The following is a 115,343-nucleotide window of genomic DNA, read 5'->3' on the forward strand; positions in this document are numbered from 1 at the left end:
CGAATAATCTGACCGATGCTCCTGCATGGGCTATTGATTTTATGAAAGAGGTTCCAACGACTTGGGATGAGGTACGTTTCATTGACGGTTATCCTGGTAAATACGTTATTCTTGCCCGTCGTCATGGAGACAAATGGTATATTGCCGGAGTAAATGCGCAGAAGGAAACACTGCAACTTAAAGTTAATTTGCCGATGTTCTCTAATGGAGAAAAGGTGAGACTTTTTAGTGATGATAAGGTATTGCAGGGCGGTGTGAAACAAATAGGAATAGGAAAGAAACAAGAATTGCAATTGACTATTCCTTGCAATGGTGGAGTATTAATAACCAAATAACTGTTTAAACTGATAGAATATGAAAAACTTGAATTTTTGGGGTGTATTACTCCTGTTGGCAATGACTGCCGCCACTTCGGGAGTGGCACAAAATCCTATTATCCAAACAAAATATACCGCTGATCCGGCTCCGATGGTATATAATGATACCGTTTTCCTTTATACAACTCATGATGAGGATGATGCCGAAGGATTCAAAATGTTGGACTGGTTACTTTATACTTCCACCGATATGGTGAATTGGACCGATCATGGAGCTGTCGCTTCTCTGAAGAGTTTTGATTGGGTGAAACGTGATAACGGTGCTTGGGCAGAACAAGTCATCGAACGTAATGGCAAATTTTATATGTATTGCCCGATTCACGGTAATGGTATTGGCGTATTGGTCTCCGACTCTCCTTATGGCCCTTTTAAAGACCCTTTGAACAAACCGTTGGTTTGGCAGAAGGAGCATTGGTACGACATTGACCCGACCGTATTTATTGATGATGACGGACAAGCGTATATGTATTGGGGCAATCCGAATGTTTATTATGTGAAACTGAATGAGGATATGATTTCATATTCGGGGGAAATTGTACAAGTGGAAAATAAACCGGAGCATTATCAGGAAGGTCCGTGGGTGTATAAACGGAACGGGCATTATTACATGGCTTTCGCTTCAACTTGTTGTCCGGAAGGGATTGGCTATGCCATGAGCGACAAAGCTACCGGACCATGGAGTACAAAAGGATATATTATGCGTCCAACAGAGCGGAGTAGAGGAAATCATCCTGGAATTATCGATTATAAAGGTAGCTCTTATGTATTTGGCCTAAATTATGATTTGCTTCATTTGGAAACATTGGATCATAAGGAACGTCGTTCCACGTCTGTTGCAAAAATGCATTATAATCCGGATGGAACTATTCAGGAAGTTCCTTATTGGCAGGAGACGAAACTGGAACAGATTGAAAACTTTAATCCTTACCGTAGAGTGGAAGCTGAAACGATGGCTTGGGGATATGGTCTTAAAGCTGAAAATCATAAGAATGGTGGTTTGTATATAACCGATATCGATAATAATGAATATCTGTGTGTGCGTGGTGTCGACTTTGGCAAGAAAGGAGCAAAGAAATTCAGTGTAAGCGCAGCTTGTGTTGAAAAAGGCGGAATGATAGAAATTCGTCTGGATAGCACTGAAGGGCCGGTAATAGGTAGTGTCAGTATATCACCGACAGGAGGACTGGATATATATAAACAGATGTCATGCCGGATAAAGAATGCAAAGGGTGTACATGATCTTTATTTCTGCTTTAAAGGAGAGAAAGGAAACAAACTTTTCAATCTGGATTATTGGGAATTTGAATAGCTTTTATTCAAAAAAAATAAGATTGTAATGTGCTTATAATCAGTGTAATTGTTTGGACGTGCTACAAGGGGAAAGATAGATGTAACATTGAAAATGAAGATGTTATTTAGGAAAAGAAGCCCGTAACATAATTATGTTTGTAGTTTTATGAACTGGCATATCTTTGCAGAAAAGATCAGTAATTCATATTTGATTATAAAGAAAATAAGAAGTATTATGAAGAATACACAGGTAATACAATTAATGTCAATCGTCTGGCTCTCCATATTTATGCTGGGGATAACAATGATGTCATGTAGCTCAAAGAAAGAACAACAATTACCGGCTATTGGAAAATCTGTGGCCCTCTTTGATTATTTTTCTTATAAGGGAAATGATGATTTTTATATTTCCAATCCTCTGTCTGGTGAAGACTATTTCTATAATCCTATTTTGCCGGGATGGTATTCTGATCCTAGTGTTTGTACAAATGGAGAAGGTGATTATTTCCTAGTAACATCTACATTCACTTATTTTCCCGGTGTTCCTATTTTTCACAGCAAAGACTTGGTGAATTGGAAACAGATAGGGCATGTGTTGAACCGTGCTTCGCAATTAGTGAATATGGAAGGACAGAAAGTGAGTGGCGGTATTTTTGCTCCGGCTATTTCTTATAATCCGTATAACAAGACATATTATATGGTAACAACCAATGTCGGAGCCGGAAATTTCTTTGTTAAGACGCAAGACCCGTTTGGTGAATGGTCGGAACCCATCATGTTGCCGGAGGTCGGAGGTATTGATCCTTCTTTCTTTTTTGATGAAGATGGTAAGGCATATATTGTTAATAATGATGAGGCTCCGGATAATAAACCTGAATATAGCGGACACCGTACTATACGCATACAAGAGTTTGATGTGAAAACAGATAAGACGATCGGTTCCCGTAAAATTCTTGTAAACAAAGGAGCTCAACCGGCAGACAAACCAATTTGGATAGAAGGTCCTCATTTATATAAGATAAATGGAAAGTACTTCTTGATGTCCGCCGAAGGTGGAACGGGAAACTGGCATTCGGAAGTGATTTTCCGTGGTGATTCTCCGATGGGTAAGTTTCTTCCATGGAAAAACAATCCGATTCTGACGCAAAGACATTTGAATTCTGACCGTCCTAATTCGGTAACCTGTGCTGGTCATGCAGACTTGATTCAAACAAAAGAGGGAGATTGGTGGGCTGTTTTTCTGGCTTGTCGCCCTATTAATAATCAGTTTGAGAATTTGGGACGTGAAACATTTATGATGCCGGTGAAATGGAGTGAAGACGGATTCCCGTACATGACACAAGGAGATGATTTAGTACCTATGATTGTAAAACGTGAAGGTGCGAAACGCGATACGACAGTTACTTATGGTAATTTCGAGTTAATAGAGAACTTTGATTCTCCTGTACTTGATATGCCATGGATGACTTTAAGAGCTTCTGCTTCCGATTTATATTCATTGACGGAAACACCCGGATACCTGACCTTGAAGTGTGCAGATATTAGCGCTACGGAAAAGAAAACTCCGGCATTTGTTTCTCGTCGGTTACAACATCATAAATTTGAATGTGCTACCCGTATGTTGTTCAATCCTTCTAACGATAAGGAAACAGCCGGAATGTTATTGTTTAAAGATGAGACGCATCAATATTTCTTCTGCTTGAATAAAGTGGGTGAGAATAAAAATATTTCTCTGAAACAAATCGGTGAAAAGGAACAGACATTGGCTTCAGATGAAATAGACGCAGATACAAATGAAGTATATTTGAAATTAGTATCTCAAGGAATTGGTTACGATTTCTATTATTCTATTGATGGTGAAAAAAGCTGGAAACTGCTTTGTAAAGATGTAGCCCCCAGTTATCTCTCTACTACAACGGCTGGTGGATTTACCGGTACTACAATTGGATTATACGCTACTTGCAAATAATTATTTTTTTTATATAAATATAATGCTAGTAATTATGGGTGATATTTATAATGATGGCTAACGCACTTAAAAAAAGAATGATGATTAGAAAACAATGTAGTTAATTAACATCTTAAACTAATGGTAATGAAAAATGTAACGAAGAAAATTCAAAAGATTCCTTACTTGTTTCTCCTTATGTTGTTTAGTTTTGTAACAGCATCAGCACAGAAAGGGATAACGGTGAGGGGAACGGTTCTTGACAGTAATGGTGAGACAATCATTGGAGCCTCAGTAGTTTTAAAGGGTAATAATTCAATAGGTACGATTTCAGATATAGATGGAAATTTTGTATTGACCGTACCCAATGAGAAGTCTACCCTTATTGTTTCGTATGTAGGAATGAAACCACAGGAGGTAAAAGTGGTTTCCAAAGGTCTTTTTAAAGTGGTGTTGGAAGATGATACTAAACAACTGGAAGAAGTAGTAGTTGTAGGTTACGGACAACAGAAGAAAGCGAGTGTGGTAGGTGCTATCACGCAGACCACTGGAAAAGTTTTGGAACGGGCGGCTGGTATTTCTGATATTGGTGCGGCGTTAACCGGTAACCTGCCGGGGGTTATAACGACTCAAAGTTCCGGTATGCCAGGTGAAGAAGAACCGAAAATCACAATACGTGGGACTAGTTCATGGAATAATAGTGACCCGTTGGTACTGGTGGATGGCATAGAACGTCCGATGAGCAGTGTGGATATTGCTTCTGTACAATCTATTTCTGTCTTGAAGGATGCTTCTGCAACTGCTGTTTATGGTGTGAAAGGTGCAAATGGTGTCATTTTGGTAACGACTAAACGCGGAACTGAGGGAGCTGCCCAAATAAACATAGCAGCCAATGCCACGATGAAGATACCTTCCAAGCTTCCTAACAAGTTGGATTCTTATGATGCTTTGATGGCACGCAATATGGCTATTGAGCATGAGTTGAGCTTGTATCCGGATTCATGGTCGTACATAAAGCCGCAGTCAATAATTAATAAGTATCGTAATCCGGCAAATTTGGAAGAAGCGGAACGCTATCCGAATGTGGACTGGCAGGATGTATTGTTCAAAGACTATGCGATGTCCTACAATGCAAATGTGAATGTCAGCGGTGGAACTCGGTTTGTAAAATATTTCGCTTCTGTCGATTATGTGCATGAGGGGGACTTGTTCGATGTATTTGATAATGGGCGTGATTATAATTCCGGTTATGGATATGACAGAATTAATGTACGTAGTAATCTGGATTTTCAGATAACCAAGAGTACTGTTTTTAAGGTTAATGTAGCGGGCTCTAATGGATACAAGAAAACTCCTTATAATAATTCCAATTATGATAGCTCGGCCGACTGGTCGATTGCCCAGCAGTGGGCGGGGGCGTATAATATTGCTCCGGATGTATTTCTTCCAAAATATTCGGATGGTTCATGGGGATATTATCCGAATATTTCGAATGTTACCAATTCTGCAGAAAATGTTTCATTGGGAGGTACGATGACTACCACTACTACACAGATAACAACTGACTTTGCATTGGAACAGGATTTGAGCTTTATAACGAAAGGATTGAGTGCAAGGGCTATGGTTTCTTGGGATAATACTTTTGTAGAATGGAAGCGCGGTATCAATGACCTATATAACGACGCACAACATAAATGGATTAATCCGGATACAGGGGAGGTCAGTTATAAAAAGTCGTATGACAACAATACAGGTTTTGATTTTATGCAGGGTGTAATGTGGAATACGGAAGGTGGTGAAGTCAAGAATTGGGCGACACAGCGTAACCTTAATTATCAGGCACAGTTAAATTGGGCCCGTAGTTTTGGAAAGCATAATGTTACCCTTATGGGATTGTTCAGTCGTCAAGAAACGGCTACAGGAAGTGAAATTCCTCACTATCGTGAAGACTGGGCATTCCGTACTACTTATAATTGGGCGGATAGGTATTTTATTGAATATAATGGTGCTTATAATGGTTCCGAGAAGTTCAGCAAAGAAAATCGTTTTGCATTCTTTAATTCCGGTGCTATCGGATGGATGGTTAGTGAAGAACCGTTTATGAAATTCTTGAAAGAACGCAGAATTTTGGATATGTTGAAAATTCGTGCTTCTTATGGTGAAATCGGTGATGATAATGTAAAAACACGTTGGTTGTATATGAACCAATGGGCTTACGGCGGAACCTCGTCTTTGGATGTAGATCGTGGTGAAAGTCCATATACTTGGTATCGTGAATCAGCAGTAGGTAATTCTGATGTGCATTGGGAGAAAGTAAAGAAATTGAATTTTGGTATTGATTACTCTTTTTTGGATGGTTTGTTTGCAGGTAGCGTGGAAGTCTTTCGTGATAAACGTACTGATATTCTGGTGGGTGGAAGCGATCGGGCTATTCCTTCTTATTTTGGTACTACAGCAGTTACTGCTAACTTAGGTAAGGTTAGAACCAAAGGTTATGAGTTGGAACTTCGTATCAACAAGACATTTTCCAATAAGATGCGCGTTTGGGCTAATATGAGCATGACCCATGCGGAAAATAAGATACTTGAAAAAGACGATGCTCCATTGTTGGCTGGGTATCAAAAGGTGGCTGGTTATGCCATTGGTCAGAATAAGGCATATATTGATAATGGATATTTGAATTCTTATGACGATGTGATTGGTAGCCCGCAGCATGATACAAACAATTCACAACGTCTTCCCGGAGACTATTATATTGTCGATTTCAATGGGGATGGTGTCGTCGACAGCAAGGACCAAGCTCCTTACGGTTACTCTGATACTCCACAGAATACATATAATGCTACTCTTGGCTTTGAGTGGAAGGGATTTAGTGCTTTTGTTCAGTTCTATGGTGTAAACAATGTGACTCGTGTCGTTCAGTTGACCAGTTTTGGCAGTCAGATGAATACGGTGTATGACCAGGGTAGCTGGTGGTCTGAGGCTGGCGATGCGGCCGATGTTGTAACTCCGCGCTGGTTGTCAAAGGTGAGCGGTTACAGTAATGGTACGCAATACTATTATGACGGTTCTTATATTCGTCTGAAAAATGCAGAGATAGCCTATACCTTTACAGATGGATGGGTGCGAAAACTCGGGGTGAAAAATTTGAAGATTTACTTAAATGGAAACAACTTATGGGTATGGTCTAAGATGCCGGACGACCGTGAATCGAATTTTGCAGGTTCGGGTAATCAAGGGGCGTATCCTACGGTGAAACGTTTCAACTTAGGTGTTAAATTTACATTATAATCAAAGTACTATGAGAAAAATATATAGAACTCTTTTATGCGGTAGCTTATTGCTCTTCTCGTTGGGATTTTCATCTTGTGAGGACTATCTAGACAAGGAAGCTGACTCTACTGTATCTGAAGAAGAAGCATTTAAGAACTTTAGGAATTTTCAGGGGTTTATCGAGGAAATATACAACTGTATTCCTGATAAGGAGAAGAACAATTATACTACTTCCTGGAACTGGGGAGATGATGAAATATTCAACCCGGAAGGTGACAGCCACATGACGCATCAGGTCGATTTGGGTAACTTCCGTGCATGGTCTACCAATAATCAATGCTGGCTCTATCGTACCGGCAGTGATCCTACGGCTACTTATCATCCGAACAGTGACGGCAATGCTAAGTTTAAACATTCACTGTGGCCACATGCATGGTATTGTATACGTAAGGCTAACATCGGTATCGCTAATCTAGAAAGGTTAACGGAAGCTACGGATGAGGAGAAAAAACTGATTGCCGGTCAGCTTTATTTTTTCCGCGCATGGTGGCACTTTGAAATGATGCAATATTTTGGTGGCTTGCCTTATATTGATACAGTCTTATCTGCTACAGAGAAAATGTCTTTGCCACGTCTGAGTTATCAGGAATGTGCAGATAAAGCAGCAGTCGATTTCCGTATGGCAGCGGATTTGCTTCCTATTAATTGGGATAACACAACTGTTGGCAAACAAACCGCGGGTAAGAATGATTTGCGTATCAACAAGATTATGGCATTAGGCTATCTGGGCAAGAATTATCTTTGGGCTGCCAGTCCTCTGATGGAACATGGTGCGCAGCTAGGTGGAAGCAATACTTACAATTACAATACAGAATATGCAAAAAAAGCAGCAGAGGCATTCGGAGAGTTACTGACACTTGTCGAAAGCGGGCAGACGCAATATGCATTGGCGCAGTTTGATTATAGTGATATTTATAATCATACCAAATCGGCATCTGCTTCTAATAGTTATTCTGAAATATTCTATACTACTGGTCAGAACTGGAAAATGCCGGGTACTACAGAAGCTATTTTCCGTGGTCCGTCCGAAGACTTCAACGGTAGTAACTGGAATATGACCAAGTTGTGGGGACCTAAAATTTATGGTTTGGTTGAACATGATAATATCATCCACCAACCTACTGCCAACTATGTGAATTTATATGGTATGGAGAACGGTTTGCCATTGAGTGAAGATGAAACAAAATCCGGTTTTAGAAAGAATTTTCCATTTAGAAATCGTGATGCCCGTTTTTATCATGACATAGTTTTTGACGGATTCCATTATGTCAATGCAGCTATTCCTGAAGCAGACAAGGAATTCTTGCGCTATTGCACTCTGTATACGGGCGGAGCTATGAGAGCCGTGGCCAATGCTAGCCGTACCGGCTATTTCATCCAGAAATTAGTACCGCATCAGGCTAATAAATATGACGGACTCTATAATTGGTCGGGTAACCTGCATACATATTTACCTTACATGCGTTTGGCGGATATTTATCTGATGTATGCTGAGGCTTGTGCGGCAGTAGACGGTGCTGCAGGTAAATCTACGAATTTTGGTAAAACGGCTGAAGATGCGATCAATACTTTGCGTAAACGTGCAGGAGTAGGCCCTGTTGGTGGAGGGGAACCGGGTGATGAAAAAGGTACTCTTTGTCCGGAATATATTTCCAATTCCCAGAAATTTATGGATGAAGTTCGTCGTGAACGTGCTGTCGAGTTGTCTTTTGAAGGTTTCCGCTTTAACGATTTGCAGCGTTGGTTGCTGCTGACCGAAGAGCCCTATACTATTAAGACTTCACAAGAATTCGAACGTGTAGAGAATGAAGACTTTTATAAGAATAATGATCCGGCAGAGGCAGAAGTGAGAAACTTCCGTGAGGAGACTATTTTGAAACGGGTATTTGGAACGAAGCATTACTGGTTCCCCTTATTGGATAATGACGTGTATCTGTATGCTGAATTCCCGCAGAATCCGGGATGGTAATCCCTTATGGTTACTGAATGTATAATTATAAATGAATAAACAATGAAACATATATATAGAAGATTCATTCTCAGTGCAGTGCTTGTTTTTCCGGTTGTTATTTCTGCCGGTGCACAAGAGTTGGCAGGGGATAATGCAAGTTCGCTGCAAAACGATTCGTTGGTGCAGGTGGCTTTCCGAAAGGTTTCTCAGAACAATTTATTAGGAGGTGCCTCAGTAGTAAATGTAGAGGAATTGACGAAGAAAAATTACAATACATGGAGCTTGACCGATATGCAGGGATATGTCGGTGGTTATAATGGTAACTCATTGTGGGGAATGGATGAAAAGCTGATATTGGTGGACGGGGTACCTCGCAATATTGATTATATTTCTCCTACGGAAATCAGCCAAATAACCTTTTTGAAAGGTGCGCAAGCTGTGGTGCTCTATGGAAGTCGTGCGGCTAAAGGAGTAATTATGATTACAACTAAAAGAGGTAAGAGTACGGATCTTCAAGTAGATGTACGCGCCAATACAGGGTTTTATGTCGCAAAGAGTTACCCCGAATATTTAGGTTCGGCCGAATACATGACTCTTTATAATGAAGCACGTGCCAATGACGGGCTCGGTGCTCTCTATAGTGCGGAGGATATTTACCATTATGGATCCGGTGAGAATCCTTATCGTTATGCTAATGTGAATATGTATTCGTCGGACTATATCAAGAAGGCATATAATCGTTCGGATGTTACAGCCGAAATTTCGGGTGGCAATCATCGTGCCCATTTTTATACGAATATAAATTATCTTCGTTCCAATGACGTTTTCAAAATCGGTGAAGCGAAGCATAATGGGACCAATGGTTTAAATATTCGCGGTAACGTAGATTTGACATTGAATGACTTTATTACAGCTTATGTGAATGCTAAAGTATCTTTCTATTCACGTCGTAGTGCCAATGGGTCTTATTATTGGAGTGCGGCATCTACATTGCGTCCCAATCGTATTTCTCCGTTGATTCCGTTGAGTTATATTGATGCAAATGCAGCCAGTGCATGGGATTTGGTGGCGAATAGCAATAATATAGTTGATGGAAAATACTTTTTGGCAGGAACACAATCTGATATGACAAATGTATTTGGCGATTATTATGCTTCAGGTTATAGCAAAGCAACAGATCGTTCGTTCCAGTTTGATGCGGGAGTGAACATTGGTTTGGACAAGGTGTTGAAAGGACTCTCTTTTCATACTCGGTTTTCTGTAGATTACTCTACTGCTTATATTACTTCTTATAATAACAGCTATGCCACATATGCGCCTACCTGGTCTAATAATGGCGGGAAAGATATTATTGTCGGTTTGACAAAATACAATGAGGACAAGAAGTCCGGTGTGCAGAATATCAGCGGCAGTTCGGATAACCAGACTGTTTTATTCTCCGGCCAGTTCGATTACGAAAACACTTTTAATGATGATCATCATTTGGCTGCCATGTTAATAGCCTCTGGTTATCAACAAAGTTATTCAGGAGAATATCATAAGACAAGCAATGTAAATTTGGGCATGCAGTTGGGATATAACTTCCGCAATAAATATTATGCCGATTTTGGTGGGGCTGTTATACATTCTGCAAAGTTGGCTCCGGGACATCGTAATGCTTTCTCACCTTCTTTGACATTGGGCTGGAAATTATCAAACGAGAGCTTTCTGGAAAATTCTCCGGTAGTGGACGAACTGATGTTGAGTGTGTCCGGTAGTATCTTGAATACGGATTTGGGAATTGACAACTATTATATGTATGATGGTTATTACAACCAGTCGGACGGTGCATGGTGGGGATGGCGCGAGAGTGTATCCCTACACTCTACTAACTCCAAACAAGGGGCGAATGAAGACTTGAGCTTTATCAAGCGTAAAGAGCTTTCAGTTAATCTGAAAACTTCTTTATGGAACCGGATGATAACAGCGGATGCATCTTTCTTTGTTAATTCAATCGAAGGTAAAATCGTGACTTCTACTACTCAGTATCCGGAGTATTTCTTCACTTATTATCCGACTGCTTCGTTTCGTCCGTACATCAACTACGATAATGACCGTCGCATGGGATTTGATTTCAACGTAAACTACAACAAACGTTTCGGCAAGGTTGATTTTACAGCGGGCGTTACCGGAACTTACTATACAACGAAAGCTACCAAGCGGGATGAATTGTATCAGGATAAATACCAATACCGTAAAGGATATGCTGTTGACGGTATTTGGGGATTACAGTGCATCGGATTCTTCAAGGATGAGCAGGACATCATCGATTCTCCAGAACAGCGTCTTGGCGGTACAATAAGACCGGGTGATTTGAAGTATGTAGATCAGAATAATGACGGTATAATTGATGATAAAGATCAGGTTTATCTGGCTCGTGGAGGTTGGTATGGAGCTCCCTTGGCGTTGGGTATAAACTTGACTGCTAAATGGAAAGGATTAACTTTCTTTGTATTGGGTACAGGTGAGTTTGGCGGACATGCCATGAAAAACAACGAGTCTTATTATTGGATATCCGGTGAAGATAAATACTCGGCAGTAGTCCGGGGGCGTTGGACTCCGGAAACGGCAGCAACAGCTACTTATCCGCGTCTGACTACAGAAAGTGGAACTAATAACTTTTATTCTTCCGACTTCTGGATGTATAAGACGGATGCTTTCCGTTTGGCAAAAATACAGGTCACGTATGACCTGCCTTCCAAGTGGTTTAAGAATAGTTTTGTTCATGGAGTATCCGCATATATCAGCGGTTCTGATTTGCTCACAATATCCAAGGAACGCAAGGCGCTGGAATTGAATGTTGGCTCCAGCCCGCAATGCCGCTTCTATAATTTAGGTGTGACTGCAACTTTCTAATACAGATTATTTCAATAATTAAAGAACGAAATTATGAAAAATATATTCAAATTATTGGCTTTCTTACCTCTGCTGACTGCTTGTGACGATTTGTTTGAACCGGCACTAGAGAACAACAGAGATCTTGAGGCTATGTATAAAGAACCGAGCTATGCGCAGGGTATACTTGCGAACGCTTATATTATACTTCCTTACGAAACTTCACCTACAAGTGACTTGGCTACGGATGATGCTGTGACTAATGAGATTTCCAGTAACTATCTGCGAATGGCTACAGGTTCCTGGACTGCCAATAATAATCCGGTTTCCCAGTGGCAGAATCGTTTCAATGCTATCCAGTATATCAATCTTTTTTTGGAGAATGTAGATAAGGTAGAATGGGCAAAAGATGAACGTATCTCTACCATGTTTCTTGATCGTTTGAAAGGAGAGGCTTATGGGTTGCGTGCACTGCATATGTATTATTTGTTACGTGCACATGGTGGCAAGATTGCGGACGGCACATTGATGGGAGTACCTATTATTTTGAAATCGGAAGGACCGGATGCGGATTTTAATCATGCTCGTGCCACTTATTCCGATTGCGTGAAGCAAATAATGGAAGATGCTGATAAGGCTATCGAATTATTGCCGCTCGATTATAAGAAATTTGCAGATAGTGAGATACCGGAAAAATATAAAAACATCGGTGTGACGAATGCGAGTGATTATCGGCGTGTTTGTGGTGAAGAATATAGAGGGTTGATGAGCGGACGGATTGCATTGGCAGTCCGTGCACAAACGGCTCTGTTAGCTGCCAGTCCGGCATTCCAAAGCGGGTCGGGAATGACTTGGGAACAAGCTGCCGATTATGCTGCTGAAATTATAGAGAAAGCTAACGGTGGCGGCGGCTGCGGGCTGGATGCAGATGGATTGGAGTGGTATACACTTGCGGATAAAGATTATGGAACGGGCGGCAGTCCCGCCGAGGTTATTTGGCGTAGTAGTACAGATGATAATAATACATTGGAAACAGCTAACTTCCCTCCATCACTTTACGGAAACGGTCGTGTCAATCCTACCCAGAATTTGGTGGATGCCTTTCCTATGGCGAACGGTTACCCTATTTCTGAAACATCAGGCAATTACGATGCAGAAAACCCGTATGATAACCGTGATCCGCGTTTGGCAAAATACATCGTTTACAATGGTAGCAAGCAAGGTCCTAGTGATACGGAAATTATTACAGGAACTTACGGAACGAATACAGACGTTGTGAATAAGGAAAGCGGAAGGTCTACTCGTACAGGTTATTACTTGCGGAAACTATTGCGTAAAGAGTGTAACCCTAATTCACAGTATAATACAAAGAAGAAGCATTATACCGCACGTATCCGTTATACAGAGATGTTTCTGATTTATGCGGAGGCGGCTAATGAGGCTTGGGGACCACAGAATAATCATGGACATCTTTTTAGTGCTTATGATGTAATCAAAGCCATTCGTACGCGTGCCGGTTTAGGTATCGATAATGGAGATGCTTATTTGGAGAGCATAAAGGATAATAAAGACAAGATGCGTGAACTAATCCGTAATGAACGCCGTATCGAACTTTGTTTTGAGAATTTCCGTTTTTGGGATTTACGTCGCTGGAATGTTGATTTGACCAAACTGAATGAAACTGCTCTTGGGGTGGAAATAAGCAAGAATGGTTCTGTAATGAACTACTCTCCGCTTACGGTAGAGAAAAGAAAGTATGAGGAGTATATGATTTACGGGCCAATACCTTTTGCTGAAGTAATGAAGTGGAGCAATCTGGAACAGAATGTCGGTTGGAAATAATTGTAAAATAATAAATAATGAAGCATATGAAATTAATTAAATTAATATTTGCCATGTCAGTTGGAGTCTTTGTTTCATGGACGATGACATCCTGTGAAAATCAAGATAATGAATTTCCTGATTATGAGGGCGGCACTTCAGTCTATTTTGCAACCCAGTATCCGGTGAGAACGTTGGTTATGGGTGAAGATGAGTATGATACGACGCTGGACAATGCTCATAAATGTAAGATTAATGCTACTATGGGCGGTGTTTATGCTAATAAGAAGGATATCACGATAGATATTGAAGTAGACAATACATTATGTGATAACCTTTATTATTCGTATACTTCTGCATCTGAAAATGTGCCGGTAAAAGCTATGCCTTCCAACTACTATACATTATCTGATGATAAGATCACTCTGAAGAATGTATTGATGGATGGTGTGGAAGTCTCATTTACTGATGCTTTTTTTGCTGATCCCGAAGCATTGACCGCTACCTATGTTATACCTTTGGTAATGACAGGTGTGACTAATGCTGACCGTATTTTGAATGGTACTTTGTCCGAAGGGGCAGAAGCCGTCAGATGTAATTCGTCAGTGTGGTTGGTGCAACCACAGGATTATGTACTTTATTGTGTGAAATACATCAATAAATGGACTGGTAAGTATCTGCGTCATGGCGTGGACAAAGTGACAGAAAACGGGACAACTACCGAGAATGATCGCCATAACGAGTATGTAGAAGATGATGAAATATGTCAGACTGTAACAAAATCTTTGACTGAAACCATTCTTACAGTTACTACCAATTTAGGGACAACAGACAATCCGCGTAATATCAGTTATAAGTTGCTGCTGGTTTTTAATGGCGATGAATGTGTGGTTTCCGGGTTGGACGGCGTTACGGCTACTGGTACTGGTAAGTTTGTTCAAGACGGTGAGAAGAATAGTTGGGGTAATAAAGACCGTGATGCCATTTATTTGAAGTATACTGTGGATTTCAGTAATGGATTAAAGCTTGAAACAGAAGATACACTGGTTGCGCATAGTCGTGGCGTGGCAAGAGAAGATTTTACGCCGATCTATGTGAAGAATTAATCGTTAAATCTAGAAGAATATGAAATACTATAATAGAATTTTACTGCTTGCTATGGTTGCCGGAATAACTGTATCTTGTGCAGATGCGCTTTTTGCGGACTACAAGACAGAGAAACCGGAGAGTCTGAAAAAGTATGAGTACTTGAACGAATATGGTGATTTGAAAACATATATTGACCGTATCTCCCATCCCGACTTCAAGTTGGGAACGGGGGTCACGGTGAGTGATTTCTTGAAGCAAGATTTGGTTTATACTTTGACTGTCAACAACTATGACGACGTGACGGCTGGTAATGCCATGAAATATAGCTCCTGTGTAGATGCCAAAGGAAATATGGATTTCGGCACAGTCAAGAAGTTTGTGAAAACTGCAAAAGAAACAGGAATTAGTATTTATGGGCATACGCTCTGTTGGCATTCACAGCAGCAAAATGCTTATTTGAATGGGCTGATTGCGGATAAAGAACCGGAACCGGTTCCTGGTAGTTCAGAAATCGCACTTCATATAAAAACCTCGAAACCTCAAGCGAATGTATGGGATTGGGAATTGTATTATGATTTGGATGAAGCATTAATAGCAAATCAAGAATATACTATAAGTGTGCGGATGAAGGCTTCTTCGGCTATAACCTTTCCGTTCTGGCCGGGGAAGAAAGATGGGACTGACACTCAATATGGTGCAGGGACCTTTTCAGCGGGTGAGCAATGGTCAACTAACACATTCACGTTTACGCCTTCTGCTGATATCGATAGGTTACGGTTCTGTTTCGGTTTGTTTGGCGGTGATTTGTATTTTGATGATTTAACATTGACTGCCTCGGGCTCTGATAGAAATTTGATTATGAACTCTACTTTCGAAGAAAGCAAAGATCTGTCCCGATGGAGTAAAGCGAGTTGGATTGATTTTGCTTATGGGATAGAGGAGGTCCAGGAAAGTGGATCCGTGTTAACTAATGTATATATATTAGAGGATGACTTTTCAAGCGGAACAGCTATGATGGGTTGGGGAAATAACTCGACTCGGCAGGTGATTGACGGAGTACATCAAATGACAAATCCGTCGGAAGTAAATTCTTGGGAGGCACAGGCTGGCTATGATTTTTCAGCTCCTTTGACAGAAGGGACTACCTATTTCTTAAAGATGAAGATTAAAGGCAGTGTAGCAGGTAGTATTGGAGCGGTCTTTCAAAAACCGGACGGATTTGCCGGGCGTGGTGACTTCCCTTCCATACCAATTACAACAGAATGGGAAGAGGTTACTGTATTTACCAACTGCACGGGAGATGCGGCTACTCGTATTCTTTTTAATTATGGGAAGTATGCCGGTACCATCTATATTGATGATTTGTCTATATATTGGCAGAAGTCGGGTAATACGATTCCTCTGACTCCTGAAGAGAAAGAAGAAATCCTCACGAACGAACTGGAACGTTGGATTAAAGGTATGTTGGAATCTTGCGGTGGTTATGTTAAGGCATGGGATGTCGTGAATGAACCTATTTCCGGAAAAGATTCGGATGGGGATGGCTATTACGATCTTCAGTCAGCTTCTCAAACAGATGATAATGGTGTTTCCGGTGAAAACTTCTATTGGCAGGATTATTTGGGTGATGATTACGCCCGTATTCCGATTAAGTTTGCGCGTAAGTATTTTGCGGAGTCCGGTGGTAACCCTGATGAGTTGAAGCTTTTTATTAACGACTATAATCTGGAATCCGACTGGGATCAGAATAAGAAGTTAAAGAGCTTGATACATTGGATCGAACGTTGGGAGTCTGACGGGGAAACAAAGGTGGACGGTATCGGTACTCAAATGCATGTGTCTTACTATATGAATCCTGCTACTCAGGCTAGTAAGGAAAACGCCATTATCAATATGTTTACCCTGTTAGCTTCTACCGGTAAGCTCATAAAGATCACAGAATTGGATATGGGTATTGTCGATGCAGCTGGTGAAACGATACTGACAGAGAATCTGACAGACGAAATGCAGCAGAATATGTCTGATTTCTATCAGTTCATTATTGAGAAATATTTTGAGATTATTCCGGTGGCACAGCAATATGGCATCACTCATTGGAGCCCGACAGACAGCCCTTCTGAAAACTCCTTCTGGAGAAAAGGACAGCCAATTGGTCTGTGGGATTTGAATTACAACCGCAAACCTGTCTATGTCGGTTTCCTTGAAGGTTTGAGAAATGGTACTGCCAGTAAATAAATGAGATAGAAAACTATCATGTAGTTTATGCTGATTTAGATTAGGCACGCTCGTCCGGATAGCGGAGTCTCTCGATAGAGCTCCGCTATTATTTTAAATAGATGTAATTAAATAGATTGATGAAATTATGAAAAGAATAATAGGTATATTAACTTTGTCTTGTCTGTTGTTTTCTGCTTGTGGCAAGGATGAAATTCCGCAAGAGGAAAACGAAAAAAAAACAGAAGAAACAACACCCGGTGATGATACCGGCGGTGATGAATCGGATGATGATCCTGATTCTCCGAAGCTGGTTGTTCCTTTACATGTAGAGGGACGTTATCTGAAAAATGAACAAGGGAAAATTGTCAACTTGCATGGATTTACGCAGACTTATAGTCCTTATTTTAATAACAACGCATGGAGTAATTATGATGTAAGCAGTTGTCTTAGCTATAACAAAAGTATGGTGGATAAAATACTGGCTGCCGGATGGAAATTTAACTTTGTACGTCTGCACATGGATCCTTATTGGAGTGATGATACTACGTTGCCTTATGTGCGTTATGAAGGACATGAACGTTTCTCGGAAACACGTTTCAAGAAGTACCTGAAAGAGTTATTTGTCCCAATGGCGGAATATTTTATTTCTAAAGGGATGTATGTGGTGATGCGCCCGCCGGGAGTTTGTCCACATGCAGGTGATACTGAAGATAACAGGTATCTAGGTATAGAGTTGGGAGATTCTTATCAGGAGTTTCTGCTGAAAGTATGGGACATTGTATCGCAGAATGCTGTTGTGAAGAATAATCCCGGGATTATGTTCGAGTTGGCTAATGAACCCGTTCATATAAAAGGTACAGACGGTAAATATGGTGGTGACGGTGATGCTTGCTTCATCAATATGCAAAAGTATTTTCAGGCGATTGTTGATAAAATACGTGGAAATGCTTGTAACAATATCATTTGGGTACCCGGATTGGGCTGGCAATCTCAGTATAGTGGCTATAAAGACCATCGTATCGAAGGAGGAAATATTGGTTTTGCCGTACACTGTTATCCGGGCTGGTATGGAAGTGATGCCGAACAGGACAGTGGTGAAGGAAATGGCTCCTCTACAGGAGGGGGATATGAACCTTTCCAACGTGGTTGGGACAAGCAAGTAGGTCCGGTAGCTAGTTTTGCTCCTGTCATGGTGACTGAGATAGACTGGGCACCGAAGAAATATGATGCAACATGGGGGAAAAGTATTACGGGAGTGGCGAAAGGCGAAGGTTTTGGAGCTAATTTCAAATACATAGCCGATCAATCCGGCAACGTTTCCTGGCTGTTCTTTACTACAAAGTCTCATGAATTGGCTGCTTTTAAGGATGTAGCGGGTGAACCGGGAAACTATACTTTTTTGAATGATCCAGAAGCGTGCCCGTGGGCTATTTATCACTGGTTTAAAGAGTATGCCGAAATGGATGAATAATAATATCAGTTTTGTTACAAGATGAAGAAGATTATATTATTAAGTTGTTTGTTATGTGCAGGCATATTTGCCTTTGCACAAGACCCTAATTTCCATATTTACCTTTGTCTGGGACAATCCAATATGGAAGGAAATGCAAAGATTGAGGCCCAGGATACATGCAATGTCAATGAACGCTTTCTGATGATGGCGGCTGTTGATTGTCCGTCTTTGGGACGCGTCAAAGGACAGTGGTATAAGGCTGTTCCTCCGTTGGTACGTTGCCATACAGGGTTAACACCGGCCGATTATTTCGGACGTACGTTAGTGGAAAGGCTGCCTGATAATATTAAGGTAGGTGTCATCAATGTAGCTGTAGGTGGTTGCAGGATTGAACTGTTTGATGAGGAGAATTGCGAAGAGCATATTGCCTCTCAACCGGAATGGCTGAAAAATACCGCGAAAGCGTATGGTAATAATCCTTACCGTAGACTAAAAGAATTGGCTGTAGAAGCACAGAAAGCCGGTGTGATTAAAGGTATCCTCTTGCATCAAGGCGAGTCTAATACCGGTGATAAAGAGTGGCCTCAAAAAGTAAAGAGAGTCTATGAGAATCTGTTGAGGGATTTGAATCTTCAGGCAAAGGATGTTCCCTTACTGGCAGGAGAAGTGGTACATGCCGACCAGAATGGCAGATGTGCAAGCATGAATGAGATAATCAATACGCTACCGCAAGCGATTCCGACTGCGTACGTGATTCCTTCTTCGGGCTGTTCTGCCGCAGAAGATAATTTGCATTTCACGGCAGAAGGATACAGGAAATTGGGAGTGCGGTATGCCGAGAAACGACTCCTTTTGTTGGAGAAGGAACCAAACTCCGGGATTACTACCGAACCGGCATCCACTAATATTCCGGGATATGACTATCCCCGGGTGGATAAAGAGGGGCGTGCTCATTTTCGTTTCTATGCTCCGCAGGCTACCAAGCTACAAGTGGATTGTTGCGGAAAGAAGTATGATATGTGGAAAGATGCCGGAGGACTCTGGACGGCAACGACCAACCCTCTGCCTGTAGGATTCCATTATTATTTCTTGATAGCAGACGGAGTGTCGGTAACAGATCCTTCCAGCTACACGTTCTTCGGTTGTTGCCGTGTGGCAAGTGGTATCGAAATCCCTGAAGGTGAAGAGGGGGATTATTATCGTCCTCAACAAGTACCTCACGGGCAAGTTCGTTCCTGTACGTATTACTCCGAAATGCAGAAAGAGTTCCGTCGGTGTATGGTATATACGCCGGCAGAGTATGAAACTCATCCGAAGAAGCGCTATCCGGTATTGTATCTGCAACATGGCATGGGTGAAGATGAAACCGGCTGGAGTACGCAGGGAAAGATGAATCATATTATGGACAACTTGATTGCATCCGGTCAGTGTGTGCCGATGCTCGTGGTGATGGATAGCGGTGATGTGGAAGCTCCGTTCCGGCCGCGTCCGGGAAAAGATGTGAACGAGGAGCGGGCTTTGTATGGCGCCACCTTTTATGACGTTATTCTGAAAGACCTGATTCCTATGATAGACCGGACATTCCGTACGAAAACCGACCGCGAACACCGTGCTATGGCAGGACTCTCGTGGGGAGGACATCAGACTTTCAATACGGTTCTGCCTCATCTCGATAAGTTTTCTTATATCGGAAGTTTCAGCGGGGCGATTTTTGGTCTGGATATGAAGACTTGTTTTAACGGAGTGTTTGCGGATGCGGACAAATTCAATAAGAAAGTGAATTATTTCTTTCTCGGCTGTGGCACGGAGGAACAAATGGGAACAAAGAAGATGGTGGATTCACTCCGGAAACTGGGTATCGAGGTTGATTATTATGAATCGCAAGGCACAGCGCATGAATGGCTCACGTGGAGACGTTGCCTGAAAGAATTTGTACCACATTTATTTAAACACTGAAAATAGCATGAAAATGAAATCTACATTTATTGCAGCCACATTGTTGCTCGTTTTGGTTATGACCGAAGGAGGACTGTCGGCACAAAACCCGATTGTGCAAACTTGCTTTACTACAGACCCGGCCCCTATGGTGCACGACGGCACCTTGTATGTGTATACGGGACACGATGAAGACAAAGCGGATTTTTTCTGGATGCAGGAATGGCGTGTATATTCTACCAAAGATATGGTGAACTGGACCGATCACGGCTCTCCTCTTGCCATCGAATCATTCGACTGGGCGGACGACCGTGCCTGGGCAGCACAGTGCATCGAACGTAATGGTAAGTTTTATTGGTATGTCTGCCTGCATTCCAAACTTTCCAATACGATGGCAATCGGTGTGGCGGTAGGCGATTCGCCTGTCGGTCCTTTTAAAGATGCCATCGGCAAACCGCTTCATGACGGGAGCTGGGACTATATTGATCCTACGGTCTTCATTGATGATGACGGTCGTGCTTATCTGTATTGGGGAAATCCGAATATCTATTATGCAGAACTGAATGACGACATGATTTCCTTGAAAGGTGAAGTGGGCAAACTGGAACAAACTGTTGAGAGCTTTGGTGCACCCAATCCGGAAAAGCGTGTCAAAGGTGTTAAGTATAAAGATACTTATACAGAAGGTCCATGGCTTCATAAACGGGAAGGAAAATACTATCTTCTTTATGCTGCCGGAGGTGTACCCGAACATATTGCCTATTCCATGAGTGACGGACCTCTTGGCCCGTGGAAGTATATGGGAGAAATCATGCCTTTACAAGATACGGGTTCGTTTACTAACCATTGTGGAGTGATAGACTATAAAGGCAATTCTTATTTCTTCTATCATACGGGTAAGCTGCCGGGTGGTGGAGGCTTCGGGCGAAGTGCGGCGGTGGAGCAATTTAAGTATAACGCTGACGGCACTTTCCCGATTATTAATGCTACCCGGGAAGGGGTGTCACCGGTAGGTACGCTCAATCCTTACGAAAGGGTGGAAGCTGAAACAATCGCTTTTTCTGAAGGTGTGAAGTCCGAACCAAATGTGAAAACCGGTATATATATATCTGAAATTCATAATGGAGATTATATAAAGGTACGTGAAGTGGATTTCGGCAATAAATCCCCCAAACGGTTCACTGCTACCGTTGCCAGTGCCCTTCGTGGCGGGACACTTGAAGTACGTACAGACAGTATAAGCGGACCATTAATTGCGGAACTGACTATTCCTTCAACGGGAGGTTGGGAATGCTGGAAAACATTGCAGGCTGATATTGTAAAACCGGTCACAGGAATACAAGATATTTATTTTGTATTCAAAGGACGTAAAGGCTGCAAACTGTTTAACTTCGACTGGTATAGGTTTAGTAAATAATTACTCTCAAGCTTTGTGAATAAACGAAAGATTCATCATGGTCTTTCGTTTATTTATGTACTTTTGTATATGAATACACTTTTCGGTATTCATATTGATTTATGACACATGATGATATTATAAAAATAACGCAAACGGCGGAAAGTGCTGTATTGGAATTTAAGGAAACGACCGGTCAATTAGAACGTGGTATGGAGACTCTCTGCGCATTCCTTAATGCACGAGGAGGGACTGTGCTATTCGGTGTAAGTGATAGCGGTAGAATCAAAGGACAAGATATAAGCGACAAAACCAAGCGCGACATAGTTGAAGCTATCCGGCGGATTGAACCGACAGCGCCTATTGAAATTTCTTATGTTTCTGTTCTCAATACCGATAAATTCGTCGTGGCTCTCAAGGCTGAAGAACTGTCTTATTTACGCCCTTTTACATATAAAAGCCGGGCATATCAACGCATAGAAAGCGTAACTACTGCTATGCCGCAGGAAATGTACAATCAATTGTTGATGCAGCGTGGCGGTGCTTATTGTTGGGAAGCGATGACCAACGTGAACCTGAAAATCGAAAATCTTGATGAAAACGCCATAATGGGTGCAGTAAGAGCCGGCATTCGGAGCGGGCGCTTGCCTGAAGCTACTATACGTGAAGAAATTCCTGCTATCCTCGAAAAGTTCAACTTACTGTATGACGGGAAGTTGAATAATGCCGCCGTCGTGCTTTTTGGAAATAAATTTTATGACTATCCACAATGTCTGTTGAGGTTGGCTCGCTTCAAAGGAACAGGTAAAGAAGAGTTCATTGACAATCAGCGCGTACAAGGTAATATTTATAAGCTACTGGATGCCGCTATGGCTTTCTTCTTCAAACATCTTTCTATTTCTGGCAAAATCGAAGGGCTTTATCGGGAAGAAGAATTAAGTATTCCTTATAAGGCATTGAGAGAGAGTTGTATTAATGCTTTTTGTCATAGAGCATACGGCCATCCGGGTAGTTCGGTCGGAATCGCTATCTATGATGATCGAGTAGAGATTGAAAATACAGGAACTTTTCCTGCTGATGTGACATTGGAGAATTTGTTAAAAGAACATCATTCCAAACCTCAAAATCCGCTTATTGCTAATGTATTGTATAAAAGTGAGATTTTGGAAAGCTGGGGACGGGGTATTGGACTCATGATGAGTGAATGTCGTCGTGTCGGTATTCCTGAACCGGAATTTCATACTGATGGAAGTTTTGTATGGGTGGTGTTCAGATATGAAGAAGAGAACACCAATAAGCATCCGACAAGCATCCGACAAGCACCCGACAAGTACCCGACAAGCACCCGACAAGTAAAGACTCTTGTCGAGTTGATTGGTGAAGATATGTTTTCTGTAAAGGAACTGATGGGATTAATGCAATTGAAAGACCGAGAGAACTTCTTGAACAATTACCTTAATCCGGCAATAGAAGCTGGTCTGGTTGCACCATTGTATCCGGAAAATCCCAAACACCCTAAACAGAAATATCACTTGACGGAAAAAGGAAAAGAATAGTCGGAATAATATAGGTAACTATAATTCTTGAAGATTATTCTTTCTTCCCCAACTGCTCTTTCATATACATTGAAGGCGGCATTCCATACAATTCTTTGAATGTTGTCGAGAAATTATTAGGATCAGTGAATCCTGTTAACATGGCTATTTCGGATATGGTATGCTGTTTTTCGGACAATAGACGAGCGGCTTCTTTTAAACGTATATTACGTATAAAGTCACGGGTTGTCTGGTTGGTGAGCTCTTTGAGTTTCCTGTGAAGATGTACGCGGCTGATACCTACCTCGGTGGTGATTGTCTCTATTGTCAAGTTAGGGTTACTGATGTTTTCATTGATCACTTTCATAATACGTTCCATCAATTTCTCATCGGGTGATTTCACTTCCAGTTTCTGAACCTTGTTTTCCAGATTTTGCTGGCCTGTAAATACTTTGCGTAACTGCTGCCGTGTATTAATCAGATTTTCTACCGTCTTTTGCAGAATTTCGATATTGAATGGCTTCATGATATAGGCGTCGGCTCCTGTATTCAGACCTTCCAGGTTGTCTTCTTCCCTCGTTTTCGCAGTAAGCAAAATGACTGGGATATGGTTGAGATTTACATTCTGCTTGATCTTCCGGCATAAGGTAAGTCCGTCCATTTCGGGCATCATGATGTCACTAATGACTAAATCCGGAGTCTTTTTAAATATTTGCTCTAATGCTTCTTTACCATTACGGCTTTCCATGATATGAAATTTGTCCCCAAACTCCTTCGCTATATAATTTCGGATTTCTTCGTCGTCTTCTACAACTAATACGCGATATTTAGTTTTTACCCTGACTTTCTTTTCTTCCTCATTTTCTATAATGGGAGAGATGACAGGAACAGTTGGTACGGCTACTGTTACCTTTTGCTCATTGTTGTCAACTTCTTCAGGTCGTAGATGCTTGTTACCCAACGGTAATCGGATAATAAAACGGCAACCCGGTTGTTCTTTATTATTTTCTACATAGATAATTCCATGATGTAATTCCACTAATGAACGAGTAAGATGTAATCCTATTCCTGTTCCGCCTTTCGGATTCTGTTGGCTGTTACGGATCTGATAGAAACGTTCGAAGATATGTTCTTTTTCCTCTTCATCGATGCCTGTTCCGGTATCCGCGATAATTATTTCGGCATATTGTTTCAAGGGATCGGGCAGTGTATTATCTTCTCCCGTACGGATGGTAATATCTATGTTTCCTTTTTCAGGAGTAAACTTGAAGGCATTAGACAGAATATTCAGGATAATCTTATCAAAATTACCTGTGTCTACCCATACATTCAGTTCCCGGAGCGTACTGTGAAGTTGTAGTTGGATATTTTTTGTATTTGCCTGTTGACCGAAAGTTGTACATAAATCTTCTATAAAAGGAATAATATTGGTCTCCCGGAACATCAGGAACATTTGTCCTTTATCAATTTTCCGAATATCCATTAGTTGATTGACAAGATTCAGAATACGTTCCGCATTTCTGTAGATAATATGATATATTTTCAGGCGTTCATTGTTCTCCTCATTCTTAATCAGTTTCTGTAGAGGGCTGATGATTAGAGACATCGGAGTGCGTATTTCATGAGAGATGTTGATAAAGAACTGCAATTTTGCTTCATTGATTTGTTCGGCATGGATATGTTGCAGCATTTCCTGGTGCATTCTGTACCGATGTCTGATCTGAAGAATAATGATAAATATAATGGTCAGTAATAATAAGGAGTAGATAACTTTGGCCCACCATGAAGCATACCATGCAGGAGATATAAAGATGGTAATTTCTTTTATATTTGAATACACAGTGTTGTCTTTTGCTCTGATTTTAAAGTTATAGGTACCGGGTTTCAGATTGCTGAATGAGATACGGTTTACACCTTTGGGCAAACTAATCCATTTTTCATCGTTGATAGAATAAAGGTAGTTGATATGTTCGGGGGCATTTAATTCCAGAGTGGCAAACTCGATACTGAACACATTGTCTTTATGGGATAGATAAAACTCTTTTGCGTTGAATACAGGGCAGTTGATAATATTGTGAATACCGGATTTCATTCCTTTTCTAACCGGATTGTTATGCAGGAAAAAGTCGGTAATCCGGATATTCCATGTTTTTGCCGGATTGATAATGTCTTGCGGATTGAAATAGGTGATACCATTCATTCCGCCAAACCAGATAATACCTTGTTTATCTTTGAAGGAGGCATTCTTGTAGAACTCATTTCCCTGTAATCCGTCGCTGACATAATAATTGATAAATTTGTTGTTTTTCTTTTGGAATTGGGAAATTCCGGCATTGGTGCTTATCCAAAGAAAATCTTTTCCATCTCCTTGTATGGCATATATTGTATTACTGGGCAATCCGTCTGCAGTAGTATAAGTGGTTAGTTCTTTCGTATTTTTATTCCAACCGGATAATCCTTCGGAACTGCCCAACCAGACAACTCCGTCGGCATCTTCAAAGATTGAATAAATAACATTTTGTGAGAGTATCTTATGACTTTGAAAATCAGGACTGTCAAGGTCTATACAGTTGACGCCGTCATAAGTTCCGACATACAGTTTATTATCATCGGAATAGTGTAGGCAACCTATCCATTCGTTGATTAGAGATGTCTGAGATTGTACGGATGTAAATTCTTTCGTTTTCAGGTCATAGTAGAACAAACCGAATCCCATTGTCGCAATCCAGAGACGCTTGTTTTTATCTTCTGCGAAATCATATACACGTTGTATATAGTTGTTGTTCTTATCTACCAGTTTGTACTGGTAATCGCATAATCCTGTCTGTTTGTTCAGCTTTCCCATACCGTTGATAAATGAACCAATCCACATATTGTGTTCGGAGTCTTCATACAATTTAATAACAGTTGAGGGTACTGAATGAGGATGGGTGGTGTGTGAGAAATGTTTTGCCGGCTCCAATTTTTCTGTAAGGGCATAAATACCGTCATTATCCGTTCCTACCCATAGAGTCCCGTTATTATCTTTGCAGAACGAAGTAATGCAACAGGAGCCTATGCAATTTTTATCTGTTGATTTATGTCCGATATATTTAAAGCTGTTGGTGCGGGCTGGAATTAATATAACTCCTTTCTGGTAAACTGCTAACCATAAGTTACCCGAATTGTCCTTTAGGATGGAGTGTATTTTCGAGTTCCCCGAATCGAAATAATTATTGTCAAACTTGTATTCGGAGATTTCGTGTGTTCGGATATTATAAATGGCTACTCCCTTGCCGTCAGTGCCGATATACAATTCATTGGGTATACCGGAATAAAGGAAGCAAACAGGAAGTTCTCCTTTCTCTTTCAAATCGACCGGAACAAAGGTTTTACGTTCTTTATCGTAAATGAATAGTCCTTTTCGTATACTTCCTACATAAATGTTGCCTCGTTGATCCTCACATATACTTTTGACGTATCCGTTGTCTTTAGACAAGTGTAACGTAAGCTGATTGTCGGGAGTGAGTTGATATACTCCTTCTTCCCCTTTTGCCATCCATACATTTTGTTTTTTATCTTCAAACAGGCTTCCGGGTGAAGTGACTGCAATATCGACTTTCCGGACAGTCAACAGATGGTCTTTGATGTCCAGCTTGCACAACACATTTCCAGATACCCATATCTCTCCGTTTTTTCGCTCGATGAAAGAATTAATGTTGCTTTCAAGCGTTTCTCCGGTATCTTCCAATTTGGCAAGTGGAGTAAAATTGTCCGTGGCCGGATCATACATTTGAATTCCTATATATGTGCCGATAAGCAAATGACCTTTACTGTCTTCAAAAACAGTACGAACAAAATTGTGGGCTAACGAATGTTCGTTATTGGGCTCATGTTTGTATCTGGTAAATTTAGCACCGTCATAACGGTTCAGACCATCTTCTGTTGCAATCCAAATGAAACCGTTCCGGTCTTGATATATTTGATTAATCAGACTACTGGAGAGTTCTTTGTCAGTAGTGAATAACTTAGGAGATTGCCCGTTGCATAACAAAGAAAACAATAATAATAGAAAAGTGAATACATTTTTCATAGTTATAGATCGTTGTTTGTTGTACAAAGAAAACTAAAAACCTAAATATAACCTAATAAAAGATGAATATTTTCATTAGGTTCTGGGAGTACAATCGGATGTTGTAACATCGTGTGTAAATAATGTAACATGAGAAAAGATTTATCCCTTCTTCTGTATTATTGTTTTCCTTCGATTGTATTTACAATATAGGTTTTACCCGGCTTTGTTTCGATGTCATATTCATAAACTTTCTGCAGTTTGGGAGATTGCGCACTTACCCCTTTGGCTATAAGAGGTTGCTTGATAGGAGTAGTGGCGAATAATCTATTTGAGCACTCTTTCCCGTTTACTTGTTTTAAGCCTTTCTCTTTCAGTGGGACATAAGACCGGATGCGGAGCGTACCGCCTATATTCGATCGAATGATCGCTTTATTTAACACATTGTTTTTCCACTCCATATCGACAGTAAAGTTTCCACGTGCCACCAGCCCCTTCACACTTCCTTCTTCCCATGCATCAGGCAATGCTGGCAATAAATGTACGGCACCGTCATGACTTTGGAGCAACATTTCCGCTACTCCGGCTGTATAACCGAAATTACCGTCAATCTGGAAAGGCGGATGGGCATCCAGCATATTGGGATAGGTACGCCCGTTCGGATATTCTTTAGCCAAGTGATCGTTGGGCAATAGTTGAATCATATTTTTGATAATTTGGAAGGCATGGTTTCCATCCAGCATACGTGCCCAGAAATTGACTTTCCAGCCGATACTCCAACCGGTAGCCTTATCACCGCGTTGAAGCAATGTGTTTCTTGCTGCCTGGAATAACTCGGGATTCGAGTATGGAGAAATTTGATTACTCGGATATAGCCCGTACAAATGTGAAATATGACGGTGCTCGTCCTTGGGATTGTCAACATCTTCCAGCCATTCTTGTAGTTGGTTATGTTTTCCTATTTGCATAGGTGGCAACTTCTCTAGTGTTTGTTTGAGAGAATCTTGGAAAGAGGGGGCTTCGCCTGCGATGTATGAAGCCAATAAGGTATTATACAGCGCATCGAAAGCAATCTGATTGTCCATGGTGCAACCGGCCGTGATAGGTCCGTGTTCCGGCGACACAGAAGGCGACACTACCAACCATTTATACACTGGATGTTCTACCAAGAAATCCATGTAGAACTGCGCTGTTCCTTTCAGGATGGGATAGTACTCTTTCAGGAACTCTTTATTTCCTGTAAAGAGGTAATGTTGCCAGATATGTTGTGCTAACCAGGCTCCCCCACTAGGCCACATGCCGGCTGCAGCAAAGTCTACAACTCCGCAAATTCGCCATAAATCAGTATTATGATGCGCCATCCATCCCCTACAATCATACATGGTTCGGGCTGTTTCTGCTCCTGTGACGGATAAATCTTTCAACATAGAGAATAGCGGACTATGTGTTTCACTTAAATTAGTGACTTCTGCCGGCCAATAGTTCATTTCTGTATTAATGTTGATGGTGTATTTACTATCCCAAGGTGCATGTGTGCTGTTATTCCATATTCCTTGCAGATTAGCCGGTTGTCCACCCGGTTGCGAAGAAGAAATCAGTAAATAACGTCCATAATGGAAAAGTAGAGCTGCCATTGCCATGTCTTCCCCATTTCCGAAGTTTTCAATTCGTTTGGGAGTCTCCAGTTGGGAAGTTTTGCCTGTCGGTAATGTAAGGCGTACACGGTCAAATTGTTTTTTATAATAAGCGATATGGCTTTTGAGAGCTTTTTCGTAAGGTATTTGCATTGCTCTTTTCAGATATTCGCTGGTCCGTCGGGATTCATCGGCGCTGACATCCTGGTAGTTTACGTAGTTGGTTGCTGCCGATATATAAAGGGTGGCTTCTGTTCCTTCATTAATTTGGAGCGTATTTCCTGCCGGGCGGAGAGTGCCATTCGTTTTTACCTGGATTTGACATTCTGCCCGTAGTGCGGCTTTCAAACCTTCCTGCTCCTTCCCTTGACAGGTGACGGTCAGCTGATCATTCTGAACATTCACCTTATGTACTAGAGGGCAGTTATATGCAATAGTAAAGTTCAGTGCGTTTGCTTTACTTGCTTTGATATGCATAATAATGACATTATCAGTAAATGAAGCAAAAGTGGTGCGGGTATAAGTGACGTCATCCACTTGATAACGGGTAGTTGTCGTTGCATTCTCCAGATTCAGATCGCGGTAAAAGCCGGATGCGTTTTGGTGTTCCGGAAATTCCAGGTAAAGACTACCTAATGTCAGATAGCTCATTCCGTGTTGCTGGGTTAAGAAGTTGGCGTCAATGAGTCTTTGCGCTTCCTTGTTTCTCCCTTCAAAAATCAGTTTGCGTACAATCGGTAGCACATGTACGGCATTCGGGTTATTATTATTGTATGGAGAACCTGCCCAAAATGTTTCTTCGTTGAGTTGTAGTTCTTCGCGTTCGATTCCGCCATATACCATGGCTCCAAGACGGGAGTTGCCAATAGGGAGAGCTTCCGACCAATTTTGTGCAGGTTGACTATACCACAGTTTCAGGTCCTGTCCTGAAACAAGGTTGCTTATTAATAGGAATAATACAAAAAAAGTGTTTCTGTTCATATTGTATGGATTTGTAGCAAAGGTAGCTCATTTACCAATACAAAAGGCAAAAAACTGTTTCTGAAATCTACCTTGGAAGTAACTTCTTTCCATATTTATGTTACTAATATATATGTTGTATGTTCCAAATGATAAAATAATAACTGCCGGTTTCTTTTTGATTTATTATCAGCCTTGCCCTCTTGTCATATAGCTTATTTGCAGGCTGATTAAGTGGGAGGTATAAAAAGAGAAGCTGGTATAGTTGCGTTGGGATGCCGGTATCGTTCCATTAAAGTACCGGTATCATTAATTTCCCACGGCCGTGACAAGATCTTCCCACGGCCGTGGTAGGAACTCTTCACGGCTGTGGGAAGAAGCTACCACGGCCGTGAAGAATTAAGTATACCGGTATCCTGATCGAACAATAGTTATTGAATGATATAAGTATGCCGGTTGTATGACGGATGTTTAATGGAGGCTTTTCTTGAAAAGTAAGTAAAGCTGGATAGGAGATATGGGAGAGCAAAATCATAAAATAATAGGCTGACAATAAAACTTATAAAATGTTATTGTCAGCCTATTGTCAGGGCTTATTGTCAGCATCTAATGGATTGAAAATCATTTATCTAATGAATAGAAATGACGGCTGACAATAAGAACTGCAAAATTTATATGTAAATACAATCAGTGTGTAGTAATTGACTTGTCTCTACATGGATCTTTTTATCTATTATCTCTCTTGCTTTTCGATTCATTCATAAACAGATAAGATTTCTTATAGCCTCCGTAGTCTACAACCAACTTTTCCAGCACGATGCCCGGATCAAGAGGTTTGAAAATTAGTGTCTGCATGCCGTCTGATGTATTCGGTACATTCAGTTTGACTTTTTTCTCGACGATACGTCTTGCAACTGTCGGATAGTATATGCTATACACATTTTCGGGAAGTTCATTCAAATTCTGATTGAAATTGATAGTCTGTTCCTTCGCCCCTTCGAATCCGATACTGTACTCATGTCCTTTCCGGTCGTGGAAAGCAAGAGTGGATTTCACTATCACGTGAACAGTCACTTTGTCGACTCCTTTAGGCAATTTTATTTTGTAGGAGATAGAAGCTCCGTCGGTCGGTTGGGTATAAGGCATCAGAGCCATGCCGCTAAGGGTTCGTCCCATGTAGGGGATCACTGTCCATTCCGTACTTGGTGCTGCTTTAGTGCTGTAATAGTGTTCGGCCTCCATAGCTACATATCCGTCTTGTCCGGTGAAGACGTATCCACCGACAGCCTTTTCCGGATTTTCGATTCGATAGGTTTGTGGTAGTGTATCAGCGGGGAAATTATCATTCCATGAGGTATAACCGATATGTTTCTGAATCATCATGTTCTTCCATTTACCGCCGGACATAACATTGTTATAATCGTCACTCAATGCTTTATCCCGTGCAAAAGCCTGTTCCACTTTATCTGCCCATTCGTTAGCTTGCGGATTGTTTTCTTTGTACAATTTATGGTTCATGGCTTGTGCATAATACATCTCGTACAGGTTTGCCATGGCTTGAACAGGGAAGAGGATTAATTGCTTGTAGGCATCTTTATATTCCGGTTTCAATGATATGTATTGTCTCAAAGCTTCCGCTTCCAGTTTCAGATATTCATCAGATACTTGTTTCCATTCGCCGGTCTCCAGGTTATAAGTATTCCGGTCGAGCATTTCTCCCGTTACGCGACCGTTATATTTGCTGTACAGGTTTAAGATTCGCATAGCTTCATCCGCTTGATTTTCGCCAAACTGCTGTGCGCAGAAACGACGGGGATGGTCCAGCAAGTTGGAGACGTTGAATTGTTTGGGATTCCATGCCATATCCATGAAGAGCGTGATCGGATATTCCATTGGTTTTAAATCACCTACATTCAGTATCCACAGCTTTTCTACTCCGTAATCGTATGTGAGTTGAAGTTGCTCCCACATATTTTGTATAGGGGTTACGTTCAGCCATTTGGAGTTTCTCGGAGCACCTACGTAGTCTACATGGTAATACATGCCCCAACCGCCCGGATGCTTACGTTCCTTGGCATTTGGCAGGCGGCATACATTTCCCCAGTTGTCATCACATAATAGCATGATAACGTCATCGGGTACACGCATACCTTTATCATAGTAATCCAGTACTTCTTTGTATAGTGCCCAGACTTGCGGGGTTGCTTTGGCAGGTCGTTTAGTCACCTTTTCAATGATTCTGCGTTGGTTCTTTACTATGTCTTCCAGCAGTTTCACGTTGGTGTTTTCGCTCATGGCTGCGTCACCGTCTCCGCGCATACCGATGGTTACGATATCTTCTGTGTCCTGCATCCGTTCGATACCTTCACGGAAAAACTGATCGATCACTTTTTTGTTAGTTGTATAATCCCATGCACCATATTCTTTGCGCTTGCGTGACCACTCCTGATGGTTGCGTGCCATTGGTTCGTGGTGGGATGTACCGATGATGATTCCCATTTCATCAGCAGTCTTACTATTCTCCGGGTCGTCTGCATAGAAAGCCCAACTCCACATGGCAGGCCAAAGAAAATTACCTTTCAGGCGTAATATCAGTTCGTAAACTTGTGTATAAAAACGGTGGTCACCGTAGTTTGTGCCGTAGGTTTGTTTTACCCAACCGGTCAGACAGGGCGCTTCATCATTCAGGAAGATACCGCGGTAGGTCACCGCAGGTTCTCCGTCTGTATACTGTCCCGGCTTTACATATACATTCTGTTGCTTTCGGATAGGGACGTCTGCCCACCAATACCAAGGAGATACCCCCATTTGTTCAGACAGTTCATAGATACCATAGATCGTACCGCGTCTGTCGCTGCCGATGATAACCACTGCTTCATCTACTCCTTCACAGGGATTAGTGACAACTTGCAGGATATATTTCTCGTTTTTCCCTTCCAGCTCTTTTTTATCTATTTTGTTTGCAGCTATCAGTTTTTTTACAAAAGGAGTACTATAGGTACCTACAATGACACAGTGTTTCGAACTTACGTTTGTTAAGAGCACAGGCTTCGTTCCGCATACTTGCAGTATATCTTGTTGAAGATTGCCGACAGCTATCATCACTCCTTTGTCTTCGGAAGAATCTACATATATCGGACAAGGAACTCCTTGGGATATCAACGGAAAATGATTATCGGTCGGTGTGAATACTACGAATTGTTCAGCGGCAAATGCTGCTATACTCACAACAGAGAGGTAGAAGAATAGAAATAATCTTTTCATGGTTTCAATATTTAATAATTTGTTGTTAATCATTGATCTTACGTTTCACTGTAACCGGATATTCTACTTTGTAGATAATTGGTAATTGAAAAGTATATAACAGCAGGCTCAAAATGATGCAAATATCCTTCTTCATAAATACTATATTTAATGAAATTATCTTCTTTGTGTCTTAAATTCCAAAAATGGTTTATTTTTTGTCTGTACTGTGACACGATGCAAAGATAGTTGGTATTGATAAGAACGGGCTTTGGGTATGTTTCAATTATTTATACTGTTGATACCAATTTGCTTTTTCTTGAAGTTTTTTCTTCGGAGATAAAATGAAGAAGTGTGAACAAACCGGTTTGTTCAATAAATGTTTTTGATTTTGTTTCAAAATCTTTTTGTATTGTATCTATGAGGCTGTCGGATGAATAATGATGGTTAATGTGTCATATTCCGTATTAATAAGATTGGTATGTGATGCGTATAATATAAGTTGGTTAAACAAGAGTAAGTAGAGATTTTAATGATCTTGAGAATATCGGTAAGCGTCAATTGCATTCTTAACCGAACCATGTAACAGTAACAATTTTTGTGCATGGTCATGATTTAATCCTAGTTCCTCCATAATCATCCTGGTGCCTCTTTCTACCAGTTTATGATTACTAAGCTGCATATTTACCATCTTATTTCCTTTCACCCGTCCAAGTTGAATCATCACCGACGTACTAATCATATTCAGAATCATTTTCTGTCCGGTGCCTGATTTCATCCGGGAACTGCCTGTCACATATTCCGGCCCTACAATCATTTCGATGGCGACATCCGCTTCTGCTGTCATTGGAGAATCGGGATTACTGGTGATACAACCTGTCAGGACACCGTGTTTACGGGCTTCCCGTAAAGCACCGATTACGTACGGGGTAGTGCCGGAAGCGGCAATGCCGATAACGGTGTCTTTTTCGTTGATCTGGTGTTCGACGAGTTCTTCCCAACCTCGATTTTTATCATCTTCGGCTCCTTCTACCGGATTGCGCAAGGCTGTATCGCCTCCTGCAATCAATCCGATAATCCAGTTGGGAGACATTCCGAAAGTAGGAGGAATTTCGGAAGCATCCAATACTCCCAGGCGACCGCTTGTGCCGGCCCCCATATAAAAGATGCGTCCGCCTTGTTTCATGCGGGGTACAATCTGATTGACAAGTTCTTCAATTTGTGGAATAGCCTTTTGTACGGCTAATGCTACTTTCTGATCTTCCTGGTTGATATCTTCTAATATCTCTCGCACAGATTTCTTTTCCAGATGATCGTAAAGTGACGGTTGTTCGGTTATCTGCATTTTTATAATTACTGGTTATAAATTACAATAGGTAAAAGAATTATTGTTGATGGTATTGAATCAGCCCTTCCATCGGACTTTGAAGAATCTTACCGATCTGAATACCTGTTGTTTGCGCAGCCTCCTGCAAAATCTCCTTGTAACAGTGAGCTACGGAACCAATAAAATGTACCGGATATTGCTTATAATCATATTGCATCACGTTTCTGCGGAGAAAAGCGATAAAGCTGTTGAGTACTAGTGAACGGATAGCCGGTTCTTCCAAGTGCTGTGCAAGGAAAGGGGAGAGACTAGCCAGAAAACGGTTCGGAAAGGGTTGGCGGTAAACGCGGTCGATGATTTCGGGGGCCGTCAGGTCGAACTGTTTTAAGAAAGCTTCTTTGATGGTGGGTGGAAGCTGGTTTTTCAGTACATCGCCTACCAATAGTTTTCCTAGGACTGCGCCGCTTCCTTCATCTCCCAGAATGAATCCAAGAGGGGAGATGTTGTTGACAATCTCTTCACCGTTGTAGAAACAGGAATTGGAACCTGTGCCGAGGATGCAGGCAATCCCTGCTTCATGTCCGCATAGTCCGCGGGCAGCGGCAAGCATATCCGAGTTGGCTTTGATATTTCCGATGACAGGCAGGCTGTCGGCGATGGCCCGCCGGAGGACGGGAGCCTTTTCGGGAGTGCAGCCTGCACCATAAAAAAAGACGGAGTTGATCGTTCCTTCCGGTAGTTGTGGCAGAAGGGAATGTGTCAGCTCTTGTTGAATTTCTTCTTCTGATTGGAAGAAGGGATTAATTCCCTTCGTTCCCATTCGTTTGATTGGGGTGTCGTTGAAAACGATGCACCAGTCGGTTTTTGTAGAACCACTATCTGCAATGAGTATCATATCTTTGAGTTTTTTATTGTTTCTTTCCGAAAGAATCCTCCAGTCGGTTGCGAATCATTAATGAGGCGACGATACCGGGTAGGGTACAAATACAAACCCAGATAAAGAAGTTTGTGTATCCGAGATGTTCCTGTATCCATCCGGCAGGCATACCGGGAATCATCATGCCTAGTGCCATAAATCCGGTTCCGATAGCATAGTGCGCCGTTTTGTGTTCACCTTCTGCTATATAAATCAGATATAGCATATAAGCGGTAAAACCGAAACCATACCCCAACTGTTCGATCGCTACACAAATGGCTATAAATATAGGATTGTCCGGGGTGGCGGCAGCCATCCATACATATAATAGATCGGGAATGTTGATGGCTAATGCCATGGGTAATATCCATTTCTTGAATCCGTCACGGGAAACGAGGAAACCACTAATGATTCCACCGAGCAACAAAGCTATGACACCTATGGTACCGTAGATCATTCCGACAGTTGCTGTGGATAAACCCAGTCCACCTTTATCGGTCGTGTCGAGCAGGAAAGGAGAAGCTATTTTGGCTAACTGTGATTCTCCCAACCGATAGGTGAGGAGGAAAAAGAACATGAGACCGAGGTTCTTTTTCTGAAAGAATGTGACAAAGGTCAAAAGGAAATCTCCCAACAACTTACCCGGTGTGAGTCCGGGACGTTTAATGTCCGAATCAGGATGGGGGAGGGTAAGTCGATGATAGATAGTAAGAGCCAGAAATAATCCGGCAAGGAGGTAGAATGTAATACTCCATGCCAAGGGAATATTGTTCTGTGATGTTTCCAGCCATCCTGCCAGCATGACTAGAATTCCCTGCCCGAAAATATTGGCAAGCCGATAAAACGTATTTCGAATACCGACAAAGAAAGATTGTTCTTTATTATTGAGCCCGAGCATATAGAAACCGTCTGCAGCGATGTCATGCGTAGCGGAACTGAACGCCAACAGCCAGAAAAAAGCAAGAGTCAACTGTACATAATGAGCAGTCGGAATAAAGAAGGCTATTCCTGCAAATCCGGCAGCGATGAAACCTTGCATGGCAATAATCCAGGCACGCTTCGTTTTCACCAGGTCGACGAATGGACTCCATAGCGGTTTGATAGTCCAGGGAAGATAGAGCCAGGAAGTGTATAAGGCTATTTCCGTATTGGATAATCCTAAACGCTTGTACATGATAACAGCAATCGTCATTACCGCTACGTATGGCAGCCCTTCTGCGAAGTAGAGGGTGGGTATCCAGCTCCAGGGATTTCTTTTTATAGTGGGGGTTGTCATGGTATTATTCTTTTTTATTGATATTGTTTCTCGAGCGTACTGCCGGGGTAATAGTGAGACAGTATTTCTTCATATTTGTAACCTTGCTCTCCCATTACGGCAGCACCAATCTGGCAAAGCCCTACTCCATGTCCCCAGCCGGCTCCGGTGAGGATGAATCGTGAAGGGATTTTATCCTCTTTATGTCCTTTTTCCTCATATTCCTTGTCTACTACGAAGGCGGAACTATACAGATGAGAAGTAGATAAGGTACGGCGTATTTCCAGTTCTTTCCCGATAATAAGCGTTCGCAAGGTTCCTACAATTTTCAATCGGACAAGACGTCCGGATGTTCCCCGTTCTACAGGAATTAAATCAATGATTTGTCCGAAATCAATCCCTGAACGTTGATGAATCAGTTCTGAAAGCTCCTGCTGCGAATAACTGATTTTCCAACGATAGAAGTCTGCTGTTTCCTGATCGTAGTTGTTTAGTACTTGGCTTAGAATTTTCTTATCCTGCGTATTACAAAAAGCAACAGGTGAGGTACGTATCCATTTATCAGCTTCCGCCTCTATGTTCAAATCGGGAAGTTGTTTTTCAGTCTTGCTATCCCGTTGTCTGATTAGATAAGGATGCTTTACGTTTTCCCAACAATTTTGGAACTCTTCAAAAGCTCCGCCACAACATTTAGAGAAACGGGCATCACAAATCGCTCCTTTATACATCAGCACTTCCCCCCGCGTGGCGGAGACTGCTTCGATGGCTTGTGGTGTTGAGGCTCGTGTAATTCCCTGATAACGCTGGCAATGATCATCGGCACATACATCGAAATTTCTATGTGCTTCATGGTCATACCACTTAATAAATGAAGAATTAGGAATGAAGAATGAAGAATTGGCTGCGCTGTCTTTTTGCAAAGTTCTTTTAAATTCTTCATTCTTCATTCTTAATTCTTTATTTTTTTCGAGTAGCCAGCTTCGGGAGATGACGGCGTGAGCCTTTAGTAGTTCTAAAGAAGCTGTTGCGCTCATCTCTGATGAAATTACACTGGTAAGATATTCTTCAATGGAAATCACATTGATGGCGGTTAGTTGTTCTCCTTCGATGATAATCTTTAATTCCCCTTTGAATTTCTGGACTTCTTTGCGTTCCCAATGGAAGTTGATTCCGATGGTCACATCTTTCAGTTCAAAGAAAGCATGCGCATTTTGTGGAGGAATGAAGGATAATTCGTCGTACTCTTTCCCTTGCCAATGAATCTTCCCATCCTGATAAATAACTTTCTGTGTCCCGGAAATTTCCGTTCCGACAGAAGAACTAAATTTCACCGGGAAAGAGAATTCAATCTCTTTCCCGGAAAGGATACCGACTGTTATTTGAGGTTGAGTCATAATACAGCTTTAATACGTTCTAGTATTTTTTGCAGTTTTTCTTTGGATATAGATATTTCCCGATAGATATCATATACCTTTTCAGGAGTCAGTTTCTCCATATCCTCTTCACGTACTATAGGGAATATGCCGTTCATTTCAGCAATAGCAGGACTGATGAGAATTTGTTCGTCTCCTTTTGCGTAATAGCAGTCAGGACGATGTTTGCTGCGTAAGAAGATAACACAATTGTAAGGGTGTTCGGCCACTGATTCAAATTCTTCTTCGTAGCGCTCTCTAAAATCCTCTTTGGTGCGTTCCAAACCATACCAGGCAAGAATATTCATCATTGGTTCTTTTCCGTTATTATTGGTAGCTAAGATGTCGTAAATCAGATGGAAGGTTTTCGACATTGTTTTCTTATTTTCCGCCTGAATCCTGATGAAACTGCACGGGAAATCTTTATAACTAATTTGCACCTTGTCGTTATCTATTAATTCCATGCGATCGTAATAGGCTCCCTGTATACTTTCCTCTTTACTGCAAGCTTGAAAATGGGCATGATCGGGAGCGGAAGCTCCAGATTCCGGTCCATTATACAAAAGGAAGTATTCTTCCATAATGTCGGTGAGTTCTATCATATCTTTAAAACGCCCGGCTATGGATTGTGACTTGTGTTCCTTATCTACAATTGTAAAGTGGTGTTTAAATATGGGATAGGGATTAACCAGTATCTGATAATTCCTGTAACTGATGAACTCTTGTTCCTGCGGTCGGTTTGTTTGGCAGAGGAAGCAAGGCCGTGAGTGAATGGAGGCAGTATCTGTCTGTGCGGTAGCCGAAAGAATACGTTTCGGATTAAAGAATAGTTTCGCACTTAAACAATTGTTACCAAACCACTTGGATATTTCTTTTGTTCGTGACCGATACTGTTCCAATGCTTGGTAATTCTCTTTGGCTAGTTCCCAAGAAAGAGTTTGCTTTTGGAATAACTGTTCGATTTTTTGCTGAATTTTCTCTAATGTCGTTTCTTGTTGCAGGATGCGCTGTTCCAATTCCCACGTACGAAGTCGGTCTTTATATAGATTATTCTGGTTGATTTTCTCAACAGGCAGTGCAGCATCCGAGTTGCCTTCCCAACGGCGGCAAAGGTAAATCACGTCGTATATTCTGCCTATCTGATAATCGTGTGAAATTTTCAATCCAAGGGCATAATCTTCTCCATAGCTTGTGTTCGGGACTTTGATTTCCCGAAGAATGGGCGTGTAGAATGCACGGGGAGCTCCCAGACCGTTGATACGTAATGCATTATTTCGTCCGTTGTCGGGCGTCCATTCCTTATGATCGATGATGCCGGGGGCAATTTCCTGCATATCAAAGTTAGTCATCATATAAGTGCCGATTACCATTGCACATTTCTGTTTATAGAAAGTATCAATGATGATTTGCAGGCTATGTTCGTCTTTATACACGTCATCGCTATCAAGTTGGACGGCAAACTTTCCGCATTTCTCGTGATGGATACCTATGTTCCAACATCCGCCTATACCGAGGTCATCTCTTTCGGGAATGACGTGAATCAGGCGCTTGTCCGAACTAAGTTCACGGAGAACTTCACTGGTTCCGTCTGTCGAATGATTGTCGATGACAATGACATTGAACGGAAAGGTCGTTTGCTGGTTCAGTGCCGAGCGTACGGCATCTTTGACTGTGCGAATACGGTTGCGTACGGGTATAATGACAGAAGCTTCATATTCAAAAGTGTGGGAAGAGAAGTCTACGGGATGGAAGATTGGATAAAGATATCCGCCAATTTCCTGCAAATGGTTGGTGCATGCCTGTTCCATTTCGATCTGTACCTGACGGTTTTTAGGGTCTACATAATCGAACTGCTTCTCACCGCTTTTCCGCTTGTCACTTTCTACTTCGGTATATAGATATTCGTTGATGTGTACCAGTTTGCTCTTTTGGGATATTTTGAGTCTTAAATTATACAAGCCTGCATATTGATATTCCTCTTCCGTATTTTCTATAACTTCCTTGAATGCGTTGGCATTGAACAGTAAAACCGAGCCGAAATTGAAGTCGTCACGCAGGCTACCGGGTTGGTAATCAATGACCGGAGCTGTTTTTTGCACACCGTCTATCTGTTGGTAATGGTCTGCATATACCATGCCAGCTTGGGTCATTTCCATTACTTGAACCATTCTTTCAAGAGCGAACATGCCTATTTTTAGTGCAGTGTGTTTGGTATAGAGCAAGGTATATGTTTTATCAGAATGTTCTGCAATAGCTCGCATCGCTTGTGTAGACTGCATTTTTTCTACAGAGATGAGTTCGCATCCGGGAATACAGACATTGGTAATTGGCGATGCCAATAAATAAATTTTGTCTACCAGCGTCGATGCACGTAACTCCTTAACTGTTTGCACAGTTTCTTCCAACCGGCTGAAAGGAAGAAAACAGTTGATTGTTGTTTTCATTATTTTACTTCTTGTTTTGTAGTATGAGTTGTGTAAGATGTTTCTTTGTCTTGTCTTTTGATGAACAAACAAAGTCCAAGGAATGTGAACAGGGCATTGATTATCAACAACTCGTAACTAATTTGGTAACCGTTGAGCCATGCTTCCGAATTTCTTTGCAGGATATAGCAAAGAATAGGAGAAGCGATAGCTACCAACGGAATATATTTATCATAAACTTGTTTCTTGGTGAAGATGCCGAAAGCGAACAGTCCTAAGATAGGACCATACGTATAACTGGCCAATGTGTAAATCGCATCAATCACACTGGTGTTGTTCAGCAGATTGAATACGAAAATGACTGCTCCCATCACAACTGCCATACCGATATGTACATGTTTGCGTATTTGGCTAAGTGCCGCCTCTCCTTTTTTCTGTGCATGTAAAATATCTACAGTAAAGGAAGTGGTCAGTGCCGTCAAGGCAGAACCGGCTGCAGAATAGGCGGAGGCTATCAGTCCGATAATGAATAATATTCCGACTATGCCGGGAAAATAATTTCCGGTAGCAATCATCGGAAACAACTCGTCGCTTTTTTCCGGATTCCCAATGCCTTGCTGTGCTGTAAACGTATATAACAGTACTCCCAGCATCAGAAAAAGCAGAATGACAAAGAATTGTGAGATACCGCTTGTAATCATATTCTTCTGTGAATCCCGGAAATTCTTGCAGCTAAGATTGCGTTGCATCATATCCTGGTCGAGCCCGTTCATGGCAATGACAGTGAACACTCCTGCAAGGAACTGTTTGAAGAAATAGCGTTTGTCGTTCACGTCGTCGAAGAAGAATGTTTTGGAGAAGTCACTATCTGATATGGTAGTAACCAGGCCGCTAAAGTTGAGGTGCAAGTTGGAGGCTATATAATAGATACATAGTACCACAGAGACTACCAGACAGAATGTTTTCAATACATCCGTCCATATCAATGATTTCACTCCGCCCCGGAAAGTATAGAGCCATACTATAAATACGGTAAGTATGACATTCAACAGGAAAGGAAGATGGAAAGGCTCGAAGATCAGCAGTTGCAGCGTCAGGCATACCAGAAATAGTCGAACGGCAGCTCCCAGCATCTTTGAGATAAAGAAGAACCATGCTCCTGTTTTATAGGATGAAGCTCCGAATCTGTTCTCCAAATATTCATAGATAGAAACCAGATTCATCCGATAGAACAGTGGAACAAGCACAAAGGCGATAATAAACTGTCCGACTATAAAGCCGAGTACCATTTGCAGATAAGAGAAACTACTGGCTTGTACCATGCCCGGAACAGATACAAAAGTAACTCCCGAAATGGTGGAACCAATCATGGCAAAAGCAACAACATACCATGCCGATTTACGGTTTCCTACGAAGAACCCTTCATTGTCAGCTTTGCGTCCTGCTATATAAGAGATAGTGAACAGGATTATAAAGTATGCCACAATAGTGATAGATATAACGGCTGGACTCATATCTGCTATTTAAATTCGTTTGAGGATGAATGATCCGAATTAGTTTATCTTTGTCTACAAAAGTAGGGAATTTATCATAGATATGTATACTCTTACCTATTTTTTATTCCCGGTGTGCCTCCGGTCGCGTGTTTGGACGAACGCCAGTTTTTATTGAGCGAGGACAACTCCGGAGATTTCTTTTCAAGCGAAATGCCGGTTATTTTGTCAATGGTGTGCATTTCATCTCTAAAACAACAAGTGTCAAAAGTATGTCCTGGTGCAGTCTCTTTACTACTCGAAAGTGCCAGATACCCACCATTATTGTTCAGTGCCGGGAAGTTCGGTATAATTATTATATTTTCTCCACCAACTTTATGTTTCTGAACAACTCTGTTGAAGTATTTCGTGAAACAAAGATAAGTTTTGGAAGGAATGGCTAGGGGAGTAGAAGGACTCTCATTTTGAAGGATAGTAGTATTGTATATTGTCCCGTCTTCATGCATTTTATATAGATAAAGTGCGGGTAAAATGACTGCCTGTTCAGTTGGATTATAGATTTCTACATATTCTGCACCATCAGTGGCATTGTTATACATTATTTCATTGAAAAGAAGCATACCTCTCACATCTCTCGGTAGTTCGGGAGTGTCCGGATTATCTGGAAGGTCCGTATCGGGGTTATCGGGTGTTTCGTCGGGTGATGTGTTCGTTTCTACGTCATTAGACAACTGTATGTGATGGAACGTGAATCCTTTACAACGGGTTTTGGTGTAAATGCAGTATATACCGCAGTAGCGGGAAGTCTGTATATCGGTATCTTTTATCTGTTTTTCTTTTACGTATTCATTCTCGGATTCAAGCCGTGTCCAAAAAGTCCAGTAACCGTTATTGTCACGTTCTACTTTTATATATAGTTTCGGTGATGAGTCGCCTTTCATCAGTTCTCTTCCCGAAGCCAGTAGTTTAGACTGCTCTCCGTTTTGACGATAAAGAGCTACATTGTCTTTTGCTCCTCCAATCTGAATATAATAGCCGTTTAAATTACCGGAAAGAATGTTTGAGGAAGAAGTCAGATAAAATCGTGCATAATTGTTGGCGGAGGGGTTGAAGGTGAGGTGAACTCCAAATTCCCAACGGGTATTTTTTATAGAGGTAGAAGGAATGGTGACATAAGCTGTTCCGGCGTCTTCCTGTGGATCATTCAGATGGATTCCTTCTTTAGAGTTGATGGTGAATTTGTCCATCTCTCCTTCCCAGGGAAGTTCGGGTGTGATAGTGTCTCCTCCTCCTAATTCTCCCTTTTTTTCGTCATCAGCAGGGAGCGAACAATTATAGAACAATATGATGAAGATACTTAGGAAAGCAAATGCTTGGTAAACTTTCATACGGTTTTTAGTTTGAGTTATTTCGTTTTACCGTATTTGTTTGAGTATAATGCAGAAGCAATTGCGGTTTAAATAGTTGAATGAGTCGGCAAAGGTAAACCTTTTTGCTGGAAAAAACATACTTATTGAAGAAATAATTGTAAATCCTTTTGTTTTCTCTAAATGCGTGGAAAGGAAACAGTGAGGGGTTATCAAAAGTCAATAAATTAAATGTGACTTTTGATAACCCCTCACCCATGTTACATTCAATTATTGAAACATTATTCGAAGCGTGGCATTACATATTTATCTGTGTAAGATGTGAACGTAATACCTGGCATGGAATGAACGTTCGATTCGTTCTCCAGCTTCTTTATCAGCGAATAATCGTTGGCATCCAATGCGTAATAGTTATCTGAAGCCGGAGTTGTCACGCGGACTGTCCAGTCGAACATATTACCGATGATGGTGAGCGCATCCGTTTCCGGATCAAATGCCGGGATTCCTGTTTTAACGATTTCATACGTCCGGTTCTGCAACACATAGAAAGCCTTGTTGACATCGGTCATAAAAGCAAGCGTCTTTTTGTTTCTGAACTCGGTCAGATACAGATGTTCTAATGTCAGGCCTTCAGGCAAGGTGATGGCACGGACATACGGGCGTCCTTTCACCTGTTTCAGATGAAACAGACGACGGTCGGCATCCAACAGAAGATAACCTTCGTCATACTCCTTTTTCACCGTCGGATTTCCTACGATTTCCGTTGCCGGAAAACGAAAATCCTTCTTAGTCATAGCTTCGGTAAACTGAAGGCTTTTGTCTTCCTTCACGCTGTTGGTAGCCATGTCGATAAATTCGATCCCTTTGGAGGTGATACGGAATACGTCATCCGGCATTTTCAGGTCCACACGTCCTGACATAGATTCCATCAGTGGGTAAAGCCCGATAGAAGGTGCGTTTATATCCGAAGGCACACTGCGGAAGTTGAAGTTTTCTGTCTGCACCATTTTAGGAGTCATTGCGATTCCTTGAATGGTATCCGGAAAACGCTCATCAGACATCAACTGACGGAAATAAAACATAGGCAGGATGCTGTCGAAAGCAGCTTCCGAATAAATGTTTCCTGCAAGGTCGCGGCGCACGGTTCCTTTCCCTTCTTCTTGTCCCATCTGGGCGAAATCGCCAATTACGAAACTATACAGGGTAAAGGGAGTCTTTTCTGGCTTTACGACAAAGAAATTGTAGCACCAGGGCAACTGCCAAAGAAGCAGAAAAGCGATGGTTACATATAATAGTATGGTACTGAAACGTCTCATTTCTCAATCTTTTAATTTTAAATCTTTAATTTTTTTATTGGTTAATCCTGTTTTCCGGCCTTGAACCGTACGATAGAGAGCCACGAGAAAGAGGCTGTCAACAAAGTATAGACCACTAAATAAGGGAGAAACTTGTTGTATGCTTCCGGTGTAGGCGACAGGAAGAAGATTCGGAGTAACAATACTGCGATAATGAGATTCAGGATACGGCGTTTCCATGCCGGTTCGAGGCAAATCCATGCGACGAGTAGATAGCCGGAGATGCCGGCGAGATACCACGTTAAAGCGGTAAGCAGTATGTGGTTTTTGAGCTCATGGGCAAGGATTCCGTTCAGATATACCTCCATCAACAAGAAATTGGAAGCGAAGCAGACAAGAAGCAGTATGAGCCCGGAGAGTAACATATTGCCCGTCATTTTCAGTTCCGGATAAGGCAGATGGAGGGTCAGTTTCAAACATTTGCGTTGCATCTCGGGGACAAATTGCACGATTGCCATCAGGATTCCGGCAATCAGAGGGATATATTGCAACATATCAATGAAGATGACATCCCGTTGCAGCATGACTTCCCATACATGGGCAGCCCCTTTCATTTCTACCACCCGGTTGATGCGGAGCATACAGTAGCCTGTAAAACCAAGTGTGGCGAGCACGGCAAGCAGAAAATACCACCGTGTCTTTATCCATTCTTTATAAAATATAGCGTACATTCTTGAGGATTTATGATTTATGAATGATGATTTATGGGTTACGAGTTGCCAACTCTTATTCTTAATTTAATCAGTATTTCCCGGTGAGGCCGATAAAGGCATCTTCCAAATTGACTTGCTCACAGTGCAAGTCTGTATAGGGCACTGACATTGATTTCAGTTTGGCTTCTGTTTCTGCCGGTTGCAGGAAGGAGAAAGTCTCCAACTGGTTCCGCATGATGGAAGGATGGTAGAAATCATCCGATGCAGGAAGCTCGTAACCTTCGGGAATGGTGAAGGTGTAGCGGCGTCCTTTTTCCAGTAATTCGGCGATTGGTTTCTGAATCAGTATCTTTCCGTAGTCCATAATAATACAGTCGTCAACGAGACGTTCCATATCCTGAATGATATGCGAGGTCAGAAAGACGGTTTTACCTTCCGAACGGGCATAGTCGCGGAGATAGTCCACAAACAGGCGGCGGTAGCCGGGATCGAGTCCGAGCGAGAAGTCGTCCAGTACCAGAAGTTCCGGGTTTTGTGCGAGAATCAGTCCGAGAGCTACTTGAGAGCGCTGTCCGCAGGACATACGTGAGATGCGCTGTCTGGTAGCTACTTTCAATTTATTCATCAGTTCGTAGTACGCTTCTTTTTTCCACTGGCCGGGGTAGAAGGCTGCGTAGAATTTTTCTATTTCGGTGATGGTCATGAATTGGTATTGCACATGACCTTCGATGAGCAGTCCGATATGGCGGCGCAGAGCCGGTGCCATGGTCTGTATCTCCTGTCCGAAGATGCGACATTCTCCCGAACGGGGTTTCAGGTAACCGCTCAAGATATTGATAGTGGTGGTTTTGCCCGTACCGTTCTTTCCCAATAGTCCTAGGATACGTCCTTTGGGCACTGTGAAACTAAGGTTTTCGTAAATCAACCGTTTACCGTAGTAGTGCGTCAGGTTGTTACATTCGATAATTTGTTCCATTTGATTTTATCTGTTATTTCGATTCAAAAGAAGAAAAGGAAAAGAATGGGAATTAAGATTCCAACAATGAGTTCTATTCCTCCTCTGCCGATAATGCCCTTGTTCCCTTTCAGCATGATGATGCCGGAAAGAGTAATGATAATAAGGGCGATAGCGAAAATATCCGCGAAGTAAGTCCACCATTGTCCCGGATTGTAATGTAAACGGGACATCGCTCCGATAAGCGGGCGACGGGTGACGGATTCATATACCGCTTCTCCTGTCTTCACGTTTATCAGGAGGTTGGAGCCGCCTTTCAGGAAGACTTTCATTACGTCCGTTTTCGGGAAGTAAAATTTGGTATAGTTGCCGGTTTCTCCCAACGGTTCCAGTAGAGTAAGTACTTTCTCTTTACTCATTCCTGCTTTGTCCGGTAGCTTTTCCGCTATTTTATATTCTTTCCGTGTGATGGAGAAGTTCGGATTAATCGTGTCACGGTGATTCATTACAATTCCGGAAATGGCATATATCAATACCATTCCGGAAAAGAAAAATGACAGGTCACGGTGTATGAGCCGACTCCATTTACGGACAGTACTACTCCACTTCATACGAGTTGGCTTCCATAAAATAGAAAGATAAATACTCTTTTCCTGTTTCTGCTTTGCGGTCGGCTATTTTTGCGCGGAAGTCTGCGATGCGGGCTTCGGGACTGTTGGCTGTTTCGCCACGCGCTTTCTTTTCAGAGTCGCATCCGGCTTCACCGGTTCCGTGTTTTTCGGCAGCTTGTGCTTTGAGTTGTGCTTCCCAGTTTTGGAGGTAGGCTTCGTCGATGCGTTGTTCTTTCAATGTTCCGGTAACACGGACGATAGAGTTCACGCATTTAGGGTCGAAGGCTCCCAATGTTCCGGCTTCTACACGGATCACTTGGGTATCGTCACTGCCCATCAGGAAGATTTTCTTTGCACCATGTTTGCAGGTATGTGTGCAAACGCCTTCAATAGTTACTTCTTGTCCTGCAAGGTTTTCGGCATTGGCAAGGAGAGAATCAATTTCCAAAGCGGAAGATGCAGACTGCTCTGTAGTCACTTCTGATGCGCTTTTCTGTTGTTTGTTACCACATGAAGTTCCGATAAAAGTCATTGCCATAAGGGCAATTGCGATTGTTAGCTTTTTTGTTTTCATTGTTATTGCTTCATTTTTATATAGTTTGTAATCTGTTTTTCGTTTGTTTATAGCTTTTAATAGTTCGCCTTACGGGCGGGGAGTTTCAACCATGCTTGAAACAAATACTACTCCTTTAGTTGGCAGCTTGATCCCTTACGCAACGGAGTTGCATACCGGCTTTAATGCTGACATAAGATAATGATAATCTGCCTTCCGAATACTTTGCATTGATTGTACTCATTAATCCAAAGAACTGTATATTGGTAAGTAGTCCGCTGGTGCTATTGTATACGGGCTTGAAGGCAGTCGAAGTCATAAGATAATTCATTGCCGGTTTTCCGTGCCATGCAGTTTGAATATTGGCATCTTCTGCTATTGCCGTTTTTTGATAGCTGCCGGCACCTGTAAGGCTTGTTGCCATACGAACGCCGGAGAATTGGTAATTGAATCCTGCATTATTCAGTGATGATATTTTGGCACCGTCATAAACTGCATCATAGAAAAGAGCTTTATCACCATTAGCCGGTACCTTGCCGTCGACATCATTCGTTGTTTTTCCTACCAGATTAAAGTATTCCAGACGTGTTGGTATGTGCCAACCTTTCGGACAAATACCTTGCGCTCCTTCAAAAGAGTTCAGATTACTTTCAGTAATTTCCTTACCGCCCAGTGCAACTTGGAAATCATATAGATAACCTAATTCTTTGATAGCACTTTCCTCTGTTGTGGCTACGGTTGCACCGTCAGCTTTGATTTCATACGGGTACCAAACATGGCTATCAGCAGTAGGATCGGTAGAAGGAGTATATCCTTTCGGAAGATAGATAAGCGGTTCAGCCATCCACGTAGTACCGTTTGCCAAAGTTACCGTGTTATATTTTACATTATCGTATAAGAAATAGTTCTCATCGAGATGTTCTTCGAAAGGAATCTCATTGTCTGCTCCGATTTCACCTTCATCTGTCCAGTTTTCGATGTCACCGATAAGTTTAACCTCTATATCGTCAGGCAATACACGGATGTTTACGCTGTATTGTCCTCCTTGCGCTAAAGTAGTAGATGTGAGTTTCTGCGACAAGGTCTTGCCATCAGAAGTTGCTACTTCGAGCGTCAAAGCTACCGTTTGGGGAACGATGAGGGCGCGGTAAGTTTTGTTCGCTTCAACAACCTGTGCCGTAATGTTTGTAGCTGCGACATTCGCGTCAGCAGTAACTGTAAGGGCAGCCAGATCAAGAGTTGCAGTCGGGATAGAGCCTTTCAATGCAATGGATGTTATGTTGGCTTCTACTTCCTTTGTTACATTAATGACCAGTTTGGTAAGCAGATGCTTAAAGTTCATTGTTATAGTATTTACAGTAGGAAGTACATCTTTATTGCTTGCTGCCATAAGGTCTGATGCCCCATATCCGGTGGTCTGATCGGCTTCTACAGAAAAAGAAGTAGGAGTATTACCTTCTCTATAAGGATAGTATGCTACTATCTGCGATTTGTCATTTCCTTCCGGGTACCAAAGCAAGTCACCTGCAAATACTCCGTCATTGAATGTCATCTGTTTATTTTCCGCATATACGAAGTCACCGTTTTGGATGATTGTAACGCCAATTTTATCTCCGGTCTCAAAGTTAACTTCGGTAGCGCGTGTGATAACAGGCGAGATAGTAATACGACTGTTGGCAGGTGTCAGCGTTTCGTTCTCTTCCTGCTGGCAAGATACCAGAAGTGCTGCTGCAAAGATAAATGTTAAACTCTTTTTCATTGCTTAATAATTTAGTTTATATATATATTCATTGTTTTCAAAAAGCATATCCCGGTCCTCAAAAAGTATATCCTAACTTGATAGTCTCATTCCAACGGCTCGAACCATCTATATAGTGAAGGTTGAAACCGCGTGTATAACTTCCCTGTACTTCAGCATAGATCCCATGGTTGAAATGATAGCGTAAACCGAGACGAAGCGTTGCTTGTGGAGCAGTAGCATATTCATTCTGCAGATTATAATAATCTGTCAGGCGATAAGGAGGATCACCCGGCTCCGTATCTGTTGTAATGACTCTGCTTTTCTCAGTAGAGTTTCCTATGGCAAAGGAAGCGGCTGCCTTTAAGTCAAATTTCCCTATATGAAACACGCTGGATACATACGTCTGCGTACAAAGCATCTTTTCCGACGCTACATACGGATACATCTGGGTAGTCAGTCGTTTGAAAGTTGAAATATGTGTTCCCAAACGAACTTCTGTACGAGGACTTATAAATTCATATTCGGGATGGACCGAGAAAGCATCTCTTTCGAAAATGCGGTTGGAGCCGTTGATATAAGTCGTCGTTATTCCGTTAACAGTCTCCTTATTAATCACATTCTCGTTGTTGACCAAATGTGACCATTGCAGGTTCAATCGTAGAAAATGCTCTTTCTTTCCCTGTTTGAAATGATAACTCAAATGAGAGGCAATCCGGTGAGTGGGGAATTTGAACCAGATAGCATCTCTTTCACCGGCAGACCCCGAAGAATAGGTATATTCGATATCTCCATAAAATCTCTTCCATTGAAGTTGCAGTGCTCCCCCGTTAGACAGTTCTTTGATCGGAAAGCCGTTGATTCCCGATTCGCTTAGATGAATCCCGCTGCCGTCCCATGCTTCATAAGCTCCATACATCAGTCCTTTGTCCAAGAAGGCGTTGTAGGAGTTTTCGGTAGTCCCGATTACTTCCGCCTTGACCGATTCGCTGTTTTTGCTGAACATATAAGAAAAACCGATGGCTAGATCGCCCGAGTGATACATCACACTGGGGGCTACTTTCAAATCCAGCCGGTAATTGGTATGTCGCAAGTCTTTCCGTTTGGAATAGTTGGAGGCGGCAAAGTCAATCTTTCCTCCCAATCGCCAGTTAGGTGCAATATCTGATGCAATACCGCCCATAAAAGCGTATCGTTGCAGGTCTTTGCGTCCGGGAGTGAACTCTAGAATGTCTACCGGATAAAATCCCGGCTGGATAAACATGGAACCACTCATGTCCTTACCGGAAGTATGATCGAATGAGAAAGAACCAGTCAGCGAATACCCTTTCAGATGAGTGATAGACTTGGCTATTGCTCCGGCATTCCATGATTTCTCCGCTTCGTAAGAGTGGTGGAAATCACCATGGTTATTCTTACCATACAGTTCGGCATAGGAAGAAGAGATGCTATCCATCCTGATACCTGTAACATTTTTTCCGGTATTCCAGGAATTACGCCGTTCTATAATGTCGTAAGTCTGTGCCGAAACACCGTACACTATACATAGTAACCAAAGACCTGTTATATATATTTTTTTCATCTCACTCATGCAAAGATTGTTTTTCTCTTTCATAAAAATCGGTAGAAGAGTTGTTGGTGTCCATCAATACTTCATAACCTGCTTCCTGCGTAGCTTCTTCGTCCACATGTCGATATAAGCTGCGTCCGTTGTATGTCGCACTTTGAGTGACATATCCTGCGTCGATGGAAGGAGATATACGTTTCTTGTTGTTGGAGGAACCACCGTAGTACACTTCCGATCCATCAATCACCCAGTCGAGCGGAACTGCTATCACCCGGTCGGTGGTACTTCCCGGTTTTTGTATCACACTTCCCTCTTTTAGAACAAAGTCCTGTATCGTGGTATCCTTAGCTTTAAAGATAACCGTAGCAGGAGAAAAGATAGAGAACGAGTAAGCATTCGCCTGTCCGGTTTTCAATACCACGTTCAGATAATGATCCGGTGTGATTTGATCCCCCGGAGCCGGATGATACTGTGTATTCGGAAAATAAACGTTATTGTAGCAGACAAAGTATCCCGGTTTGTTCAGATTGACAGATTGCGGGTATTGCGCTGCATGGTCAACTGCCCCATTGATGGCAATCACTGCATCTTCTCCCGGTTGAAGCGGGAAAGTCTTGCCGGTACCGCCAAACTGCCAGATGCACTGAACGATGGGAGCAAAATCCCGGAAGATGGTTGCTCCGGTTATTTCATCCTGCGTTACCCAGACATTGGTAGCTTGGGAATTGTAAGGATCAAGCGCTCCGAAACATAAACTATCGAGATATTGCACTTCCGAATCGTTATTATGCAGGATTATATATTTGTCGGACTGGTAGTTTCCCTCCAGCGGCAACTTTGTACATCCTCCGCAATAAATCTCCTTAATAATAATAGCCCCGGCTCTGGAATGGATGAGCGGGAGGTTGAACGCCATGTTTCCGCTGGTCAGTTTCACATTATCGGCCAGTCCGTTGAAAATATCCTGTCCGTCCTTGTCGCTGACCTGCACGCGATATATACCTTTAGTCAGAGAGAATTGCGCCACTCCGTTCTTGTCGGTTTTAGCCTTGTAAGAATTTCCACGATCGACATCTTCAATCTTTACGGTCACTCCTTCCCGGAGATATTCCGAGTATCCATCCGGGTATACGGCAGTCACTTGCAGGCTGTGCAACTGATCGTCGTACGGATTCTCTTTATCAAGATCCGTGCATCCTGCAAAGATCCCGGTCACTGTTAGTAATAATATGTAGATAGACTGCTTCATATCTTTAAAATTTAATACGGCAAGTAAGTCCATAATAGAAATCCGGGGTAAAGAGCGCGCTCACACCGGTTGCATGAGATTTTACATACGGCCGTGAATTGGTGAAATTGATAGCGTTGAGAGAAAGAGACACATGGTCGCCAATCTCTTTGGTTATGTTGATATTGGCGGAGAAATAAGGATCATATCCATCCGCTGCAAATGTGTAGGCATTGCCCGATTTGCGTATCAGATAAGAGAATTCCGGATTCTCGGCTTCGGCTGACGTGAAAGGATGCATCTCATTGTTCAGGTCGAGATATGCCACCGGCCAGATAGCCGTATAAGAGTCACCGTTATAAATGCTTCCACCCGTTTGGGCATTGCTGCTTTCACTTACGTTGAACGCGTATTCTTTTCCCTTATATTCGGAGATATTCTGCGAACGCTTCACAAGCGAAGCCTCCAGTCTGCATGAAATAATCAGTCTGGCTTTCGGAATACGGGTGATGGCTGTGATATTGGCATCCAATGAGTGGGTACGTTTACCGTTGGCAGTCGTCGATAAGTTGTCGCCATTGGCATAGATACCTACATATTGGTAGGAGCGGTTGGCAAGACTGGTGTGCGACCATCCGTTCTGATAATAATAGGACAAAGAATTGTCGATATATTTAGTATAAGCATAGGAGGCATCTAACCGGAATTGCGTACGGATAGGAGTTATTTCCGGGAAATCAACAATCATTTCCGCTCCACGGCGAATGACGTCCATTCCATTATCGGGAGAGGTTGACTTGACAAAAGTCTGGTCGGTCACCTTTACATCCATAGGAGTCCAGTAGCTCGATGCATTGTCACGTATGTACACCATTCCCGTCTGATTATCCACATTGATTTGCGGATTAGTCGGCATAGTGAATCCCTCCGGTAATTGGAGAACATCGTAAGAGAACGGGTTATAGGAACTCGTGTATTTATACGGTAACTTGGTACGGTTGAAATAACCGACTAGCGAAATCCTGGTCCGGGCTATATGGACGTCAATGCCCAATTCCGAATTCTGATTCCGTTGCCAGCGTAGATTCTCATTGTGCAGTAATGTGTAGGGCTGGCTGTAATAGATATAAGATGATTCATTGTTATTATAGGAAAAACCGAATGTCTGTATGTCCCGGTATTCCTGTTTGGGGTACAAGGTATAGAAAGAGGGAAGCTTTTCAGTGATTCCCCAACCGCCACGGATAGCGATATGTTCGTTCAACTGCCATCTGGCATTGAAACGTGGTGAAAGAGTATTCAGGTTTTTATAGTTCGTTCCCTTGATAAACAAATGTTCCCAACGCACTCCCGCCATCAGTCTAAGCAGGGTGTTTCCCACTGGTAACGACAGACTTTCTTCGGCATAAAGCGAAACGTTATGCATATATGGATAAGCGGTGTAAGGGCGGGGGCGATAACCGTTCGGAGCCAGTGAAGGGTCTTTGTAATATTCTCCTTCACCCACATTCCCTGTTGCTTTCCACTGAACACCCGCTTTCAGGTTGCTGTTTACAGTCTTGAACCGTCTGTTCCATTCATACTTTAACGATGCGGCATAATCCAGTTCTTTGGAGTCGATGATCTGATCTGCGAAGTAGGTATATGGCAGTTTGCTTGCCATAAAATATCCTTCTTGCGTGGCATGAACAGCCGGCTGTTCCGATGTATACGAATAGAAAGTATGTGCATGGGAGTTATTGTCATTGTAGTATACCGATGCGTCGAACTTGAGGTTGGTGACCCACGATTTATTGAGCAGCCAGGCCAGTGAAGTGTTTGCCCGGAATACGTTATCCCTCACTTTGTTGTATTCTCCCGAATAGGCATCCGGGTCATCTTTGGTATTCATTCCTCCGATATTACCTGTAACACCGATATCGAATCTGAACACTTTGCTGAAAGTGTTGCTATATCCGGCAGAGAATCCCCTTCTTGTATAAGACGAATAGGGAGATACCAACTTTTGGGTAGCCTTTGTCCATTCTCCGTTTATGTTGATAACGCCTTTGTCGTTTCCTAAATCCAATCCTTTGGAGAAGGAAACCTGTTCGGTGCGGGGATTGATGGACAATAATATGTTCCAGGGTGTTTTCCCTTTCCGGGTGTGAATCTTGACCATTCCGCTATTCAAATCCCCGTATTCAGCCGAAGGTACTCCGGTGATGACTTCAACCGATTCAATATCCGCCACGGTGATATTACGGGTATCTGCTCCGTTCATATTTCCAAATGAGCCATTATTGCCGATACGTACCCCATCCACTTCAACGGCTGTCCCAAAGGGTGCATTACCGGCTGTCGACCCTCCGTCGCGCAATGAGAAGATATTATTAGTGGTAAGATCCGGCACTTTTGTTTTTCCTCCCGGAAGAAGAGCGGAGATATCGCTCACGTTGGATACCTGCAAATGTTCCAGCGCATTATTACCGATAGTGAGCGTAGTGTTTAACTCATTCTTGGGCGCTTGTGCAGTAACGACTACATCATCCAGTGCAAGCGTGTTTTCTTTGAGTTCTATATGTAGGTTTTTGATATTACTGTGCACATTTACCGGAATTGTTGCCGGTACATAACCCAGAAAAGAAACTTCCAGATTATATTTTCCCTCCTGCACTCCTTGTATCGTGAATTCGCCTTTCTGATTGGATACAGCCCATAAATAGGTGCCTTTAATGAGAATGGAAGCACCGGGCAAGGGGGAATTCGTTTTGGGCTCGGTCACACGTCCCGAGATTGTATAGATGTTTGAATTAGCTGCGGCCTCAAATAAATTGAAAAATAGCAGCCCCCAGAATGCTATGTTAAAAAGACAATATTTCATAGATAAGTTTTGTGCAAAATTCGATAAAAACCAAGTTTATATCAATCACTATAAATAGTTATTTTCACAAATCTTAATACCTGCAACTGGGGATCTTTTACCTAATAATGGGTACCTTTTCTTTAATAGGTAATTTAGAAAATAAAAAAACGGCTTGCATTGCGATCACTATCACATTGCAAGCCGGTTGATTTATTGGGCTTATCTGTCATTGACCGGATATTATATCCAGTCTATTGTATTAGATATTTTTTACTTTAATCAGATATTCGGCAATCTGAACAGCATTCAGGGCAGCGCCTTTCTTGATCTGGTCACCTACAATCCAGAAAGTCAATCCGTTTTCGTTTGTCAGGTCTTTGCGGATACGGCCTACGTATACCGGATCTTTACCTGCCAGGAACAGCGGCATCGGGTATTCTTTTTCTGCCGGATTGTCCTGAAGAACCAGCCCTTCACCGTTAGCGAATGCTTCACGAGCTTCTTCTACGGAAATCGGACGTTCTGTTTCTATCCAGATACTTTCAGAGTGAGCGCGTAATGCAGGAACACGTACACAAGTTGCACTAACCTTTACGTCAGAATGCATGATCTTACGTGTTTCATTGTACATTTTCATTTCCTCTTTCGTATAACCGTTTTCTGTGAATACGTCAATCTGCGGAATCAGGTTGAAAGCCAACTGATAGGCAAACTTCTCTACAGTCACAGGCTCGTTTGCCAATACCTGGCGATATTGTTCGTACAATTCGTCCATAGCAGCAGCACCCGCACCACTTGCTGCTTGATAGGTAGACACGTGCACGGTTTTTATATGAGAAAGCTTTTCGATGGCTTTCAGTGCAACTACCATCTGGATAGTCGTACAATTCGGGTTGGCAATAACGCCACGCGGACGTTCCAATGCATCTTCGGCATTTACTTCAGGCACAACCAAAGGTACATCGGCATCCATACGGAATGCGCTGGAGTTGTCGATCATCACAGCACCATACTTGGTGATTATTTTTTCGAATTCCTTGGATGTTCCTGCACCGGCAGAAGTGAAAGCAATGTCTACCCCTTTAAAGTCATCGTTGTGTTGTAAGAGTTTCACCTCGATCTGTTTACCGCGGAAAGTGTAAGTTGTTCCGGCACTACGTTTAGAACCGAACAAAACTAACTCGTCCATCGGGAAGTTTCTCTCATCGAGCACGCGCAGGAATTCTTGTCCTACGGCTCCGCTTACGCCAACAATAGCTACTTTCATCTTTTTCTTTTGTTAAATTGTGAATATTGAATTTCTTTCCTGTCGAATAGAAAAGATTTGGCTGCAAAATTATAACAATTTAGCATATAAACATCGCTTTTGAGAGAAATATTTCAGTTTTTCGGTGGATTTCTTTAACCTTACGCGTATAATCAAGTGTGGTTGTTGGACGGAGTGTTATGTAGCGTTGTCGATGTCGGCAAGCACACGGCGGAGATCAGTCAGTAAGGGGGCGAGTTCTTCGCGGGTAATGTCAAATACCAGTTCTGTATCTACCGAAAGATACTCATGCGAGATAATATTACGCATTCCGATGATTTGCTTCCATGGGGTCGACGGGTAACGAGCAAAAAGGTTACCAGCAGTAAGTTCATCCACTTGGCGAATTGTTTCACCGATTGTTTGCAGACACATGCAGGTGGAGTTGAAAAGCACCATGCCGCTCATATTGGTGAGGAAGTCATGATAAGTTTTAACGTCAGCCGTAGTTTCAAGAACAAATACAGTCTGACGTTCCACAAAGCGGAGCATATCCGCTATTTGTTCATTAGATATAGATCGCATCGCGTTCAATATTTTGCCGGAACAACTGACGCATATTCTCGTGCAGGGTTAATAAATCTACCTTAATATGAAAAAGATGTTCAAGTTCCTCCTTGATAGCCATATAGGTGCGGAAGGTGGTTTTGTGCAACTTCACACAGATGTCAATATCGCTATCTTCTCGCTGTTCGCCCCGTGCGGCGGAGCCGAAAAGAGCAAGTTGCTCAATACCGTACTTCTCACCAGCAACACTCTTAAATTGGCGTAGCAATTCCAGAATTTCATCAGTTGTCTTCATAGGGCAATTCTCCTTTCATAGATTACTTTCTGCAAAGTTACAAAATTTCATAGAGAATAACAACGCTTTGAGGGCAATAGTTTTCATTTCTAGTATGTCAAAGAGCGATGTGGGATATTTTCCCGCTTGTTATTCTATTATTATCTTTTTCTTGTTTTTTTACGCAACGGAGAATACGATTGGTAATATATACACTCGTTGTATTCCTGTGAAGGACCTGTATAAAGATAATACGGAAAGTTGCAAGTGGTTAATTCAGTAATTTACTACTTAACTACTTACTACTTGACTACTGAATAATACGTCTGGACATTCATTGTGATTCTGCAAACTTTTTTGTTCCTTTGCATTGAATTCCTAAAGCCACAGCCTATGAACCTGTTTGATTTTAATTTAACCTTACCGATTACCGACCCGACTTGGGTATTCTTTTTGGTATTGATTATCATTCTCTTTGCTCCGATGATCCTCGGACGTCTTCATATACCTCATATTATAGGCATGATTCTGGCGGGTGTATTGATTGGCGAACACGGCTTTCATGTGCTCGACCGTGACAGCAGTTTCGAACTCTTCGGCAAAGTGGGATTATATTATATCATGTTTCTTGCCGGGCTCGAAATGGATATGGAGGACTTTAAGAAAAACCGGACGAAAAGTGTTGTGTTCGGCTGGCTCACCTTTCTGATTCCGATGGCGTTGGGAATATGGAGTAGTATGAGTATGCTGGGTTATGGCTTTCTCACGGCGGTGTTATTGGCAAGTATGTACGCTTCCCATACTTTAATAGCCTATCCTATTATTAGCCGTTATGGATTGTCGCGTTTGCGCAGCGTCAATATAACCATTGGGGGGACGGCTGTCACCGTCACTCTTGCTTTGATTATTCTTGCCGTCATAGGTGGTATGTTTAAAGGCACTGTTGATGGTTGGTTCTGGGTATTCCTTGTGGCAAAAGTGGCTTTTCTCGGATTCCTGATTGTATTCTTCTTTCCCCGTATCGGGCGTTGGTTCTTCCGGAAGTATGATGACAGCGTGATGCAGTTTGTGTTTGTGCTGGCAATGGTCTTCCTCGGAGGAGGATTGATGGAATTCGTGGGAATGGAAGGAATTTTAGGTGCTTTTCTGGCAGGCTTGGTGTTGAATCGTTTGATTCCTCATGTATCTCCTTTGATGAACCGCCTGGAGTTTGTGGGAAATGCCTTGTTTATTCCTTATTTCCTGATTGGTGTCGGGATGATTATTGATGTAAGGAGCCTGTTTACCGGAGGTGAAGCATTGAAGGTGGCTATTGTAATGACGGTGGTGGCGACCTTTAGTAAATGGTTGGCTGCCTGGATCACGCAGAAGATATACCGGATGCAGTCGAATGAACGGAGCATGATATTTGGCTTGAGTAATGCGCAGGCTGCGGCTACACTGGCAGCAGTACTGATCGGCCATGAAATCATTATGGAGAATGGAGAACGCTTGTTGAATGATGATGTATTGAACGGCACGGTAGTGATGATACTTTTCACTTGCGTCATCAGTTCTTTGGTGACCGAACGTTCGGCCCGCCGTTTCGCTCTGGATGAAAATGTGCAAGCGGAAGAAGAAGCTAAACAGATAAATAAGGAGCAGATCCTGATTCCGGTCGCTAATCCGGAGACGATTGAAGATTTGGTTAATCTGGCTTTGGTGATAAAGGATGCCAAGCAAAAGAATGCATTGGTGGCATTGAATGTGATTAATGACAATAACAGTTCGGAGAAGAAAGAGCAGCAGGGCAAACGGAATTTGGAGAAGGCTGCTATGATTGCCGCTGCCGCCGATGTGCCTGTCACGATGGTGAGCCGTTATGATTTGAATATTGCTTCGGGGATTATCCATACGATTAAAGAATATGAAGCTACGGATATTGTGATCGGTCTGCACCGGAAGGCTAATATTGTCGATTCTTTCTTCGGACATCTGGCTGAAAGCCTATTGAAAGGTACGCATCGTGAAGTGATGATTGCCAAATTCCTGATGCCGGTTAACACCCTGCGCCGAATTAATATTGCTGTTCCGCCAAAGGCTGAATATGAATCGGGTTTCTCAAAGTGGGTGGAACATTTCTGCCGTATGGGAAGCATCCTCGGCTGTCGGGTGCATTTCTTTGCCAATGAGCGTACATTGATGCGCCTTCAGCAACTGGTGAAGAAAAGACATGCAGGTACCCCGACAGAATTTTCCATCCTGGAAGAATGGGAAGATCTTCTGTTATTGACAGGACAGGTGAATTATGACCACTTGCTGGTGGTTGTTTCTGCCCGTCGCGGGTCTATCTCTTACGATACCTCTTTTGAACGTCTGCCGGCGCAACTGGGAAAATATTTCTCTAATAATAGTTTGATTATCATCTATCCCGATCAGTTTGGAGAACCGCAGGAAATTGTGTCATTCTCTGATCCGCGTGGACATAATGAGTCTCAACATTATGAGAAAGTGGGTAAATGGTTCTATAAATGGTTAAAGAAAAACTGATGGAAAGATACGACTGGCAACAGAGAACAGCACTCCTGTTAGGAGAGGAAAAGATGGAACGCATCCGGAACGCGCACGTATTGGTCGTGGGACTGGGTGGAGTGGGAGCTTACGCTGCCGAGATGATTTGCCGCGCAGGAGTCGGACGGATGACGATTGTAGATGCTGATACAGTGCAGCCTACCAATATGAATCGTCAGTTGCCGGCCATGCATTCCACATTGGGAAAGGCGAAAGCGGAAGTATTGGCTGCCCGTTATAAAGATATAAATCCGGATATCGAATTGACCGTTCTGCCCGTCTACCTGAAAGATGAGAATATACCGGAACTGTTGGATGCCAATCGATATGATTTTATAGTAGATGCTATTGATACGATCAGTCCGAAATGCTTTCTGATTTATGAGGCGATGAAACGTCGTATAAAGATTGTTTCCAGTATGGGGGCAGGAGCGAAGAGTGACATCACCCAAGTTCGTTTTGCCGATCTTTGGGAGACGTATCATTGCGGTTTGAGCAAGGCGGTACGGAAACGCTTGCAGAAGATGGGAATGAAACGGAAACTTCCGGTAGTGTTCAGTACGGAACAAGCCGACCCGAAAGCCGTGTTGCTGACGGATGATGAACAGAATAAGAAATCGACGTGTGGAACAGTCAGTTATATGCCGGTCGTGTTTGGGTGCTATCTGGCTGAATATGTCATTAAACGATTATAAAGGCTATTATGATAAAACTAGAAGGTATAACGAAGAGTTTCGGCTCATTACAAGTGTTGAAAGGCATTGATCTGGAAATCAATAAAGGAGAAATTGTCAGTATCGTAGGTCCGAGCGGTGCCGGTAAAACGACTTTGTTGCAAATCATGGGCACTCTCGATGAACCGGACGCAGGTACGGTGCAGATTGACGGAACAGTAGTAAGCCGGATGAAAGAGAAAGAACTATCTGCGTTCCGTAATAAGAATATCGGTTTTGTTTTCCAGTTTCATCAACTGTTGCCGGAGTTTACGGCATTGGAAAATGTGATGATTCCCGCTCTCATTGCAGGCGTTTCTTCCAAAGAGGCAAATGACCGTGCTACGAAGATTCTGGATTTCATGGGGCTGGTTGACCGGGCTTCTCATAAACCGAATGAACTGTCGGGAGGTGAGAAACAACGGGTAGCGGTAGCGCGGGCTTTGATTAATGACCCGGCAGTTATTCTGGCAGACGAACCATCCGGTAGTCTGGATACACATAATAAAGAAGATTTACATCAACTGTTCTTCGATTTGAGGGACCGTCTGGGGCAGACTTTTGTCATAGTGACGCATGACGAGGGACTTGCCAAAATCACGGACCGGACAGTCCATATGGTGGATGGTATGATTAAAAAATATTAATTAGAGAACCTAACTTCTAAAAATGTATACCAAAAAGGTAGAGCCTTGCAAGTGTTCTATCTTTTAGCTATATATTTATAGTCGCTTCTCTACGGAAGTCTGTGAAGATGATAGTAGAGTGTTTGTTTTGTTTGTGTGTGATGCATTCTTGTCTGGTGTGATAGGAATGCATCTTTTTTTATTTATTATAACAAATGTAGGGCTCGATCCGTTCAAGATCAATAGGAGTGAACTCCTCATAAAGGGATAGTTGCTTCAGACTTTTTAAGATTCCTTTCTTTTTCCGATATTCTATGATGACCTTCGCTTGATAGTAGTTTATGTATGGATGACGCATCATTCGTTCCATACCGGCTTTGTTTAAATTGATACGGTGTATCTGATGGGTGTCAATAGAAAACCACGGGCGGAGCCTTTCTGCTTTTAGATGAATCTCCTGTAACTGCTCTATCCGGCAAAAGCCCCCCAGTCGTTCGCGGTAATTCACGATCATCCGGGCAATGCTGCTCCCGACTCCCGGAATCTTTTTAAGTTCGGTGGTATCAGCAGAGTTGAGGCTGACGACAGTTCCCGGTTGGTATTTCACAAGAGTGTCCCGTTGTATGCTTTGTACGGTTAATAATCGTATTGTATCTTTATCTTTCGAACTGAAATCTTCTGTAATTTGGATATAAGGATGAAGAGTCTGGTATTGTTCTTCTGTGAGTCCGTATATCTTTCGAAAATCCTCCGGATGGCGGAATTTGCCTTGTTTATGGCGATAGTGCAGGATATTCTTTATCATCCAGGATGGTAATCCGAGCGAAAGGAAAGTAGTGGAGTCTGCGGTGTTCGGATCAAACATCGTAAGCTTGATTTCCCTTTGAGGGGTTGATGGAAAAGAATGACCGAACTTTGGGTGAGGTTTTGTTTCCAGGAGAGAGGCAACAAAGTCATTATATTCTTGATCGGATTTCTTATTCTCTGTGCAGTCGGTATCTTCGGCACGAGTGAAAAAGGCAAAGAGTTCAGGAGTTGCATATACTCCTAAAATAAGAACGACAAGGACGATAATGCCTTGTCGTTCGGTTTTAGTATAATAAAGGAAGTCTTTCCACATTATAGCTTGATTAGCCCCAGTTCATTGATAAATATCAGTGAGATGGCGATTGGTGCGATATATTTTAATATAAAGATAATAAGCTTGTATACCGGTATCTTTAACGAGCCGTCATTGGTAATTTCTGACCATACAATCTTTTTATCCAGATACCATCCGGTAAAGAGGGAGATACACAGTCCGCCAAGTGGTAACATGATTTTAGCTGTTACGAAGTCGAAGAGATCGAACATTCCCAGTCCGAAAACGGTGAATCCTTTCATGACTCCCAATGATAATGAACAGAATATTCCGAGAAAGACACAACCGCCGGTGACTAACCTTGCTGCTTTTCCACGGGAAAGATTAAACTCCTCGTGAAGATAAGCGGTTACTACTTCGTGCAAAGAAATGGTAGAAGTTAAAGCAGCCATCGCCAACAATGCGTAGAACATTACAGAGAATATGTATGCTAGTACGGGAACTCCGCCAAATGCCTGTTGGAATACATTAGGCAGCGTGATAAAGATCAGACTGGGACCTGAATCCGGTTGTATGCCAACCGAAAAGGCTGCCGGGAAGATGATAAATCCGGCTAGTATTGCCACAAAAGTATCAATGATTCCTACACTGAAAGCAGTTTTAGTCAGGTTGGTTTCTTTACTGAAATAAGAGGCGTAGGTGCAAAGGCATCCCATACCCAGACTCAAAGAGAAGAAAGCCTGTCCCATGGCACTCAAAAACACATTTCCGTCCACTTTGCTAAAATCGGGTTTGAGCAGGAATTCAATACCCGCACCAGCTCCTGGCAGAGTGACCGAACAAACTACCAGTATGAGGATAATGATAAACAAGGTAGGCATCATGATCTTCGAAGACTTTTCAATTCCCTTTTCTACTCCTTTCACGATGATGAAATGAGTAATCAATAAAAATGCTACCAACCATACGACCGGTCGCCACGGGCTACTGGAGAATTGTTGGAAAGAAGAGATAAACTCTCCGGAGTTTTTTCCGGCAAAGCCATTGGTGGCAGCCTCAAGAATATATTCAAGTGTCCACCCTGCTACTACTGCATAATAACTAAGTATCAGGAAACCTGCTAATACTCCCATGCGTCCTACCCAACGCCAATGCGTTCCCGGAGCTAATGTTTGATACGCTCTTGCAGTGTTGGCTCTTGATCGGCGTCCTATCAGGAACTCGGCAATCATAATAGGCAGTCCCAAGAGAAAGATACAACCTAAATAGATCAGTATAAAAGCGGCACCTCCATGATTTCCTGTTTCGTATGGAAACCTCCATATATTACCCAACCCAACTGCAGAGCCGGCAGAAGCGAGTATGACCCCTAATTTGCTGCCGAAGTTCGCTCTATCAATTTTTGCCATAAATCTTGTTTTATCTTACAAATCGTTATAAAATATGCGAGTTAAAGTGCAAATATAGAAAATGATACTTATATTTGCACGAAAATTGTAATATTATTTAGATATGCTATCTTATATTAAGAAATATCCTATCTCGCTTTTTATCATTTTGACAGTGATTTATCTGTCGTTCTTTAAACCGCCTAAGACGGATTTGAATGAAATTCCCAATTTAGACAAACTGGTTCATGTTTGTATGTATTTCGGTATGTCGGGGATGTTGTGGCTGGAGTTTTTGCGTGCACATCGCAGGGATCATGCTCCGATGTGGCATGCGTGGGTAGGGGCGTTCCTTTGTCCGGTGCTTTTCAGCGGTTGTGTGGAGTTGTTGCAGGAATACTGTACTACTTACCGGGGTGGTGACTGGTTGGATTTTGCGGCCAATACAACAGGGGCGATTCTGGCTAGTTTAGTGGCCTATTATGTCGTACGGCCGAGGATGAAAATAAATAAATAGTAAAAGGCAACCTATGAACAACAAAGGTGAACGATAAGCCGTGAACGATGGCAAATAATAAACGGTGAATAATGGATATGATCTAGTCAACCATTATTCACCGTTTATCATTTATCATTTGAAGTGTACCATTCCGGCTTTATAGAAATTCTACCGTTGAACTAAGCTTGATCCCATTGGAACCTTTAATAAGAATGGTATATCCTTTGGGTTTATCTTCTTGCAAATCCTTTATAACTTCCTGCACATTTGCATAAGTTTTAAAAGAATGTTCACTTGCGGCAAACTGTTCTCCCACGAGCCATACTTTCTCAAAATCACTTTCTTTGATGTAGTCAACGATTTTCTGGTGTTCGGCCGGGCTATCAGCACCCAGTTCGCGCATATCTCCTAATATGAGCATCTTGTGAGGGACTGTCATGTTCTGGAAGTTTTGCAAGGCAGCCATCATGCTGGTTGGGTTTGCGTTGTATGCGTCAATGATAAGCGTGTTATCTTCCGTCTTTTTAAGTTGGGAACGGTTGTTCTGTGGCGTATACTCTGCCAGAGCTTCATCGATCTTCTTTGCTTCCACTCCGAAGAAACGTCCGATAGTGATTGCAGCCAGGGCATTCGGGAAATTATATTCTCCGATCAACTGTGTACAGACTTGATGGAGTTCACCGTCTTTACCGGCTTTCCATTCGAAAGCAAGATAAGGCGAATTGCCGGTAATCCGGCCATTGACATAGAGATCATCTTCTGTTCCATAAGAAATCAGGTTCAATCCCTGTGAGATATTCATCAAATAGGGGTTATCGTGATGGATAAAGGTGATGGCATCTTTCTTGCGGAGGAAATCATAAAGCTCTCCTTTGGTTTTGATAACTCCTTCGAAAGAACCGAATCCCTCCAGATGAGCTTTGCCTACGTTAGTGATAATCCCATAATCCGGTTCGGCTATTCCGCAAAGAAACTTGATTTCCCCCGGATGGTTGGCGCCCATCTCAATGACGGCAAGGTCATGTTCCGGTTTTAACCGTAGCAGGGTAGTCGGTACGCCGATGTGGTTGTTGAGATTACCTAAAGTATAAAGTACATTGTGGGCTTGGCAGAGAACGCTGGAAATTAACTCTTTGGTGGTTGTCTTTCCATTAGTGCCCGTAATGCCGATCACTCGCGTTCCGAGTTGGCGGCGATGATAGTTGGCAAGCTGCTGCATGGTTTGCAGGCAGTCGTCTACAAGTATATATCGTTGATCGCCTTCTACGGCATACTGTATTTCATCGATAATGGCAAACGCGCATCCGGAGTCCAGCGCTAATTTGGCAAATGCATTACCGTTGAACGACTCACCTTTCAAGGCGATAAACAAAGAACCGTCCGGGCAGTTCCGGCTATCAGTAGTTACTGATTGGCAATCCAGAAAAATCTGGTAAAGAGCAGAAAGTTTCATAACCTGATCTTTTATTTAAAACGTTGCAAAGATAGGCTATTCTTTCGGATTTGATGGGAGTTCGGGCAGTTTTTTGCTTAGGCATATATCAAAGGAAGAGTCAGGATCATCCGGCATCCTTCTGTATAAGAAGTATCGATCCGGAGGCTGCCTCCTAACTTTTCGGCAATACTCCGGCATATCGGAAGTCCGAGCCCGGTGCCCTGCGTGAAAGAATTCATTTTGTAGAAACGTTCAAATACCGCTTCCTGTTGGTCTTTCGGGATGCCTGTTCCTGTATCGGTCACACTGATTTCAATTTTCTTTTCAGCTTCCAATACGGAATAAGCGATGCGAATACTGCCATGAGTCGTAAATTTAGTGGCATTATGTGCCAGGTTGTTCAATACTTGTGATATACGTTCCGAATTACTGCGTATGAGCAGGCTATCTCTTTCAGGTTCGAATAAAACTTTTACATCTTTCTGCGTGTTATCTTTGGCAACTTCAGATGCAAGTTGACAGATCGCATTAAGGTCTGTTTCGGGGTCAGTGGGCAGTTGTTCGTATTGATCCAGTTCGGACAGCGTGAGCACATCAGTCACCAGTCGAAGCAAGTCGTTACTGTTGCTTTTGATGATATTGACAAACTCTTGTGTTTCTGGACTGTTGCTGTAATGGTCGCTTAATACCTGCGAGAAGCCTACGATAGAGTTGAGCGGTGTGCGGATTTCGTGCGTCATGCTTTGGATAAACGTTGTTTTCATCCGGCTGCTTGCCTCCGCTATATCTTTGGCTTTACGCAATTCTTCCCTCGATACCATAAGTTCTTCATTCCTTATTTTAAGTTCGGCTTCCGAAACTTTCAGTTTGCGTTTCAGGAAGTTTTCTCTATAAAGGAATATGAATAAGATACCTAATAAAATAATCAATGAAATAATCAAGGTTGTTTTATTATGCAACTCCTTCTCTTGTGCCTGAAGCATGAGTTCTTTCTTTTCGGCATTGAGCTTTTCTACATTTAATAAGGTGGCGAATTCGCTGCTGGCCACTTGCTCATTGGCTATTTTCAAAGAGTCATCCGTGTTGATGTACATTTGCAGATATTTGACCGCCAGATTCATATTCCCCATCTTTTGGTAGATTTCTCCCTGTGTGCGGTAATGGATGCTGCTAAGTATGCTTTCGCTTAAACGGCGTTCTTCTTTTTCCTGCATCTTTGCGGCTTCCAGTGCTTTCTGATATTGTTTGGTCTGCTGGTAGTATAAACATTCTATATTATACAGTCTCTTTTTGATAGACTCCAGTCTTTTGTCCTGTTCAAACGCTGCCTGACACTCCTTCAGTAATTTTTCGGCAGCTTGAAAGTCGCCGAACTTGCTGTAGTAGTTTACGAATTCCAACTTGGCAGATATTTGTTGCGTAGAGGAATTGGCAGTTGCAATGGCTTTTTCCACAGCAGCCAATGCTTCTTTTTGCTTTTTCTGGTTGATGTAATAGTTGGCTATCTGGGCATAAGTCTGGGAGATGTTGTAGTTTTCGAGCTTGTATTTTTCAGTCAGCTCGATTTCTTTCAATCGCCACTCGAACGCCATCGAATCGAATCTTTTGATGGTGTAGATTTGCGACATGATGTTATAGCAACGGGAGAGGCCGGTCTTATCATCCTCTTCTTGAGCTTCTTTTAACATGTTTTGCACTTCATAAAGTGCTATGTTCGTTCTGCTTGTTTTTAGGTAATAGGTAATTAATCTGTTAGCCCATGCGAAGTAATAGTATTTAGGCTGATGAGTGGCCTTGGCGAATTCTTTTACTTTGTTGGTATAGTGGATTACGCTGTCTTCATTGGTTCCCTGGAAATAATAATAATCCAGTTGAGTAGCTATGGCTACTGCCTGCATCCGTTCGTCCTGCCGTTCGCCGGCCATTCGGAATAAAGTGTCGGACATATTAAGTACAACAGGCTCTAATAAGTATTCTTGACAACGTTGATAATATTCATAGAGAGTAGAGTCAACATTGAAAGTTTCAGCCTCTTTTTGAGCTTTAGCAGTAGTGGTAAAGAACAAAATGAGGAAAAGAAATCCTACGCGAAATAGGGTTAATCGGCTCATGGTATGAATTTTTCGGGTTCTTCTATAGTTTGCAAATATACGTTTATTTCTTCTTTTTAGTACGAATACTTGCTTTTTTTATCTACATTTGTAGGCGATCTAAAAGGAATGTTGTCAATGATGAAACCTATATCTCCTATTTATATAAATGTAAAAGGGCGGTTGCTCGATCTTGCTACTCCGCAGGTGATGGGAATTTTAAATGTTACTCCCGATTCTTTTTATTCCGGCAGCCGGATGCAGACTGAAGAAGACATTGCTGCCCGGGCCTGGCAGATACTTGATGAAGGTGCTTCAATAATTGATATAGGAGCCTATTCTTCACGACCGAATGCCGAACATATTTCTGCTGAAGAAGAGATGAGAAGACTGCGTACCGGTTTGGAAATTCTGAATCGTAATCATCCCGAAGCCATTATTTCCGTTGATACTTTCCGGGCTGATGTGGCGGAAGAATGTGTGAAAGAATATGGAGTGGCTATTATTAATGACATAGCTGCCGGTGAAATGGATCACCGGATGTTTCAGACAGTAGCCGACTTGGGAGTACCTTATATAATGATGCACATGCAGGGAACTCCCCAAAATATGCAGAAAGAACCGTCTTATGATAATCTGATAAAAGATGTTTTCCTGTATTTCGCCCGTAAAGTGCAGCAACTTCGCGACTTGGGAGTGAAAGATATCATTCTCGATCCGGGATTCGGATTCGGAAAGACACTGGAACATAATTATGAACTATTGGCACATCTGGAAGAGTTTCATATCTTCGAACTTCCCGTTTTAGTGGGAGTTTCACGGAAATCAATGATTTATAAATTGTTGGGAGGAACCCCGCAAGATTCATTGAATGGGACAACCGTATTGGACACTGTTGCGCTAATGAAAGGAGCGCATATCCTGCGGGTGCATGATGTACGTGAAGCAGTGGAAGCTGTCCGGATCACAGAGAAATTAAAAATAGAGAGTGGATATGACAAATAAGAGGAGGGTGCATGTTTTTTGAGTTTGGCATAAAAGATTTTATCGATATTCTGCTGGTAGCTTTTGTTTTGTACTATACCTACAAATTGATGAAAGCTTCCGGTTCTATCAAGGTGTTCACCGGAATTCTGGTTTTTATCCTGATCTGGCTGGTGGTGACGCAAGTGCTGGAAATGAAATTGTTGGGCTCTATTTTCGACACATTGATGAATGTGGGTGTGATCGCGTTGATTGTTCTTTTTCAGGATGAGATACGCCGTTTCCTCTTGACTTTGGGATCTCACCGACATGTCAGTGCGCTGGCCCGTCTCTTTAACGGTTCGAAAAAAGAGTCGTTGAAGCATGACGATATCATGCCGGTGGTAATGGCTTGTTTGAATATGGGGAAGCAAAAAGTCGGTGCATTGATTGTCATAGAGCATAACGTTCCTTTAGATGAAGTTGTCCGTACGGGCGAACTGATTGATGCGGCAATCAACCAACGTTTAATCGAAAATATATTCTTCAAGAATAGTCCGTTGCACGATGGCGCAATGGTAATCAGCAAAAAACGTATCAAGGCGGCAGGATGTATTCTTCCTGTATCCCATGATTTGAATATACCGAAAGAACTGGGCTTGCGACATCGCGCAGCAATGGGAATCTCTCAACAGTCGGATGCTCATGCTATTATTGTTTCGGAAGAAACAGGCGGTATCTCCGTAGCCTATCGCGGACAATTTTATCTTCGTCTGAACGCGGAAGAATTGGAAAGTCTGCTGACAAAAGAAAACTGATTTTATAGTGATAGGCCAATGGTCAAATAATGATGGTCGTTTTATGACTATCATTATTTGACCATTGGTGTTTTATTTATTATCTTTAGGGCAATAACAATAGATATGGATAATCCTTTTGTGACTAATGGTTATGTTTCTGCCAGGTATATCTGCGATCGGGAATAAATGAAATAAAGCAAAATAGCGTCAATTGGCGCTATTTTGCTTTATTTCTAACCCTTTTTGAATGATAATTATCCCCTCCTTTTTAGGTGAATCGCCTACCTTTGCCGTATACTATTAAAATTCTATTTTTGAATAAACCATGAAAAACAAAATCATTGCTTTACTGGTACTTTTTACAGTTATTCTCTTTAGTAGTGCACAGGCGCAAACCACTGCCCACAAATTTGAGGCGGGCAAGAACACATTCCTGCTTGATGGAAACCCATTTGTAGTGAAGGCGGCGGAGTTGCATTACACCCGTATCCCACAGGCTTACTGGAGTCATCGCATAGAGATGTGCAAAGCATTGGGAATGAATACGATTTGCATTTATATTTTCTGGAATATCCACGAACAGGAAGAAGGAAAGTTCGATTTCTCCGGTCAGAATGATATTGCCGCTTTCTGTAAACTTGCGCAGCAACATGGAATGTACGTCATTGTCCGTCCCGGTCCGTATGTGTGTGCGGAATGGGAGATGGGAGGACTTCCCTGGTGGCTGTTAAAGAAAAAAGACGTAGCCTTGCGCACGCTTGATCCTTATTATATGGAACGGGTAGGTATTTTTATGAAAGAGGTCGGCAAACAACTGGCTCCGTTGCAAGTGAATAAAGGAGGAAATATTATCATGGTTCAGGTGGAGAACGAGTATGGCTCTTACGGAACCGATAAACCATACGTTTCTGCCGTGCGTGATTTGGTACGTGAATCCGGTTTTATCGATGTGCCTCTGTTTCAATGTGACTGGAGCAGTAACTTTACCAATAATGCACTCGACGATTTGATTTGGACTGTGAATTTCGGAACTGGGGCTAATATCGACCAGCAGTTTAAGAAACTGAAAGAGCTTCGTCCCGAAACTCCATTGATGTGTAGTGAGTTCTGGAGCGGGTGGTTCGACCATTGGGGACGGAAACACGAAACACGTCCTGCAAAAGATATGGTACAGGGCATCAAGGATATGCTCGACCGGAATATCTCTTTCAGTCTCTATATGACTCACGGAGGAACGACTTTCGGTCATTGGGGAGGTGCAAACAACCCTGCTTATTCCGCTATGTGCAGTTCGTACGATTATGACGCTCCGATCAGTGAAGCCGGATGGACCACCGAAAAGTTTTTCTTGCTTCGCGATTTATTGAAAAACTATCTTCCGGCCGGTGAATCATTGCCTGAAGTCCCCGCTGCTTTGCCTGTTATTGAGATTCCCGAAATTCATTTCAATAAAGTGGCTCCACTATTCTCGAATTTGCCGGAAGCCAAACAAACAGTGGATATTCAACCGATGGAACAATTCAATCAGGGATGGGGAACTATTCTGTATCGGACCACATTGCCTGAAGCAACCCTCGCAGGAACCGTTTTGAAGATTACGGAAGTGCACGACTGGGCGCAAATCTATGCCGACGGCAAACTTCTGGCGCGTTTGGACCGTCGTAAAGGAGAATTTACTACGACTTTGCCCGCACTGAAAAAAGGTACGCAACTGGATATTCTGGTGGAAGCAATGGGACGTGTCAACTTTGACAAATCCATTCACGACCGCAAAGGTATCACGGAAAAGGTGGAACTAGTTTCGGGTAATCAGACTAAGGTATTGAAAAACTGGACTGTGTACAACTTCCCGGTAGATTATTCTTTTATTAAAGACAAGAAATATAACGATACAAAAATACTACCGGCTATGCCTGCTTACTACAAGAGCACTTTTAAACTGGATAAAGTAGGAGATACATTTCTGGATATGAGCACATGGGGAAAAGGCATGGTTTGGGTGAACGGTCATGCAATGGGGCGTTTCTGGGAAATCGGTCCGCAACAGACCCTCTTTATGCCGGGTTGCTGGCTCAAAGAAGGAGAGAATGAAATTCTCGTATTGGATTTGAAAGGTCCAGCCAAGGCTTCTATCAAAGGCTTGAAGAAACCTATTCTTGATGTGCTTCGTGAAAAAGCTCCCGAAACGCACCGCAAGGATGGAGAAAAACTGAAACTGGCAGGTGAGAAAGTAATACATGAAGGTGCTTTCACTCCGGGCAACGGTTGGCAGGAAGTACGATTTGCTGCTCCGGCGAAAGGACGTTATTTCTGTTTGGAAGCGCTTTCTCCGCAAGCAAATGACAACATCGCAGCAGTGGCAGAGTTCGATGTCCTGGGAGCTGATGGCAAACCGGTATCTCGTGAACATTGGAAGATTCGTTATGCCGATAGCGAAGAAACGCGTAGCGGCAACCGTACAGCCGACAAAATATTCGACTTGCAGGAATCTACTTTCTGGATGACTGTGGATAATGTCCCTTATCCTCATCAACTGGTGATTGACTTGAGTAAAGTGGAAACAGTGACCGGCTTCCGCTATCTGCCCCGTGCCGAAAAAGAATATCCGGGCATGATTAAAGAATATCGGGTGTATGTGAAATCTGCCGACTTTAATTACTAAACTATTGATGTACAAGCATTGAAATGATAATAGATATGAAGAAAAATATAATCCTTTTCGCACTCCTCTTCGTAGGAGTGTTGACTGGATATTGCCAACAATCTGCCTACCTGTTTGTTTATTTCACCGGCAATCGCATGAGTGAAGAAGCCGTCAGGATGGCTGTTAGTCTCGACGGATATAATTATAAAGCTTTGAATGGAAATCAACCGGTACTTGATTCCCGGGTGATTAGTTCAACAGGCGGAGTGCGCGATCCTCATATTTTACGTTGTGAAGATGGGAAGACATTTTATATGGTAGTTACAGACATGGTATCTGCCAATGGATGGAGTTCTAATCGCGCCATGGTATTGCTGAAATCGAAAGACCTTGTACACTGGACTTCCAATATCGTAAATATCCAGAAGAAATATCCCGATCAGGAAAACCTGAAACGTGTGTGGGCGCCACAAACGATTTATGACAAGGAAGCCGGAAAATACATGATCTATTGGTCCATGCAACATGGCAATGGCCCGGACATCATTTATTATGCTTATGCTAACAAGGATTTTACCGATATAGAAGGAGAACCGAAACCACTGTTTCTTCCGAAAAACGAAAAGTCATGTATTGACGGCGATATCGTCTATAAAGACGGGCTTTATCACCTGTTCTATAAAACGGAAGGGAATGGAAATGGCATTAAGAAGGCTACTACTTCCTCTCTGACCTCCGGACAGTGGACGGAATCAGATGACTATAAGCAGCAGACGAAGGATGCAGTAGAGGGTGCGGGCATCTTTCCATTGATTGGCTCGGATAAGTATATCTTGATGTATGATGTGTATATGAAAGGCAAATACCAGTTTACGGAAAGTGCTGATTTGGAACACTTCAAAGTGATTGACCATGCCGTTAGTATGGATTTCCATCCACGTCACGGTACTGTTATTCCGATTACTCAAAAAGAATTGCAACGCCTTTTCAAGGCGTATGGTAAACCGGAAGGTTTCTGATCCAAAGGAGGAAGATCAAAACCCATCTAAATTAGAAATCATCCTCGCCACAGCTTCTTGTCGCGAAGATGATTTCGTTGAAAGGAAATTTGGGTACCTCTCATCTACAAATTCAATGAATTTCAAGCGGGTAATTTTCATTTCCAGATAAATACATTCACCCTTTCGTCTTTTTTGAGTTATTAAGATAAGGTGGATTCACTAGTGTAATCCAGGAAAATAGTATACGATATTGGAAAAAGTGTATATTTTACCCTTGTTTACTTGTTTCTTATATATTTTTAAGTGTAAAACAACCAATTATAGCTTGAAATATATCAGTTAGAATAATGAAAATCTTAACTTTGCGATTGATAATCTTAATGCAATAGATACCATGAGAAAATTATTCCTGTTTTTAGTTGTCTTGTTTTTGTCGTTTCAGCAAGTCACTTTAGCTGCAATCAAAGAAATGACGAGTACCCCCGATTCGGTTTATCTCTTTTCCTTCGCTACTTCCGGAGACGACGGACGTAGCGGGCTTCGTTTTGCCTGGAGCATGGATAAGGAAAACTGGTTTGAAGTCGGCCGGAACTACGGATATCTCCGGTGTGATTACAGCCGTTGGGGATCACAGAAGAAAATGCTCGACCCTTATTTGAAACAGTCGCCCGCTGGCGAATGGATATGTACCTGGAAATTGAATGATCGTGATGGATACGGTCAGGCCACTTCTAAAGACTTGATAAACTGGACCAGCCAGAAATATCCCCGTACTACTTCCGATTTTAACGGAACAAGAGTGAAAGCCGTAGTTGCCGGAGAGGAGCAGAAAGGAACTATCAACCGGGTAGCGTGGACTTTGGTAGATGGATTAAATAAGAATTATGGCTGGAATCAATATCGGAACTCATTGCATGGAGAACGTCCGGTACAGGATGGAGAACGTTTTGCCGGTTTGAAGCCTGTAAAAGCAACGGTCACCGTACAACCCGAACGTGCCAAGGCCATCAGCGATGTCTTGTTGGGTGCTTTCTTTGAAGATATTAATTATTCGGCAGACGGAGGACTCTATGCAGAGCTGATCCAGAACCGTGATTTCGAATACGACCCTTCAGACAGGGAAGGGGATAAGAACTGGAATAGTACTCATTCCTGGACATTGAAAGGAGATAAAACCACTTTCACTATTGCTACTACCGATCCTATTCATGCCAATAATCCGCATTATGCCGTATTGAATGTAGAACGACCGGGAGCCGCGTTAGAAAATACAGGCTTTGATGGTATCGCGCTGAATGTCGGAGAGAAATATGACTTTTCCATATTTGCGAGGGTTCCGCAGGGGCAATCAAACAAATTGCAGGTTCGTTTGGTAGATGGAGAAGGAAATATATGTGGAGAGACTTCCCTGACTGTATCTTCCCGCCAATGGAAAACGTATAAAGCAGTGATTACTGCCAAAGCAACCGCAGATACTCGCCTCGAAATCATTCCCCAATCTGCTGGAGAATTGAATCTGGATATGATTTCTTTGTTTCCGCAGCATACATTTAAAGGACGCAAGAACGGACTCCGCAAGGATCTGGCCCAAGTGTTAGCTGACATTCATCCCCGTTTCATCCGTTTTCCCGGTGGCTGTGTGGCTCATGGTGATGGTCTGAAGAATATCTATCAATGGAAAAACACAGTCGGTCCGTTAGAAGCAAGAAAGGCGCAACGCAACCTTTGGGGATATCATCAAAGCATGGGACTGGGATATTTTGAATATTTCCAATTCTGCGAAGATATTGGCGCGGAACCGCTTCCGGTATTGGCTGCTGGTGTTCCTTGCCAGAACTCTGCCTGTCACGGTGACTTGAGAGGCGGACAGCAAGGCGGTATCCCAATGAGCGAAATGGGTGCTTATATTCAGGATATTCTTGATCTGATAGAGTGGGCAAACGGCGACGCTAAGAAGACAAAGTGGGGAAAGGTACGTGCCGAAGCAGGCCATCCGAAACCTTTCAACCTGAAATACATCGGTATCGGCAATGAAGATCTCATCACCGATATCTTCGAAGAACGTTTTACAATGATATTTAATGCCATCAAAGAAAAATATCCTGAAATGGTCGTTGTAGGTACAGTAGGACCGTTCAATGAAGGAACAGACTACGTAGAAGGATGGAAACTGGCCGACAAACTGGGTGTGCCGATGGTGGACGAACATTATTATCAGACTCCGGGATGGTTCCTGAACAATCAGGACTTCTACGATAAATACGACCGTTCGAAAAAGACAAAAGTATATCTGGGCGAATATGCGACTCATATCCCGGGACGAAAAGCGAATATCGAAACTGCACTGACGGAAGCTCTTTATCTTGCTGCCTTGGAACGCAATGGAGACGTTGTACACATGACTTCCTATGCTCCTCTTCTCGCCAAAGAAGGACATACCCAATGGAATCCGGATTTGATTTACTTCAATAACCGGGAAGTGAAACCTACCACCGGATATTATGTGCAGAAACTCTACGGACAGAATGCCGGAAACGAATATCTGCCGGCGAAGATCACTTTGGATAATAAAGACGATAAAGTGCAGAAACGTTTTGCTTCTTCCATTGTCCGCGATTCGGCAAGTGGAGATGTAATAGTGAAGTTGGTCAACTTACTTCCTGTAGAGGTGAATACTCATGTCGACCTTTCCGGAATCGGTGTGATACAGCCTTCTGCAAAGAGAACCGTACTGACCGGCAAACCGGCAGATACTCCGCTACCTGTTGAAGATACGGTGGAAGTGGCAGAAAAGTTTGATTGCCAATTGTCTGCCTACTCTTTTACGGTGATCCGGATAAAAAAGGCAAATGAGAAATAACAGGAAATAAATGAAGAACATAATAACATGAATAATATGAAGAAGATAATAAGCACTCTACTGGTGGCTGGTTGCTGTCTGACTTCGCTGATGGCACAAGACGTGGTCGTGAAAGGACCGGATGAAAAACTGCAATTGGTTGTCTTTACTTCCCCTACCGAAAAGCCAAGTTATTCCATTACCTATAATGGGAAAACCATGCTGGAGAAATCACCTTTGGGTATGAACACGAATATTGGTGACTTTGCTAAAGGAATGAAACTGACAGGGCATACGGTCACCCCGATTGATACCGTCTATCGTCAGGATCGTATTAAAACCTCACAAGTGCATTATCAGGCAAACGAGCTGAACTGTCAATTTGAGAATCCGAAAGGACAGAAAATAGATGTTGTCTTTCGTGTCAGCAACAATGATGTAGCTTTCCGTTATACCCTGCCGCGTCAGGATGGAAAAGGAAGTGTAACGGTGACTGCCGAAGAAACCGGTTTCCGTTTCCCGCAACAGACTACTACTTTCTTGTGTCCGCAAAGCGATGCCATGATAGGATGGAAGCGTACAAAACCCAGTTATGAGGAAGAATACAAGGCAGATGCTCCGATGAGTGACCGTTCCCAGTACGGGCATGGTTACACCTTCCCTTGCCTGTTCCGTATTGGTGACGATGGTTGGGTGCTGGTTAGCGAGACAGGAGTGGACAGTCGATATTGCGGCTCACGTTTAAGCGATGTGAGCGAAGGTAATCTGTATACGATTGCTTTCCCGATGGCAGAAGAAAATAATGGCAACGGAACGGTTGCTCCGGCATTTGCCTTGCCGGGAGCTACTCCCTGGCGTACCATAACAGTTGGCGAAACTTTGAAACCGATTGTGGAAACAACTGTTGCGTGGGATGTCGTGCGTCCTCTTTATGAAACAAAATATGACTACCGTTTCGGACGCGGCACATGGAGCTGGATTCTTTGGCAGGATGGTAGTATCAACTATGACGATCAGGTGCGATATATTGATTTTGCTGCGGCAATGGGATATGAGTATGCGTTGATTGATAACTGGTGGGATACGAACATCGGTCGCGACCGCATGAAGTCTTTGGTAGAATACGCACGTAGTAAAGGCGTGGAACTCTTCTTATGGTATAGCTCTTCCGGTTATTGGAATGATATTGAGCAAGGACCGGTTAATCACATGGACAACGCCATTATTCGCAAACGGGAGATGAAATGGTTACAGAGTCTTGGAGTAAAAGGCATTAAAGTCGATTTCTTTGGTGGTGACAAGCAAGAGACGATGCGCTTGTATGAAGATATCTTGAGTGATGCTGACGATCACGGCCTGATGGTGATCTTCCACGGTTGTACAATCCCTCGCGGATGGGAACGCATGTATCCGAATTATGTAGGTAGTGAAGCCGTACTGGCATCCGAGAATATGGTATTCAACCAACATTTCTGCGATGAAGAAGCCTTCAATGCTTGCCTGCATCCGTTTATCCGCAATGCAGTGGGTAGCATGGAATTCGGCGGTTGTTTCCTGAACAAACGGCTGAACCGCAACAATGACGGAGGAACTACGCGTCGCACTACTGATATATTCCAACTGGCCACTACCGTATTATTCCAAAATCCGGTACAAAACTTTGCGCTTGCTCCCAACAACCTGGAAGATGTTTCTCCTGTTTGTATGGACTATATGAAAGCGGTTCCTACCACTTGGAACGAGACACGCTTCATTGACGGATATCCTGGAAAATATGTCGTGTTGGCACGTCGTCACAATGATACTTGGTATCTGGCTGCTGTGAATGCAGGAAAAGAAACATTGAAGTTGAAACTGGATTTAGAGATGTTTGCCGGAAAAACGGTTACCCTGTATAAGGATGATAAGAAAGGAGAGCCACAGCTTGTGCCGTTGAAAGTGAAAGAGAACGGTAAAGTGCAGCTGGAGATTCTTCCGCAGGGAGGTGCTGTATTGGTAAACAAATAGATGATAGTTCTACCGTTTGTTGTGGGATCATGTGGCAATGATTGTTCGGTAAAAGTTTGATAGAATCAATATTTATAGCATAATTTATGTAGCATTTTTTATGCTACACAAATTGTGCTATGAATAATTGCTTGAATATAAACAATATAGACTGCTTTCTTTATTCTTTGAATGAAATCATATTTGAGAAATGTTTCGTGGATATAATTCATTCAGTTGTGGTTGCAGACATTGCCTTACGCTGGTATACTAAAATAATCATATTCAAGAAAAGACCCTTCACCTTTCACAATGCCCTGTTCATCGGCATTAGCGGGTGAAGGGCTGGCTTTCACCTTCCTTTCACCTTTCTACCCTGGCTTTTACAGCTGTCTAGTCTGCTAAATCTTTTATCTATAGCTGGCAGGAGAAGTATTAATAGATGGTTTCCAGACTATTATAAGAAAACTTCTTTTCTATAAGGGACAAACTTCCTTTGTATAGGACCTAAACTTCTTTTGCATTATAAGAAAACTATAAATGCAAGCTTTGATTATATAAATGCAAGTTCCATTTATATAATTGCAAGTTCTGTTTTTATAAACGCAACTTTCATTTATAGATTGCATTTAATGAAAAGTAAGTTTGCATATTGGTAATAGGAAGTTTACCTATAATCAAAAGAAAGTTTGTTATTAATGAAAGAGAGGGCAGTTAGTAATGAATAAGGAAGCAGGTAAGGTATGTCTTCAGAAGCATAGATAGAGAAGTGCCATATAGGATTAGGAAACCGGATTATCAGAAAAGCATTTTATGTGTATATATAAATGACCTGCTCGACCAGAAAATCACTTTGTGTTGAAATCGGGTAGGTTCTTTTTATTGAGTGAACTGATAGGTGAAATCCCTATCCCTATCGTATTATATGGTAAACGCGGGCTAAAATCGAAGTGCAAATGCTCTGTAATATCGTGCATTTAGCGGAGAATGATTGTTTTTTAGTCCTTTTTTGACACATAAGTGTACCTTTATATTTAATGTATCATCTATCTTTGTAAACAAGAAATCTTATTTAATATCATGAATATGAATAGACATTGCAGAATAATCAAGTGTATATTATCAGGAGTCGTTTGCGCGTTGTTATTGCCTGTATCAATGCAGGCACAAAAGAACACAGCATTTATCCCCGGACAAGTGTGGAATGATACGGATGGAAATCCGATCAATGCCCATGGTGGCGGACTTCTTTATCACAATGGTACTTACTATTGGTATGGTGAATACAAGAAAGGAAAAACGATTTTGCCGGACTGGGCTACGTGGGAGTGTTATCGTACAGACGTGACCGGAGTAGGTTGTTACTCTTCTAAAGACTTGCTGAATTGGAAATTTGAAGGAATTGTGCTTCCGGCAGTCAAAGACGATCCGAATCATGACCTGCATCCCTCCAAAGTGTTGGAACGTCCGAAAGTTATCTTTAATAAGAAGACCGGTAAGTTTGTAATGTGGGCACATGTGGAAAGTGCCGATTACAGTAAGGCTTGTGCCGGCGTGGCGGTTGCCGATTCTCCTGTCGGACCGTTCGTTTATCAGGAAAGTTTCCGTCCGAACAATGCGATGAGCCGCGATCAGACAGTTTTTGTGGATGATGACGGACGTGCTTATCAGTTCTATTCTTCGGAAAATAATGAAACCATGTATATTAGTCTTTTGACTGATGATTATCTGAAACCTAGCGGACGGTTTACTCGTAATTTCGTCAGAGAGTCTCGTGAAGCTCCGGCTGTGTTTAAATATAATGGTAAATACTATATGTTAAGCTCCGGTTGCACAGGCTGGGATCCGAATGTGGCCGAAATAGCAGTGGCCGATTCTATTATGGGAACGTGGAAAACGATTGGTAATCCTTGTACGGGACCGGATGCGGATAAAACGTTTTACGCACAGAGCACTTATGTTCAGCCTGTTATCGGAAAGAAGGACGCATACATCGCTATGTTCGACCGCTGGAAAAAGAAAGACTTGGAAGACTCACGCTATGTATGGCTGCCTGTACTTGTAAAAGACGGAAAGATAACAATTCCCTGGCATGAAAAATGGACTCTTTCCATCTTTGACAAATAAAAAAGAAGATAAGCATGAAACGGATATTACTACTACTTTGCGGAATAATACTTGTTCCTACTCTTGCTTGTTCCCAGCGTTTGGTGGAAGTAGGAAAGGGATATAGCTGTACTTCGGTCAATACGACGGTCTTTCGGAATAACTCGCTGGTGACGCACGGTGAGGAACAATATATCAGTTATTACGATAACGACGGCTATCTGATACTTGGAAAACGGAAACTGGATTCGAAACAATGGACTTTACACCGTACCCAATATCAGGGAAATGTAAAGGATGCTCATAATGTAATCAGTATGATGGTGGATGGAGAAGGTTACATACACGTGTCTTTCGATCATCATGGACATAAACTGAATTATTGCCGGAGCATTGCTCCCGGTTCTCTGAAACTGGGAGATAAAATACCGATGACCGGAGTTGACGAAGGAAATGTCACCTATCCGGAGTTTTATTCTTTATCCGGAGGAGATTTACTGTTTGTTTACCGTTCCGGTTCTTCCGGTCGTGGTAACTTGGTGATGAACCGTTATTCGCTGAAAGAACATAAATGGACTCGTGTGCAGGATATACTGATTGACGGAGAAAATAAACGGAATGCTTATTGGCAAATGTATGTCGATGAGAAAGGAACCATCCATCTTTCGTGGGTGTGGCGCGAAAGCTGGCATGTGGAAACAAACCATGATATATGTTATGCCCGTTCGTTTGATAATGGAGTGACTTGGTATAAATCAAGTGGAGAGCAATATGAACTTCCTATCAAATTGTCTAATGCAGAGTATGCCTGTCGTTTGCCTCAAAACTGTGAGTTGATTAATCAAACAAGTATGAGTGCCGATGCAGAAGGAAATCCGTATATAGCCACTTATTGGCGGGATCCCGACAGTAACGTGCCCCAATATCGTATCGTCTGGAACGATGGGAAAGTATGGCATCAACGGCAGATCACAGATCGCAAAACACCTTTTACCTTGAAGGGTGGCGGTACGAAAATGATACCTATTGCCCGTCCGCGTATTGTGGTAGAGGGTGGGGAAGTCTTTTATATTTTCCGCGACGAAGAACGGGGAAGCCGTGTCTCAATGGCACATGCGTCCGACGTCGGCATTAGTAAATGGACGATAACGGATTTGACCGACTTTTCCGTGGATGCCTGGGAACCGTCCCATGATACGGAGCTCTGGAAGAAACAGCGGAAACTTCACCTTTTTGTGCAACACACCCGTCAGGGAGATGGTGAACGTACAGCGGAAATTGACCCTCAAATGGTATATGTATTAGAAACAGATATGAATATAAATAAGTAAAGATATGAAGGAATTATCTGCAACTCTTTTTTTCGTACTCTTCCTAGGTGGTGTAATTCGTGTCTTAATTCATCATCAAGCTCATATATGGCTTTAACGGCTGGAGTATTCTACCTGTTAGTTCACTAATATTCATCTGTATATGTGTACCGGGCAGTCGCTCGGTACTATACATGCACTTCCCTTTACACAGATAATAATAACCGTTATTTACCGACAGTTGTTTATCCGATAATTCCAGCTGCATTTCATCTTCGGGAAAAGCTGCGGCATAGATTTGCAGCACTTCTTTGGCATTGATGATACGTGCCATGCCCAACGGATGTTGAGGCTGTTGATCTTCGGGAGGTAAGAGTTGAACCATGCGCTTATATCCGGTGTGTTGCCTGATAGCATACAATAGGCTATATTCCACATCTTTATCTTCAGCGCAAAGCTCATTGATAATGATATGTTTGTCTCCTTTATATATAATAGTCACCCCCTTGATTTCGTTTTCTTGTCTGGCTACAAATAAGTATCCTCCGCTGATGGCAAGATCAGTCATAATAACCTGAAAGTCTTCCAGCGTGTGCTGAATACAGCAAGCCCGTTCGGAAAGTTTCTTATTCAAATAAGAATAAATCTCTTCCTGAAATTCCGGAACCACACTGACCGCTATCTCTTTAGCAGGAATAAACTCCGGCAAAACGATCTCTTTAGTTGAATACTTGAATACGGAAGCATATCCCATGCGGGCATAATAATCGAACAACCAGGGCTCCGCCGGTATCAATGTACTGAAATATACTCCATTCCGCAGCATCCGGGCGAAAGACTGTGATAAAAGCTCTCTCATAACCCCTTTGCTTCGGAAATCGGGATGCGTACAGGCTCCTGAAATATAGGAAGTCTGCACTGTTTCTCCGCCGAAAGTCATCGGATAAGGAAGCATCTGAAGCGCAGAGATTACCTCATCGCCACTTTGGATGGCGACATTCACCTCTGTTTTATAGCGCAGTCTGAAGTACATTTCAACGAATTCTTCACTATCGTCAAAACAGATTTTCCACAATGCTTTTACTTGCTCCTTTATCATCATATTTATAATGGATTTACCATTTTACCATATTCATGGGATGCTCTTTGAGGCAAGCCATATATTTTTCCAGAATCGTTGCCGGCTGGTAAGACAGTTTGGCTTTGCGTAAACCCTCAATACCTAAATCCTCTTCCCGGTTGATATAAATATATTGTTCGGGAATCCGGTTGGCAAATTCATAATTAATCATGGCATACGCACCTTCAATACTGGTATCCGCTTTTTCTACATGTACGCCGAATGTTTCATGATTGATAGGCATACCGAATGTGAATGCGACGATTTTACCGTTCACATGCAAGATACCTCCCGTCAGTCCGAGTGCCTCGAAGTTGTGGAGAGCATAAATCAGGGCGCGACGTTCGTTGCCTGTCCCCTCCTGTTGGTCACAGTTATTCACTTTACACCACTCTGCTTCCAGATCCAGACATTCCTGAATACGGTCCGGGGTAATCGGTGTGTATTCGTAATCCGGATAAGTGTTGCGGAACCGGTTGATATGATTTCTTTTCGCCTGGAATTTCTTCCCTTTCAGCGTAGATAGATCACTTCTCAAATAAATATAATCCGCATAGTCGCGGTCTTCTGTGAAAGTGAACTGTTCCGGAAGGATAGCTTCGAGATCAGTGCGCATATTGCTGCACACTCCCAGCATACAGAAATGCTGGTTCTCTTTGCGGGCATCTTCTATCAGTTCCCACAATACTGCTTTCAAATCTCCTGTACCTACGGGCATCATATAAGCAAGTTGTTCTCCCGCCCAAAACTTGAATACCAGAAAGTTGTCGACCACTGCGAATTGAGTGTCATATAAGAACCTCCAGCTGCAAAGATTGGAGAATGAAAGATCGCAATTGCGGCGATCACTTTTCATCGTGAATGAGGTGATTGTGTCTTTGTCTGCTAATGTGATATCTTTAAATGGAATCATAAAATTGCTTTTTGCGTTTAACTCTTTATATAACGGAAAATCAAGAGATTTTGTTTTTACAAGACACCTAATAATCGAAGGATCGTAGGTGTGAGTAGTGCAGTGAAGATTCCATTCAGTGTCAGTCCCAGACTGGCGTATGCTCCATATTTGCTGCTGATATCCATTGCGGTGGAAGTTCCGACAGCATGAGCGGCTGTCCCCATCGAAAGCCCTTGAGCGATCGGACTGCCTACACGCATGATTTTCATGGTCTTAAAACCACAGATTGCTCCTAATAAACCAACTGCCACAACAACTGCCGCCGTCAGTGACGGAATACCGCCAATGGCTTTGGTTACTTCCATCGCAATCGGAGTCGTAACCGATTTGGGAGCGAGTGACAGGATTACTTCTTGGGAAGCTCCCATAAACTTCGCAATCAGCACTACTGAAATAACTCCGACAATGCAGCCTGCCAGTTGAGACAGAAGGATTGGCAATAACTGCTTTTTTATCATCTCCAATTGAAGATATAAAGGTACGCCTAAAGCAACAACAGCCGGGCGAAGCCAGAACTCGATCAGATGTCCTCCTTTATTATAGGTCTCGTATGAGATATTTGTCATTTTAAGGAAGATGATTAATAGGGCGATGGTCAGCAATATAGGATTTAATAATACCAGTCCTGTTTTCTTCTGAAGCAATTTGGCAAAGAAGAAAATCCCGAAGGTGATAGCCAACAGAAAGAAATTATTCTCTAAGAAGCTCATTTGTCTTTATTCGTTAAGTTGATTTTATCTTTAAGGTGCAGTTTCTCCGACAGATGGAAATCCGTCAGGTGAAGTTTGCGCGCCAGCTTAATCTGACGTGCCAGCCTGAACTTGCGGACGATTTGGTGCACCCATCCCGTAACGACAAGTACAAGCGCGGTGCTGACAATGGTCGCTGTCACTATCGGCCAGAACTCTGCCGCAATAACATCAAAGTACAGCATAAGAGCCACACCGGGCGGAACGAAAAAGAATCCTAAGTTGGCAACCAGAAAGTCGGACAATCCCTGTACCCAGTGTAGTTTAATCCAACCTAATTTTAAAAAGAGGGTGAGCAGCAGCATACCGATGATGCTGGAGGGGAGCTTGATACCCGTAAGATAAACTATTAATTCACCCAAAGCCAAACAGCCAAATAAAATGGCGCACTGACGTATCATATACTAATAACCTATTGATTTTGTTTGAAAACACTGCAAAGGTATGAAAAATAGGAGTACAGTGTTAAATATTATAATATTTTAGACTTGGGAGAGAAAAATAGCCGAAATTGTAATGTGGATATTGCAAAATTGAGTACTTTTGCACCGCAAATTACAAATTGTAAGGACGTTTTATAATAATATTCAATATATCTATGCTCAATTTAATCAACCAAATCGTGGCGCGTGCGAAAGCAAATCGCCAACGTATTGTTCTTCCGGAAGGAACTGAAGAACGCACATTGAAAGCTGCCAATATGATTTTGACAGACGAAGTAGCCGATCTAATTTTACTGGGTAAACCGGCAGAAATTAATGAACTTGCTACAAAATGGGGATTGGGAAACATCGGTAAAGCTACTATCATTGATCCTGAAACTTCTCCGAAACACGAAGAATATGCGCAGTTATTGTGTGAACTTCGTAAAAAGAAGGGGATGACTATCGAAGAAGCCCGCAAGTTAACGAATGATCCTTTATTCTTTGGTTGTTTAATGATGAAGAATGGTGACGCTGACGGTCAGTTGGCTGGTGCCCGCAACACTACTGGTAATGTATTGCGTCCTGCTTTGCAGATTATCAAGACTGCTCCGGGAATCACTTGCGTATCTGGTGCTATGTTGCTCCTGACTCATGCTCCCGAATATGGAAAGAATGGAATTTTGGTCATGGGTGATGTGGCCGTAACCCCGGTTCCTGATGCTAATCAATTGGCGCAGATTGCAGTTTGTACAGCGCAGACTGCCAAGGCGGTTGCCGGTATTGAAAATCCGAAAGTAGCTCTGTTGAGCTTTTCAACCAAGGGTTCCGCTAAACACGAAGTAGTGGATAAAGTGGTAGAAGCTACTAAGATTGCAAAAGAGATGGCTCCTACTCTTGATTTGGATGGTGAAATGCAGGCTGACGCTGCTCTTGTACCGGAAGTGGGTGCTAGCAAAGCGCCGGGTTCTCCAGTAGCCGGAGAAGCAAATGTGCTGATCGTTCCAAGTTTGGAAGTTGGTAATATTTCTTATAAATTAGTTCAACGTCTGGGACATGCTGACGCTGTTGGTCCGATTCTTCAGGGTATTGCCTGTCCGGTAAACGACTTGTCTCGTGGTTGTTCTATCGAAGATGTATATCGCATGATTGCTATCACAGCTAATCAGGCCATTGCAGCAAAAGCGAATAAATAAGTATTAGATATAAACTATTAAGTATAAATCGACAACGACATGAAGATTCTGGTATTGAACTGCGGAAGTTCATCTATTAAATATAAATTGTTCGATATGACCACCAAAGAGGTGATTGCACAAGGTGGTATCGAAAAAATCGGTCTGAAAGGATCATTCTTGAAACTTACTTTGCCGAATGGTGAAAAGAAAATATTGGAGAAAGATATTCCTGAACATACAGTAGGAGTAGAGTTTATCCTGAACACGCTGATTAATCCTGAATACGGCGCTATTAAATCTTTGGATGAGATCAATGCAGTAGGTCACCGTATGGTACACGGAGGCGAGCGTTTCAGCGAATCTGTATTGCTGAACAAGGAAGTGCTGGAAGCTTTCGCTGCTTGCAATGACTTGGCTCCGCTTCACAATCCTGCTAACTTGAAAGGGGTAAATGCAGTTTCTGCTATTCTTCCTAACATTCCGCAGGTAGGTGTATTCGATACGGCTTTCCATCAGACAATGCCGGATTATGCTTACATGTATGCTATTCCTCACGAACTGTATGAAAAGTATGGTGTACGTCGTTATGGCTTCCACGGAACTTCTCATCGTTATGTGTCAAAACGTGTATGTGAATTCTTGGGTGTAAATCCGGTAGGACAGAAAATTATCACTTGCCACATTGGTAACGGTGGTTCTATCGCTGCTATCAAAGATGGTAAATGTATGGATACTACTATGGGCTTGACTCCATTGGAAGGCTTGATGATGGGTACTCGTAGCGGTGATATTGATGCCGGTGCAGTAACATTTATCATGGAAAAAGAAGGCTTGAACACAACCGGTGTTTCCAATCTGTTGAACAAGAAGAGCGGTGTACTGGGCATTTCGGGTGTATCAAGCGATATGCGTGAACTCTTGGCTGCTTGTGCGGCTGGCAATGAGAAAGCTATCCTTGCAGAGAAGATGTACTATTACCGTATTAAGAAATATATCGGTGCTTATGCTGCTGCATTGGGCGGTGTGGATATTATCCTGTTTACTGGTGGTGTAGGTGAGAACCAGATGGAATGTCGTCGTGAAGTTTGTAAGGATATGGAATTCATGGGTATCGAACTTGATAACGAAGTAAATGCTAAGGTTCGCGGTGAAGAAGCAATCATTTCTACTCCTGCTTCTAAAGTGAAAGTAGTAGTGATCCCAACAGACGAAGAACTGTTGATCGCATCGGATACAATGGATATCCTGAATAAGTAATAATTTTATTGCTGATATACAAAAAAAAGATGGACTCGATTTCGAGTCCATCTTTTTTTTGTCTTACTTTGCATATCAAATAGTTATATCCCGTTTTTGATATGCGTTACTCCGTCATAATTCCCGTTTATAATCGTCCCGATGAAGTGGATGAATTATTGCAAAGTCTTACTGTACAACACTTTAAGGGTTTTGAGGTTGTTGTTGTTGAAGATGGTTCTTCCATTCCCTGTAAAGGAGTAGTAGACCGGTATGCAGATCGGTTGAATATAAAATATTTCTCTAAACCCAATTCCGGTCCGGGACAAACCCGTAATTACGGAGCAGAACGTAGCGAAGGCGAATACCTTATTATATTGGATTCTGATGTCATCCTTCCCGAAGGCTACTTCGATGCGGTAGAGAAGGAGCTCACCACTTCTCCTGCCGATGCTTTTGGTGGCCCCGACCGTGCACACGATTCTTTCACTGATATTCAGAAGGCAATTAACTATTCCATGACCTCTTTCTTCACGACCGGAGGTATCCGTGGCGGAAAAAAGAAGATGGACAAATTCTATCCCCGTAGTTTTAATATGGGAGTTCGCCGGGCAGTGTACGAGGCTTTGGGAGGTTTTTCAAAGATGCGTTTTGGGGAGGATATTGATTTCAGTATCCGTATCTTTAAGAATGGGTACACTTGTCGTCTTTTTCCTGATGCCTGGGTATATCATAAACGTCGGACTGACTTGAAAAAATTCTTCAAGCAGGTGCATAACTCCGGCATTGCCCGTATTAATCTTTATAAGAAATATCCGGATTCTCTGAAACTGGTGCATTTGCTTCCAGCCGTATTTACATTGGGAGTGGCGCTTCTATTATTAGGAAGCCCCTTCTGCCTCTTCAGTTTCACGCCTATCATTCTCTATGCATTACTCGTATGCATTGATTCTACTATTCAGAATAAAAGTCTGTCTATTGGCGTTTATTCCATTGCCGCCGCATTTATACAGCTTATCGGCTATGGTACAGGCTTTTGGCGCGCATGGTGGCAGCGTTGTATCAGAGGGAAGGATGAGTTTGAGGCTTTCCAAAAGAATTTTTATAAGTAATCCATTTTTTATTTGCCTATTACCATTCCTATTTTTGTTTAAAAGGAATGTTGTCTGACACCCGGGTGTCAGACAAGTTATACTTTCATGGAAAAAAAGTAATGGATGCAATCGAAGAAATTTTTATAGGCTATATCTTTTTTCATTTAGTGGAGTGCAAATCACATTTCTTATTCTTCCCTTAAACCCCAGCAATTTGTCGCCTATCTGTTTCAATGGGAAGATAAGTGTTTCCTGATACCAAATGCTGTCTTTACGCAGGCTTTTCTGATTGTAAACTACACCGATTCGTCCTTCCAAACGTTCTTGTAGCTCTCCGTTTATGTAAAGTGAGGTCCCTTTGGCATCTCCCTCTACACGAACCTTTGTCCATTTTTCCACAGGCAAACGATAGGAATGGAAGATGAATTCATAGCCGTCGCGCGAGAATGCGAATTTACCCGTATTTTGCCAGTTCGCGGTGAAAACAGAATGGGGACCTTTGAATAAGACCGCATTGATATTGGGCTTTGGATCTGCGTAGATTTCAAATTCCACACTATATGGATAACCGATTTCGGGTATAGAGGTAAGAACCGAGTCGTTACCTTGCAGGATAATTTCCTGGCCGGAAAGCGTTAGGTCTTTTCTGTCATCTATGCTGGCCTGTAGATTTACGCCCGGTGCTTCCGGTGTTGTCCTGCACCACGTTTCGAAGGTTTCAAACGGTATGTTTCTTGTGTTTTCTCCTTTCCAAAGTTTCTCGCTCATAACCTGCATGGCAGGAAAGGTGCGTATATGTACATCCTGTTGGCTGATTCCATTTCCGACACGGTCGTTCCATACAGCAAACATGGCTCCTAATAAATTAGTAGACTGCTCTATCATTTCTCCCTCTTGCATCATTCGTGGTGACCAACTCTCATATATCCATTGATGATCCAGAAAGTTATGGTAGTAATTCACGGCTGGTACGATATATAGAAATGCATCGCATGTATTAATCGCTTTGGCTCCTTCCTGCAGTGCGGTTTCTAAGTCTAGCCAGCTATAATTCCATGCATTGACCGTTTTTCCTTTCAGATTTACGGGGGTATTTCCTTTCATGTGTTTCAGACTTCCCCATAATCGCGGATTTTTTCCATATTTGGTGATATACTTCAGATAGTATTCAGTGAAATAGCGGAATTGTTCCGCTTCTTTGAGGTTGTACTCATCAGTGCCGATATGTACGTCCGGTCCGACAAATATCGGGTGATCTCCCGAGAGATATTCGTCAAACAAAGTATCAAGGAAATCATATACCTCTTTTTTATAGAGGTCGAGATGATCCATACCATATTCTTTTTTGTCGGCTGCCAGTATCGGATTGTAATGAGTGAAAGCGAGTGAGTGTGCCGGAACATCAATTTCTGGGATGATATTGATTCCATATCGTGCGGCCATTTGCTGGAAGTTGCGGAATTCTTCTTTGGTGTAGGAACCATCTTTGGATGTGAGTCCCGGAAAACGGTCGCTTTCCAATCTGAAGGCGGCGTATGTTTTGTTCCAGTCATTATCGAAAAACTCAACGAAACCATTATCATTCAGATGTATTTGCAGTTCATTCATTTTATAGAACGAGAGAATTTTTACGTAATCCTGCAAATAGTCCATTGTGAAAAATTTCCTGGCTACGTCAATCATCAGTCCGCGGTGAGCATACTGCGGATAATCCAATGCTTTTCCTTTCATGAGTCCAAAAGGCTGGTTATGGATCATTTGCAACAGTGTGCGAGTTCCCCAGAATACTCCTTTTACGGTGGAGGCTTCGATGGTTACATGGTTGCGTATATCCAGTTCATAGCTTTCTTCTCCCAATGATGAAGGCGATTTTTTCACTGACAGATAGATAGAATGATTTTTCGGTTTTCCGGAGGTTACCTGATAATTCCAGCCGAACATATCTTTTAAGTCTTTTGCCATTATTTCCGCAGTTTCTTTCAACAGGCTTTCTGCTTCCGGAGCGATTATAATCTTTCCTGTTTCCGGTAGTGTCAGTTTGCCTTTTGCCCCATTCCAATGTTGTAAGGAGGGAATCACCTGCGGGATATCCGTTTGAGCGTATACTGTCATTCCTAATAGTAGTAAGATGGATAAGATGCTTATTCTCTTTTTCATATTTATTAGATGTTTATATATTAATCTTGATAGCGCAAAACTACGATATTTGGAAGTAAAGGGATTCTAAAAATAGACTTATAGCTTCCAAAATTCATTTTTTCAGTTATATAGGAGTATCTTTGTGACTTAATTTGATTAATAATGGAAAGTAAACACAAACTATCCATCAACCAGTGGGCACTGGAAGACCGCCCACGGGAAAAAATGATGGAGAAGGGAGCAGCCGCATTGAGTGATGCCGAACTACTCGCTATATTGATTGGCTCCGGAAATACGGAAGAAAGTGCTGTCGAATTGATGAGACGCCTGCTCCTGTCTTGTGATAACAATCTGAATTCATTGGCAAAATGGGAAGTGTGTGACTATTCCTCTTTCAAAGGTATGGGACCCGCAAAGAGCATTACAGTGATGGCAGCCTTGGAATTAGGCAAACGAAGAAAGCTGCAAGAAACCAAAGAGAGACTTCGAATCACTTGCTCAAAAGATATCTATGATATTTTCCAACCGATCATGTGTGACTTGGAACAGGAAGAATTCTGGGTGCTCCTATTGAACCAGGCAACCAAACTAATTGATAAGGTACGTATAAGTACTGGTGGCATAGACGGAACTTATACCGATGTGCGCACCATTCTCCGGGAAGCATTGCTGCAAAGAGCTACACAAATCGCGGTGGTGCATAACCATCCTTCGGGAAATATTCATCCCAGCCAACCGGACAGGAGTTTGACAGAGCATATCCATAAAGCGGCGGAAACGATGAATATCCGTCTGATAGATCACGTCATCGTTTGTGAAGACGGATTTTTCAGCTTTGCAGATGAGGGCCTACTCTAATTAGTAATACTACCTTATTTAAGTGAGAATATCTTATTTATTCTCACTCCTGCATTCATTTTTATACTGCGTGGGCGTCAAGCCTGTGTACTGTTTGAATGCAGTACTGAAATAACGTAAAGTAGTGAAACCTATCTGATCTGATATTTCAGTAAATGTCAGATCGGTGGTTTTTATCAGAGTAATGGCTTGCTCCAACCTGAATTTGTTGATATAGTCATTTGCCCCCATATCGGTGATAGCCTTCAACTTGTTGTAAAGAGATGTTTTACTCATTCCGATCTCTCTGCAGATAAAAGGAATATCTAAAGACGGATTGCTGATATTCTCGGAAATGAGCTTGTTAAACTTTAACAAGAACGTTTCATCCGCCTGGCTGAAAGTACTCTCCAGCGGTTGAGGGAAGTTGCCTATATGTTGATAGTGCTCTTTCGTTTGCTCCCGGTTGTATAGCCGGTTCTGTATAATCTTAACAAGAGTGTCTATCTCAAAAGGTTTTCCCAGATAAGCGTCCGCCCCGATTTTATACCCATACAGTCGGCTCTGTTCATCATTGCGTGCCGTGAGCAGAATCACAGGAATATGACTGATGCCGATATTCTCTTTTACCGCTTTGCACAGTTCGTATCCATTCATAACCGGCATCATCACATCGCTCACTATAATATCCGGAACTTGCTTTTGCGCTATTTCGAAAGCTTCCCGGCCATCATGTGCTATATAAATTGCTTTGAATAAGGATTTCAATTCTTTGGAGAGGAAATCTGTCAGGTTATGATTGTCGTCTACCAATAGCACTGTGTAATTCTGCGTAGAGAAGTCGAGTGTCTCGGGAGCGTTGATCTCATGATCTACGTCCGGTGTAATCAATTCATTGATGTAAGGTTTCGGCTGGCAGATGACTTCGCCCGACTCCAATCCCAAAGGTAAGTCGAAGAAGAAAGTGGCTCCTCCCGCTTCGTTGTTCATGGCTCCGATTTTACCTTTATGCAATTCCACCAGCATCTTGGCGTATGAAAGTCCGACTCCGCTACCGCCAATTTCCTGCTTGCCTTGATAGAAACGGATGAATACTTTCTCCATGTCTTCCTCTTGCATACCTTCTCCCTGATCCAAAACGGAAACACGGACGTATGAGTCATTTTTGCTGGTACGGATAGTGACGGTTGTGTTTTTAGGACTGTGTTTCAGTGCGTTCGTCAATAAGTTTGTGACTACGATTGTACACATACCCTTGTCAAATACCACCTCTTTTATGCTGTCGTCGAGCTGATAATCTATTTGCACTTCCTGGGCAGCTCCCTCGTCCGTAAAATCGGCACCAATCTCCTTTATCCATGAGTTAAATGGATAGGCTTGGAGTTTCAACTTGGTTTCTCCTACTTCCATCTTACGTACGTCCAGCACCATGTTGATAAGATCTTTCATCCGTTGAGCCTGTTTATGTATATTCTTCAACGGTGGATAAATGGCATCTGTAGAAGGAAGTGTCTTTAATATGCGGCTTAGCGGGGCATATATGAGTGTGAGCGGAGTTCGCAGTTCATGGCTGATATTAATCAGAAAACGAACTTTTTCTTCATACACATTCTGCTCGTGTTCTTTCATCATCCATTTCATCTTGTTTTCTTTGCGTCGAAGCAGAACGAAAACAATTTGTACCACAATGCCTATGCAAGCAATGATGCAGAGAGAAACGAACCACCAGCTTCTGTACCAGGGTGGCAGTACGTTTAATGTGAAAAGAAACTGGGGAGTTGTTTCATTTCCTTCCTGTGTGTTACAGCTCACCATGATGGGATAACTTCCCGGAGCAAGAGATGGGATCATCAATTCAGGGTTGTAGCCTTCGGTTTTAAGGTCTCCCATTTGGAAATGATAGACTTTGAGCCGGAGAATGTCCGCACCATAAGTCATGACACGGATCTTAATGTTTTTACTGTTCCAGGGGATGGATATCTTGTCTTGATTGAGCTGATACATCCTGTTCTCTCCGTTTATGGTCAGTTCGGCAAGGCGTATTTCTGGAGAGTCACTACTCTTTTCTATTTGAGTGTCTGCATTGATACATAGTAAGCCTTTTACACCTCCCATATAGATGTTGCCTTTGGGGGAAATGAGACGGGGCTCGGCCAAGTATTCATTGGGGGAAATTCCATCCGCTTCTCCGAACCATACAAAACGTTTGGTATCGGTGAGCCATATAAAGAGTTTCTGTTCAGCTCCTATCCACACTTTCCCTTTATTGTCGCATAACACGGTATTTACTTCATTAAATAAGGTGGTAGGAATTCTTTCGAATTTGCGGGTATCAGGGTGATAGGTGTACAGGCCACGGGTGCCTGCAATCCAGAATACGCCCTTGTCATCCCTGGATACAGCATTGAAGAATCCCTGTGGAGCACTTGCAAATATCTCCACTGTGTCTTTTTTACGATCCAGTCTATATATATTATAAGGATCGTTCAGGTAAATGGCAGTGGAATCATATCCAATGGAACTCAACAAGCCTTTTATTTTCACTTCTTTGGCACAAGGGACAGGAGTGAGTTGCCGGGTGGAAGTATGGTAGCGGTAAGGAGGCGAACTTAATATTAAGATCGAATTGGGAGTATCCCGGTATAAGTTGATTGGCTGTCCGCTATAGCGGATGTGATGCTCTAATGAAGGGCTCATAATAGCGAAAGGACGCTTCTTTCCTGTCTTTTTATCGAATATGAAGATACCTTTGGAAAAGGCAGATACTAACAATTCGTTGGGTGTGAAGCCGGTGATGGAGACCATCTTGTCTCCCCAAGTGTCGGGATAGTGCACAAATGTTTCTGTAGAAGGAATGAATTTATTGATACCTCCTCCGTCCATAGCGATCCAGAGTTCTTCGGAAGCCGGTTCCTGATATAGTTGTAATACCGTACTTTGACTTAATCCTTTGTTGTGCCCTAACACAACATTAGTGTAAGTTCTCATGGATACTTCACGAATGTTGATAACCCCTTCACGTTTACTTCCCGCCCATATATTTCCGGCAGAGTCGCTATGCAGGCAGAGTATTGTATTTGTGGGAAGGGAATGATTATCTCCGGAGATATGTTCGAGTACGGTAATATTGCCGGTTGTGGGATCGAGGATATTGATACCTCCCCCGTCTGTTCCCATCCATATTTTTTGTTTGAATTCGGTCATGCACAATACGATGTCACTGCTCAAACGGGAGTTTTGAGTGGTATAGCTGGCTATCAATTTTCCCTGGGCGGAGAAACACTTGACGCCATTGTTGTAGGTTGACAGCCATATTCTTTGTTGGGAGTCTATGATGATTCCTACGTTGTCGTTCCCGTATTGGAAAGGAAATGGGGTTATCTCGAAATTCTTGAGGTTCATTTGCAGTATTCCCTGTTGCCAGCTTAGACACAATATGGTATCGGGTTTCCACATTTGTATGGATCGTATAATGAACGGCTCGTCGGTCTTGAATTCCCGTATGAGAGAAATCGTGTTGGTGGCATAAGAATATTTATATATCTTGTTGATCCCTCCGAACAGAAGCCCGTCTGCTATTTTGCAGATCGATTTGGCAATGATGGGCTGATTATTTAGTTTGGGGATAAAGAAGTTGTCGTGAATAAGAGAATAACGGGCGATTCCTGTGGTGGTCAGTATCCAGGTTGTCTGCTGATTATCTTCAATAATTTGCAGGATACTGTCGTTAGGCAGGGAATTTTCATTATCAGGTTGTGCGGTGTACTTTTTGAGTTCCGTTCCATCAAATCTGATTAGTCCTGTCGGAGTACCGATCCAGATGAATCCCTTTTGTTCGGTATAGATACAGCTGATGATAGACGGCATTCCGTTTTGGGAACCAATCAGTTTAAAGTCGTAATGGTTACCTATACTTATTGCTGGAAATGTGCCTACGATAAGAAAAGCCAGTAAGCAGAAAAAGTGTTTTATCCAAATACTTTTTTTCATCAGTCAAGATTATTAAGGGGAGATTAGTGAAACAAAAGTATGATTAATTCCGCTAAAACAAAAGAAATATTTCCAAAAACCGCCACAAAGACGTTCAAAAACGGAATATGGATGTTTTTGGAAACATTTTGGCGATTTTATGAACTCGCCATTCTGCCAATCAATCTATTTTTGTGGTGTATTTCAATGCCGGATAGTGTGGGCTATTGGCAAATGGAACTCAAAAAAACTTTTAGTATTAACTTTAATATAATGTTATGAAGAAAATGCAGATTAGGATGCAACTGGTGTGTCTCTTTTCAATGCTTTTACTGTTCTTCCCTGTGGAGCTCTTTGCTCAACAGGGCACTATCACTGGTAAGGTGGTAGACGAACGTGGCGAGTCCGTAATCGGAGCAACCGTTATGGTGAAAGGTTCTACTGATGGTACCATTACCGATTTGGATGGAAACTTTAAAATTAACGGTAAAGTAGGTACAACGATAACTGTCAACTATGTGGGCTATGCTCCTTTGGAAGTGAAAATCACTAAGCTAACAGGAAATCGGTTCGTGATGAAGGAAGACTCCAAAACTTTAGATGAAGTGGTGGTAGTCGGTATGGGAACACAGAAACGTAATACTATTACAGCGGCTGTAGCAACAGTTAATGCGGATGCAATCGCTACCCGTCCTGTGACGGATGTAACCAGCGCCTTACAAGGTAATGTGGCTGGTTTGAACTTTGCTTCGGATGCTTCTGAAAGCGGTACCGGTGGTGAAGTTGGCGGAGAAATCAAATTTAATATTCGCGGTATCGGTTCTATTAATGGTGGAGAGCCTTATGTATTGGTGGATGGTGTGGAACAGAGCTTGCAGAATGTAAATCCTGCCGATATAGAAAGTATCAGTGTATTGAAAGATGCTTCTGCAGCAGCCGTGTATGGTGCTCGTGCTGCGTATGGTGTGGTGTTAGTAACGACCAAGAGCGGTAAACAGGATAAAGCCCGGGTGACTTATCGCGGTTCTGTGGGTATGAGTGCACCTATCAACATGCCCGAGATGATGAACTCTGTAGAGTTTGCCAATTATAAAAATGCGTACCGTTCGGCAATTGGTGAGTCTCCATACTTCTCACAGGAGACTATTGATTTGATGAATCAGTTTTTGCAGAACCCCTATGGTGAAGGTCTGCCCGGTATTACCGCCAATCAGGAGAATACCGGTTGGCGTGGCGGTGAATCGCAGTATGCCAATACCGACTGGTTTGATTATTTCTATAAAAACAAATCTTTGCGTCATTCACACAATCTAAGTATCTCCGGTGGATCGGACAAAGTGACTTATTATGTCGGTCTGGGTTATACTTACCAGGGTGGTTTGCTGGATCGTGTAGAAGACTCTCTGGATAAATACAACGTGAATACCAAATTTCAGATCAAGCCGAATGACTGGTTGAAGTTTAACTTCAATAACAATATCACGTTGAATCTGATTTCCCGCCCGCTCCCCGATATGTCTATTCTTTATCATCAGATAGCTCGTTCGCAGCCTAATATGGTGACTGAAGTTCCTATTTCCGGGCTTTATAATCTTCCTTCATGGAATGAAGCTTTGTATCTGGACAATGTGGGCTATTCGCAGAACCGCATTTCTGATGCCATGACTTTTGCAGCTACTGTTACGCCTCTGAAAGGCTGGGACATTATCGGAGAGATGAAAGTTCGTTTTGATGTGCAGAATGATGAATTCTTGCAGAAGCAGCCCCGTACCACACGGCCCGACGGAACCATAGAGAATGTTACCGCTCCCCGGCAGGGATATTCTTATCCCGGTATCGAATATTCGAATTCTTTGTGGGGATCAATGACTCGTGGAAATCAATTCAACTATTATTTGTCTCCCAGTGTGTCGTCTTCATATACGAATCAATGGGGTGACCATTTCTTTAAGGCAATGGCCGGTTTCCAGATGGAAGTGCAGCAAAACTCAAGCATGTATGCGTATAAAGACGGAGTGATGAGCGATGATACATTCTCTTTTGACAATGCAAACGGAAAAGCCTATAATAGTGAAGCGCGTGACCATTGGGCAACCATGGGATTCTATACCCGTTTGAACTGGAACTACCAGAATGTCTATTTTCTGGAATTTAGCGGACGTTATGATGGTTCGTCACGTTTCGCTTCCGGCAATCGTTGGGGATTTTTCCCTTCTTTCTCTGCCGGTTATGACATTGCCCGTACCGACTACTTCAAGCAATGGAGCTTGCCTGTTTCACAGTTGAAAGTGCGTTTGTCTTACGGACGTTTAGGCAATCAGAATGGAGCCGGACTATATGATTATCTGAACTTCATGACATTGAGACCGGACTATTCAAATGCATGGTTGCTTTCCGGTGTCACTTCGGCTACTCCGGTACGTGGTACAGTCGCTTTAACACCTTCTATGGTAAGCCCGTACATTACATGGGAAAAAGTGGATAATGCCAACTTAGGTTTCGACCTGACTTTGCTTAACAATCGTTTGACGATTACGGCGGATATTTACCAACGTACGACCAAAGACATGATTGGCCCGGCTGAAGCAATTCCTGATATTGGCGGTATTGCTGTTGACCAACGTGCTAAAGTAAATAATGCAACACTACGTAACCGTGGATGGGAATTGTCGGTTAACTGGTCTGACCAGCTGAAGAATGGTTTCAGTTATGGAATCGGTTTCAATATCTTTGACTACAAAGCAGTGGTAACCAAATACAATAATCCGGAAGGATTGATTTATAACAACCACACCGGTCTGGTTCGTAACAAAGGTTATTACCAGGGAATGGATTTAGGTGAAATCTGGGGATATGAAGCAAATGATCTGTTTCTCACCAACCAGGAAGTGGATGAATATCTGAGAGGAGTAGACATGTCTTTCTTCAAACCGAATAAGGATTGGCAACGTGGTGATTTGAAATATATCGATTCGAACGGTGATGGTAAAATTGATCCGGGTTCGGGTACATTGAAAGATCACGGTGATTTGAAAATTATCGGTAATACGACTCCTCGTTACTCCTTCGGTCTGAACTTACATGCCGGTTATAAAGGTTTTGAAGTTTCCGCATTGTTCCAGGGAGTCATGAAACGTGATTTCCCGATGGCTGCAAGTACTTATCTGTTTAGCGGTGATTCCAACTTCTTTAAAGAACATTTGGATTATTATAATGTGTACAACCCGGGGGCTTACCTGCCGCGTCTGACAAAACCCGACAGTCCTGAATATAATGCGAACGTAGGTTACAACACTTCACGTTATTTATTGAACGCAGCTTATATGCGACTCAAAAACTTGATGATTTCTTATAACTTCCAGCCTAAACTGGTTAAGAAGATGGGATTGGAGAACTTGAAAGTGTATTTCACTTGTGATAATCTCTTCACGATTGACAATTTGCCGGACGTATTCGATCCTGAAACCTTGAATCAGGTAAATACATGGGCTGGGGGTAGTAACGAAACTGCTCCGGGATTGACTTCCCCAATGAAGCAAAATGGTAACGGAAAGGTATATCCGTTGAATAAAAACTACGTATTTGGTATTGAATTTACCTTTTAAACCATAAGATATGAAAAGAATATATATAATGGCTTTTGTAGCCGCTTCAATATTACCATTTTCATCCTGTTCAGATTTTCTGGATAGAGAACCGATAACCAAGCCGGAAGCCGGTAATTTTCTGACAGGTGCCATACAGGTTGAAAACTATATTAACGGACTATATATGACGTTGCCGTCTTTTAGTAAGTTCGGTTTGGGAGTTCGCAGTGAAGAAAAGAATAGTGACAATATTATTGCAGAAAAGTATGATGCCCGTTTGCATGGACAGAATAACCAGTTTAGCGGAGCTTCCGATTGGCAGACTGGTTATCAGAACCTGCGTAAAGTGAACTATTTTTTCCATAATTATAAAGTACCCGAAGCACAGGAAAACGAAGATGTACTGTCGTTGAAAGGGGAGGCTTACTTTTTACGTGCCTATTGGCATTTCGATTTATTGAAGAAATTCGGTTCTATTCCGGTAATGGATGCTTTTTGGGATGAGAATGCGACAATCGCAGGATTACAGATTCCCGCAAAGACACGTAATGAGGTAGCCCGATTTATTTTGAGTGATTTGGTTGAGGCGAAGAATCTGTTGCATTCGCGCGGTAAATATTCCGGAATTCGTATCAATAAAGAAGCTGCCATGGTTTTGGCAATGAATGTGGCGTTGTATGAAGGAACTTGGGAAAAGTATCACAGCAGCGATGATTTTGCATCTTCCACTAACGAATCAAATTATTTCTTGGGTGAAGTTATTAACTGGGGAAATGAACTGTTCGGTTGTGGCATTGATCTGTATAAAACCGGGCAAAATCCGGGAGATGCTTTTGCGGCATTGTTCAATAGCAAAGATTTGTCAGGAATGGGCGAAGTGCTATTGTGGAGGAAATATTCGAGTGATGAAGGAGTCTTTCATGATGTCAACGGTAATCTGAAGGCAGGTGTTGTCGACTCGGAAGGAGCTGCCGGAATTACTCAAAGCCTGGTGGATAATTATCTGAATGCCGATGGAACATTTATTGATCCGACAAATGAGAAATTTAAGGATTTTAAGGAAACATTTGAAGGCCGTGACCCTAGATTGATTCAAACGGTGATGAATGAAGGTGCCAAATTTGCTTCTGCCACTACTGCGACCCCAATGCATCTGGAAGAATATACGGATGAGAAGAAGAATACTATTAGTCCTCCTAAATTGGCAGGAGATGGAAACACACGTTCTTTGACGGGTTATCACATCCGTTTGGGAATAGATACCACCTTTGTAAGTGGTAATGGTGAGACTGCTTTACCTATTATTCGTTATGCCGAAGGTCTTTTGGCTTATGCAGAAGCTGCTGCTGAACTGGAAATGTGGAGCGATGATATAGCGAATAAGACATTGAAAGCGCTTCGTGAACGTGCAGGAGTGAAATATCTGGCACCGGCAAAGGATGCTAATTTCACCGATTTCGGTTATACATTGACTCCTGTTTTACAGGAAATCCGTCGTGAACGCCGTTCTGAACTTGCTTTGCAAGGTTTCCGGCTGGATGATCTCATGCGTTGGAAAGCCGATAAACTGATTGTCGGAAAGCGTGGTAAAGGTGCTTATGTAGGTGATGAATCTATTTTATTCAAATCTTACAGTCCGGATAATCAGAAAAGAATCAGAGAGCGTCTGACCCTTGATGATAACAAATGGGCGGATCCGATGGCCGGGACTCTGCCAAGCGGATATCAATTCCATGCAGATAGGGATTATCTGTTACCGATCCCTCCTTCAGAATTGGAATTGAACAAAAAGTTGAAACAAAACCCGAAATGGTAATCATTAATAATGATATAATAGGATAGATTATGAAGAAATATTTCTATAGATTATTACCAATTTGCCTGTTTATCCTTGTAATGACAGGCTGTAATGACACCGAGACGGTTATCTCTATCGGAGAAGCCCGGAATCTGGTGGCCGAAATCAGTACTCAAAGTGCTGCTATCGGAGATAATGTGACCTTTACTGTGAAGGTAGATCAGCAAGACAATCAGTTGGCACTCGAAGAAGATATAGACGTTGTTCTGACTTTTGCAGGTAAGAATGTAGAAGGAAAGGATGTCCCTGTATCTGATGTCTTTGAAGGCTTTGCTGGTCATCTTTTTATGAAGAAAGGTGAGAAACAGGGATTTACCGAATTTAAGGTAAAGAACGATCTGGCTAAATATCCTATATCGGGTACTATCACCGCTTATGTCAGAGGATACAAGATCAATGCGGCTGAACGTCCGATTGTGGTATCTGATAAACACTACACCATCTTGTCATTGAAGAACAATTCGGACAATACGGTGAAAGAGTATGGCTCATTTATTCTGGTCGCTACGGTAGGAGCGTCAGCTAAGGAAGATGTAGTCGTTCATATTGATGCGGGTGAAGATGCGGATAAATATGAGAATCTGCCGAGCGAATTGGTGGTGAAAGCCGGGTATAAAACAGCTGAATCTGAACTTATATGGGTGAAAGGAGAGAAAGGACCGAATACTTTCACTTCTGTGTCTATGTCTTTTGCTACCGATTCTGAAATTCATCCGGTATATGGGGACGAGTTGGAAATTAAGGTTACTGATACGGATGCAGGTTTGACTCCGGGCACCGAGTTAACCAATGAGCAATGGGTTTATACAGATCCGGATCAGATATTTGTATCAGCCAGCAATAAAAAGGCTGTAGAAAAATGGGATGAGGTCAGAGCTGCGTCAGCACTATTGATAAAGGAGGGTGATCCGCATCCGAATGAAGCGTTAGCTGCTGAAGGATGGACATTCCTGAATTCTTATGAGTTCCATCCGATTGATGCTTTGACAGAAGGTACCGGACTCCCCAATCAGTATGGTAATCGTCCTCCACGTTTTATGGCGGCACAGAATGTGGCTAACACACAGAAAGTACAAGCGGTTGTAAATGAGAAATATGCAACGATGACTCAAGATGGATATTTGAAAATGTGGTGTGCGTATGATCCGGGAATCAGTGTGACAGGGGAAATTACGGGAACAAGAGATTTTGGAGTTTCCTCCCTCTATGCAAGTAAGTTTGATGGTGTGCCTACGGGTGCTGATTCTTGGGAATCCAGCAATGTACGCATTTTGCCGGGCACTCGTGTGGAAGTTAGAATCCGTGTGCGTGGAAAGAAACACTCTTTCAACTCGGCAGTCTGGTTCCAAGGAAATATCAGAGGTGTGCAATGGTCTACCTATGGTGAGGTTGATCTTCTGGAAAATCCGGCTACCAATGCGAATCCGAATGGCGCTTGGCAGACTTTCCACTGGAATGATATATCCACTTCATCCGGTGATAAGTATAAACCGTCTTCAGGACAGTTGATAATATCGGATATGGATGAATTCGATATCTATTGGATGGAATGGAGAGATAATAACGAGATTGCTTTAGGTATTAATGGTAAAGAGAATGTACGCATGAGGACTGACGGCAGCTATACCGGAATAGCTAATGGAACGGCTTCATGGAACTCGTCTACACATTGGCCGTTTACGGACAAATACAATACGGAAGGGTTACATTTACTATTGACATTTGCCGGATGTAATGAATGGGCGCTTGGTGACGCTGCGGCAGAACAGGCTGCTAAAGATGGTAGTTGGGCAAACGACTTTAAGCATATTTCTTATCAGGAAAGTAAGTCTAGCAATGATACGCCACGTATGGAAATCGACTGGATACGTTTCTATAAGAAGCCAACCTACGACTATTTTGGAAGTGGTACTCCAACGCGTAACAAACCAATGTATTAATGGTTGTTGAAATAAAGATATTTAATCGAACAAACTTTTATATAGTTATGAAAAAGGTTTATCACTTATTGAGCGTTGCACTGCTGGGCGCAATGGCACTAACCTCTTGCGAAGAGGACAAGATGGTGAATGAAAATAACGGTGAAGGGAACGAAACCGACAAGAATCTGACTGATTATTCATTTATAGCTTCTATTAAACAGTCCGCCCCTTTGGGTCGCAGCAATTTGCAGAATGGAGTGTATACATGGAATAAAGGAGATGCTGTTACATTATGGAATCGCAACTTCGGAGCCGGCTATGATTTCTCTATCACCCCGGGGTATAATGACAACCAACCTGACAAATCTGCTGAATTCACAGGAAAAGCTGCTGTAGAAAATGGCCATAAGCTGATTGCGGTATTTCCACGGAAAGAAGCAAAAACATTTAATGACCTGGCTACCTTTTCTATGCCGGAGACATTTACTCAGACTGGAAAAACAGCAGAACTGGCAGCCACTACCTATATGGTTGCCACCGGGGATGTGACTGATAATAAGATTCCTGCATTAACGTTTTCACCATTGACTGCATTGATACAGTTTGGTTTGAAAAACACGTCGGACCGGGAACTGAAGATTCGCTATATTACGCTGGAGAGTGATGATGATGTATTTCCCGCAGAGTTGAAGATCGACGAAGACGGAGTGGTACAGAGTCTTTCAGGTATGCGTAACAAACTGACACTTGACATGAGTGGACAAGCATTGGCGCAGAATGAAACATTAAACGGGTATTTGAATATATTACCTACAACCTATGGTGATACCCGGTTGATGAAAAGTACGACCGAACTGAATATTACAGTAAGCGTTTTGAATAATGAAGTGGAACAGGATATTATCCTGCTGAAAAAAGTAAAAGTCAAAGATTTGGAGGATAACATCGGACTTGATATGGATGCTACTGCCAATCAGTTTGCAGCCGGCAAGCATTATAAAATGGATTTTGAGGTAGATTATCGTTTCAGAATTCCTGATGAGGGCTATATGATCGATGATGATGGAAATATTCATATCTATAATAAGACTGGATTATTCGGATGGAATAAAATTGCGGATGAATACCGTAAGGCAACTGTTACTTTAGAAAAAGAATATATCGATGAACCGGCAGGGGATGGAATAAAAGTGATTGATATGGGTAATGAACTTTGGGAACCTATTAGTGCGTTTGGAGGTGTATTTGAAGGTAATGGTGTTACCATCCGCAATTTGCAAATAGCTAATAAAGGTTTTATAGCTACCAATACGGGAACTATCCGGAATTTGACTTTGGAAAATGTAAGTTTCTCTGCTGATATCACAGAGGGAGCAGGAGCATTGGCTGCCGAAAGTTCAACGAGTGTCATTCAGAATTGTACAGTCAAGGGAGTGACTGCAACCGTTATAAAACCGGTAGTTTTTGGTGGTTTGATCGGTCGAAACTCCGAAGGAAGAATAGAAGGTTGTCAAGTTATCAGTGGAACTATTAACCTTAATTTGAGTGGTGCTGGTAATTCTAATTATGGTGGCTTGGTTGGTGAGCATTTTAATGGAACGGCTCTTATTATAAATTCGTATGTCGGTGCAGATGTAACAATCAAGCATCCTAGTAACTCTAGTGGTGCATCCTGTGTCGGCGGACTTGTTGGCTGGAACAACTCCGGTAAAGTCAAAGGTTGTTACTCATTAGCCAAACTTGAGGTTTCTTGTTCCGGACAAGTAGGAGGACTTATAGGGGCTAATAGTAACGGTACGGTTCTGGCCTGTTATGTAGCCGGTTCAATTAGTGGAACTATCTATAATAATACTGGCGGTTTCATTGCACAGAATACCATTAATAATGCTGATGCTACTGTGACGGCTTGCTACTCGACCACGCAGATAAATGTGACTAATAATGCTGGAAGTAATAAATTGGGAGCTTTCGTCGCTTCGAATTCAACAGGAATCAACCAGTGTTATTTCGTAGGCGAGACGGTGACTAATCCTGTAGGAAGCGGATCTGTAAATGGAATTAGTAAGGTAACAGCTACTCAACTCAAGGATAAGAAACGTCAGATGAATTTGGCAATAGAAGCCAAGGATCCAGAATTTGGTTTTAGCTTTAAAGTGAATGAGGATGCCGGAACTAATATATACTGTCCGTTGATTCTACAGGGGGCTGTGAAAGAACCTGGCTTCGGTGGATCAGATTTTGGAGATGGTGGTGATATTTAAATAACTGATAACAGAAAAAAATAAATCATGAATAAAATCTATTCTTTATTAGGGATCGGGCTGCTAAGTGCAGCCACCCTAAGCTCTTGTAAAGAAGATGTTTTCATTGAAGGTGGGGATGAACTGCAACGGGGAGAATCACAGACTTATGTGGCTGTTGCTTCTATCCGGGGGTATGAAAATACGGACAAAGAATCGTCTACACGTGCCAACGTACAAGATGACGGTAGTTCCTTTATGTGGAATGCCGATGATAAGGTTACACTTTGGAATGGAACAAATGGCTATGATTTCACAACCATAAATTATGATGAGAGTGAACCGTCTGGAAATGTGGAATTTGCAGGGAATGGTAACTTTGAAGAGGGAGCTACTGTTTGGGGAATCTATCCGAAAAAAGATGTTCCGACTTCAGGGAATGTTTTCACTTTTACGTTGGGAGATGCTACGCAAAGTGCTCAAAAAGCAGAGCTGCAGAATACGATGCACATGCTTGCTAAAGGCACGGTGAATGGGACTACCGTCACCAATCTTAAGTTTGAACATTTGACAGCTCTTTATCAGTTTAAATTCACCAATCGAAGACCGGATGCCTATAAAGTGACAAAGGTGGTTGTTTCGGCTGATGCTGCTATTTTCCCAAAAACGTTGACAGTTTCGGGAGAAGAGAAAACGTATGGTGATAAAAGTAATAGTCTGACTTTGTCTATGACAAGTTTGGACATGGCAAAGAATGAAGTTGCATACGGTTATTTGAGTTTCTTCCCGATGGCAGACATGACAAAGGATACAGAATTAACCTTTACTGCTACGATAGAAAAAGTGGGAGATTCTTCCTCTACGGAAACAATAGAGAAAAAAGGAAAGATCAGTGAACTTTATAATGCCGAATCGGTGGTAGCAGGAGATGAATATAAATATGTGGCTGGAAAGCGATATGGTATATCATTTATGCTGGTGGCAGACTTGGGATATGAGGAGACTGAAGCGGGTAAGTATTTAGTCAAGAAAGAAGACGGGTTGATAAATTTGGCAAGTGAACCGACTGTTATGACGAATGCTGCTACGGTAATTACATTAGATGCTGATCTTGATATGTCGACTAAAGAGGCATGGGTACCGGTTACGGAGTTTAAAGGTATATTGGACGGCAATGGCAAGACTATTTCCGGTCTTACAATTGAAGCAACAGGAAACGATGCCGGTTTGTTTATAACTAATAATGGTATCATTAAAAATTTAACTCTTAAAGATGTAACAGTGAAACAAGTGTCAGGCGCAGCTGGAGCATTTGCAGCAATAAATACCGGAACGATTCAGAATTGCGTCATTGATGGAGGAGCGTTGACTGTCAATGGAGCAGATGCTAAGTTAGGGGCTATTACCGGACATAATCAGACTGGTGCGTCAATGATAAAGGATTGTAAGGTAAAAGGTAATGTGGTACTGACTGTTGCCGGTGGTAAAGTAAATGCCGGTGGATTGGCAGGTGTGAACGGATGGTGGTCTAAGGCACAAATACAAGGTTCTTCGATTGACAAGGAGGTATCCTTTGTATATAGAGGTAATGGTGAAGGTGCCATCGGAGGACTTGTGGGTTGGAATGTTCAGGGAACCATAACTGGCTGTTATTCTTTGATGACTATTACTGCATTTACAGCTGTGAATGCCGGTGGTCTGGTGGGAGGAAACGAAGGACCTGTAACCGCTTCGTTTGCTGCTGGTGAAATAGTGGCCAAAGCGTCCGGAAATATTGGTGGTTTGGTGAAAAATGGTGGAACTTTGACAGGATGTTATTCAACTTCTGTGCTTTCTGGCACTGCTTCTGTTACCATTTGTGGAATATCAACGGGATCAGTGACAGCAAACGAATGTTATTTTATGTCCGACGGAGTTTCGAATCCGGGTGGAAACTTACCAACTTCAACTAAGGTAAGCGATGCTGCTGCCCTTATTGACAAAATAGCATCCATGAATCAAGCGGTAGCTGGCTCTGGTTACAAGTATGTTGAAAATACAGGAACCGATAGTGCCAGAGTACCTTTACTCATTCAACCGGATGAATAATAATGCGAATCAGTAGTTGAAATCACTAGCTGATTCAGTTAGTTAAATTGTTATTATTCAATTAATTATCTCATTTATTTATTTCTTAATCTCCTTGAAAATCAGTATATTAGAAGAATAAAACCACTCATTATTCTAATTATGATTCCCAAGGAGAAAGAGCTAAAACTTATAAAAATATATATGTATATCTGCGATGTTTATCAGTCTTCACTGAAGTTCTACTGTCAGAGGTTCAGTAATAACGCTACACCGATCTTCACTGATCAGGAGCTGCTTACCGTATATCTGTTCTGCGGAGCGTATCAGCGCTATTTTAGCATCAAAGAGATACATACATTCACCAAAGAATATTTGCTTTCCTGGTTCCCTAACCTTCCCTCTTATCAAACATTCAACTATCGGCTGAACCTGATGAGTGAGGCGATTAATGAACTGGTGAAGCATCTCATTACTTTCTTTAAACCAACAGATTGCGATTCTATGATATCACTTATTGACTCCATGCCCATCATTACTTGTGCAGGAAAGAACAAAACCGGAAAAGTGGCTACTGAAATTGCCACTAAAGGATACTGCTCTACAAAGAACATGTATTATTTCGGGCTCAAACTTCACACCTTAGCTTTCCGCAGGGAAGGAACCATTCCATTCCCCGAAATGATCATCTTATCATCGGCAGAGGAGAATGATCTGACTGTTCTTAAAAGAGAAGCCGCTGATAGTCTTATAAACAGATATATATTTGCGGATAAGATATACTCAGACTTCTCGTTCTGGGGAAACAAACAGCAGGAACAAGGGGTAACCATGATGACTCCCGTTAAAGCAATAAAGGGAGAGGAGCCTATTATTACTCAAAGAGAGAAAGCGGGCAGAGACCTGTTTTCAACTGCAGTATCAAAGGTCAGACAACCGATAGAATCTTTTTTCAACTGGCTGAATGAAAAAACAAATATTCAAAGAGCGATGAAAGTCAGATCTACATCTGGACTTTTAGTACATACGATGGGCAAAATTGCCATCGCATTCATTTATCTAATTTTCTAAAACAAGGAATCAGAGTTCAACTACTGATTCGCATTAATAACTGACAGGTATTAGTTTGAATCCCCTTATTTATCCTTGTTTTGTATATGAAGAGGACAAATAGGGGGATTCGTATCTGGAATATACTATCTTTGTATGTCGAAGACATCTTTGGGTTGATTGCGACAGACAACATGACATTCATTATAAAATAAAACTTTATATGAGACGAATCTTTGTTAGCTTACTGCTTTTATCTCTGTTTTTTATGGGTTATGCCCATGAGCCGGAATTTTCAACAGCCGGTTTCTTCCGGTTACCGGATACCGGGCGTGATGTGTACTCGATGAATCCTGCCTGGCGCTTTTATAAAGGAAGTGTGGTGGGTGCCGAAGCAAAAGAATTTGACGACAAAACCTGGCAGGTGGTGTCTTTACCTAATGGTATCGAGTATCTTCCTACTGAGGCTAGTGGTTGCATCAATTATCAGGGGGAAGTATGGTATCGTAAACACTTTACTCCATCCGAAGCATTGAAAGGAAAGAAACTGTTTCTGCACTTTGAAGCCATTATGGGTAAAAGTAAGATTTATGTAAACGGTAAATTATTGGCAGAGCACTTTGGAGGCTATCTTCCCGTATCGGTAGATGTGACTGATGCATTAAAGTGGGGAGAGGACAATGTGATTGCGGTGTGGGCTGATAATAGCGACGATCCGACCTATGCGCCTGGAAAACCACAAGATGTGTTAGATTATGCCTATTTGGGAGGCATTTATCGGGATTGCTGGCTGATTGCACATAATTATGTGTTTATCACGGATCCGAATTACGAGAACGAAATAGCAGGAGGCGGACTGTTTATTGCCACAGATCGTGTATCGGAGCAATCGGCAGATATTCTCTTGAAAGCGCATATACGTAATGAAGACAAACAGGGCTTTGCAGGAAAAATTTCCTATTCTTTAGTAGACCGTGAAGGAAAAGAAGTGGCATCGTCAGATGTGAAACTGAATATCCGTAAAGGGACTGCGACAAGTCATAATGGAAAGATGAAAGTAGAGCAGCCGCATTTATGGACTCCTGAATCACCTTATCTGTATAATCTGTGTGTACGTATTTATGATAAGAATGGAAATGTAGTAGACGGTTATCGTCGTCGCGTCGGTATCCGTAGTATCGAATTTAAGGGAAAAGATGGCTTCTGGCTGAATGGAAAACCTTATGGTAAACCTTTGATGGGAGCTAATCGGCATCAGGATTTTGCAGTTGTAGGAAATGCGGTTGCCAATAGTATTCACTGGCGTGATGCCAAGAAACTGAAAGATTTGGGGCTGGAAGTAATCCGTAATGCACATTGTCCGCAAGACCCGGCTTTTATGGATGCCTGTGATGAACTTGGCCTGTTTGTTATCGTGAATACTCCGGGATGGCAATTCTGGAATGACGAACCCATTTTTGCCAAACGGGTTTATAATGATATACGTAATATGGTTCGCCGTGACCGTAACCATCCTTGTGTATGGCTGTGGGAACCAATCTTGAATGAGACATGGTATCCGGAAGATTTTGCCGGGCGTGTGAAAGGGATTGTTGATGAGGAATATCCTTATCCATCCTGCTATTCCGGTTGTGATGTGCAAGCCAAGGGCTCGCAATATTTTCCGGTGCAGTTTACCCATCCGATGGATCTTTCAAAACGTGATCCTAAAATAACTTACTTTACACGCGAGTGGGGAGATAATGTCGATGATTGGAGTTCGCACAATTCTCCAAGTCGCACAGCCCGTAACTGGGGAGAACAGCCCATGCTTATACAGGCTGCTCATTACGCTTCTCCTTATTATAATTACATTTGCTATGATGGTTTGTATAAAGAGTCTCCCTGGCATGTGGGCGGATGCTTGTGGCATTCGTTCGATCATCAGCGGGGATACCACCCGGACCCGTTCTATGGTGGATTGATGGATGTATTCCGTCAGCCTAAGTATTCTTATTATATGTTTAAGGCGCAACGTCCGGCTGTCGTTTCCGAGAGTTTGGCAGAAAGCGGACCGATGGTTTATATCGCTCACGAGATGACACCGTTCTCAAGCAGAGATGTAACGGTGTATTCCAACTGCGATGAAGTTCGTTTGACTGTGAATAAAGATGGGCAAACTTATACCTATAAAAAAGACAAGACACGAAAAGGAATGCCTTCTCCGGTAATAACTTTCCCCGGGATATTTGACTTTATGGTTGATAAGAAGATGACTCGTGAAAAGCATGATGCGGACGTCTATTTCCTGGCAGAGGGACTGATGGATGGCAAGGTGGTGGCTACACATAAAGTAATGCCCGCCCGCCGTGCAGAACAGATTCGTTTGAGAGTAGACAACGAAGGAATCGGACTGCGTGCTGATGGATCTGATTTTGTTACTGTTGTGGCAGAAATCACGGATAAGAATGGAAATGTAAAGCGTTTGAATAATTATTATATCAAGTTCTTTGTAGAAGGAGAGGGACGTATTTTGGGCGGAGCTAATGTCTTGGCAAATCCTGCTCCGGTGAAATGGGGCAGTGCTCCCGTATTGATCCAGTCGACCACGACTCCCGGAAAGATTAAGGTAAGAGCCAGTGTTTTGTTTGAGGGATCACAGATGCCTGTAAGCGGTGAACTGGAACTAACATCTTCCGTTCCAATGTATCCATTGATATTTGATAAGAAAGAAAAAGCGCTGCCTAAGCCATCCGAATCGTTCTCCATGGACAAGAAGAGTGATGCTGAACTGGAGTTGGAACGCCGCCGTCGTGAACTGAATGAATTAAAACTGAAAGAAGTGGAGCAACAACAGACAGATTTCGGTGAGAAAGTAGATTAAGACTACTCATTACAACAATTTACTGTTCCGGTGTGTTTTTTAGTAACCGGAGATAGAGAGTAAATGATATATTCTTTAGGCACGGGATACGCATTCCGTGCCTAATTTTTTATGTTTCATTTTTTATCTCTATCTTTGCGATACATAATAAATAAGGACGTATGGAAAAAATTGAAATAGAAGAGAAGATTGTAGCTATGCTAAAGACAGTGTACGATCCGGAGATTCCGGTCAATGTATACGATCTTGGACTGATTTATAAGATTGACGTCTCCGATAGTGGAGAAGCGGCACTCGATATGACGCTGACAGCTCCCAATTGTCCGGCTGCTGATTTTATTATGGAGGATATTCGCCAAAAAGTGGAGTCAGTAGAAGGAGTGAATTCCGCCACCATCAATCTGGTCTTCGAACCTGAATGGGATAAAGACATGATGAGTGAAGAAGCCAAATTGGAATTAGGTTTTCTTTAATCGTTCTATGTCAGGCAGTGCTCTGATTTTATAAGTTGTAATTCGTTATTAGATCTCGTAACTGGTAATTAAATGAAGAACATTTATTTTCTTTCCGATGCACATCTTGGTTCTCGTGCTATTGAGCACGGGCGTACTCAAGAACGGCGTTTGGTGAACTTCCTCGATAGTATAAAGCATAAGGCTTCCGCCATTTATCTACTGGGAGATATGTTCGACTTCTGGTATGAATTCCGGCTGGTAGTTCCTAAGGGGTACACCCGTTTCTTGGGGAAGCTCTCCGAACTAACAGATATGGGTGTAGAGGTGCATTTTTTTATAGGTAATCATGACATCTGGTGTGGAGACTATCTCACCAAAGAGTGTGGTGTCATCATGCATCGCGAACCATTGACTACTGAAATCTACGGAAAGGAGTTTTATCTTGCTCATGGTGACGGCTTGGGTGATCCGGATAAGAAGTTCAAGCTACTTCGTTCGATGTTCCACAGCAAAACTTTGCAAACGATGTTTTCTGCTATTCATCCCCGCTGGAGTGTTGAATTGGGTTTAACATGGGCTAAGCACAGCCGACAAAAACGGGCGGACGGAAAGGAACCGGATTATATGGGAGAAAACAAGGAACACTTGGTACTATATACCAAAGACTACTTGAAAAGCCATCCCAATATCAACTTCTTTATTTACGGACATCGTCACATTGAACTGGATTTGATGTTGAGCGCCACCTCCCGTGTGTTGATTTTGGGAGACTGGATTAACTTCTTCTCTTATGCCGTGTTTGACGGAGAGAATCTCTTTTTGGAAGAGTATATCGAGGGAGAGACACAGGTCTAATTATGTTTCAACAAAATAAAAGGTCAGGCATAATACGGAACAAAATATAAAACAAGGGCACAAAGAAGTAGCAGAAAAATAACCTGCCATCTTTGTGCCTTTGTCGTTAGAGAATCTTCAATGCTTATTAGTTAAATCTTCCTTTCTGCTCAAAACACCCGCTCGTTATTCGGCAAAGTTGGTGTATAAGCGGAACTCGTGTGCAGGAACACTGATCTTTTTTTCTCCCTCCACGGGATTCCCATTTTCCAGATATAGATACCATGTACCTTCAGGAATAGTATAATCGATAGATGCATTGGTGAAATTCGCATACACATGAAGTTGTTTCCCATTCACAGCTTTCAATGTCAGTGTACGTCCATTATCCCAATCATTATAACTGACTTTCCAGGTAAATTGAGAAGAAGCGTTGAATAAATCGGAGTGTGTTGTCCGTAGAGTGATTAGTTTTGTATAAATATCTACCAAGCTTTTACGCTCTGTCTGATATTCCCAAAGGACTGGTTTCTTTCCGGTACGTCCATTTTCGTCTATTGAAATATCATACCCCATTTCGCCGAATTGCCAAAGCATTTTCGGACCTGGAACCGTAAAGAAGAATGCGGCGTTGGATGATAACTGTTTGAGCCGTTCGGACAGGTTGGTTTTTAAGGCTCCATTTCCGTATTCAATCTGTTTATAGGCACACCGCTCTTCGTCATGACTTTCCATATAGCCCACAAATTGATTCGGACGGGTGGTGTCATATAATCCGGAGAAATCACTATTATCTTTCCAGCCCATAGCCGACTGACAATAAGAATGGTTCATATTCCTCCAAAAATGAATTCCTTCTGTGGCTAAAGTTGTTTCTTCATTTGCACAGAAATGTTCCATGGTAACCATTGCATCTTCTTTGACAGCTTTTACGGCTTCGTAGTATTCTTTCAGTACTGATACACGAGCAGGGTCGGTTGCCGCCAAATCATCATCACCTGTTGTCTGTTTCTGTGTGAAACCTTTGGTGAAATCGAAACGGAAACCGTCGATGTGGTAAGTATCTAACAGATATTTCAGGTTGCGTTTGACAAAAGCTTTTGTTTGTTCTGAAGTGTGATTGAAATCATCCGGTGAAAAAACATACTTCTGATGCGGTGTTACAGCGTTCAGCCATGGATTCTTAGTGGAAGGGCGGTTATTAAACGTATCCCAGTACATACGGGCAAACGGATTATCATTGTTCGTATGGTTGTAGACTACATCGAAAATAACGGCGATTCCATTCTGATGGCAGGCGTCAATAAAAGCTTTATATTCATTTTGAGTTCCATACGAGGCATCCAGTGCAAAGTATAGTCCGGTGTTGTATCCCCAACTGTCATTACCTGCAAATTCTTGTACAGGCATCAGTTCGATAGCATCTATTCCCAGTTCTTTTAAGTAAGGCAGCTTTTCCATTGCTCCTGCCAGATTTCCACTGGAAGTAAAATCCCGCAACAAGAGCTCATAGATAACCGGATTTTCTTTATTCTTCATCTCAAATTCTCCGGCACTCCATTGATAGGGTTGTGGGTTTGTGCTTACGACTGATACGTAAGGTGCTTGTGCGCCAGTGGGAAAGTTGGTATCCACTCCCTTTTCCAATGCTTGCTCACAATAAGGATCGCACAAGTAAGTACCGCCATCCGAAGCACTGTACACAAAGTACTGGAACTGTGTTTCACCGGCAGTCAATTCCTCCAGAGTGATCCACCAGCAATGGTTTGTTTCGTCATATTTCATCATGTAGCGACTATCCAGTTTCCAGTTGTTGAAATTACCTGTTACAAATACACAATCTTTATGACCGCCCTGACTGTCCTTATCATATAATACAAGCGTTATCGAAGTGGCCGAATGGATATGAATACCCTCTTTTTCTTCTCCGGATATGGGGAGAGGGGCTTTTTGCGGTTCTTCCCAGATAAATCCGTTTTGACTATCTTCTACTAAAGTTGCGTAATCGTAGGTTTGTTGGCTACCTTCCGCATCACGTACAATCAGGTTAATGGTCTGTAAGGGAGTAGATGGAGCAACAGAATAGAAATGGCGGATAGATGAGGAAAGGGTGATACTCCACACATTGTCCTTTGTCTTTTTCAGTCTGTATTTATTCTGATTATCTCCCCATGTAGGTGCACCTGTCCAGTTTGCTCCTGTTCCGGAGTGTAAGTACAAGTCGTCAGCGTAACCATAGAAGTTACTTCCTTCGGGTGCTTTGAAGGTGATAGTCAGTGGTTCATCCGCTTTAGGAATAGCCGGATCAAAATTAAATCCGTCGTGGAGAACTTGTTCTTCCGGGGCAGGATCAGTTCCGGACGAAGGACGCTCGCCCGGCATCAACGGATCATCATCTGAACAAGCTCCAAAGCTGTTGAGTATCAGCAATAAAAGGAGCCAAATATATTTAAAGTCTTTCATAAGCCTTATTTTAGAATTCTTCTTCCAATGTAGTGGTACTATATTTAGCTTTGAGTGTGTCAGATTTCGATCATATCTCAAATCTCCTCTTTCCCGAAGAAGGAGACTTGAGATATGATCGTAATTGATTCTACTCGTTGTGCTGTTTAAGAGTGTCTGATAGTTATTCGACTTTACCTTTGCCTGTCGTAAAGTTAATATGGACTTTCTGACCGGCTTTTACATTACATTCGTAGCCAAGTTCGCTTAGATTATCCGATACGTTCTTATTCTCACGGTAAACGATAGTACCATCGCCTTCATTAGCCAGATCAAGTGTAAATTCGCTCTTCCACCAGCCTCCGGCATCTACAGCCGTAGTAGAAATACGTGCCATGCCTGTAACGGTTGCTGCCGGTGATATGAAGTCGCTTGTTTTATCGGTCGGAATCCTGAACAAGGTCGTTTCATCGCAATTCCACGAATTGTTAATCACACCTCCCAACAGGTAAACTTCCGGCAAACGGAATGAAATTGTTTTTCCTTCTGTAGTCACTGCGACAATTACCAGATACCATCCGGATTTACCAATGCCAATATTGCCTCCTGAGGATGTTAATTCGGCGAAATCAATTGCTTCCGGAGATAAGATTTCTTCGTCATAACCAAAGTCTCCTTCCCATTTTCTAACCGGAGCAAACTTGATTTGGTCTCCCGCCGTATAATATTGTATACTCCAGAACATTCCGGGAGTCTGTGTGACAGGAACCATTTCAGGAGCTACTGCCCAATCCCACCCAAGACTGTACGGAGATCCATTGATGTACATGTGCTCGGGTAGATCCTCCTTGATTGTGTATGTATAATCTTCTACATTAATCGTAATTTTCATTTTCTTTCCGCCGGCGCAGGTGAGATTATCCGGGTCGGCTCCTTCTTTATCCCTGAAAGCCAATAATCCCGGATCCGGATCTTCTATTACTTTGGAAGCACCCAAGGCTCTTTGCCAGGCATCCGGAGCTTCTATCGCACTTCCCGGGACAATCTTGAAATCAAACTTCTCTTCCGACTCGACGACTACTGAAAAGAGATACTGATTGTCTTTGTCTACTTCGAGCTTTGTGGCTGTCGATTTGTCCATCTGCCAGCTGTTTAGATCACCTACTATATAGTATTCCGTATCCACAGCCGGAGTTGCGACCGGAGTGATGGCAGATTGCATTTCCGGGTATTCAGTCAGTGAAGTTGCTTCACCGTTGGTTGTCATGACTACCGGTGTCAGCTTTAAAGTGACTTCGCGCTCTAAAGATTTTTGTGACTTATACAAACTTGCCACTTTTTGGTCAAGTTCTGTCAACCTGACTTTTATATTCCCATCTTTTACTTTTGACGGTAGATTTAAT

General features: G+C 42.4%; 71 protein-coding genes and 1 pseudogene (2 of these 72 only partly in view). 38 read left to right on the plus strand and 34 right to left on the minus strand.

Translation table 11 applies throughout. From position 1 onward, the window contains the following. The 13 genes and pseudogenes from HMPREF9009_RS06140 to HMPREF9009_RS06200 all read left to right on the plus strand — a co-directional run. Positions 1–335, plus strand: the 3' end of a protein-coding gene (locus HMPREF9009_RS06140) for a glycoside hydrolase family 97 protein (protein WP_049701720.1). Its footprint begins 1,642 nt before the window's first position; only the last 335 of its 1,977 coding nucleotides appear in the window; the start codon falls outside the window, past its left edge; its stop codon occupies positions 333–335. Positions 336–354: 19 nt separating this feature from the next. Then, positions 355–1,686, plus strand: a complete 1,332-nt coding sequence (locus tag HMPREF9009_RS06145; protein WP_083444150.1) for a glycoside hydrolase family 43 protein — start codon at positions 355–357, stop codon at positions 1,684–1,686. Between the two features lie 216 nt (positions 1,687–1,902). Next, positions 1,903–3,636 (plus strand): glycoside hydrolase family 43 protein, encoded by a 1,734-nt coding sequence (locus HMPREF9009_RS06150; RefSeq protein WP_049702278.1) that lies wholly within the window; start codon positions 1,903–1,905, stop codon positions 3,634–3,636. A 120-nt stretch (positions 3,637–3,756) separates the two neighbouring features. Then, positions 3,757–6,906: a SusC/RagA family TonB-linked outer membrane protein gene (locus tag HMPREF9009_RS06155; protein ID WP_008024353.1), complete on the plus strand. Its 3,150-nt coding sequence runs from the start codon at positions 3,757–3,759 to the stop codon at positions 6,904–6,906. Positions 6,907–6,916: 10 nt separating this feature from the next. Then, the gene (locus tag HMPREF9009_RS06160) at positions 6,917–8,917 is read left to right on the plus strand and encodes a RagB/SusD family nutrient uptake outer membrane protein (protein WP_004324534.1); all 2,001 of its coding nucleotides are present in this window, start codon (positions 6,917–6,919) and stop codon (positions 8,915–8,917) included. 42 nt (positions 8,918–8,959) lie between these two features. Further along, the gene (locus tag HMPREF9009_RS06165) at positions 8,960–11,794 is read left to right on the plus strand and encodes a SusC/RagA family TonB-linked outer membrane protein (RefSeq protein WP_049701721.1); all 2,835 of its coding nucleotides are present in this window, start codon (positions 8,960–8,962) and stop codon (positions 11,792–11,794) included. 33 nt (positions 11,795–11,827) lie between these two features. After that, on the plus strand, positions 11,828–13,615 hold the full coding sequence (locus HMPREF9009_RS06170) for a RagB/SusD family nutrient uptake outer membrane protein (RefSeq protein WP_008024359.1): 1,788 nt from the start codon (positions 11,828–11,830) through the stop codon (positions 13,613–13,615). Positions 13,616–13,641: 26 nt separating this feature from the next. Continuing rightward, positions 13,642–14,700: a DUF5627 domain-containing protein gene (locus HMPREF9009_RS06175; RefSeq protein ID WP_008024360.1), complete on the plus strand. Its 1,059-nt coding sequence runs from the start codon at positions 13,642–13,644 to the stop codon at positions 14,698–14,700. Positions 14,701–14,719: 19 nt separating this feature from the next. Next, entirely contained in the window at positions 14,720–16,918 is a 2,199-nt protein-coding gene (locus tag HMPREF9009_RS06180; protein ID WP_004324537.1) for an endo-1,4-beta-xylanase, read from the plus strand. Positions 16,919–17,045: 127 nt separating this feature from the next. Beyond that, positions 17,046–18,359, plus strand: a pseudogene (locus HMPREF9009_RS06185) (glycoside hydrolase family 5 protein); the annotation flags it as partial. A 33-nt stretch (positions 18,360–18,392) separates the two neighbouring features. Then, entirely contained in the window at positions 18,393–20,309 is a 1,917-nt protein-coding gene (locus HMPREF9009_RS06190) for a sialate O-acetylesterase (RefSeq protein ID WP_049701723.1), read from the plus strand. Between the two features lie 7 nt (positions 20,310–20,316). Beyond that, complete coding sequence (locus HMPREF9009_RS06195; RefSeq protein ID WP_049701724.1) at positions 20,317–21,705, plus strand: glycoside hydrolase family 43 protein; 1,389 nt, start codon at positions 20,317–20,319, stop codon at positions 21,703–21,705. Positions 21,706–21,806: 101 nt separating this feature from the next. Beyond that, positions 21,807–23,240: an ATP-binding protein gene (locus HMPREF9009_RS06200; RefSeq protein WP_049701725.1), complete on the plus strand. Its 1,434-nt coding sequence runs from the start codon at positions 21,807–21,809 to the stop codon at positions 23,238–23,240. A gap of 34 nt (positions 23,241–23,274) precedes the next feature. Here HMPREF9009_RS06200 and HMPREF9009_RS06205 read toward each other — a convergent pair whose 3' ends face one another. From HMPREF9009_RS06205 to HMPREF9009_RS06310, 22 genes are all read right to left on the minus strand, one after another. Then, positions 23,275–27,291 (minus strand): hybrid sensor histidine kinase/response regulator transcription factor, encoded by a 4,017-nt coding sequence (locus HMPREF9009_RS06205; protein WP_049701726.1) that lies wholly within the window; start codon positions 27,289–27,291, stop codon positions 23,275–23,277. A gap of 158 nt (positions 27,292–27,449) precedes the next feature. Next, positions 27,450–29,885 (minus strand): glycoside hydrolase family 95 protein, encoded by a 2,436-nt coding sequence (locus tag HMPREF9009_RS06210; RefSeq protein ID WP_049701727.1) that lies wholly within the window; start codon positions 29,883–29,885, stop codon positions 27,450–27,452. Between the two features lie 705 nt (positions 29,886–30,590). Beyond that, positions 30,591–33,128 (minus strand): glycosyl hydrolase 115 family protein, encoded by a 2,538-nt coding sequence (locus tag HMPREF9009_RS06215; RefSeq protein ID WP_049702279.1) that lies wholly within the window; start codon positions 33,126–33,128, stop codon positions 30,591–30,593. A gap of 508 nt (positions 33,129–33,636) precedes the next feature. Next, positions 33,637–34,452, minus strand: a complete 816-nt coding sequence (murQ, locus tag HMPREF9009_RS06220) for an N-acetylmuramic acid 6-phosphate etherase (RefSeq protein WP_049701728.1) — start codon at positions 34,450–34,452, stop codon at positions 33,637–33,639. Positions 34,453–34,492: 40 nt separating this feature from the next. Beyond that, the gene (locus HMPREF9009_RS06225; RefSeq protein WP_049701729.1) at positions 34,493–35,329 is read right to left on the minus strand and encodes an ATPase; all 837 of its coding nucleotides are present in this window, start codon (positions 35,327–35,329) and stop codon (positions 34,493–34,495) included. A gap of 13 nt (positions 35,330–35,342) precedes the next feature. Continuing rightward, positions 35,343–36,626, minus strand: coding sequence for an MFS transporter (locus HMPREF9009_RS06230; RefSeq protein ID WP_049701730.1), 1,284 nt, complete (start codon positions 36,624–36,626; stop codon positions 35,343–35,345). Positions 36,627–36,640: 14 nt separating this feature from the next. Beyond that, a complete protein-coding gene (locus HMPREF9009_RS06235; protein ID WP_049701731.1) occupies positions 36,641–37,999 on the minus strand; it encodes a SpoIID/LytB domain-containing protein in 1,359 nt (452 codons plus the stop codon). Continuing rightward, positions 37,996–40,461, minus strand: coding sequence for a DUF4922 domain-containing protein (locus HMPREF9009_RS06240; protein ID WP_049701732.1), 2,466 nt, complete (start codon positions 40,459–40,461; stop codon positions 37,996–37,998). The genes HMPREF9009_RS06235 and HMPREF9009_RS06240 overlap by 4 nt, the downstream gene beginning before the upstream one ends. Beyond that, positions 40,461–41,954 carry a sodium:solute symporter gene (locus tag HMPREF9009_RS06245; RefSeq protein ID WP_049701733.1) on the minus strand — a complete coding sequence of 498 codons (1,494 nt, stop codon included), beginning with the start codon at positions 41,952–41,954 and terminating at the stop codon, positions 40,461–40,463. The genes HMPREF9009_RS06240 and HMPREF9009_RS06245 overlap by 1 nt, the downstream gene beginning before the upstream one ends. 92 nt (positions 41,955–42,046) lie before the next feature. Then, positions 42,047–43,321, minus strand: coding sequence for a hypothetical protein (locus HMPREF9009_RS06250; protein ID WP_049701734.1), 1,275 nt, complete (start codon positions 43,319–43,321; stop codon positions 42,047–42,049). 260 nt (positions 43,322–43,581) lie between these two features. After that, the gene (locus HMPREF9009_RS06255; RefSeq protein WP_008642969.1) at positions 43,582–44,616 is read right to left on the minus strand and encodes a DUF4857 domain-containing protein; all 1,035 of its coding nucleotides are present in this window, start codon (positions 44,614–44,616) and stop codon (positions 43,582–43,584) included. Positions 44,617–44,657: 41 nt separating this feature from the next. Further along, complete coding sequence (locus tag HMPREF9009_RS06260; RefSeq protein ID WP_049701735.1) at positions 44,658–45,326, minus strand: hypothetical protein; 669 nt, start codon at positions 45,324–45,326, stop codon at positions 44,658–44,660. A 70-nt stretch (positions 45,327–45,396) separates the two neighbouring features. Continuing rightward, positions 45,397–46,284, minus strand: coding sequence for an ABC transporter ATP-binding protein (locus tag HMPREF9009_RS06265; protein ID WP_049701736.1), 888 nt, complete (start codon positions 46,282–46,284; stop codon positions 45,397–45,399). A gap of 23 nt (positions 46,285–46,307) precedes the next feature. After that, the gene (locus tag HMPREF9009_RS06270; protein WP_008770373.1) at positions 46,308–46,874 is read right to left on the minus strand and encodes a PepSY-associated TM helix domain-containing protein; all 567 of its coding nucleotides are present in this window, start codon (positions 46,872–46,874) and stop codon (positions 46,308–46,310) included. Further along, positions 46,861–47,448, minus strand: a complete 588-nt coding sequence (locus tag HMPREF9009_RS06275; RefSeq protein WP_049701737.1) for a hypothetical protein — start codon at positions 47,446–47,448, stop codon at positions 46,861–46,863. Before HMPREF9009_RS06275 ends, HMPREF9009_RS06270 begins: the two co-directional genes overlap by 14 nt. A gap of 115 nt (positions 47,449–47,563) precedes the next feature. Beyond that, positions 47,564–49,186 (minus strand): fimbrillin family protein, encoded by a 1,623-nt coding sequence (locus HMPREF9009_RS06280; RefSeq protein WP_049701738.1) that lies wholly within the window; start codon positions 49,184–49,186, stop codon positions 47,564–47,566. 58 nt (positions 49,187–49,244) lie between these two features. Beyond that, entirely contained in the window at positions 49,245–50,756 is a 1,512-nt protein-coding gene (locus tag HMPREF9009_RS06285) for a DUF6850 family outer membrane beta-barrel protein (protein WP_008642974.1), read from the minus strand. Further along, positions 50,749–51,981, minus strand: a complete 1,233-nt coding sequence (locus HMPREF9009_RS06290) for a DUF4876 domain-containing protein (RefSeq protein ID WP_049702280.1) — start codon at positions 51,979–51,981, stop codon at positions 50,749–50,751. The genes HMPREF9009_RS06285 and HMPREF9009_RS06290 overlap by 8 nt, the downstream gene beginning before the upstream one ends. 4 nt (positions 51,982–51,985) lie before the next feature. Further along, positions 51,986–54,823: a TonB-dependent receptor gene (locus tag HMPREF9009_RS06295; RefSeq protein ID WP_049701739.1), complete on the minus strand. Its 2,838-nt coding sequence runs from the start codon at positions 54,821–54,823 to the stop codon at positions 51,986–51,988. 241 nt (positions 54,824–55,064) lie between these two features. Next, positions 55,065–56,072 (minus strand): aspartate-semialdehyde dehydrogenase, encoded by a 1,008-nt coding sequence (locus tag HMPREF9009_RS06300; protein ID WP_008642977.1) that lies wholly within the window; start codon positions 56,070–56,072, stop codon positions 55,065–55,067. Positions 56,073–56,249: 177 nt separating this feature from the next. After that, positions 56,250–56,636: a HepT-like ribonuclease domain-containing protein gene (locus HMPREF9009_RS06305; protein ID WP_009039798.1), complete on the minus strand. Its 387-nt coding sequence runs from the start codon at positions 56,634–56,636 to the stop codon at positions 56,250–56,252. Beyond that, positions 56,620–56,913, minus strand: a complete 294-nt coding sequence (locus tag HMPREF9009_RS06310) for a nucleotidyltransferase family protein (protein ID WP_009039799.1) — start codon at positions 56,911–56,913, stop codon at positions 56,620–56,622. Before HMPREF9009_RS06310 ends, HMPREF9009_RS06305 begins: the two co-directional genes overlap by 17 nt. A gap of 372 nt (positions 56,914–57,285) precedes the next feature. On the opposite strand from HMPREF9009_RS06310, the gene HMPREF9009_RS06315 reads away from it, so the two are divergent. From HMPREF9009_RS06315 to HMPREF9009_RS06325, 3 genes are read left to right on the plus strand one after another with little or no spacing between them, the layout of a single operon-like run. Further along, positions 57,286–59,421, plus strand: a complete 2,136-nt coding sequence (locus HMPREF9009_RS06315) for a cation:proton antiporter domain-containing protein (protein WP_004314883.1) — start codon at positions 57,286–57,288, stop codon at positions 59,419–59,421. Continuing rightward, positions 59,403–60,137: a tRNA threonylcarbamoyladenosine dehydratase gene (locus HMPREF9009_RS06320; RefSeq protein ID WP_118218348.1), complete on the plus strand. Its 735-nt coding sequence runs from the start codon at positions 59,403–59,405 to the stop codon at positions 60,135–60,137. Before HMPREF9009_RS06315 ends, HMPREF9009_RS06320 begins: the two co-directional genes overlap by 19 nt. 8 nt (positions 60,138–60,145) lie before the next feature. Further along, a complete protein-coding gene (locus tag HMPREF9009_RS06325; protein WP_004314881.1) occupies positions 60,146–60,802 on the plus strand; it encodes an ABC transporter ATP-binding protein in 657 nt (218 codons plus the stop codon). Positions 60,803–60,980: 178 nt separating this feature from the next. On the opposite strand, the gene HMPREF9009_RS06330 is transcribed toward HMPREF9009_RS06325, so the two are convergent. Together HMPREF9009_RS06330 and HMPREF9009_RS06335 are read right to left on the minus strand one after the other, a co-directional pair. Then, a complete protein-coding gene (locus tag HMPREF9009_RS06330; RefSeq protein ID WP_049701741.1) occupies positions 60,981–61,901 on the minus strand; it encodes a ComEA family DNA-binding protein in 921 nt (306 codons plus the stop codon). After that, complete coding sequence (locus tag HMPREF9009_RS06335) at positions 61,901–63,271, minus strand: sodium-dependent transporter (RefSeq protein ID WP_008642982.1); 1,371 nt, start codon at positions 63,269–63,271, stop codon at positions 61,901–61,903. Before HMPREF9009_RS06335 ends, HMPREF9009_RS06330 begins: the two co-directional genes overlap by 1 nt. 103 nt (positions 63,272–63,374) lie before the next feature. Here HMPREF9009_RS06335 and HMPREF9009_RS06340 point away from each other — a divergent pair, with 103 nt between their 5' ends. After that, positions 63,375–63,767, plus strand: a complete 393-nt coding sequence (locus HMPREF9009_RS06340) for a VanZ family protein (protein ID WP_015532267.1) — start codon at positions 63,375–63,377, stop codon at positions 63,765–63,767. Between the two features lie 139 nt (positions 63,768–63,906). Here HMPREF9009_RS06340 and HMPREF9009_RS06345 read toward each other — a convergent pair whose 3' ends face one another. Both HMPREF9009_RS06345 and HMPREF9009_RS06350 read right to left on the minus strand, forming a co-directional pair. Next, complete coding sequence (locus HMPREF9009_RS06345; protein WP_049701742.1) at positions 63,907–65,202, minus strand: UDP-N-acetylmuramoyl-tripeptide--D-alanyl-D-alanine ligase; 1,296 nt, start codon at positions 65,200–65,202, stop codon at positions 63,907–63,909. Positions 65,203–65,279: 77 nt separating this feature from the next. Next, entirely contained in the window at positions 65,280–67,295 is a 2,016-nt protein-coding gene (locus HMPREF9009_RS06350) for a tetratricopeptide repeat-containing sensor histidine kinase (RefSeq protein ID WP_049701743.1), read from the minus strand. Between the two features lie 117 nt (positions 67,296–67,412). Here HMPREF9009_RS06350 and folP point away from each other — a divergent pair, with 117 nt between their 5' ends. From folP to HMPREF9009_RS06390, 8 genes are all read left to right on the plus strand, one after another. Continuing rightward, entirely contained in the window at positions 67,413–68,279 is an 867-nt protein-coding gene (folP, locus tag HMPREF9009_RS06355; RefSeq protein ID WP_182019520.1) for a dihydropteroate synthase, read from the plus strand. Positions 68,280–68,290: 11 nt separating this feature from the next. Further along, the gene (gene cdaA / locus HMPREF9009_RS06360; RefSeq protein WP_004299718.1) at positions 68,291–69,055 is read left to right on the plus strand and encodes a diadenylate cyclase CdaA; all 765 of its coding nucleotides are present in this window, start codon (positions 68,291–68,293) and stop codon (positions 69,053–69,055) included. Positions 69,056–69,362: 307 nt separating this feature from the next. Beyond that, the gene (locus HMPREF9009_RS06365; protein WP_049701744.1) at positions 69,363–71,699 is read left to right on the plus strand and encodes a beta-galactosidase; all 2,337 of its coding nucleotides are present in this window, start codon (positions 69,363–69,365) and stop codon (positions 71,697–71,699) included. A gap of 23 nt (positions 71,700–71,722) precedes the next feature. Beyond that, positions 71,723–72,700, plus strand: a complete 978-nt coding sequence (locus tag HMPREF9009_RS06370) for a glycoside hydrolase family 43 protein (protein WP_049701745.1) — start codon at positions 71,723–71,725, stop codon at positions 72,698–72,700. A 376-nt stretch (positions 72,701–73,076) separates the two neighbouring features. Continuing rightward, a complete protein-coding gene (locus HMPREF9009_RS06375; RefSeq protein ID WP_049701746.1) occupies positions 73,077–75,542 on the plus strand; it encodes an alpha-L-arabinofuranosidase C-terminal domain-containing protein in 2,466 nt (821 codons plus the stop codon). Between the two features lie 36 nt (positions 75,543–75,578). Further along, positions 75,579–77,528, plus strand: a complete 1,950-nt coding sequence (locus tag HMPREF9009_RS06380) for a glycoside hydrolase family 97 protein (protein WP_049702282.1) — start codon at positions 75,579–75,581, stop codon at positions 77,526–77,528. Positions 77,529–78,593: 1,065 nt separating this feature from the next. After that, the gene (locus HMPREF9009_RS06385) at positions 78,594–79,634 is read left to right on the plus strand and encodes a glycoside hydrolase family 43 protein (RefSeq protein ID WP_049702283.1); all 1,041 of its coding nucleotides are present in this window, start codon (positions 78,594–78,596) and stop codon (positions 79,632–79,634) included. A 14-nt stretch (positions 79,635–79,648) separates the two neighbouring features. After that, positions 79,649–80,944 (plus strand): alpha-l-rhamnosidase, encoded by a 1,296-nt coding sequence (locus HMPREF9009_RS06390; RefSeq protein WP_049701747.1) that lies wholly within the window; start codon positions 79,649–79,651, stop codon positions 80,942–80,944. Between the two features lie 64 nt (positions 80,945–81,008). Here the strand turns inward: HMPREF9009_RS06390 and HMPREF9009_RS06395 are convergent, their stop codons facing one another. Genes HMPREF9009_RS06395 through HMPREF9009_RS06410 form a run of 4 tightly spaced genes read right to left on the minus strand, consistent with a single transcriptional unit; the run spans position 81,009 to position 84,148 of the window. Beyond that, on the minus strand, positions 81,009–82,025 hold the full coding sequence (locus HMPREF9009_RS06395; RefSeq protein ID WP_049701748.1) for a GNAT family N-acetyltransferase: 1,017 nt from the start codon (positions 82,023–82,025) through the stop codon (positions 81,009–81,011). Positions 82,026–82,038: 13 nt separating this feature from the next. Then, entirely contained in the window at positions 82,039–82,956 is a 918-nt protein-coding gene (locus HMPREF9009_RS06400; RefSeq protein WP_008024414.1) for a DUF2156 domain-containing protein, read from the minus strand. 56 nt (positions 82,957–83,012) lie between these two features. Next, on the minus strand, positions 83,013–83,708 hold the full coding sequence (locus tag HMPREF9009_RS06405) for an LrgB family protein (RefSeq protein ID WP_004305057.1): 696 nt from the start codon (positions 83,706–83,708) through the stop codon (positions 83,013–83,015). Then, on the minus strand, positions 83,705–84,148 hold the full coding sequence (locus HMPREF9009_RS06410; RefSeq protein WP_008024417.1) for a CidA/LrgA family protein: 444 nt from the start codon (positions 84,146–84,148) through the stop codon (positions 83,705–83,707). The genes HMPREF9009_RS06405 and HMPREF9009_RS06410 overlap by 4 nt, the downstream gene beginning before the upstream one ends. Positions 84,149–84,345: 197 nt before the next feature. Between HMPREF9009_RS06410 and pta the strand changes: the two genes are divergently transcribed. From pta to HMPREF9009_RS06425, 3 genes are all read left to right on the plus strand, one after another. Further along, the gene (gene pta / locus HMPREF9009_RS06415) at positions 84,346–85,365 is read left to right on the plus strand and encodes a phosphate acetyltransferase (protein WP_049701749.1); all 1,020 of its coding nucleotides are present in this window, start codon (positions 84,346–84,348) and stop codon (positions 85,363–85,365) included. 39 nt (positions 85,366–85,404) lie between these two features. Beyond that, complete coding sequence (locus tag HMPREF9009_RS06420) at positions 85,405–86,604, plus strand: acetate kinase (protein WP_004305054.1); 1,200 nt, start codon at positions 85,405–85,407, stop codon at positions 86,602–86,604. A 101-nt stretch (positions 86,605–86,705) separates the two neighbouring features. Further along, complete coding sequence (locus tag HMPREF9009_RS06425; protein WP_008024423.1) at positions 86,706–87,695, plus strand: glycosyltransferase family 2 protein; 990 nt, start codon at positions 86,706–86,708, stop codon at positions 87,693–87,695. A gap of 123 nt (positions 87,696–87,818) precedes the next feature. Here HMPREF9009_RS06425 and HMPREF9009_RS06430 read toward each other — a convergent pair whose 3' ends face one another. Beyond that, a complete protein-coding gene (locus HMPREF9009_RS06430) occupies positions 87,819–89,834 on the minus strand; it encodes a family 20 glycosylhydrolase (protein ID WP_008024428.1) in 2,016 nt (671 codons plus the stop codon). 144 nt (positions 89,835–89,978) lie between these two features. Between HMPREF9009_RS06430 and radC the strand changes: the two genes are divergently transcribed. Further along, complete coding sequence (gene radC, locus HMPREF9009_RS06435) at positions 89,979–90,674, plus strand: RadC family protein (RefSeq protein WP_004299741.1); 696 nt, start codon at positions 89,979–89,981, stop codon at positions 90,672–90,674. 33 nt (positions 90,675–90,707) lie between these two features. Here the strand turns inward: radC and HMPREF9009_RS06440 are convergent, their stop codons facing one another. Continuing rightward, positions 90,708–94,643 carry a hybrid sensor histidine kinase/response regulator transcription factor gene (locus HMPREF9009_RS06440; RefSeq protein ID WP_083444151.1) on the minus strand — a complete coding sequence of 1,312 codons (3,936 nt, stop codon included), beginning with the start codon at positions 94,641–94,643 and terminating at the stop codon, positions 90,708–90,710. A gap of 257 nt (positions 94,644–94,900) precedes the next feature. Here HMPREF9009_RS06440 and HMPREF9009_RS06450 point away from each other — a divergent pair, with 257 nt between their 5' ends. The 9 genes from HMPREF9009_RS06450 (at position 94,901) to HMPREF9009_RS06490 (ending at position 111,519) form a co-directional block, all read left to right on the plus strand. Then, complete coding sequence (locus HMPREF9009_RS06450) at positions 94,901–98,227, plus strand: SusC/RagA family TonB-linked outer membrane protein (protein WP_049701750.1); 3,327 nt, start codon at positions 94,901–94,903, stop codon at positions 98,225–98,227. A 10-nt stretch (positions 98,228–98,237) separates the two neighbouring features. Further along, on the plus strand, positions 98,238–100,025 hold the full coding sequence (locus HMPREF9009_RS06455; RefSeq protein ID WP_004299745.1) for a RagB/SusD family nutrient uptake outer membrane protein: 1,788 nt from the start codon (positions 98,238–98,240) through the stop codon (positions 100,023–100,025). Between the two features lie 29 nt (positions 100,026–100,054). Further along, positions 100,055–102,007 carry a DUF5006 domain-containing protein gene (locus tag HMPREF9009_RS06460; RefSeq protein WP_004299746.1) on the plus strand — a complete coding sequence of 651 codons (1,953 nt, stop codon included), beginning with the start codon at positions 100,055–100,057 and terminating at the stop codon, positions 102,005–102,007. Between the two features lie 47 nt (positions 102,008–102,054). Next, on the plus strand, positions 102,055–104,250 hold the full coding sequence (locus HMPREF9009_RS06465) for a hypothetical protein (protein WP_032811979.1): 2,196 nt from the start codon (positions 102,055–102,057) through the stop codon (positions 104,248–104,250). Between the two features lie 27 nt (positions 104,251–104,277). Beyond that, positions 104,278–106,317 (plus strand): GLUG motif-containing protein, encoded by a 2,040-nt coding sequence (locus tag HMPREF9009_RS06470; protein ID WP_008024441.1) that lies wholly within the window; start codon positions 104,278–104,280, stop codon positions 106,315–106,317. 183 nt (positions 106,318–106,500) lie between these two features. Further along, positions 106,501–107,367, plus strand: a complete 867-nt coding sequence (locus HMPREF9009_RS06475) for a transposase (protein WP_004310695.1) — start codon at positions 106,501–106,503, stop codon at positions 107,365–107,367. A 202-nt stretch (positions 107,368–107,569) separates the two neighbouring features. Continuing rightward, on the plus strand, positions 107,570–110,209 hold the full coding sequence (locus tag HMPREF9009_RS06480; protein WP_008024445.1) for a glycoside hydrolase family 2 protein: 2,640 nt from the start codon (positions 107,570–107,572) through the stop codon (positions 110,207–110,209). A gap of 161 nt (positions 110,210–110,370) precedes the next feature. Then, positions 110,371–110,682, plus strand: coding sequence for an iron-sulfur cluster assembly protein (locus HMPREF9009_RS06485; protein WP_004299750.1), 312 nt, complete (start codon positions 110,371–110,373; stop codon positions 110,680–110,682). Between the two features lie 72 nt (positions 110,683–110,754). Beyond that, positions 110,755–111,519, plus strand: coding sequence for a UDP-2,3-diacylglucosamine diphosphatase (locus HMPREF9009_RS06490; protein WP_004299751.1), 765 nt, complete (start codon positions 110,755–110,757; stop codon positions 111,517–111,519). Between the two features lie 165 nt (positions 111,520–111,684). Here HMPREF9009_RS06490 and HMPREF9009_RS06495 read toward each other — a convergent pair whose 3' ends face one another. Both HMPREF9009_RS06495 and HMPREF9009_RS06500 read right to left on the minus strand, forming a co-directional pair. After that, positions 111,685–113,961 (minus strand): alpha-amylase family glycosyl hydrolase, encoded by a 2,277-nt coding sequence (locus HMPREF9009_RS06495; protein WP_004305044.1) that lies wholly within the window; start codon positions 113,959–113,961, stop codon positions 111,685–111,687. Positions 113,962–114,124: 163 nt separating this feature from the next. Continuing rightward, positions 114,125–115,343, minus strand: the 3' portion of a protein-coding gene (locus HMPREF9009_RS06500; RefSeq protein ID WP_004305043.1) for an Outer membrane protein SusF domain-containing protein. It continues 263 nt past the right edge of the window; only the last 1,219 of its 1,482 coding nucleotides appear in the window; its start codon lies off the right edge, out of view — the gene reads right to left on this strand; its stop codon occupies positions 114,125–114,127.

The sequence above is a fragment of the Bacteroides sp. 3_1_13 genome (assembly GCF_001185845.1).
GTDB lineage: Bacteria > Bacteroidota > Bacteroidia > Bacteroidales > Bacteroidaceae > Bacteroides > Bacteroides xylanisolvens.

Excerpts from the sequence above, each read along its gene's own strand:
- HMPREF9009_RS06145 (WP_083444150.1), top strand. The coding sequence starts at position 355 with ATGAAAAACTTGAATTTTTGGGGTGTATTACTCCTGTTGGCAATGACT.
- HMPREF9009_RS06150 (WP_049702278.1), top strand. The coding sequence starts at position 1,903 with ATGAAGAATACACAGGTAATACAATTAATGTCAATCGTCTGGCTCTCC.
- HMPREF9009_RS06155 (WP_008024353.1), top strand. The coding sequence starts at position 3,757 with ATGGTAATGAAAAATGTAACGAAGAAAATTCAAAAGATTCCTTACTTG.
- HMPREF9009_RS06160 (WP_004324534.1), top strand. The coding sequence starts at position 6,917 with ATGAGAAAAATATATAGAACTCTTTTATGCGGTAGCTTATTGCTCTTC.
- HMPREF9009_RS06165 (WP_049701721.1), top strand. The coding sequence starts at position 8,960 with ATGAAACATATATATAGAAGATTCATTCTCAGTGCAGTGCTTGTTTTT.
- HMPREF9009_RS06170 (WP_008024359.1), top strand. The coding sequence starts at position 11,828 with ATGAAAAATATATTCAAATTATTGGCTTTCTTACCTCTGCTGACTGCT.
- HMPREF9009_RS06175 (WP_008024360.1), top strand. The coding sequence starts at position 13,642 with ATGAAATTAATTAAATTAATATTTGCCATGTCAGTTGGAGTCTTTGTT.
- HMPREF9009_RS06180 (WP_004324537.1), top strand. The coding sequence starts at position 14,720 with ATGAAATACTATAATAGAATTTTACTGCTTGCTATGGTTGCCGGAATA.
- HMPREF9009_RS06190 (WP_049701723.1), top strand. The coding sequence starts at position 18,393 with ATGAAGAAGATTATATTATTAAGTTGTTTGTTATGTGCAGGCATATTT.
- HMPREF9009_RS06195 (WP_049701724.1), top strand. The coding sequence starts at position 20,317 with ATGAAAATGAAATCTACATTTATTGCAGCCACATTGTTGCTCGTTTTG.
- HMPREF9009_RS06200 (WP_049701725.1), top strand. The coding sequence starts at position 21,807 with ATGACACATGATGATATTATAAAAATAACGCAAACGGCGGAAAGTGCT.
- HMPREF9009_RS06205 (WP_049701726.1), bottom strand. The coding sequence starts at position 27,291 with ATGAAAAATGTATTCACTTTTCTATTATTATTGTTTTCTTTGTTATGC.
- HMPREF9009_RS06210 (WP_049701727.1), bottom strand. The coding sequence starts at position 29,885 with ATGAACAGAAACACTTTTTTTGTATTATTCCTATTAATAAGCAACCTT.
- HMPREF9009_RS06215 (WP_049702279.1), bottom strand. The coding sequence starts at position 33,128 with ATGAAAAGATTATTTCTATTCTTCTACCTCTCTGTTGTGAGTATAGCA.
- murQ (WP_049701728.1), bottom strand. The coding sequence starts at position 34,452 with ATGCAGATAACCGAACAACCGTCACTTTACGATCATCTGGAAAAGAAA.
- HMPREF9009_RS06225 (WP_049701729.1), bottom strand. The coding sequence starts at position 35,329 with ATGATACTCATTGCAGATAGTGGTTCTACAAAAACCGACTGGTGCATC.
- HMPREF9009_RS06230 (WP_049701730.1), bottom strand. The coding sequence starts at position 36,626 with ATGACAACCCCCACTATAAAAAGAAATCCCTGGAGCTGGATACCCACC.
- HMPREF9009_RS06235 (WP_049701731.1), bottom strand. The coding sequence starts at position 37,999 with ATGACTCAACCTCAAATAACAGTCGGTATCCTTTCCGGGAAAGAGATT.
- HMPREF9009_RS06240 (WP_049701732.1), bottom strand. The coding sequence starts at position 40,461 with ATGAAAACAACAATCAACTGTTTTCTTCCTTTCAGCCGGTTGGAAGAA.
- HMPREF9009_RS06245 (WP_049701733.1), bottom strand. The coding sequence starts at position 41,954 with ATGAGTCCAGCCGTTATATCTATCACTATTGTGGCATACTTTATAATC.
- HMPREF9009_RS06250 (WP_049701734.1), bottom strand. The coding sequence starts at position 43,321 with ATGAAAGTTTACCAAGCATTTGCTTTCCTAAGTATCTTCATCATATTG.
- HMPREF9009_RS06255 (WP_008642969.1), bottom strand. The coding sequence starts at position 44,616 with ATGAGACGTTTCAGTACCATACTATTATATGTAACCATCGCTTTTCTG.
- HMPREF9009_RS06260 (WP_049701735.1), bottom strand. The coding sequence starts at position 45,326 with ATGTACGCTATATTTTATAAAGAATGGATAAAGACACGGTGGTATTTT.
- HMPREF9009_RS06265 (WP_049701736.1), bottom strand. The coding sequence starts at position 46,284 with ATGGAACAAATTATCGAATGTAACAACCTGACGCACTACTACGGTAAA.
- HMPREF9009_RS06270 (WP_008770373.1), bottom strand. The coding sequence starts at position 46,874 with ATGAAGTGGAGTAGTACTGTCCGTAAATGGAGTCGGCTCATACACCGT.
- HMPREF9009_RS06275 (WP_049701737.1), bottom strand. The coding sequence starts at position 47,448 with ATGAAAACAAAAAAGCTAACAATCGCAATTGCCCTTATGGCAATGACT.
- HMPREF9009_RS06280 (WP_049701738.1), bottom strand. The coding sequence starts at position 49,186 with ATGAAAAAGAGTTTAACATTTATCTTTGCAGCAGCACTTCTGGTATCT.
- HMPREF9009_RS06285 (WP_008642974.1), bottom strand. The coding sequence starts at position 50,756 with ATGAGTGAGATGAAAAAAATATATATAACAGGTCTTTGGTTACTATGT.
- HMPREF9009_RS06290 (WP_049702280.1), bottom strand. The coding sequence starts at position 51,981 with ATGAAGCAGTCTATCTACATATTATTACTAACAGTGACCGGGATCTTT.
- HMPREF9009_RS06295 (WP_049701739.1), bottom strand. The coding sequence starts at position 54,823 with ATGAAATATTGTCTTTTTAACATAGCATTCTGGGGGCTGCTATTTTTC.
- HMPREF9009_RS06300 (WP_008642977.1), bottom strand. The coding sequence starts at position 56,072 with ATGAAAGTAGCTATTGTTGGCGTAAGCGGAGCCGTAGGACAAGAATTC.
- HMPREF9009_RS06305 (WP_009039798.1), bottom strand. The coding sequence starts at position 56,636 with ATGCGATCTATATCTAATGAACAAATAGCGGATATGCTCCGCTTTGTG.
- HMPREF9009_RS06310 (WP_009039799.1), bottom strand. The coding sequence starts at position 56,913 with ATGAAGACAACTGATGAAATTCTGGAATTGCTACGCCAATTTAAGAGT.
- HMPREF9009_RS06315 (WP_004314883.1), top strand. The coding sequence starts at position 57,286 with ATGAACCTGTTTGATTTTAATTTAACCTTACCGATTACCGACCCGACT.
- HMPREF9009_RS06320 (WP_118218348.1), top strand. The coding sequence starts at position 59,403 with ATGGTTAAAGAAAAACTGATGGAAAGATACGACTGGCAACAGAGAACA.
- HMPREF9009_RS06325 (WP_004314881.1), top strand. The coding sequence starts at position 60,146 with ATGATAAAACTAGAAGGTATAACGAAGAGTTTCGGCTCATTACAAGTG.
- HMPREF9009_RS06330 (WP_049701741.1), bottom strand. The coding sequence starts at position 61,901 with ATGTGGAAAGACTTCCTTTATTATACTAAAACCGAACGACAAGGCATT.
- HMPREF9009_RS06335 (WP_008642982.1), bottom strand. The coding sequence starts at position 63,271 with ATGGCAAAAATTGATAGAGCGAACTTCGGCAGCAAATTAGGGGTCATA.
- HMPREF9009_RS06340 (WP_015532267.1), top strand. The coding sequence starts at position 63,375 with ATGCTATCTTATATTAAGAAATATCCTATCTCGCTTTTTATCATTTTG.
- HMPREF9009_RS06345 (WP_049701742.1), bottom strand. The coding sequence starts at position 65,202 with ATGAAACTTTCTGCTCTTTACCAGATTTTTCTGGATTGCCAATCAGTA.
- HMPREF9009_RS06350 (WP_049701743.1), bottom strand. The coding sequence starts at position 67,295 with ATGAGCCGATTAACCCTATTTCGCGTAGGATTTCTTTTCCTCATTTTG.
- folP (WP_182019520.1), top strand. The coding sequence starts at position 67,413 with ATGATGAAACCTATATCTCCTATTTATATAAATGTAAAAGGGCGGTTG.
- cdaA (WP_004299718.1), top strand. The coding sequence starts at position 68,291 with ATGTTTTTTGAGTTTGGCATAAAAGATTTTATCGATATTCTGCTGGTA.
- HMPREF9009_RS06365 (WP_049701744.1), top strand. The coding sequence starts at position 69,363 with ATGAAAAACAAAATCATTGCTTTACTGGTACTTTTTACAGTTATTCTC.
- HMPREF9009_RS06370 (WP_049701745.1), top strand. The coding sequence starts at position 71,723 with ATGATAATAGATATGAAGAAAAATATAATCCTTTTCGCACTCCTCTTC.
- HMPREF9009_RS06375 (WP_049701746.1), top strand. The coding sequence starts at position 73,077 with ATGAGAAAATTATTCCTGTTTTTAGTTGTCTTGTTTTTGTCGTTTCAG.
- HMPREF9009_RS06380 (WP_049702282.1), top strand. The coding sequence starts at position 75,579 with ATGAAGAAGATAATAAGCACTCTACTGGTGGCTGGTTGCTGTCTGACT.
- HMPREF9009_RS06385 (WP_049702283.1), top strand. The coding sequence starts at position 78,594 with ATGAATAGACATTGCAGAATAATCAAGTGTATATTATCAGGAGTCGTT.
- HMPREF9009_RS06390 (WP_049701747.1), top strand. The coding sequence starts at position 79,649 with ATGAAACGGATATTACTACTACTTTGCGGAATAATACTTGTTCCTACT.
- HMPREF9009_RS06395 (WP_049701748.1), bottom strand. The coding sequence starts at position 82,025 with ATGATGATAAAGGAGCAAGTAAAAGCATTGTGGAAAATCTGTTTTGAC.
- HMPREF9009_RS06400 (WP_008024414.1), bottom strand. The coding sequence starts at position 82,956 with ATGATTCCATTTAAAGATATCACATTAGCAGACAAAGACACAATCACC.
- HMPREF9009_RS06405 (WP_004305057.1), bottom strand. The coding sequence starts at position 83,708 with ATGAGCTTCTTAGAGAATAATTTCTTTCTGTTGGCTATCACCTTCGGG.
- HMPREF9009_RS06410 (WP_008024417.1), bottom strand. The coding sequence starts at position 84,148 with ATGATACGTCAGTGCGCCATTTTATTTGGCTGTTTGGCTTTGGGTGAA.
- pta (WP_049701749.1), top strand. The coding sequence starts at position 84,346 with ATGCTCAATTTAATCAACCAAATCGTGGCGCGTGCGAAAGCAAATCGC.
- HMPREF9009_RS06420 (WP_004305054.1), top strand. The coding sequence starts at position 85,405 with ATGAAGATTCTGGTATTGAACTGCGGAAGTTCATCTATTAAATATAAA.
- HMPREF9009_RS06425 (WP_008024423.1), top strand. The coding sequence starts at position 86,706 with ATGCGTTACTCCGTCATAATTCCCGTTTATAATCGTCCCGATGAAGTG.
- HMPREF9009_RS06430 (WP_008024428.1), bottom strand. The coding sequence starts at position 89,834 with ATGAAAAAGAGAATAAGCATCTTATCCATCTTACTACTATTAGGAATG.
- radC (WP_004299741.1), top strand. The coding sequence starts at position 89,979 with ATGGAAAGTAAACACAAACTATCCATCAACCAGTGGGCACTGGAAGAC.
- HMPREF9009_RS06440 (WP_083444151.1), bottom strand. The coding sequence starts at position 94,643 with ATGAAAAAAAGTATTTGGATAAAACACTTTTTCTGCTTACTGGCTTTT.
- HMPREF9009_RS06450 (WP_049701750.1), top strand. The coding sequence starts at position 94,901 with ATGAAGAAAATGCAGATTAGGATGCAACTGGTGTGTCTCTTTTCAATG.
- HMPREF9009_RS06455 (WP_004299745.1), top strand. The coding sequence starts at position 98,238 with ATGAAAAGAATATATATAATGGCTTTTGTAGCCGCTTCAATATTACCA.
- HMPREF9009_RS06460 (WP_004299746.1), top strand. The coding sequence starts at position 100,055 with ATGAAGAAATATTTCTATAGATTATTACCAATTTGCCTGTTTATCCTT.
- HMPREF9009_RS06465 (WP_032811979.1), top strand. The coding sequence starts at position 102,055 with ATGAAAAAGGTTTATCACTTATTGAGCGTTGCACTGCTGGGCGCAATG.
- HMPREF9009_RS06470 (WP_008024441.1), top strand. The coding sequence starts at position 104,278 with ATGAATAAAATCTATTCTTTATTAGGGATCGGGCTGCTAAGTGCAGCC.
- HMPREF9009_RS06475 (WP_004310695.1), top strand. The coding sequence starts at position 106,501 with ATGTATATCTGCGATGTTTATCAGTCTTCACTGAAGTTCTACTGTCAG.
- HMPREF9009_RS06480 (WP_008024445.1), top strand. The coding sequence starts at position 107,570 with ATGAGACGAATCTTTGTTAGCTTACTGCTTTTATCTCTGTTTTTTATG.
- HMPREF9009_RS06485 (WP_004299750.1), top strand. The coding sequence starts at position 110,371 with ATGGAAAAAATTGAAATAGAAGAGAAGATTGTAGCTATGCTAAAGACA.
- HMPREF9009_RS06490 (WP_004299751.1), top strand. The coding sequence starts at position 110,755 with ATGAAGAACATTTATTTTCTTTCCGATGCACATCTTGGTTCTCGTGCT.
- HMPREF9009_RS06495 (WP_004305044.1), bottom strand. The coding sequence starts at position 113,961 with ATGAAAGACTTTAAATATATTTGGCTCCTTTTATTGCTGATACTCAAC.